Genomic DNA, 106,520 nt, shown 5'->3' with positions numbered 1-106,520 from the left:
CGGAGGGCAGTCGAAGACCGCTTTGGGTGGTGCTGCGAGGGGGTTATTAGGGGGATTTCGCACTAAATCCCCCTAATTCGGACGCTGACAGCAATTAGATAGGATAGCGTGTGACTGAGAAGCTTTCGCTCGAGGATAAAAGAGCGAAAGCTATTTTACATGATGTTTAAAAATAGATTAATCGTAACGCGGAGAGGCGCTAATACGTTTACCGTTTGTAACTAAACGAACAGGTTGCCCGACGTAGAAATTTTTAACCGAGCCTTTTTGTATAATAACAATATTGGAATCACTATTTTTAGGTCTAATCTCTAATTCAACTGCATTTGCTTGATTTGCTTTATTTTCAATGGCATTACCCACTACCGCACCGCCGATAGCACCGGTTGCTGTTGCTAAAACACGACCTGTACCACCACCAACAGTATTACCTAAAACACCACCAAGCACAGCACCACCAAGCGCACCGATTACATTTTGATTGTTATCGTTTGAATTTGCTTGAATTTTAACCGCTCTTACCGAAACAACTGTACCATAACTGACATGTTGAACTTGTTTGGCTTGATCTGCTGTGTAAACATCGCCAGAATAGATATCACTATTGCTACATCCTGTAATTATTGTAGCTAAAATAGTTAGCGCGATGATCTTTTTCATATTGAATTCCTCATATAGATTGAGATTATTTTTTTATAACATCATAAGGATAATATTGTTTTATCAAAACAACAACATGATTTTCATTATTTTAGCATTCGACAATACAATTTATGGCTAACTTGAGTTATACTCGTTTAATAGTTTATCTACCATACAATAAGTATATGAAACGGTTATTTTTTCAAATAGTATTATCGGTTATGATAACCGCCTGTCACGAAGTTAATGAAAAGCAGACAAATAAAGAGGCAACAATTGCTGAGCCACCCAGCTCAGATTGTTTAAATGATAAACCAGCAAACCATTTAGATCTGAACAACCTTCCAGTAGAAAGTTGTCCGGTTAACTAATTTAATAGGCATATGTAACTAATGAAGACTATCGAAATCGACGAAGAACTATACCAATTTATTGCAGGTCAAACTAAACATATTGGCGAAGATGCATCGAGTATTTTACGGCGTTTATTGAATATCAATCAAACCTCACCGGCTAAACAAAATCAACTATCGAATTCAGATAATCACTATCCTATATTCAATAATTTATTGACTAGTGAAACGTTTACCAACGAAAAATCAATTATTAGTCGCTTTTTATTATTATTAGGTGCGCTTTATAACTACAACCCCGCACTCTTTGCAATTGCAGCAACCTCTTTACACGGCAGCAAAAGACAATATTTGGCTAAAGACAAAGAGTCGTTAGAAACATCGGGAAAAAATACCAAACCACGAGAAATCGTCGGTACTCCTTATTGGGTTATCAGTAATACCAATACGGCTAGAAAAATTTATATTATTGAATCAATCATGAGTGATATGGGCATATCAGAAAACATGATTAATCAAGTTATTAATGTTTTTTTACCCTAAAATGAAAGGCTAAAAGCACTCTATCGAGTCGTTCACTGTTTGACAGGTTTAGCAAAATATAAAAATACTATATATGAAAAAGGAGTATAAAATGGCAAAGCAAAGCCGCGCGGGATTACTAGCTGAAGCTTCTGACCTTATTAATGTTGAAACTTTAAAAAATAACTATTATCAGATCAAACCGGATACGGATGATGCTAGCCAATTAGTTATTTTTGGAACATCTGGTCATCGTGGTAGTTCTAATAAAGGGACGTTTAACGAAGCCCACATTTTAGCCGTTGCCCAAGCGATTGCCGAATATCGCAAAGCCAATAATATCACGGGGCCTTGCTTTATTGGTCAAGATAGCCATGCTTTGTCTGAACTTGCTTTAAAAAGTGTACTTGAAGTATTTGTTGCCAACGAACAAACGGTGGTTATGGCTCGTGATTGGGGTTATACCCCAACGCCGGTTATTTCACACGCAATTTTAACTTACAATCAAGGCCGAACAGCGCAACTTGCTGACGGTATTGTCATTACGCCTTCACACAATCCACCGGAAGACGGCGGAATAAAATATAATCCAACCAATGGTGGACCAGCCGATACCGACATCACCAAACAGATCGAAAATCGAGCGAATGAATTACTCAAAAGCCAATTAAACGGCGTCAAACGTGTCAGCTTAGAAAAGGCGCTGAATTCAGATTATATTCACACCAAAGAGTACGAGACCGATTATATTAATGATCTGGAAAATATCGTTGATATGTCATTAATTCAATCCTCTTCGCTACGTATTGGTGTTGACCCGCTAGGTGGCGCAAGCGTCACTTACTGGCCACGCATTGCTGAAAAATATGGCATCAATCTGGATATCGTTAATGATAAAGTCGATCCAACCTTTAGCTTTATGCATCTTGATCATGACGAAGTCATCAGAATGGATTGTTCAAGCCGTTGGGCAATGGCTGGCTTACTGAAGTTAAAAGATCAATTTGACCTCGCCTTTGGTAATGATACCGATTCCGATCGCCATGGCATTGTTACGCCAAAAGGCTTGATGAATCCAAATGCCTACCTTTCAGCGTGTGTGAATTATCTATTTCAAAACCGTCCGCAATGGCATAAAGATATCGCTATTGGTAAAACCTTAGTCACCAGCTCAATGATTGATCGGGTGGCAAATAGCTTACATAAAACCTATTTAGAGTATCCGGTTGGTTTTAAATGGTATGCTGACGGACTGTATAATGGTCAATTAGGCTTTGCCGGTGAAGAGAGTGCAGGCGCATCATTTTTACGCACTAACGGTAAAGTTTGGGCGACCGATAAAGACGGTATTATTTTATGCTTACTAGCAGCAGAAATGACAGCAAAAACTGGTAAAAATCCACAAGAGCAATACCAAACTCTGGAAGATAAATTTGGTGTCTCTTATTACGGTCGAATTCAAGCTCCGGCAACCTTTAGCGAAAAACAAAAGTTATCTAAACTTGATGCAAGCCAATTAACCACCGATACCTTAGCGGGTGAAAAAATCACGCAATGTTTAACAACTGCGCCAGCTAACAATGCACCGATTGGCGGACTGAAAGTAATGACAGAAAACGGCTGGTTTGCCGCTCGCCCGTCTGGCACCGAAGATGCTTATAAAATTTATGCTGAAAGCTTTATCAGTAATGAGCACTTAGCAACGTTGCAGGAAGAAGCACAGGACATTGTCGCTAAAGCGATTAAGTAGCACCGCCTAAAGCGGTCTTAGCGACCGCCCTCCGCCTTCGTTCAGTCTTAACGCACCGGCGCTGATTTGTTCATGACAAAGCAGCGCCTTGCCAAACATCCTTGTTTGGGTTGTGTTTTTTACTTAAACACCTATATTTTCTGAAACTTCTTGTCAATACTTTGTTTTTTTGCTTAAACACCTATATTATCTGAAAGTTTTTGACAAGGATTTTCGTTAATACTAACTTAACTATTATTCTTCTGTTTGGAGAGTTTTGAGTAAGTTAGGTGTTTTAGTATTTGGGAATGCTGTTGGGATCTATTTAACAAGATTAAAAACTGATTTTTTACTAAAACGCGGGTATTTTCTGAAATTTTTTAACAAAAAGCAAATCCATTTGGATTTGCTTTTGTGGTTTAAAGTGTGCTTATTAAGCACCGGCACGGTAATTAGGTGGCTCTTTGGTGATGAGAACATCATGTACATGGCTCTCTTTCATGCCAGCGCCTGTGATGCGATAGAATTTTGATTGAGTACGTAGGGCTTTTATCGTTGCACAACCGGTTAAGCCCATGCAAGAACGTAAGCCGCCCATTTGTTGATGTATGATCTCTTTTAACATGCCTTTATAAGCAATGCGCCCTTCTATCCCTTCTGGTACTAATTTATCGGCTGCATTGTCGGATTGGAAATAGCGGTCAGATGAGCCTTTTGCCATTGCGCCAAGTGATCCCATACCCCGATAAGATTTATAAGCACGACCTTGAAATAGTTCGATCTCGCCCGGTGCTTCTTCAGTGCCGGCAAACATTGAGCCAACCATAACGCACGATGCGCCGGCGGCAATGGCTTTTGCAATATCACCGGAAAAACGGATACCGCCATCGGCAATCACAGGAATATTATATTTTTGAGCCATTTCGACCGCATCCATAATGGCACTTATTTGAGGCACCCCAACACCTGTGACGATACGGGTAGTACAAATTGAACCGGGACCAATACCCACTTTAACCGCACTTACGCCAGCTTCAATTAATGCTTTAGCCCCTTCAGCAGTTGCCACATTGCCCCCGATAATTTGTAAATCAGGGTAAGCTTGTCGAGTTTGACGGATACGCTCTAAGACCCCTTCTGAATGCCCGTGTGAGGAATCAATCAACAACACATCAACCCCAGCCTCGACTAATGCCGCAATTCGCTCTTCATTACCGGCACCAGCACCAACCGCTGCGCCAACACGTAAACGACCTTTCTCGTCTTTACAAGCATTTGGTTTTTGTTCAGCTTTATTATAGTCTTTAACCGTGATCATACCTTTCAAATGGAATTTATCATCCACCACCAGTACTTTTTCAACCCGATGTTCATGCATTTTTTTAAGCACGATTTCACGTTTTTCACCCTCTTTAACCGTAACTAAACGCTCTTTTGGCGTCATAACTGCGGTTACTGGTAAAGAGAGATCGGTAGCAAATCGCACATCACGAGCAGTAATAATCCCGACTAACTCTTGCGACTGCGTAATTACAGGAAAACCGGCAAAACCATACTCTTTTGCCAGATCGATAACTTGCTTAATGGTTGCAGTTGGAAGAACTGAGACCGGATCTTGCACAATCCCGCTTTCATGTTTTTTAACTCGCCTAACATGATTAGCTTGCGCCTCGATCGGCATATTTTTATGAATAAAACCAATACCACCCTCTTGCGCTAAAGCAATGGCTAAATCAGATTCAGTAACCGTATCCATCGCTGCTGACAGCATCGGAATATTTAATCTAATGGTTTGGGTAAGCTCAGTACTGATATCAGCAGTATTGGGTAAAACAGTTGAATGAGCAGGAACTAATAAAACATCATCGAACGTGAGGGCTTCTTTTACTATACGAGACATGACAATATTCACCATAGAGTTGAATTGTTGATAAAATATTGCCGAAGCATTCTACCTATCTTTCCATTAAAAGACTAGCAAAATTTAGTAATAATGATTGACTCATCACCATTCAACTGAATAAAGCAACTATTTATCGAAAAACAGAACAAATAATCACTATTAAAAAGACGCATCACCACATCGATAAAAAACCAATAAGGCATTGAGTAAACAAGATGTTTAGGCATAAAATCAGAAAAATCTCGTCAAGAAATTTCAGAATATATAATTGGTAAAGAAAAAAACACAAATCATTGACAAGAAGTTTCAGAAAACACCTACGTTTAAGTATAAAAACAAAAGTTTTAGATATTTTCAAATATATATCCTAAACCTTTTATGCAGCTTAAAAGAGTTGCTCCAGCGTGGGAGAAAGCGTGGGCATTTCTAAACGGCTTATGCAGCCGTGAAGTGGGGCAGCTTGATTTTGCAAGACATGCCGCGTTTCTAAACAGCTTATGCAGCCGTGAAGTAGAATCTCACATACTATAAACATCGTTGATAAAAACACAAAGAGCAATTTTAGGTTTAAAAACCCTTTTTTCTAACGCTTTTACAATATATTGATTTTTAAGGGTTTTATTTTTAGCTAAAAAAAAGGGTTTATAAAGTTTGTATTTTGAACTCCACTACTTTTTTTGAACGGCTTACTATTACCTTTCACAAAAACAAACAAATGCCCCAGACCGCACCTTCACAAAGCGCCGACAACTGAGCGAGGTTAGCACGCCAAACAGGGATGTTTGGCGAGGCGCTGCTTTGTCTGGAACAAATCAGCGTCGGTGCGTTAAGACCGAACGAAGGCGGAGGGCAGTCGAAGACCGCTTTGGGTGGTGCTGCGAGGGGGTCATTAGGGGGATTTCGCACCAAATCCCCCTAATTCGGACGCTGACACCGTATTAAAATTATCGACTAATCAACAGCGTCCGAAACTTGCAGACTAGAAAACTGCATTGCTCAGGATGTTAATTCAAATTATTAAATAAACATCTCAATAATTAAACACCCAACTAATCCGCAAACCGAAATCACCGTTTCTAATAAAGACCATGACTTCATCGTTTCGGTAATGCTTAAATTAAAATACTCTTTAAACAGCCAAAAACCCGGATCATTAACATGTGAAAACACCACACTACCGGCGCCGGTGGCAATTACCATAAGTTCAGGGCTGACGCCACTAGTCGCAATTAACGGAAACACAATCCCGCCAGCAGTTAACGCTGCAACCGTTGCCGATCCCAACGCTAAACGCAGTAATGCCGCAATTAACCATGCCATAATTAGCGGTGAAACAGTCGATGAGTGCATCATCTGCTCGATATAAACTTTGACACCACTATCGACCAATACTTGTTTAAAAGCACCGCCACCGCCAATAATTAACAGCATCATGGCAATAATTTTAATCGAATCGACAATTGTTGTATTGATCTCAGCCATGGAGCGTCCACGCCAAAGACCAAATGTGAATACCGCAACTAACACCGATATCAGTGTGGCAATCACCGGATCACCAAAAAACTCAACATAAGGTAAAATAACGTTTCCTTTAGCAAGCGTCATTTCACAAACTGCCCGGATCGACATTAATATCACCGGAATTAATGCCGTAAACACGCTGACACTAAAACTCGGCATTTGCTCGTCGGTAAATTGACGAGAATTGTATAACCCTTCTTCAATAGGATGATTAATGGCTCGAATAAACGGCAATTTTGCCAACATCGGGCCAGCTAAAATAACCGTTGGAATACCAATAATTGTGCCGTAAAGTAAGGTGCGCCCCATGTCGGCTTTGAAGATTTCAGCGATCGCCGTTGGCCCCGGATGTGGCGGTAAAAATCCATGGGTAACCGATAACGCAGCCGCCATTGGAATACCAATATAAAGCGGTGAAATGCGCAGCGTAGCGGCAATGGTTAACACTAAAGGTAATAATAAGACAAATCCGACTTCGTAAAAAAGCGCAAAGCCCACGATAAAGCCAGTAAGGGTGACCGCCCATTGAATCTTTTTGTCGCCAAAGGTTGCAATAAGCGTGGTTGCGATTCGTTGTGCACCACCACAATCGGCCAAAAGTTTACCGAGCATGGCGCCAAATCCCATAATCAACGCCAGGCTACCTAACGTTCCCCCTACGCCATTTTTTATGGATTTGACCACTTCCATTACCGGCATCCCTTCGAGCACACCAACACTCAGTGCAACCAAAATTAATGCAATAAAACCATTAAGGCGAAGTGGGAGCATTAAAATAAGTAATAGTGCCACTCCAATGGCAATAATAATTAACGGCATATTTTATTCCTCTAAAAAAACAATGCTATGTTTCAGGTAACAGCGTTATGATTAAGATAGCGTTTAGTTAACCGATATTTAACCGTTTAATTAACCTTTTGCATATCATTAATGCGTTTTTAACTTGCGCTATTGTGATTGAACAGTTAAAAACGCATGTTATCGGTAACTTTGGCGATTATAGAGGAAATTAAGAAAAATTTTAGAAAAAAACATTAAAATGAGAATTAGATCACACTTTTAATATTATTCTGATTTTTGCGCCATTAAGATGTAATTTACATCAACATTCGATCCCAACTTAAATTGGTTGCTCAGTAAATGGTACTCCATACCAATGATATCTTTAACCGTTAATCCCGCCTGCTCTACCCAAAGCATTAATTCAGACGGACGAATAAATCGATTAAAATCATGGGTACCTTTCGGCACTAATCGGGCTAAATATTCAGCACCATAAATCATCAGCAATTTAGCTTTATTGTTACGATTAATGGTGGATAAAAAGAGTTTGCCATGCGGTTTAAGTAATTTGGCGCAGGCATCGATAATTGATGCAGGATTGGGCACATGTTCAAGCATCTCCATACAAGTGATAATGTCATAGCTTGCGCTGTAGTGCTCAGCATGCGCTTCAACCGTCTGTTTTAAATAATCAATAGTTAATCCATTTTGCTCAGCATGCACTTTGGCAACATTTAAAGACTCATCAGCCAGATCGATAGCGGTGACTTGTGCGCCCAACTTAGCTAGGCTTTCCGACAAGATGCCACCACCACACCCCACATCTAATACCTTTTTACCATTGAGCGACCGGCATTGTTGCAGTAAATAATCAACACGTAATGGATTAATGATATGCAACGGTTTACATTGCCCATTTGGATCCCACCATTGTGCGGCTAATTGTGAAAATTTATTGATTTCGTTTATATCGATATTTTGTGACATGTTTGGCGTTAATAAAGTTTGAAAACTGGATTTTACTATATGCTAACTACGATTGATTATCAATAAAATCGCAAACATTGACATCGTTTTATCGACAAAAAAATCTTCTTAATCTTATAGGTTAAATGGTGTACAATTTAGCATTAAAAAATAAACAATAATTGATAAAGCGGGTATCAATAAAAGGAATTGGAAAAATGTTTATCACGCTAAAATCCGATCGACGTATGTTAATGAAAATAGCGAAAATACCATTTTTAGGGGACGCTGTTTTGATGTCAATTGCGACATTTCCATTCTTTGTTTTAATGGTAGTCAATGCATTTTTAGCGCTCGGTTATGAAAATCTTGAAAAGAGTAAAATGTACGTGGTATTCGGTATTTATAACATCATTTTGACTTTCTTTTTTAAAATCAGAATCAGCATTTTCTTTTGCCCATGCTGGTTCTTTTTTACCTTTTACGGTTTATTAAATATTCTCAAAACGCTCCAATAGACCATCTGCTACATTTTAATATTGAGTTACATTTCAGCTAAATTTTTAAACAACTAAAATTCATCGCTATAATGATTTCTTGTGAATAGCCTAATTTCATGGCATGATTAAAAGTTTTAATTAATACATAATTTAACTAAACGCAAATTAAACTATTTAATAAGAATCAAAGGAAAATTCATGAGTACAGGTACTATGAAGAAAAGTCACTCACAGTGGAGCTCACGCATGGGATTCATGCTTGCAGCGGCAGGCTCTGCGGTGGGGTTAGGTAATATTTGGAAATTTCCCTATATGGCAGGTCAAATGGGTGGTTCAGCTTTTGTACTCACCTATTTACTTTTCATGTTTATTATTGGCATGCCTATTTTAGTTTTAGAATGGCTCATCGGTCGTCGAGGGCAAAAAAACCCAATCCATACTATGGAAGATGTTGCGGTTTCTGAAGGTCATTCAAAATCTTGGCGTTGGGTTGGTATAATTGGCGTTCTCGGTTCATTTTTAATTTTATCATTCTACAGTGTAATTGGTGGTTGGGCGACTGACTATATTGTGTTAGCAGCAAAAGGCACTTTTGAAGGCGTCAATGGCAAAACAACAGCGCTGATATTCGATAATTTCAAAGCTGATGTCGGTAGCCTTTTAACATGGCATACAGTATTTATGTTTGCGACCGCCTTTATCGTCGCCTTAGGCGTTGGTGCCGGCTTAGAACGTGGCTGTAAACTGATGATGCCAGGCTTAGGTATTTTATTGTTAGTACTCGTGGGTTATGCTATCTATGCTAGTGGTCCTGCATTTTATAAAGCGTGTGACTTCCTGTTTACCCCTAACTGGTCGGCCTTAAACGGCACCGCAATTTTAGCGGCCTTAGGCCATGCATTTTTCAGCTTATCACTAGGTATGGGCATTATGATGGCCTATGGTTCTTATCTTGGTAAAGATGTCGATTTATTATCAACAGCCCGAACAGTGGTGATACTCGATGTCGTTGTTGCGGTATTATCCGGAATAGCCATCTTCCCATTGGTTTTTGCCAACGGTTTAGAGCCTGCCGCTGGACCAGGTCTTATCTTCGTTACACTACCGATCGCCTTTGGTAATATGATTGGCGGCACCGTTTTAGGTATTTTATTCTTCATCTTTTTAACCTTTGCGGCGTTAACCTCTTCGATTTCACTACTTGAACCAACGGTCGAATTATTGGAAGAAAAAACCCATATGGGACGCAAAACGGCAACCATTGTCATCAGTATCCTGATTTGGGCGCTGGGTATTGCTTGTATCCTATCATTTAATAAATGGGCTGATGTGAAATTCTTTGATAAAAATATTTTTGATTCACTTGATTACCTCACCAGTAAAATCATGTTACCTATTACCGGTTTAGGTACGGTGATTTTTGGTGCTTATATGATGAAACAAAAACGCATCCAAGAAGAGTTAAACTTAAATAATTTCTGGTTTAAAATTTGGCGAGTGTTAACCTCAATTGTTATCCCTATCGCAATTGTTGCTATTCTTGTTTTTGGATTACAACATTAATCAAATCTAAATACAATATTAAAAGCCTTGTACTTTACAAGGCTTTTTTTATACCGGCGATTTAACAAAAAAACATCAACCAGTTAACAATATTGATTTACCGCTATTGAAAACATTCATTTTATTCCCATATAACAATACAACAATAAATCAAATCATTATATCAATGTTAATCATTTAACATAGCTTACGGCGAGTATGGTTGTCTTTTTGTTGTCACAATCAGTTTTCGCCTAATTGTTATTTGAGACTATTAATTTTAATTGAGGTACTAGTTAATGAGTAAGCAAGGAACAGAAACACGAGGCTTTCAATCCGAAGTTAAACAGATTCTCCATTTAATGATTCACTCTTTATATTCCAATAAAGAGATTTTTTTAAGAGAATTAATATCTAATGCATCGGATGCGGCTGACAAACTACGTTTTAAAGCGCTGGAAAACCCAAATCTTTATGCCGGTGATGCTGATCTCGGTGTTCGAATTTGGACAAATCAAGAGGCCGGCACCTTAACCATTTCTGACAATGGTATCGGGATGACCCGTGATGAAGTCATCGAAAATCTAGGTACCATTGCCAAATCAGGCACCAAAGCATTTTTAGAATCTATCGGCAGTGATCAAGCCAAAGACAGCCAATTAATCGGTCAATTTGGGGTTGGTTTTTATTCCGCCTTTATTGTGGCTGATAAAGTGACCGTAAAAACCCGCGCTGCAACCGCACAAGCTGATGAAGCAGTGATGTGGGAGTCTACCGGTGAAGGCGAATATACCCTATCGGACACCACTAAAGACACTCGTGGTACAGAGATCACCTTACATTTAAAAGCTGATGAAAAAGAGTTTTTAGAAGATTGGCGTTTACGCTCAATTATCAGTAAATATTCTGATCACATCTCATTATCTGTCGAAGTTCAAACGACCGATGAAGAGAGCAAAGAAGTAAAATGGGAAAAAGTCAATAAAGCGCAAGCGCTTTGGACACGTAGCAAATCAGAAATTACCGATGATGAATATAAAGAGTTTTATAAGCACTTGTCACACGATTTTGCCGATCCACTAAGTTGGAGCCACAACCGTGTAGAAGGTAAACAAGAATATACCAGCTTACTTTATATCCCGGCAAATGCACCATGGGACATGTGGAATCGAGATAATAAACACGGATTAAAACTTTATGTGCAACGTGTTTTCATTATGGATGATGCAGAACAATTTATGCCTAATTACTTACGTTTTGTGAAAGGCTTAATTGATTCAAATGATCTACCGTTAAACGTATCACGTGAAATATTGCAAGATAACAAAGTTACGCAAAGTTTACGTAATGCCTGTACCAAACGTGTATTACAAATGCTAGAAAAATTAGCTAAAGACGACCAGGAACAATATCAAAAATTCTGGGGTGAATTTGGCTTAGTGTTAAAAGAAGGTACCGGTGAAGACTTCACCAACCGTGAAGCAATTGCTAAATTATTACGTTTTGCCTCAACCCATAACGACAGCGATGCGCAAACAGTCAGTTTAGAGAACTACATCAGCCGCATGCAAGAAGGTCAAGACAAGATTTACTATATTACCGCTGACAGCTACGGCGCAGCAAAAAATAGTCCTCATCTTGAATTATTCAACAAAAAAGGCATTGAAGTATTACTGCTTTCTGATCGTGTTGATGAGTGGATGATGAGTAATTTAACTGAGTTTGACGGAAAACAATTCCAATCAATCAGTAAATCAGACGAATCTATCGAAAAACTTGCTGATCAAAATAGTGAAGATCAAAAAGAAGTTGAAAAAGAGTTAGCGCCATTTATTGAACGGGTTAAAAACGTTTTAGGTAATAAAGTTAAAGAGGTGAAATTAACCCACCGCTTAACCAATACCCCAGCCATTGTGACCACAAGTGCTGATGAAATGTCGACTCAAATGGCAAAATTACTTGCCTCAGCCGGCCAAAAAGCACCTGAGATCAACTACACGTTTGAAATTAATCCTGATCATAAATTGGTGAAACGAATTGCCGACACGCAAGATGAAACAGCGTTTAATGATTGGATCGAACTATTGTTAGATCAAGCACTACTGGCCGAAAAAGGCTCACTAAATGATCCAAGTAAATTTATTCAAACGATGAATAAACTCCTTGCGCAATAATCTTTGCAAATATCAGCCCGATACCGTTAACGGTATCGGGTTTTTTGTCAGCTTTTTTTTGAAATAAGCAACAAAATTTCACTAAAAATATGACACCTATCACATTTTTTCAATTTTTTACTTCCTATTTTTTGCTCACTATACATAATACCGATATAGAAAAAACAAGCAGCAGTGTATGAAAGTTCATAAAATTCTTAATAATAATGTCGTTGTTACGTTAGATGCGAAGGGTAATGAACTCATCGTTACCGGTCGTGGCGTGGGTTTTAAAAAGCGAGAAGGCGACTTAATTGATAGTGATTTGATTGAAAAACAGTTCTCATTAACCAATAACGAAACCCTCCCCCGATTTGCTGAATTACTTTCTGAAATTCCCATTGAAATATTAACAACAACTGAAGTGATTATTAATCATGCAAAGCAGTTATTAGAAGGCAAACTGCAAGATAGTATCTATATTTCACTCACCGATCATATCCATTTTGCCATAGAACGACATAAACAAGGGTTTGATATCCCAAATAGTTTTTTATGGGAAACCAAAAAACTCTACCCTAAAGAGTTTCAAATCGGTTTATACGCATTATCAGTGATAAAACAACGATTAAATGTCGATTTACCGGAAGACGAAGCCGGCTTTATCACCTTTCATATTATCAATGCGCAGCTCAATGACACCATGCCCAACATTGTTAAAATGACCAAAATCATGCGTGAAATTTTAAACATTGTAAAATATCACTTTCAGTTTGAGTATGATGAAGATTGTCTGTCCTATCAGCGGTTTATCACTCATTTGAAATTCTTTTCACATCGCATACTGAGCCAAACCGAACACCCCGAACAAGACGCCTCGCTATATGAATTAATTCGAAAAAAATATGAACAAGCTTACCAATGCACTAAACAAATTGATCTGCATTTAATCCAACACTATTCACATCCCCTTAGCGATGACGAAAGTTTATATCTAACCATTCATATCGAAAGACTGCGCAACGAATTAAAAAAAACATAATGTGATATAAATCACAATTTCCAAAACACAATATCGGAATTAATACCTAGGTCGCAAAATTTATGTTAGCCTAAATACATCAGTTTTTGGATTGTTATTGCAAAATAGAATGATTCTACTTTGCAAGCAAAACCTAGCTTCCTTGAATAAAAGGGAGCTAGGTTTTTTTTTGCATAAAAATAAGGATAAGGTATGAAAAACAGAGCACTTGCCGAATCAATCATTAACCAAATCGGTGGCAAAGACAATATTATCAGCCTGGTACACTGCGCTACCAGACTAAGATTTGTCTTAAAAGATGAAAGCCTGGCCGATGCCGATACATTAAAAAAACAAAACGGCATTATAACGGTTGTTCAAAGCGGCGGACAATTTCAAGTAGTGATTGGCAATAACGTTGCAGATGTATTTAATGACATTATGCAACTGACCAACTTAAACGACAAAAATAATGAGCAAGCTTCCTCAAAACAAAAAACAGGACTATTTTCTAAACTAATCGATTTAGTATCGGGGATCTTTATTCCGGTGCTGGTAGTACTAGTTGCCGGCGGGATATTAAAAGGTCTATTATCGGTTTTGCTTATCAGCAATATCGTGCAGGAAAATACCTCAACGTATCAATTTTTATTTGCAATAAGTGACGCCCCTTTATATTACCTACCGATTATTTTAGGATTTTCGGCGGTGAAAAAATTTGGTGGTAACCCTTACGTGGGTATGGCAATTGGTGGCGCACTTATCCACCCAACCATAGCCAGCATGATGCCGGCAGGTGCATTTTCATTAAATACTGAACTATTCGCCATTCCGATTAAGCTTATTCCTTACGCGTCATCTGTCTTTCCAATAATTTTAGCTGCATGGTTCTATTCACTCTTAGAACGCAATTTTAATAAAATTATGCATGACTCGTTTAAAAAGTTTATTGCGCCACTACTGGGCATTATCATCACTGTGCCACTCACCTTTGCGGTAATTGGACCTTTGGTGACTTACGTCAGTAATCTTATTGCCGACGGCATTATCTTTGTTTATGGACTGAACTCGATTATAGCCTCAATGATTTTAGCCGCCATTTGGCAAGTCATGGTTATTTTTGGCATTCATTGGGGACTGGTTCCGTTTGCCTTAAATAACCTTGCGGTTTATCAAGAAGATTTTATGTTACCGATCTTATTTCCAGCGGTATTTGCCCAAGTCGGCGCTGTGTTAGCGGTGATGTTACGTGCCAAAGACAAACAATTTAAAGCATTAGCCAGCTCTTCGGTCTTATCGGGCATCTTTGGTGTGACTGAGCCGGCTATTTACGGGGTTAACCTGCCGTTAAAAAGACCATTTATCATCGGTTGTTTATGCGCAGTTGTCGGTGGTGGCATTGTCGGTTACTACCACAGTGTGATTTACTCCTTTAGCTTTATTAATATCTTTTCATTCTTACAACTGATCCCTAAAACTGGCATTAATGAGCAATTTTATGCCGTGGTCATTGGTTGTGTGCTGTCATTTACTTTAGCCTTAATTGTGACCTATCTATTTGGTATTCCTAAAGATAAATCGATCTTACAAGATGCAAATAGTGAGAATGAAAACACAGATAATGCGCACGCTAATAACACCAATCAACACAGCCATGCGCAAGCGAGCACCAATGCAACCACCATTTTTAGCCCGTTAACCGGCAACATTTTGCCTTTAAGCGAAGTGAACGATCCAACCTTTGCCGGCGAATTAATGGGTAAAGGTATCGCAATAGAGCCAACGGTTGGACAAGCGCTCGCCCCGGATGACGGTGAAGTCGTTTCGCTATTTAGAACTAAACACGCTATTGGTTTACAAACCCAAAGTGGCGCTGAAATATTGATTCATATTGGTATTGATACCGTTAAATTAGACGGTCAACATTTTCAATCGCATGTCCAAGCAGGTGATAAAGTCAAAAAAGGGGATCTATTAGTCAGCTTCGATATTGAGGCCATAAAAAAAGCCGGATTTGCCATGACTACACCAATCATTATTACCAACACAGATAATTATCAAGATATCTTTTGCATAACAGAGCAAAGCAACATTGAAAGTGGTGACGCATTACTAGCATTAATCGCAAATAAGGAGTAAAACATGTCAACAACGTTTCCTAACGATTTTCTTTGGGGGGGCGCAATTGCCGCCAATCAAGTGGAAGGTGCTTATCGTCAAGACGGTAAAGGTCTATCAACGTCCGACTGTACACCAAACGGCTTATTTGGCGAAATAATCGATCGCAATCAGCATCAGATCAACAGCATAAAAGATACAGCGATTGATTTTTATCATCGCTATCCGGAAGATATAGCGCTATTTGCTGAAATGGGCTTTAGCTGCTTACGAGTATCTATTGCATGGACGCGGATATTTCCTAACGGGGATGAACAACAGCCAAATGAACAAGGTTTAGCTTTTTATGACAAATTATTTGACGAAATGGCTAAACACAATATCCAACCATTAGTCACACTATCGCATTATGAAATGCCTTATCACTTAGTCACGCAATATGGTGGTTGGGGTAATCGGCAAGTGATTGAATTTTTCACCCATTATGCCAAAGTTGTATTTGAACGCTATAAAGAGAAAGTCAAATACTGGTTAACCTTCAACGAAATCAACATGTCATTGCACGAACCGTTTACCGGCGTGGGCTTAGATCGTAACAGCAGTAAACAGCAAATCTATCAAGCCATTCATCATCAACTGGTGGCCAGTGGACGGGCGGTAAAATTGTGTCATCAAATCATACCGGATGCCAAAATCGGCAACATGTTATTAGGCGCTGTCGCCTACCCTCTTACCCCGAAACCTGAAGATGTATGGGCAGCTCATCAAGAAAACCACGGCTGGCTATTTTTTGGTGATGTTCAAGTCCGTGGTTACTATCCAACCTACATGCATCGTTACTTTAAACAAAACAGTATTGAGTTAACCATTACTGAGCAAGATGCTCAAGATCTCAAAAACACTGTCGATTTTGTCTCATTTAGCTATTACATGAGTTGCTGTGCAACGGCTGATCCGTCACTTAAAACCAAAGGTAATATTTTAGATATGGTACCGAATCCTTATCTAAAAGCATCTGAATGGGGTTGGCAGATCGATCCTGTCGGCATTCGCTATCTATTAAATATGCTCTATGAACGTTATCAAAAACCGCTTTTTATTGTGGAAAACGGATTAGGCGCAAAAGACAAATTAGAAACCGACGGCACTATAAACGATGATTATCGTATTAACTATATGAACGATCATTTAGTTCAAATCCGTGAAGCTATTGAAGACGGTGTCGAGGTCATGGGTTACACCAGTTGGGGACCAATTGATCTAATTAGTGCATCTAAAGCCGAAGTGACAAAACGTTACGGCTTTATTTATGTGGATCTTAACCAAGACGGCACCGGATCTTTAAAACGATATAAGAAAAGAAGTTTTTACTGGTACAAATCGGTCATTGCATCAAAAGGAGCGGTACTAAAATAAAACTAGCCCGATAGCCTAAGTTATGGGCTATCGGCTTACCAATCTTTTTCGCATCAAGCGCAAAGGATCGAAAAATTAAACCGGATGAATAAATTGTTATGGAACAACAAACCGAAAGCCGATCGATAGCTGCTTTAAATAACGCCAAAAGGCGAAATACCAGCGACTTGCAGATTATCAGAAGCTTGAAAGTACAGACAAAGATTAGGAAGTCGCATCATCCGGTTATTTACCAGCAATGGGCAAATGCAGCAAGTTTAGCGCCGATGATCTCACTCGATCATAGCGACTAAAAAACGTTGCATTAAACACTCGTTAACATAAGGCAAGAACAGACAAAAAACAGGTAAACACATCGCACGAATCAATTTTATCTTGAATGATGACTGCACTTAGCAGATAACACCTTAATCCTAACTTAAGGAGTTAGCCCCCTCACAAGTTGGCATTTAGGTTTATTTTAGGAAACAAGGACAAAGGATATGACGACAAAACTGAAATACCTACCACTGGCACTTCTAAGCCTACTGAGTTGTTCAGTACTGGCCAATGACGTAAGTTCATCAGCCGGTATGTTCGATAATCACTTTTTTAACGATAGCAAGCTCGATTTTTCCACCCGTAATCATTGGAAATACTTAAAAGAGAACGCATCCCAACCCAAAGAAGTTCACAGCGCTTGGGGGCAAGCATTTACCCTCAATTATAAATCGGGATACCTATTTGATACCCTAGGTTTTGATGTCACTTATGACAATGTGATAAAACTTGGCGCAAGTGACTACTTTGCCACCCGTAATTTACTGTATAACGACGGCAAAGGCTACAGCAAACATAACGCCCACGGATTTAATAAATTCACCCAGCGCTATATCAAAATCAAACTGGGAAATGACAACATCAAATTCAACGGTAAAGTTGGCTGGCAAAGTTTAAAAGATCTGGGCATTATCAGCTCATCCCAGCATTTAACTCGTAACAGCTACCTCGGTTACAGTGGGATTTTTAATGTTGACAAGCTCGCTTTCTCATTTGCTCGGATTAACAGTGCCTTTCCCCGTGAATCAGCCCAAAAACTGCATTTTATGAGTAATGATCGCAAAAGTGTCATCGACCATATCTCAACGGCTGAAATCGCTTATCAAGATAGCACCACAAAAATCGACTACTCATATGGTGTCGCTAAAGACTATTTAAGACGTCATGCTATTGAGCTAACTTACAAGCCAACCAACAAATTAACCTTAGGCTCGCAGTTATACGGTAGTTATGCTTTAAAAAATTATGATGCCATGTCAAAAAGCAAAAAAGAGTTTGAAGATCACGCATGGCACTATGCCGCCGATGCCCAATGGAAAGAAGATGATTGGAGCGTCAAACTCGGTCTGGCTTATACCGATGCCAACAAACATAATGCAATAGGCTTTTACGGTCGACATCTAGGCAAAAATACACGTGGACGCTTTAACGGACTTGCCGCCGCCGGGGCTGATTATATGCGAGATGGCGAACTGGTATTATCAGCGGTATTAGGTTACGACTTTGTGCAAGATAACACTACCGGTTTGTATATGAATTACGGCAGATTTAACTATAAACACCAAACCCTAAAAAACGGTGAAATTAACGTCTTTAATATCTTTAAACCGACCAGCGGCACTTTCAAAAACTTATCAATTTTAGCTAAAGCAGGTTATGGCTGGTCATACAAAACAATCAGCAGTTCTGATGTCACCCCAAAACTCAGAGACGGCAAAGCACAACGCTCACCAACGCTATCGGCTGAAACCGTGATTGATTATCGATTTAATTTATTTTAAGAAAAGGATGAAAGTATGAAAAAAATTATCAAACTTATCAGTATTGTCGTTGTGGCAGCCTCTTTAGCATCGCAAGCCTTTGCGCAAGAGGTCAACTTATATTTTACTCGTCATGGTAAAACAATGTTTAACAACGTACATCGTGCTCAAGGCTGGTCTGACACACCATTAACCAAACCGGGGATCGAAGTAGCACAGCAACTTGGACGCGGATTAGGCGATATGAAATTTATTGCAGTTTACTCAAGCGATCTAGGACGAGCAAGACAAACTGCCCGTATCATATTAGAAACCAAAGGCGATCCGATAAACATAAACGAAATGGAAGCACTACGAGAAACCTGTTTTGGTGACTTCGAAGGCGATCTCGATCCCAATATGTGGACGCCCGCTGCTCAGCATTTAGGCTACGAATCGGATAAAGCGTTAATGGAAGATTTTGGTAAAGGAAAAATCACCTTAAACAAAATGATGGATGCCATTGCAGCAGTTGAAAAATCCGGCGAAGCGGAAAATTACAATAAAGTCAAAACACGTATGCAAACCGCATTAAAAGCTATTGCAAAACAAGCACAAGCGCAAGGCGGTGGTAACGTATTAGTTGTGACTCATGGCATGGCGATCATGGCAATGGTCGAAGAGATGCAAGACCAACCGATTACCGCCGGATTAGGTAACGCCAGTGTGACCAAAATTCGCTACACCGACGACGGTAAATTTATCGTAGAAAGTTTAGGCGACATGAGCTACGTAGAAAAAGGCAAAACCTTAAGCAAGTAATAAATACAAAAACCAATGGCTCACTCCAGTGAGTCATTGACTTATCAGCCAAAACCGCCGAACTATCACCACCAATAAAATCGCAGACCGCATACTTTTCTTATTGCACTCATATTATGCTGGATAATAAAAGCGTTTATTGATTATTGTTCTGCTTGCAGTTATAGCGTTAATCAAATAATCAAAATAAAAAGATATCAAACACCAATAATCTTCTTTCATAAAAAATAAAAAACAAACCACCTTAATCTTAAGATCAGGCTATAATAGCTTGCCAACAGCTAATCTAGATAACAAGGAAAGATCATGTACTACTCGACCAACTACACCTCACCAATGGGCAACATCACCCTAGCTAGTCATCAAAATAAATTAGTTGGTGTATGGATTGAAGGACAAAAATATTTTGGCGATATGGCAGTAAAAAAGTGGCAAGAACAAGCAAATTTAGCGATCTTTAATCAAACCAAACATTGGTTAGATGACTATTTTGCCGGCAAAAACCCCGCTATTAACCAATTACCACTCGCGCCAAAAGGCACCCCGTTTCGCTATTTAGTTTGGGATATCTTGTGTAAAATCCCTTATGGACAACTTATCACCTATGGCGACATAGCCAAACAAATCGCATCAGCGCTAAATAAACAACAGATGTCCAGCCAAGCGGTTGGTGGTGCAGTCGGACACAACCCAATCTCAATCATCATCCCCTGCCACCGAGTGATAGGAACAAACGGCAACCTAACCGGCTATGCAGGCGGCATCGATAAAAAAATAAAATTACTGGAAATTGAAGGCGTAAACACCAGCAACCTAACCCTACCCCGACAACCAAACACCCCATAAAAATAAAACCACACAAACTAACCGGCACAACACCAAAACCAAAACTTTATCCCAAAGCCATAACTAGCGATAAAGTTAACCAACCCAAAACAACCACAATACCAAAAACCCACCTTGACAAAAACTTTCAGAAAACACCTATGTTTCAGTATAAAAACAAAAGTTTTAGATATTTCAAAAATATCCTAAACCCCTTATACAGCCGTGAAGGCTGTTTTATCACTTTGCGATCGGCTGGATTCTTTCTAAACGGCTTATGCAGCCGTGAAGAAGAATTGCCGTTTGGCTGGTATTTTAGAAACTTTCTAAACGGCTTATGCAGCCGTGAAGTCGGTCGGACGTGAGGGTATCCGACATTTACCTTTCTAAACGGCTTATGCAGCCGTGAAGGTGAATTAGTTGATAAGCACCCCCTGCTTGCGTTTCTAAACGGCTTATGCAGCCGTGAATCGTTTTCATTATTAATTCTCGGGTGATCCAACTTTCTAAACGGCTTATGCAGCCGTGAATGATGACCAGGGGCTAGCCGAGTTAGAACAAAATTTCTAAACGGCTTATGCAGCCGTGAATCTTAGAATATAAATTTTTTGTCAGTCTGATCGTTTCTAAACGGCTTATGCAGCCGTGAATTAGAAACCTACATACTATAAACATCGTTTATAAAAACACAAAGAGCAATTTTAAGTTTAAAAACCCTTTTTTCTAACACTTTTGCAATATATTGATTTTTAATGTTTTTATTTTTAGCTAAAAAAAAGGGTTTAAAAAGTTTGTATTTTGAACTCCATTACTTTTTTCAAACGGCTTACCATGACCTTCCAGAAAAACAAACAAGTGCACCAACCCGCACCTTCACAAAGCGCCGACAACTGAGCGAGGTTAGCACGCCAAACAAGGATGTTTGGCGAGCCGCTGCTTTGTCAGGAACAAATCAGCGCCGGTGCGTTAAGACCGAACGAAGGCGGAGGGCAGTCGAAGACCGCTTTGGGTGGTGCTGCGAGGGGGTTATTAGGGGGATTTCGCACAAAATCCCCCTAATTCGGACGCAGACACTGAAATGAAAATATCGACCAATCAACAGCGTCCGAAACCTGCGGATTAAAAACCTGCAACTCTCAATTTCTCAATTAAAGTATAAAACCTTGTAAAGAAGTTTCAGAAAACACCCACGTTTAAGTATAAAAACAAAAGTTTTAGATATTTTAAAAATATCCTAAACCCCTTATACAGCATAAAAGGCTCTGTCTTACGACAGACACACACGATTTTTTTAAGCGGCTTATGCAGCCGTGAAGATTCTTGTATTTTTGGATTTAAACCTGTTCCGTTTCTAAACGGCTTATGCAGCGGTGAAGTTCGGTTTCTTGAAAATTTTTAATCATGTTTTTTTCTAAACGGCTTATGCAGCCGTGAAGATAATATTGAAAAGTTTAAAATATCTACAAATTTCTAAACGGCTTATGCAGCCGTGAAGTAGAATCTTATATACTATAAACATCGTTTATAAAAACATAAAGGGCAATTTTAGGCTTAAAAACCCTTTTTTCTAACACTTTTGCAATATATTGATTTTTAATGTTTTTATTTTTAGCTACAAAAAAGGGGTTAAAAAGTTTGTATTTTGAACTCCATTATTTTTTTCAAACGGCTTACCATGACCTTTCCCAAAAGCAAACAAGTGCACCAACCCGCACCTTCACAAAGCGCCGACAACTGAGCGAGGTTAGCACGCCAAACAAGGATGTTTGGCGAGGCGCTGCTTTGTCCGGAACAAATCAGCGCCGGTGCGTTAAGACCGAACGAAGGCGGAGGGCAGTCGAAGACCGCTTTGGGTGGTGCTGCGAGGGGGTTATTAGGGGGATTTCGCACCAAATCCCCCTAATTCGGACGCAGGCACTGAACTGAAAATATCAACCAATCAACAGCGTCCGAAACCTGCGGACTAAAAAACTTTCAATAAAAGTAAAAACCATTGTCAAGAACTTTCAGAAAACACCCACGTTTCAGTATAAAACCACCGTTTTAAAAACCGTAATTCTAAAAACCTCAACTTTAAAACCCATAATTAAACAGAGTCATAAAAATCGGCATCAACAACGTCAGTAAAAAACCTTGTACAATCGCCGGAGGCACAATGGTTATCCCTGCCCCTTTTTGCAAAATGGGCAAAGTAAAATCCATTGACGTGGCGCCACACAACCCAAGTGCGGTCAATTTATAGCGCCCGATTAGGGTTGGAATAACAATAATGGCACAAAGTTCACGTAAAATATCGTTTAAGAAAGTGGCACTGCCGATAATTGGACCTTGTGCTTTAGTCATCAAAATAACAGACAAGGAATACCAACCAAATCCGGACGACATCCCCAATCCAACTGGCAGTGGTAGATGTAAAATTAATGCCGCAATAATTCCACCTAAAAAGGTACTAATAATAACAATTAAGGTTGTTGCAATACCCACCTTGTTAAGTAAAATTTGCTTGAGTGAAATATTGTTACTGCGCAATGAAATACCAATCAGCAACAACAGAAACACTAACACAACTTGAATAATATTTTCACTGTATTGCCATATAAATAATGGAAAAAGACCGACAATAAAACCCAATATTAAAGCAATACAGACCCGTAGCGACTCCAATATCATTTTAAAACGAGAATCATAGCTTTGCTTAGTGTGCGAAGTTCTCCAAGGCAGGAAGAGATCGAATAACATTAAGAAAATAAAATTACTACCGAATGTGCAGACAAAAATAATGGCAGTATAAAATAAGATATGTTGTAAATTGGTGGTTAGATCATCTAACTGAGCCAGCTCAGAACCCATAATAAAGAGAATAAAATAGACCATCCAACTAAGGATTTGGTTAATTTTGGCCAGCCATTTTTCTTGTTTGAATTTAATCAAATAACCAATACACAATGGCACCAATGCAATTAAAATACCAAAATACATATTTTATTCCCTACTCTTATTTTTTTATATTATTATCCTGTTAATTCAGCGCTTCAAGCAAATCCAATAATCTCGAATTTGCTTGCCGCTTTCATTGCGGTAGTTAACCGGCACTATGCAACAAAAAATGGCACGCTTAATGCCAAGATGAGTTGACTGTTAGTTTAAAGAGGCTAACTGCGCTTGTATCGCCACTTTTAATTGATCCAATAATGCATAACGATTGCGATACTCTGAACGTTTTTTACTGGCTATCTCTTCAATCGATTTACGATTGATTTCGTTCGGTAAGATAAATAATTCACGTTCATCTTGTTTACCGTCAATAGTTAACCAAAAATCATCATAATCCGATAAAATTCGCTCTTGTCGGCTATTGTAACGCCAGTTGTTATACACATGAGTTTTGTTACCAACAGCAACTATTTGCGGTAGCTGAAAATAGTTGGCAATAATTAAAGCCGCTTCAACCGCAACCCGTTTAGGAAACAGACCGTAACACTGTTTTGTCGCCTTTTGCACCCGTATGCGAGCCTCTTGATGACCGGTACCTTGTAAACCAGCAATAAATAACGTCGGCTTTTGTTGATACTGGATAATCGAAAAAGTTAAGGTGGCTAAATCGATGCCGTCTTGATCATAAAAATAAAGGCTGATCTCCCCTTCTCGAGCAAATTTATTACGAGCTTGTATGGCGATCTGAATATTTGCATCATTTTTGACTGTGACATCAGCCAACACAAATGGCGAATTAGGATCGTAAAATGCTTTGGTCATCTTATCGCTATGCTTAGCTAAAAAATCATAATGATAAACTAACGCATCAAATCGTTCTTGCTGGGATAAGCAAGATGATAAATAAGGTCTTTGCAATTTACACGGTAAATTAGTTTGGCAAGAAAAATAGTCGCCAAGCCGTGGATACTGTCTTAGCTTATCCAGCCATTTAAGGGTAATTGGGCTTAAGAACAAAGTTCTTAAGAAAAATTTATAACGATAAGTCCGATTACGCCATAATTCATTTAACGGTAGTTTACCGCTGCAAAGCCAGTTGAAAAGTTGCCATTTGCTTTTAGGCTGGGACATATTCGTAATATTATTCATAAGCAGAAAATTTAAATCGAGTTAGTTAATTGATTAAAAAATTTATATGTGGCTAAATTATAAAATATCAATAGATATCAATGATTAGTCATAAATACAAAGCATTAAGAGTACAACACAACCTAGCGCAACGCAACCTTTGTCATTTATGTATTTGGAAACAAAATAAAAAACGGTGAACTTGTCACCGTTTCTTATCAAGACAATAAATTAAGTTGTTAAAAACTTATTATTGACCTTTAACTTCTTTAAGTCCGTTGAATGGAGCTTTAGCGCCTAAAGCTTCTTCAATACGGATTAATTGGTTATATTTAGCAACACGGTCAGAACGGCTCATAGAACCAGTTTTGATTTGACCCGCAGCTAAACCAACAGCTAAATCAGCAATTGTTGAATCTTCAGTTTCACCACTGCGGTGTGAAATTACTGCTGTATAACCAGCATCTTTAGCCATTTTAACCGCTGCAATAGATTCAGTTAATGTACCGATTTGGTTAACTTTAACTAAGATAGAGTTAGCAATACCTTTTTCAATACCTTGTTTGAAGATTTTGGTATTAGTCACAAATAGATCATCGCCAACTAATTGGATTTTGTGACCTAATGCTTTAGTTTGGTATGCCCAACCTTCCCAATCGCTTTCATCTAAACCGTCTTCGATTGAAACAATCGGATATTGTTCAGTTAAACCTTCTAAATAGTGAGTAAATTCTTGAGCAGTGAACTCTTTATTTCCTTCACCTTTTAATACATATTTACCGGTTTCTTTGTTATAGAATTCAGATGCAGCACAGTCCATCGCTAAAGTAATGTCTTTACCTAGTACATAACCTGCTTTTTCAACCGCTTCTTTGATACAAGCTAATGCTTCAGCATTTGAACCTAAGTTAGGAGCAAAACCACCTTCGTCACCAACTGCGGTATTCATGCCTTTAGCGTGTAACACTTTAGCTAAGTTATGGAATACTTCAGAACCCATACGGATCGCTTCACGTACTGTTTTAGCACCGACTGGTTGAATCATAAATTCTTGTAGATCGATGTTGTTATCAGCATGCTCACCACCATTGATGATGTTCATCATTGGTAAAGGCATAGAGTATTGACCTGAAGTTCCGTTAAGATCAGCGATATGTTGATAAAGTGGCACACCTTTCGCCGCAGCAGCAGCTTTAGCCGTTGCTAAAGAAACAGCAAGAATTGAGTTTGCACCTAAGTTAGATTTGAAATCAGTACCGTCTAAATCAATCATGATTTGGTCGATAGCTGCTTGATCTAACGCATCTTTACCTACAACTGCTTTAGCAATTGGGCCATTTACGTTTTCAACCGCTTTTAATACACCTTTACCTAAAAAGCGAGATTTGTCACCATCACGAAGTTCTAACGCTTCACGTGAACCTGTTGACGCACCTGATGGAACGATTGCTAGACCAACAAAACCACCTTCTAAATGAACTTCGGCTTCAACAGTTGGGTTACCACGAGAGTCGATGACTTCACGACCATGTACTTTAACGATTTTTGCCATGTTATTTTCCTCTATATGACAGATATATTACTAAATTTAATCCAAAACTATTTTTGTTGCTGCTCTTGATAAATTTTGGCAGCTTTCACGAAACTACTAAACAGTGGATGACCGTCACGTGGTGTTGAGGTAAATTCCGGGTGGAACTGACATGCAACAAACCATGGGTGATCAGGAATTTCAATAATTTCGACTAATTTTTTATCGGTTGAAAGACCGGTGACTTTTAATCCTGCTTTTACAACTTCCGGTAATAAATTATTGTTCACTTCATAACGATGACGGTGACGTTCGGTGATAGATTCCTTCTGATACATCTCAGATACCAATGAATTAGGCTCAAGATGACAGATTTGTGAACCTAAACGCATGGTGCCGCCTAAATCACTGTTTTCATTACGTTGCACAACATTACCCGACTCATCGCTCCATTCGGTAATAAGCGCAATAACCGGACTTGCACAATCTTTGACAAATTCAGTTGAATTCGCATCTTTAATACCTGCAACATTACGTGCATACTCAATTAAAGCAACTTGTAATCCAAGGCAGATACCTAAATAAGGGATCTTATTTTCACGGGCATAACGTGCTGCCATGATTTTGCCTTCCACGCCACGATAACCAAATCCACCCGGTATCAATATAGCGTCTAAATCTTTTAATATATCAGTACCGCGTGATTCAAGATCTTCTGAATCAATATAGCGAATGTGAACAGTTAACCGATTTTTTAAACCGCCATGTTTTAATGCTTCGTTTACTGATTTATACGCATCAGGTAATTCAATGTATTTACCTACCATACCAATTGTAACTTCACCGACAGGATTAGCTTCTTCATAGATGACTTGTTCCCATTCAGATAGATCGGCTTCCTTACATTCAAGATGGAAACGATTGCACACGTAGGTATCTAAATTTTGTGATTTCAATAATGCTGGGATTTTATATATCGAATCAACATCTTTAAGAGAAATCACTGCACGTTCAGGAACATTACAAAATAGTGCAATTTTAGCTCTTTCGTTAGCAGGAATTGCGCGATCTGAACGACAAATTAGTACATCAGGTTGAATACCAATTGATAATAACTCTTTTACTGAGTGCTGTGTTGGTTTGGTTTTAACTTCACCTGACGATGCAAGATAAGGCACTAATGTTAAGTGCATAAATAAGGTATGTTCACGACCAACATCAACCGCCAATTGGCGAATTGCTTCTAAGAATGGTAGTGATTCAATATCACCAACGGTGCCACCGACTTCAACAATGGCAACATCAAAACCTTTTGCGCCTTCAATTACCCGTGATTTTATTTCATTAGTGATATGAGGAATAACTTGAACCGTAGCCCCTAAATAATCACCACGGCGCTCTTTACGTAATACATCAGAATAAATACGTCCAGTTGTAAAATTATTTTTACGCGTCATTTTTGTGCGTATAAAACGCTCATAATGCCCCAAATCAAGATCGGTTTCAGCACCGTCTTCTGTCACAAAAACTTCACCATGTTGAATCGGGCTCATTGTGCCAGGATCAACATTAATATAGGGATCAAGTTTTAGCATGGTGACTTTTAAATTGCGGGCTTCTAAAATTGCAGCTAACGATGCTGCGGCAATGCCTTTACCTAAGGAAGAAACGACACCGCCTGTAACAAAAATATAATTCGTGACCATTAATACCAGACCATTATTAATTTAATAGAATAATATTGCAGAAATTTAAACCATAAAAACTTATGCAATATATGATGAATCAGACGGGAAGTTAGTATAACAGAATATGCCTTCCCTCACAATTGAATAATTAGGTTTAATTGTTTAGTTAATCACTTTGTCTATTTATTCAAGATTAACGATAGTACCTAATCTATTTTCATAATATTTTTTAATTTCATCAATTCGACGTTGGTTAACTTTAGTGTTTTTAACTAGTTTAACGCCATTAATCACTGCGGTTAATATCATGACAATAAACACGATAACATTAATATTAATTAAAGAAAAAAATGATATTGTTTGATTATCATCCAAATTATAGCGATGATTTGCATTAACTTTTAAAGAAGAAATCGTTTCAGAATTTTGATCTTTACCATAACGAATATCACTTACTACACCAACAATATTAACATTAGGCGAGATAGTGCTATTTAAGATATCAAAATAATAATTCACCGTTTTATATTCGTACAATTTCATCGAATTGTATGGTGATTCTATGTCAATTTTGATTAATGGTCTCATGTCAATATAGCTTTGATTGGTTAAAGTAATTTCTATTCCAGACTGATATTGAGAAACAATTTTTTTTATCTCTTTTTGCAATGCGGGGTTAAATGAATCTAATGTACTTGAAAGTTCCAATATTTCCATAGATTCAGCGATGATATCTAGATCAGGATTTTTTTTAGATCGCTCAAGCAATTTATCCCATCCAACACGCCTAAAGATATCACCCGTATAAAATAAATCAGTAATTCGGAATTTAACTTGATCACATTGTTCAACAGGTAAAATATTACAGCTATTGTCGATATCAATTACCATTTGACCAAGACTTTTTATTTTAGAAAAAGGGTTTTTGGTAAAAGCCTCATAACCTAACTCATAGTTAGCTCTCGCAACAGCTACTTGTTGCAATTTTTCAAAATGTTTAAATTCTTCATCATGTTTATATTGAATAAAATCGGGCGAAAATATATGTTTTAATGAGGTTTCGATGCTCATAACATCCCTTTCTTTCACCACTATTGGTTGGCTATTGATAAAGAAGTTATGGCATTGAAAATCTTCAGTTAAATCATTAACATCGCACGATGTGTTTTTAATCGAGATATTCACAATATCACCATGCTTGATATCACTATTATGTAAAGTAGTGAGATCGTTAATTTGTAGATTTTTAGATTGTTGCGAGTAATATCGATAAGCAAAATATCCATTATTAATTGGATCAGTATAATATAAGAGTGTAAAAGATAAGATGATCCCAACCCCCAATAAAATTTTATTTTGCCCAACTGATTTAGGCTGTCCAAATTGCTCTACTTCGTCATGAATAGATAACGTGTGACCATAGCGAAGTAATTTTTTACCATCCTCACTAATCACCATTTCGGTAGCAGAATCTGAACTTTTAGGGATAAAATTTGACCAATACTTAGGGTATTTTAATACCGTGTTTTCGCCTACCTCCACGATATTGGAATATTTATCATGAATTGTAGCTTCAATGACTTTCACTTGCTGTGGGGTTGATTCAAATTTAGGTTTACGCCATGCCAAAAAGGCAACGCCACCAAGAAACATTAAAATTAAAAAAGATATATTATCATCACGACTATGCCATGATAATGTCAATAAAAAGGTGGCTAATAATAAACATATCGAAATGGATAAACAATTGCTCAAGTTACTTCGAATGGTGGCTTCGAATGCTGTTTCTTCTCGTTGGTAGAGGTTATTATTAATTGATACGCCTGAATTTACCTTATCGCCGTCGATGCTTTTCAAATCATCTTCTTGATCAATTTGCGTATAATCGCGCTCATCATCATCATAAAGAGTGAGTGACTCAATATCAAAAGCATCTCTATTATCGTTGCGTTTTTCATAAAACTTGTCAATGCAAGTGTTGTCTTTTAAATCCCCAAAATCTTCAAATTCATATTCCTCGTTTGGATCATAGTTTTCCTGTGCGGTCTTGAGGTCGTTGCCATTAATGTTAACGACAATCGCATACTGTTTGGTAAATACGACATCAATGGTATTGAATTGATCAATATGCTTATCCATATTATATGGAAAAAATATCTCTATATCGCCTATTTCATAATAATAGTTTATTTCTTCAGTATTGTAGTTAAGACTATGACGACTACAAATCCCTTGTAGTTGCGATACTTTGTTATCAACTAATGAGGATTGAAATTTATAGGGATAAACCGCCCATTTACTGGTTAAAAACGGTTGTAATAGTGCTAGCTCTTCATCGGTGAGATCTCGTATTGGTTCACGTAGACTTAAGTAGTCGTCTAAATTATCCTTTTTTATACTGCGCTCACCTTTAAAAAGAATCCAGCTAGTTAATCCAAAAATTAAAAGACCTATTTTAACAAGTGTAAACCATTCCATAGTAATTCCTTAATCCAATTATTCCTTTATTGAAAAAATGCGTTTTTAAAACAACTTTATTGTTAATCAATTCCTACTCTATTTAGCGAATTTTCCTTTAAATTCGATAAAATCTTTTAAATTATCGATATCCTTAATTGCCAATTTACCAGCAACTTTATGGATGATATCTAAATTAATCAATTCATTAACCGCTCGACGATAGACACGATCGGTAGTGCCAAAACGTTCTGCTTCCAAGTAGTTTTTTTGAAAATGATTAACGGGTTGAATATTTAGATGATGCTGATACATATCAAAAGCAATGTTATAACAGATTGAATATAAATTTCTTTTTAAGAAGATATCTAATGTTTCTTGATAATCAAAAGCAATAGCACTCGCAAAAAACAGTGCTAATTGAGGGTATTTGAGTAATGATTGATATAATTTATTAATGCTGACGATAGCGACAGTAAGGGCTTCTTCGGCAATGATATCAAATTGACATAAATAGTCGGTAAAAAACTCCATTTCACCGAAAATATGCTCATCACAATCTACTGTACCAAGATGAAATCGACGCCCATTATTGGCTTGATAACGTATCGAAATCGTACCATTATAAACAACAACTAAATTATCGACTTTACATTCTTGATGAAAAAGAGTGGTTTTTTCATCAACGATTTTCTTTTCTACAATGCATTGTTCTATAATTGATTCGAATAACTTATTGTTTTCCTGCCAATAACGGCTAAATCGACCTTTATTTAATGATTTTAATTGCATATCAACGAAGTTTTTTACCACAAACTATATACCACATCAGAATCGATAACGTATTGATACTTAATTATCTATCGCGTTACCTTATTCTGAAGAGGCGTCATTATAGTCAACCATTGTCATAAAAGCGATAACCTAAGTTAATTTCATTCATTATTTTTTTGGGCTTTTTTCTTTAAGAACATCGATATAGCCAGCATAACGATAATAACGGCATAATATATTGGTATGGTTTTCATAATAATATAAATACCTAAATAGTTATACAATATTGAGCTAATAGCCGGGCTAAACATCGCCCCGGCACTGCCACTGATTAAAATAAATGAAACATTTTTGCTTGATGCTTTTTTTACAAAGGTTACGTACATTACAAACCTCTTTGGCATCGGTTAGGTAATTTTCGGCAATAAATTTTGCTCTTAAAGGATCACCTGGCATGATAACGGTTTGTGCAAAGTCGTTGGGGTTAGCATTGATATGTGCGGTCATAATATTTCCTGAATAATGAGTGAGTTGCCTCAATTATAATAAGGATATTTTTCATTTGACTAGGACATAAGTCCGTAGCCAATGTTCGATGCCACATTTTTAGAAATTAATTTGAAAATGAATGACTATTGATAAAAAAAAGGCGCTTAATGCGCCTTTAGCTTTGATTGTCTTTAAATTTTATCGACTTTAAATTTGCTCGCCGTTAACGTTGAGCAGTTAAATTAAGCCTAAAAAATTCTATCTTTATAATATTGAGTAATTTGATTTAACCGTTTCCGATTAAATATCACTTTTCTAATTAGTAAGATGCCATTAAGTACAAACACAAATATCAAAATCGCAAACATAAAAATATTGACAATAACTGGCGAAGTTAACGAGTAGATTTTTTGCGGTTCTGCTCGATAATATTCTTTAGAGTTAATTTTGAGCGCTGAAATGGTGTTATCTTGTCGATAGCTAATATCGTCGATCATTCCAATCAAATTAATATTACCTTCATCATTATTAGTTAGAAGATTGTAATAATAATTTCGAGATTCGTTCAAATCGTTATCCGTTTGTAGATGATCAATATTATATGATTGAGGTATTTCAATATAGCTAACATTGGCTAAGGTAATCTCAACATCGGACTGATCAAGTTGATAACGTAAAACCGTTCTTTTGATTTTAAACATTAACTCTTCTTTCAATCTGTGAAGATCATTGATAAATGAATCGAACCTCTTTTCTTCTAAAATAAGCGAATAGGTTGGATCTGATTTAGCCTCTTTAACAATATCATCCCAATACTCTTCTTCATAATCTCTTGTATCATGTAGATTGAGTAAGCTCATTTTGATAAATTTACATTCGTAATCAAAAATATTACAAACATCATTAATATCAATTATCATCGGTCCAATATCTTTTAATTTGACAAAAGGATTAATTTCATAGCGATCAAAAGAGAACATATTGCTTTGTTTATTAAGTTCATCAACCAATTCCTTTTGGTATTTTTCAAAAAGCAACATCTCATCATCACGCACAGTTTTAACCGAATCTTTATCGAATACTCTTTTAATAATTTGCGCATTGATCATAATTTTATTATCTTTAGCATCGAATGGTTTGGTATTGATAAAAAAGTGATTACATTTATTCTCTTGATTTATATTCTCAACATCACATGATGTGCCTTTGATAGTCATATTGATCAAATCACCACGTTTGATATCACTTTGATTTAAGCTAGTTAAATCGTTAATCTGCCAATTTTTTAATTGGTTATTGTAATAGCGATATGCCGAAATAGTATTGTTAATAGGCTCTGAAAAGCAAATAAGCGCAAGCGATAAAATCCCCGCAATAATAACTAAAAGTATATTTCGTTCGACGATTTTAGGTGGTCCAAATTCTTCTACTTCGCGATTAATTGACAACGTATGGCCATAACGAAGCAATTTTTTACTCTCTTCTACCATTTCCATCTCGATCGGCGTTGGAGTAGAACTCGGTAAAAATTTTGACCAATATTTAGGATAACTTAAATTAGTTGTTTCACTTACAACCACAGTATTATTTATAGTATCTTTATCAAATATATTGGCTTTAATAATGTTGACCTGCTTCAAATTTGTTAAACGTTTAGGTTTAACGAACAAACAGACAACCGCTAGTATAAGGCTTATAGCAATAATTGCGCTTAAACCATAGCTAAGCTCCATTTGATTTGCCCATAAGACAATAAACAAAAGAGTGGCAACGACTAGAGAGATAGCAGTTAGAATACCATTGTTATGTTGATTACGGGTAAGCGCCTCTAAAGGTGTTTCATCTCTTGTGGACAAGGTTTCGTATTCAATTTTTTCTTCTTCATCTTCTTCAATATTGTAATTAATAGCATGATCATCTTTATCATCGATTAACGCATCGTCAGCATAAAAAGATTCAGGCATCTCGATCGTTTTTATGCCACTGGTAAAATTTGGATCATAATTATTGAACGCAAATTCAAGATCACAAGTATTAATATTGACTACTATGGCGTAATTCTTAGTCAAAACCACATCGACTTTATTGAACTTTTTAATAAACATAGACATTTGATAGGGAAAGAAAACCTCAATATTGTCGATTTCATAATAATAGTCGTTAACTTTTCCATTATATAACAATCCATGGTGGGTACAGCTACCTTCAATCTGTGATACTTTATAATCAATTAATGGTTTGAGTTTATAAGGCCGAACAGCTTTTTTTTTCGTTAAATAAGGTTCTAAGAGTGTTAACTCTTCTTGAGTTAGCTCTCGCGATGACTGTCGATTTTGAATAAATTCTCTTAATCTTTGCTTATTATTACTACGATCACTTCGATAAGATAGCCAAACACAAGTCCCAAATAACAATATCCCAATCTGTAAAATTATGTACAGTTCAAACATATTCCTTTATTTCCTTTATTTCCTTTTCATTTATTACTAAAAACAACTAAAAACAATTTGAAACTGATAAATAGATTATTTTATTTTCTCTCTTCAGTTTATGAAAACTTTTTTGAATCGCTTTCATATTGATACAAAAGGCGCTTAATGCGCCTTTAGCTTAGATTACCTTTAAATTTGCGGCTTTTAACGTTGAGTGTTTAAATTAAGCCTAAAAAGTTCTATCTTTATCATATTGAATAATTCGATTCAACCGACTAATTCAATCTTTAATCTGCCATTTTTTTTTATTAAATAATATCAATCATGGTAACAACCAACCTAATGTATACGATACGTATTGTAATTTTTAATTTTAACGTTACGAATTAAATTCAAAATTGGTTTCAACACGAACATCATACCATTAAGAATGGTCGCTGAAGCTAAAAGCAAAAATAACAGCAGGTTTACACAAATTGGCAATAGATTTTCGCTGATATCTTTTTGGTATAACTCTAGCGTATTTATGGTTAATGTTGAAATGGTATGATTAGGATCATGATCAACATTTGAAACGAATCCCGACATCGTGACCACGATATGATCTATATGAAAGTTTTTGTCAGATTGTGGATCAACACTTTCACCCGATTGAGAACTTGTCTTATCTTTTAAACCAGCTAGAAGAAAATATCTTGTGGAACTGGCTAAATGAAAAGAGCTATCGGTAGATGCACTGTGAATTAATGATTTAATACATTTATCGTCCTGATTTTTAACAGGTACTTCACATGTCAATGACACATCTAAAAAATTTAATTTCACTACATCACCCGGCTTAATGTCGCTGGTGACTAATTTTGAGGGGTCATCAAAAAACCAACGTTTAGAATCGTGATTGTATTGATGATAAACAAATGAGAAATTGTCACTCACATCTGCTTGATAATTAACACCATAAACATAAAACGCGCCAACTAAAAAAAGCCATAAATTTCGTCCCCAAAATTTTGGTGGCCCGAATTGTTCAACCTCTTTACTAACTGACAAGTCGTAGCCATAACGAACAATTTTTTTACTGTCAACATCAACATCTAAATCAACATCAAAAGTACTATTTTCAGGGATAAATGATTGCCAATTTTTGGGATACTTTAATTTCAAACCATGACCAATGATAATCTCATTGGATTTAACAATTTTTCTCGTTATTCTTCCTTTTACTTGATTAATAAATCGCACTTTAGCTTTATATTTTGGTTTTCGAAAATAAAAGTAAGTAGCAGCCAGAAAATTCACTCCAAACCAAAACAGATCGTTTAACTCTTTTGTATTCCAAAAACGATTAAAATAGCTTACGACAAAAAAACAAAAAAATGCCGTGAGTATCCCTCGATTTAATTTATTTCGGGAAGCTGATTCTTGCGATGTTTCTTTTCGAACTGATAAAATTTCGTAACCCAATTTTTCACTCAGTTTATCGTGTGGACTTACCTTATGAATAGCATCGTCATCGACGTTTTCACCTTGTGAGAATTTTGAAACGCCGCTTTGCCAATATGCCGAACTTTGTTTATCTTTTTTTTCATCGGCCAAATAGGTCGCATATAATGCTGAACCAATTTTGTGATCATTTAACTTAACCGCAATAGCAAAATTTTGCGTAAGCGCAATTTCAACTTCGTTATAATCACTGAGGTAACGATCCATGTTGAAAGGAAATACAATATCAATATTATGGATTTTATAGGAACAAGCGTTTTCGGAAGGCAAAAATTCAGTTTGTTTGACACAACTACCGGAGATTGACATCACTTCTCGGGAAACTAAAGATGACTTTTTTTTCCCTGAAGATTGGTCACAAGCCATCGATAAATAAGTTTCTACACCTTTTCTTTCCTCTTCAGTTAACATTCTAAAAGCTTTGAGGTCTGTAACCGAACTACCTGCTATTAGCTTATTTTTATATTTATTATTTCTAAACTTTTTTATTGGATAAAAAATAATAGAACGAATCAATGTAATAAATAAGTGAATTATGGTGAAAAAAGCAAAAAACGGCATGAAACTTATTCCTTATAAATCTTGTTTTATTATAATGTAAAAAGTTAACTGTTAATTTTTTACTACAAAATTAATGATTGACGGTTTTTTCACTCCGGGATAGACCGATAATTCCGGAACGCACAATTTCAACAATATTACACGTTTCACGAATTGAGGCTAAAAACGAGTCTAATTTTTCGCTCGTTCCCGATAACTGTACAATGTAATGGGTCGCAGTCACATCAACTATCGAGCCGCGAAAAATATCAGCACAGCGCTTAACTTCATCACGAGCATCGGAACCTTTCGCCGCCACTTTAACCAGCATGATTTCACGTTCAACGTGAGGACCTTCGGTTAAATCATTCACCCGATAAACATTGACCAGTTTATGCAGTTGTTTTTGGATCTGCTCAATGACATGCTCATCCCCGGTTGTTTGAATGGTCATGCGGTGCATGGTTGGATCTTCGGTTGGCGCTGTGGTAATCGTTTCAATATTAAATCCACGTTGAGAAAATAAACCAATAATTCGTGACAAAGCGCCCGGCTCATTTTCAGTTAGAATTGATAAAATATAACGCATTATGTTCTCTCCGTTTTACTAAGCCACATTTCGTTCATTGCACCGCCACGAATCTGCATTGGGTAAACATGCTCGGTGGCATCAGTCATCACATCGACAAATACCAGACGATCCTTAATTGACAACGCTTTTTTAAGTTTAGATTCAAGTTCTTCTCGTTTAGTGATACTGATACCGACATGGCCGTAAGCTTCGGCAATTTTGGCAAAATCCGGCAGTGATTCCATATAGGAACTTGAATGTCGACCGGCATAAATCATATCTTGCCACTGTTTCACCATTCCTAAAAAGCGGTTATTGAGATTTAATACCAGCACTGGTAAGCCATATTGTAAAGCCGTTGAAAGCTCTTGTATGTTCATTTGAATACTGCCATCGCCGGTGACACAAACCACATGTTTTTTCGGGAAAGCCAATTTAACTCCTAACGCTGCCGGCAAGCCAAAGCCCATGGTACCAAGTCCGCCAGAAGTGATAAAATGACGAGGTTTATCAAACGGATAATAAAGCGCAGTAAACATCTGATGCTGTCCCACATCGGTAGTAATATAAGCATCACCCTTAGTTAACTTATACAATACTTCAATAGCCTCTTGTGGTTTAATGCTTTCGCCTTCATGGCTATAGGCTAAACAGTGACGAGCACGCCAATGATCAATTTGTTTCCACCAATCGACTAATGCATCAAGATCTCGCTCAGCCTTGATTTCATCTATTTGTGATAACATCGTTTCAACAACGACTTTGGCATCGCCCACCACCGGAATAGCAGCCGGAACAGTTTTTGAAATCGAAGTTGGGTCGATATCAATATGAATAATCTTCGCTTTTGGACAATATTTTTCAACATTATTGGTGGTTCTATCATCAAAACGTGCACCAACAGCAAAAATGACATCCGCATTATGCATCGACATATTGGCTTCATAAACCCCATGCATGCCAATCATGCCTAAATACTTTTTATCCGTGCCGGGAAAAGCGCTAATTCCCATTAATGTTGAAGCTACCGGCAGATTTAATTTATCCGCTAAAGTTTTAATCGCCTCACTTGCGCCGGCGCTGATAACCCCACCACCAATAAAAAGGACTGGCTTTTTAGCCGCCATTAACGTGGTTAATGCTTTTTTGATCTGCCCTTTATGGCCTTGAATGGTCGGATTATAAGACCGCATTGAAACCGATTTAGGATAATGATAGTTGTACTTATTCGCCGGATTAACGACATCTTTTGGTAAGTCAATTACAACCGGGCCTGGTCGACCAGTCGAGGCGATATAAAATGCCTTTTTGATCGTTTCGGGAATATCCTGACTATCTTTAATTAAAAAACTATGTTTCACAATTGGGCGTGAAATCCCCACCATATCACACTCTTGAAAGGCATCATTACCGATTAAATTACTTGCCACTTGCCCCGACAAAATAACCAGTGGTACTGAATCCATATAAGCGGTTGCAATACCAGTAATGGTATTGGTCGCGCCGGGTCCGGATGTCACTAAAACCACCCCAACATCTCCTGTCGCCCTTGCATAACCATCAGCCATATGGACAGCCGCTTGCTCATGACGAACTAAAATATGTTCAATTCCACCTAACGTATGAATGGCATCATAGATATCAAGAACGCTACCACCGGGATAACCAAATATCTGTTTCACACCTTGATCAATCAAAGATTGAATGACCATTTCCGCACCTGACAGCTTTGCCATAAGTTATTGCCTCCAGTATTACATATTTGTCATTTTTTATTCATTGTGCATTAACTTTTACACAAAATCAATAAAGTCAATAAGCTAAGATGATTCTCTGACTTTAATCCGAATAAAAAATTCATTTTTGTGAGATATCTTCCATAAAAATCATTAATTCTTTAAAAAGTGCAATATTAGCCATTGATGTTATTGTTATCTTGTTATTTTTTATATACACTTTTCCAAAAGTTAATGATTCTAGCCAATATGGTTTTAGAATTATCCATTTCCCAAAGGTACTATCATGAGCAATATTTTTAGTAAACTAACCTCCCTTGCTGATTGGCAACTAGTCAAAATTTCCGGTGAAGATAATCACTCATATTTGCAAGGACAAGTCACCATCGATATCAATAAATTGACTGAACAACGTGCGCTTTTCGGTGCGCATTGTGATGCCAAAGGTAAAATGTGGGGTAATTTATTAATTTTCCAACGTGGGCAAGATATTTACTACATTGTCCGCAAAAGCGTTGTTGAGCGACAAATCGCTGAATTAAAAAAATATGCAGTCTTTGCCAATCTTACTATTGAAATCGTTAACGATCTCAATATCGTCGGTATACCGCCAGAAGCGATTTCCGGACAACCAGCTTTAGAATCGATAATTTCACCACTGGCAGTTAACAACTGCGTGACTGTCGATAACATCACTTATATCAAATTACCGTTACCGCAAATGCGCTTTATTATGGTTACACCAAATGCCCTTCCTGATGATTTGCAACCATGTGATGACTGGGTGAAACTTGATTTAGAAGCAGGCTATGCCATTATCGATGCGCCGAATATTGAAAGCTTATTACCGCAAGCATGTAATTTACAACATTTCGATGCCATTAGCTTTGATAAAGGTTGTTATTGTGGGCAAGAAATGGTCGCCAGAGCAGAGTATCGTGGTGCGAATAATCGAGGGCTCTATCTGTTATCTGGAAAAAGCGCAACATTACCAAAAATTGGCGATAAGCTTGAGTATGAGATTGACGGTAATTGGCGAGAAAGCGGTCAAGTGTTGGCGGCGGTAAAACTCAACCAAGACAACGCTATTTATGTACAAGTTGTTCTCGCTAATGGTATCGATATTAATACCCAATTTAGAGTCAAAGACCAACCAGATAGTCAACTTACTTTCAATTAAACTTAAAAAAACACAATTAACCGTTAGTTACTAGCGGTTAATTGCTATCACGTATTTAAATTAAAACGCAAGATTACCATACCATTTTTTTAAAATGCTGGAATGATCTTCCGATCTATTCCAACATGTGTATTTTATTGTCCCAATTCTTGATTCACAATCTCAACAAAATATTGGGCGCCGGTTGTTAACACTTCATCATTAAAATTGTATGCCGGATTATGTAAATTAGCCCCTTTGCCGGCACCGAGCCAAACATAAACACCCGGTATTTTTTGTAACATAAAGGCAAAATCTTCTGATCCCATAGACGGCTGAGGATCAACCACAATATTATCTTGCCCAACCACTTTTTTAGCCGCTTCAATAGCAATATCCGCTTGCGTTGGATAATTGATCGTGGCCGGATAACGGCGCTGATAATCCACCTCTGCCTTAGCGTCAAATGTTGCAGCAATACCACTCGCAATCTGCTTAATGCGATTTTCGGCAAGGTCTTGCACTTGCGCACTAAACGAACGTACGGTACCCCGTATTACCGCTTGTTGCGGTAAAACATTCCAAGTATCACCACTATGAATCTGCGTCACACTGATGACTAATGAGCTGATCGGATCAAGATTTCGACTAACAATGCTTTGTAAAGCGTTGACAATTTGGGTAGCAGTTAAAATGGTATCTTTGCCTAAATGAGGAGCGGCTGCATGGGCGCCTTGTCCGGTCACTTTAATTTCAAAGACATCGTAAGATGCCATCATTGGTCCATGGTTGATATAAAAATGGTTTAAATTCATATTCGGCTGGTTATGTATCCCATAAACAGCTTCAATAGGCAATTTGTCAAACAATCCGTTTTCAACCATTACTCGGGCGCCACCTTCGTTTTCTTCAGCGGGCTGAAAAATGACTACCACCGTGCCGGTAAAATCCCGATGCTCACTCAGGTATTTGGCAACACCCAATAAAGTCGCAGTGTGTCCGTCATGACCGCAGGCATGCATTTTGCCGCGGATCGTTGAGCAATATTCGATGTTATTTTCTTCAACAATATCCAACGCATCAATATCGGCACGCAATGCAATATAGCGTCCCGGCTTTTTACCATGAATAAGACCAACTACTCCGGTTGGGGCAAAATCAGTAAATAACTCGGTAATACCAAAAGATTGAAGTTTTTCAATAATAAATTGAGTTGTGTTTTTTTCTTCAAAGGCGGTTTCGGGATGCGCATGGATGTGATGACGCCAAGCGATCATATCTTGTTTCAACTCAGGGATAGTACTCATGGTTAATTCCTTCATTTATTATTATGTTAGTGTCAGTAAATAGGGATTTACTATACTGCTATTTTTACTATGATAAAAATAACTCTTTTTAATATCGTTATCGATTTTAGTTATATCACAAGATTAATTTAAGGTTTTATACTAAAACGTAGGGTATTTCTGAAAGTTCTTGACAAAAATAGCTTAAGCAATAACCTGAAAACGATAAGAAAGGTGCAAAAGGAATTAACCGCACTTGATGTTTTGCCAGCAGATATCGCAAACAAAGATAATAGATAATACCAAGTAGGCAAGCAATTACCACTAACCAAGGCAGAAGATAATACGGTAACCAAGCGCCAAATGCAGCCAGTAATTTAATATCCCCACCGCCCAAACCTGCTTTTTTAAAAATGCAGAAGAATAACGTTGCCGGAATTTTTAGTAAACCATAACCGACCAAAATCCCTAAAAAGGCATCGTTAAGGTTAACACTGGTCAGCTCAAAATAGCTTGCAATTAATCCCAACCACATCAACGGTTGAGTAAAAAAATCGGGAAGCAGATAATACTTAAAATCAATCAATGCAAGCAGAATAAAAAAACCGCTAAGCATCATCATTAGCAAACTGTGGCTGTTTAATCCTCGATCGATATAAATTAAGGTAAACAAAGTAGCAAGCAATAACTCTAATACCGGATAATGCAGCGAAATTTTACAGTGGCAATAGTAGCAACGACCTTTTAATATCAACCAAGAAATCACCGGAATTAACTGCCACAGTGCCAGTGTACTACCGCAATTTAAGCACTTTGACCGTTTTACACTTATTGTCTGCAAATATTCTATATGGCTCAATGAAGGTGAAAACCGGCGATAAGCAACATTAATAAAGCTACCTACGGATAATCCTAAACAGATAATGAACACTAACATCAATGTATCACATCGCCGAGTTGAAATATTGGCAAATAGATAGCCATAATTAAACTGCCGACTATCAGCGATAACAACAGCATTAATAACGGTTCTAAGGTCGAAGATAAATTATCGGTTAACCTTTGATGTTGTTGCTGAAAATAGTGGGCTAAATTATCTAACATCAGATCCAGCGTTCCCGACTCTTCGCCGGCATGAACTAATTGCCGACAAATATTGGGGTAACCGGCTTGCTGACGCAAAGCATAACTGAACGACTGCCCCTGCTTGATTTGCTCGATAATCAGATTAATACTGTCTTGATAAAAAGCGTTACTTGCCGTATTAACGGCTGAATTTAAACCGGTTAATAAAGGAATGCCGGCTTGTTGGGTAATAGCAAGCGTTTGGAATATTTGGGTTAAATGGCTACTGGTAATTAGCTGGCCAATTAACGGCAAACGCAATATCCACCTATCGATTTCAGCTTGAAAACGAGCTTTCACATAGTGTTGGTAAGTGAGATAACTTAATAGCAGAATAAAACTCAGTATGATCCAGTTTCTTTCCAGAGAAATTGAAAGTTCAATCATGCATTGGGTAAAATAAGGGAGCTGGGCATCAAAACTTCGGTATATCTCATTAAATTTAGGTAAAACAACAAGTAACATCATCAATGCCACAACAAGCGATACCACTAAAAGAAAGAGCGGATAACGCACCGCCTTTTTAATTCGTTTGTGGAGTTCAATCGATCTTTCAAGTTGTAGGGATAACTGTTCAAAACTAGTATCGAGCTGACCGGTTAGCTCGCCGGTGGCAATGATTTGACAGTAAAGCGAAGGGAAAACCAAATGATGATTGGCTAGCGCTTGCGATAATGATTCACCCTGTGTAATTTGGCTTTTCACATCGTTAAGCAAATATTGCCAATGCGCTTTGGTCTGATCTTCAATCATCAGTTCGAGCGCATCAATCAGTGATAAACCGGCTTTTAATAACGTGGCTATCTGTTTTGTTATCAGCAATAATTCGTTGCGACTAAAACTTTTGCTGCTGATAAATCGCCCTGCTTTAAATTTTATTGCTACCTTGCCTTGTGTTAACAACTGTTTTTGAGCTTCTTGCCTTGAACGGGCAATAATGTTGTTTTGCTCAAAGTTGAGATCATACCAATAATAGAGCCGTTTCACTCGCTATCCCCTAACACCCGATCTATTTCAGCAAGACTTGTGATGCCATTTTTTACCAGCTCTTCACCCGCTTTTTTCAAGCTAGTCATATTGGTTGGCGTGATTGTTTGCTTCGCTAAAATTTGCTGTTGAATTTCCGGCGTGATAACTAATAATTCGTACAAACCAATTCGCCCCGAATACCCGCCAACACAATGTTGGCAACCAATGGCTAAATAATGTGGTACGAACTCATTGCCTAATAATATGTATTCACTGGCTGCGGTTTTGCATTCAATACAAAGTTTACGCACTAACCGTTGGGCAATTACCAGTTTTAAACTTGATGCAAGCAGATAATTTTCAATGCCCATTTGATTAAGGCGAGTGATAGCTTCAATGCTTGAATTGGTGTGTAAGGTTGATAGAACTAAATGCCCTGTTTGTGATGCTTGAATGGCAATTTCAGCGGTTTGCTGGTCACGAATTTCACCAATCATCATCACGTCAGGGTCTTGTCTGAGCAAAGCACGTAAAATAACTGAAAAAGTTAACCCTGCTTTTGGATTGATTGCGGTTTGATTAATGCCGTCGAGTGGAATTTCGATCGGATCTTCGACACTGCAAATATTACAATCTTCTTTATTTAGTCGTTTTAGTGCACTGTATAAGGTGACGGTTTTACCGCTACCTGTGGGGCCGGTGACCAAAATCAAGCCTTGCGGATAACTTAGAATTTTTTCGAAAGTTACTAGATCCTGAGCCGACAATCCCAAATCATAAATGCTTAAGTCTAACTGCTCGTTATCCATAACCCGCAATACGATTTTTTCGCCATTGATTACCGGTAAAGTGGCAATGCGCATGGCAAAATGGTCAATCACCAATTGACCGTCCTGCGGCAATCGCTGTTCGGCTATGTTTAAATTGGACATGATTTTGAGTCTGGCCGTTATCTGCTTAGCTAAAGACAAAGGTGCACTTGCCTTGTTTTGTAAAACGCCGTCAATACGCATCCGGATGCGGTAATAGGTTTGATAAGGTTCAAAATGAATATCTGAAGCTCGCTTTTCAAGCGCCGATAATAATATGTCGTTAATACGTTCAACCAATTTATCTTCTTGCATAATCGCTCTCTAATGTTGGCTTTATCATAATCAAAATTTAAAAATATCTTCACAAGCGGAAGTTAAACCGGCATCCGGCGGTGTTGTTATGCAAGTTCGGCTCCAATCCAAATGACCATGGGTGGTATTGATTGTCGGCGTTAGCGTAGTGGTTAAGCCAGCTAAAGCGTTTGATCCCACTAAAGTGATAACCCCATTACTTACCGTAATAGAAGCAACATAGTTACTCGATTTGGTCACCGCAATACCATTACTGCCATTGTTACATCCTTTTAATGCCCCTTTTTCAATGGCACAAATTTCAACGGCTGACTTATAGGCGCTCATCGATTGAAGCATGTCAGTTAAAGCCGCTTTTTTGACATAACCTTGATAAGCTGGTAGACCGATTGCGGTTAAAATAGCGATCACCACAATAGCAATCATAAGTTCAAATAAGGTAAATCCCGATTGATTAGACATTTTGTTACACTCCTTGATAGAAATGATTTGAGTGATGACTTTATAGCGAAACAAAAAAATGAAATAATAAGCCAATTAGTATTTTGGGATTTGAAATACAATCGTCACGTTAATTATTTCGGTCATGTCAAAATCGTTGTGCAATAGTTCACAAACTTCATTCGCATTACCTAAACAATTGTTGGAGTTAATATGCCCTTAAACATCATTAATAGTTGGTTACAAGGTGTTAAGCAAGTTTTATCGCCTTTTTATAATGATCGCCCGGCGAATAAACCTATTTCATTATTGGTCATTCACAATATTAGTTTGCCGCCAAATCAGTATGGTGGCCCTTATGTGGAACAATTATTTACCGGCAAACTTGATCCGAATGCTGATCCCTATTTTGCTAAAATTTACCAATTGCAAGTTTCTGCACATCTTTTTATTCGTCGTAATGGTGAAATTATCCAGTTTGTCCCGTTTGATAAACGAGCCTGGCATGCCGGACAATCACAGTTCGAAGGGCAAGAAAATTGTAATGATTTCTCAATTGGCATTGAATTAGAAGGCTGCGACAGTGAAAATTTCACTCCAGTGCAATATGAGCAGTTAGCCGCAGTAACCTTGATCCTCCAAAAAACTTATGCCATTAAAAATATTACCGGGCATAGTGACATCGCCCCGACGCGTAAAACCGATCCGGGTCCTTGTTTTGACTGGCAATATTACCGGGATTTATTAAGCCAGCAATCGCAGACACAGTCGTTAATTAAGCAACTGGAATTGATAAAACAGGCACTGCAAGACACTCAATTATGGCAATCAGCGCCACCGCATCCCGATGCTTTTTTAAGTCAAGAACCGTTTGCGCTCGACACCATGCAAGCGCATGAGTGGCTACAATGGATTTTTATTCCTCGAATTTATGCTCTTATTGATGCTAATGCCACTATCCCACAATTTGCCCTTCATCCCTATTTTGAAGAGGCATTTAAACAGCAGGAACAAGACCTAACACAGCTATTAGAGCTGATTAAGCAGCTTGATCAATTATCTGCAATAAAAGATTCTGAGTAAAAGATTTTGTGTAAAAGATTCTGTGAAAATGTTCTAAGAAAAAGTTCTGCGAAAAGATTTGATATAAAAAAACCCCCAAGTAATTGGTTGTCCAACTATTGGGGGTCACTTCATCTGCACGGTTTTTTCAATCTGTGATGTTACCGATTTAACTGTCGATACTGATTAACGGCTTGTTGATGACTGTTGTAGTTGCTTGAAAAGGTATGACCGCCTGTTCCATTAGCAACAAAAAACAGATAGTTAGTTTTAGCCGGATGCGCAGCCGCTTCCAACGAGGCAAGGCTAGGCATTGCAATTGGTGTTGGTGGTAATCCCTCAATCACATAAGTATTATAAGGATTTTCAGTATCATTTAAATCTACTCGACGAATGGTGCCGGTATATTTGTCACCTAAACCATAAATAATGGTCGGATCGGTTTGTAATTTCATTTTGGCTTTCAAGCGATTAACAAAAACTGATGCCACATTAGCTCGCTCCGAACTTAGTCCGGTCTCTTTTTCAATAATTGAAGCAATAATTAACAGCTCATAAGACGACTTGTAAGGAAGATCGCTATCTCGATTTTCCCAGACTTTTTGTAAATTATTTTTCATGGTCATATGGGCACGTTTTAATAAATTAATATCGACCGTGTTAGCTGTATAAAGATAAGTATCTGGCGATAACCAACCTTCGATCGATCCTTCAATCCCTAACAATTTGGCGATCTCTTCATCGGTTTTGCCGTCAAGTGTCTGTTCAATATAAGGTGAATTTTTAATCACGTTAAGCCAATCTTTCGCTCGTTTTCCTTCGACAAATTGGATCGAAAAATTACTCTCTTTGCCCGAAACCAATAACGCTAAAAAATCCTCAACCGTCATATGCGGATGCAGTTGATAGGTGCCGGCTTTAATCGATCTTAACGAAGGATTGAGTTTAGATAGATAAGGCAATAAATGTGATTGCTCAAGTAAATTACTCTCTTTAACTTGCTGAGCTAACTGATGTGATGTTGTGCCTTTTTTTAGCACAAAGACTTGATTATCATCAGTGACATTTAGATATTGTTTGGAAAACTGATGCAAAAAGTAGTAGCCAATACCAATTGAACCACCCACAATTAATATCAAAGTAAGTAAAGTACATAAAACGATTTTCTTAATCATAACTCTCAATCTACATAGTGAATTTTAGCCCGTGACGTCAGGCGCGTTAATAATTCATAAGCACTAATACCTGTGTGCTTAGCAATGTGTTCAACCGGTAGCTGATGCCCCCAGAAGATAACTTCATCGCCAGGTTTTTCATGGCAATGAAGTCCTAAATCAACCACAATCATATCCATTGAGACCCGCCCAACAATCGGCACTTGACGACCATTGATCATCACCGGCGTATTTGGACTAATACCCCGAGGATAACCGTCGCCATATCCCATTGCCACCACACCTAAGGTGGTATCGTTTGGACTGACCCAAGTTTGACCATATCCCACAGCTTCGCCTTTTTTATGCTTTCTAACAGCTATCAACTCTGATTTAAGTGTCATCACCGGTTTAAGCGCTGAAATCGCCTCATCAAACGGTGATACACCATATAAAGCAATGCCAACCCGAATAACATCACGATGTGAATTAGGCCAAGCAAGAATGCCACCGGATGCCGCAATAGATTGTTTATTGATAGCTGGGTGATGATTCATGGCTAAAATAAACTGATCTAACAACGCAGTTTGTTTAGCCGTTTGCTGTGAGGTTAAATCATCGGCCGAACTAAAATGGCTGATAATATTGATAGAAGGTCGCACTACCCGGCAATTTGCTAGCTTAATAAATTGTTGCTCAGCCTCATCGGGGTGAAAACCTAAGCGATGCATACCGGTATCTAATTTAAACCATGCGGTAATTTGATTTTCAACATCAATCGCATTTAATGCATCAATTTGCCAGCTTGCGTGAATAACCGGTTGTAAATTAAAATCGATTAAATCATTAACATCATCATGCGGGAAAAAACCTTCTAATAAAACAATTGGGGTATTAATGCCCTCTTGCCGTAATAATAACGCTTCACCCACCCGTGCTACGCCAAAGTAATCGACTTTATCTTGTAATAACTTCGCCACCCCTAACATACCATGCCCATAAGCATTGGCTTTGACAATTGCCATTAAGGCGCTATTAGGTGATTTATTTCTAAAATAGTCAATATTATGTAAAAGTGATTTGCGATTAACTTCAACTACTGCCACAGACATTGTATTTAACCTAACTTATATATCAAATGGCTATTGTAAGTTTTGTTATGGATAATCACAAATATTTATTTTAATAAATTAGTCAATTCACGCTGTTTTATTAATCGATAACAACGGCCATTTTCCTTTTTAGAGCAGTATTTGTGAGCAAAATTGAGGCAAAGAGTGTGATCAATATCGATTAATTTGCATAATACTATTTACAGCTTAAATGATAATGGTTATCATTCAATCTTTATTCAAAACCTATAAAAAAAGAGAAGAATAGGATTAAGTTAATAATGGATTTAAACATTACCAAAACTCATATCGCAACAGCGATTTGCATTTCATTAACCAATTTGCTTTTCATTGATCAAACTTTTGCCGATACCAAAAAATCCACCCCGCAAGATACCATTGTTGTGACCGCTGATCGAAACGAAAAAACCGTCTGGGATAGTTCGGTTTCGGTGACGGCAGTTAATCGAGATGAAATTGAAAATCAAAATGGCGATTCAGTTGTTGAAGCATTACGCGATATTCCCGGCGTTGAAATTATGGATAATGCTTTAGCCGGCCGAAAACAAATTATGATACGAGGTGAAGCGCCGTCACGTATTTTGATGTTAATTGACGGGCAAGAAGTCACCTATCATCGTTCCGGGCATGGCTCAAGCGCCGGTGTATTAATTGATATGGAATCGGTGGAACGCATCGAAGTGATTAAAGGTCCTCACTCTGTGCTTTATGGCTCGCAAGCGATTGGTGGCGTAGTTAATTTTATTACGCGTAAAGGTAGCCAAGACGGGGCGCCGTTAAGCGGTGACGCTAAAGTGATCTACAATGGCGCAACCGACGGCTTTACCGAAATGGGCACTATTAATGGTTCAATCGACAATATTTTTGATTATCGCATCAGTGGTAGCAATGCGAAAAACAATGACCGTAAAGCGTATCAAGGCAAACTTCACAACACCGACTTTGGTAATAATAGTTTAAGTTCATGGTTTGGTTTTAATCTTGATCAACATAAATTGGGGCTATCTATAGATCGTTATCAATTAGATACCAAAACCTACTATGATAAGTCAAAAAATAATCCTGCTATCAAAGAGTTCTCGGTTGAAATTCCTCAATTACAACGGGAAAAAATCGGCCTGTTTTATGACTATCAAGCTGACGGCACTTTTCTTAAAAAACTGCATTATGATGCCTATGCGCAAAAACTAAATCGACAATTTCGTAACCATATTAACGTAGCGCCGAATGCCAGAATAAACGTTGATACCCGCACGGCAACCGATGATGAACAAAAAACTTATGGTATGACGTTTCAAGCTGACTTTGTGCCGGCTAAAAACATGAATTTGATTGCCGGGCTTCAATATCAGCAAGATAATGTCGATCAAAATTCGCATAATGTCGTTGTGTCAAAAATGCCGGTACCAATTAAAAGCTATACTCAAAATAAATTCTCCTCGAACAAATGGCAACAATCGAGCATTGCTTTATTTGGGCAAAATGATTGGGATATCACCGAGGATATTTCATGGAATTTAGGTGTGCGCCAATATTGGGTGACTTCGAAACTAAAAAAAGGATCGTCAATTATTGATAAAACGCCAGTAGTTGGATCGGCAACGTCAACGGTTAAAACCGACGGCAAAAAAAGCGATCATGATAACAATTTTGTTGTATCAACCGGGCTGACTTATTCCGGTATCCGTGATACTCAGTTAAGAGCATCGTTTGCCCAAGGATATGTCTATCCTACCCTTTCGCACCTGTATGCAGTCACCACGGCATCTGATCAAACGCTTTATGGCAATTCGAAATTAAAAGCGGAAAAATCGAATAATTACGAAATTGGCTTGCGTTATAACAATAACAAAATTTTAGCCGATGCGGCTATCTACTATTCTGCAGCGAAAAACTATATCACCGAGATGAGCTGTGATGGTTCAGCGATTTGTGATGGCGCTATTGGTAGCAATTTTAGCTATTATGATAATGCCAATAAAGCCAAAACTTATGGTTTAGAATTTATGGTTGAATATGTTGATTTACCTGTTACCCCATATATAAAAGGTAACTATTTACGTCGGCAAATAAAAACCGATAAATACACCACTTATGATACCGGCAATCCACGCTTTGCTGGCAATATTGGATTAAAACACACTGCCTATTTTGATCACGTTGATATCGATGCCGATCTGTTTATGCGCATGGCAACAAATGCAACTAAACGCAGTGAGTCATCGGTTTATCGCTATAGCGGTTGGTCAACAGTAAACTTATCAACGACCACCTCATTTGGTGCCAACAGACAATATAAAATTGGCGTTGATCTGAATAATATTTTAAACAAAAACTATACCACTGCTTATGAAAGTATTCCGGCAGCAAAATTTAATGCGGTTATCAGTGCAAGTATGAAGTTTTAATCAGTAGTCTAAATTAAGCAAAATGACTATGTGATGAATCACATAGTCATAATAAAATCTAACTAATAAGATTTTTATACAGATGCTTTAGCGCCTTAACCGGATGATAGATCATCATTCTGGGACCGGCAAAACGCATAACCTGTTTTATTCTTTCTTTATAATCTTTACGATAGCAGTGGCGAGGACATTTTTCACAGGTGGTTTTCGCTTCACCAAAACGACACATGGTTAAACGTTGCATCGCATATTGCCGTAAATCTTGACACTCATCGCACAATTGATTGGCTTTTGAGTGATGTTTTTTCTGGCAATATAAATGGATCATCACGCTCACTGTCGATTTTTCTTGTTCTATTTTAGGACCAGTATTATTTGCAACCATATTTCAATACATACATAAAAAAAATGCTAAAATACTAAAGTAATATCACTTTGAACACAAGGATTAGTCATCATGGTAAGAATGATTAACAAAGATACAAAAGTATGCATGTCTCTTTCAGCTCGCCCGGGCAATTTCGGTACCCGTTTTCATAATTACTTATATGAAAAGCTCGATCTTAACTATCTTTATAAAGCCTTTACCACCAATAATTTAAAAGATGCAATATATGGCATAAAAGCGCTGGCAATCCGAGGATGTGCCATATCAATGCCTTATAAACAAGCTTGTATTGAGTTTATTGATGAATTGGATAATTCTGCTAAATCCATTGAATCGGTTAATACCATAGTAAATACCAATCACTATTTAAAAGCCTACAATACTGATTATATTGCTGTTGCAAAACTCATCGAAAGCAATCAAATTGCTAAAACCACGCCATTTGTATTAAAAGGCAGTGGCGGAATGGCTAATGCGGTCATTGGCGCTTTTTACGACAAAGGGTTTAAACATGGCATAATTGCAGCTCGTAATGAGTCAAAAGGACAAGCGCTGGCAAACCGTTATGGTTATCAGTGGGTTGCAGATGAAGCGAGTATTTCACCCGAGCAAGCAAAATTAATCATTAATGTTACCCCTATCGGTATGCAAGGTGGAATTGAAGCAGATCAATTGGCGTTTAGTGAAACCCTGATTGAACAATCTGATATTGTGTTTGATGTCGTTGCATTACCGGTTGAAACACCGTTGATAAAATATGCCAAACGAGTCAATAAAAAGATTATATCCGGCGCCGATGTTGCGGTGTTGCAAGCGCTTGAGCAATTTATCTTATATACCGGCATCACGCCTAACCAACAGTTAGTCTTACAAGCCGCTGAATTTGCCCGACAAGGTTAAACTTATTGCGGCGTCATAAAAAACGGTTGCTGACGCCGCAATAAAGCGGGATTATGACATGGTTTGATGTAATTTATGATAAACCGCCAGCAAGGATTGATGCATAGCGAACTGTTCAAGATTGTCATTTTCGGCCGGATTATTGGTTGTTAAATCCGCTAAACCGAAGAATCGTTTTTTACCGGTTGTATACTGCCACATTTCATCAACACAAGCTTTGCCATACATCTTATTAAAAGCATTTTGATATTGATTAAACTGCTCGATATCTCGTTCAAGTATAAAGTTTACTAACGTTTGCAAACAGCGATAAGCATGGTTACGCTGAGCGGTAAAGATTGACTCATTCATTTCAACCGTCCAATCGATCCACAATTTAGCTTGCTCAAGGTCTTGAGCGGCTAAGGCGAGCATGGCTTTTAACTCACCCACTCTTAAGGTTAACCATGCATTATCTTTACCTGTTGCTATACCTAATAATTCTCTTATACGGGCAAAATCATCCAAACCGGCATCATCTAGCTGCTCAATAAGAGAAAGGTAGTGTTTGCTGGTGTGTTTGCCATTTGGTAAAGATAAGATTAACTTACGAAGTTCAATGGCCATATTATTATTGGCAATAAGCAGATCTTCCGGCGGGTAGATCTCTGACATGCCTACCGCCAATATTCGGCAAGCATATACACCTAAATGCTCATAGTCCATAATCAAAACTTCGACATGATGAGCGGTGAAAATCGCCATTAAATTTTCAAACTCTTGTTCGGTTGTTCCGGAAAAATCCCAATCGACAAAGTCAAAATCGGCTTGCTCATTGAAAAGATCCCACGAGATCAAACCACTGGAGTCAATAAAATGCGTTTCTAAATTGCTTAAATCAGCTATTTCATCATTATCAAAACTAGGCGGCGAAAACACATCGAGATCTTTTAAACTTCGCCCTTGTAATAATTCAGTCACTGTTCTTTCTAATGCTACGCCAAAGTTAGGATGCGCACCAAAAGAGGCATAACAAGTGCCGTTTTGCGGATTAAACAACACCACACAAATAACCGGAAATTGTCCGCCTAACGATGCATCAAAACAATAAATAGGAAAGCCTTCACTTTCCAGCGCTTGAATGGCGGATAAGACTGAAGGATATCGATTAATCACATCAGCAGGAATCGTCGGTAAACTTATTGCCTGGGCAATAATCTTATTTTTTACGTAACGTTCAAAAATTTCCGACAACGCTTGCACCCGAGCTTCATTACGGGTATTACCGGCCGACATGCCATTAGAAGCGTATAAATTAGCAATTAAATTAACCGGAACATAAATAATTTGTTGATCCGATTGTTGCACAAAAGGTAACGCACATATCCCACGAGCGTGGTTACTTGATTGCAAATCGATTAAATCGCTGGCGGTCAATTCGTTATCCGGATCATAAAATTTCAGCAGTTTTTCAGAAAGTAAGCCTTTCGGTAAGCGATTATCTTGAGGAATTGAAAACCATTTTTCTGACGGGTAATGAACAAATTCAGCATTGGCAGCCTGTTTACCTAAATAAAAATCCGAAAAGAAATAATTGGTCGATAAACGTTCAAAATATTCCCCTAACGCTGAAGCTAGTGCCGCTTTTTTACTTGCTCCTTTACCATTTGCAAAGCAGAGTGGGCAGTTGATGTTTTGAATATGTACTGACCAAACATTAGGAACCGGATTAAGCCAAGATGCTTCTTTAACATCTAAACCATATTTAGCCAATTGTTGATGAAAGTAACTAATTGAATCTTCAAGCGCGGCATCTTTGCCAGGGATAAAAGTTTTCATATTTAATCTCAAGAAATTTTATGTTAAAATTGTAACCGTTGTACCGATTGTTTTTTTAAATCGTTTTAGTTGTATTATAGTCAATGTAGTAAAAAACCGAAACATAACTGAGGAAATAAAAGGAAACACAATGAAAAACATAGCAAACTTGAATAATGTTAAAGTCACCGATCTTCTAAAGCTAAAAAAACCTCTCACACCCATGTTCTTAACACTTTATTATTGGATTTTATTAATCTTCTTTGCATTTATGGGAATAGCGACAATTCTGGGAGGATTTAAATCTTTTTCTTATAATTTTTCTGGTGCTTTATATGACATTATAATGGGGTTATTCATTATAGTTGTAGGAATTATGTCTTCACGAGTTATCTGCGAAACAATTATTATTTTGTTCAAGATTGACCCTAAAGATATTGATATCATTGCTGACAAAGTTCAAGATACAGAGAAATCCGAATCTAACAATCAATAAGCTACTAGCACTATTTTAATGCTTAATTTTATAAGCAAGTGAGGTTTATCCTCACTTTGCTGACAAATAATATAACAAATAATTCTCTTATTTAGCCACCATTAAGCTCATTTAAAGGCCATCTGGGTTTAACATTTATCGCTAAATCATCGCGTTGTGAATGAGCCAAATGAATCATGCCAGCATAGGCAATCATCGCACCATTATCCGTACAAAATGCAATGCGAGGATAAAAAACTTCGCCTTTACGTTGTTGCATAAGCTTTGCTAGTTTATCCCTTAATGTTTTATTAGCACTTACGCCACCGGCAACAACCAATCTTTTGAAATTAGTCTGTTCAAGAGCACGACGAGATTTAATGACTAAAGTATCGACTAATGCATCTTCAAAAGCGCTGGCAATGTCAGCTTTAGTCTGATGATCAATCTCACCATTTTCATCACGATATTGATTGATTGTATTGGCTGCGGCTGTTTTTAAACCTGAAAAACTAAAATCGAGCCCCGGGCGATCAGTCATCGGTCTTGGAAATTGGAATCGTAATCGATCGCCTTGCTTAGCCAATTCCGATAGTTTAGCCCCACCGGGATAATCAAGTCCAAGGAGTTTTGCCGTTTTATCAAACGCTTCACCTGCGGCATCATCGATCGATTCACCCATTAACTGATACTGCCCAATGCCAGTTACTTTAATTAACTGAGTATGTCCGCCTGAAACCAGCAAAGCGACAAAGGGAAATTGTGGGGGATTATCTTCCAACATAGGAGCAAGCAAGTGCCCTTCCATATGATGCACAGCAATAGCCGGCACATTCCATGCATAAGCTAACGAACGCCCAATTGATGCACCGACCATTAATGCACCAATTAGCCCCGGTCCGGCAGTATAAGCCACAGCATCAATATCGCTGGCTAACAAATTCGCCTCGTTAAGTGCAGCTTGAATTAAAGGTACCGTTTTACGGATATGATCACGTGACGCGAGTTCAGGCACCACGCCGCCATAATCAGCATGTAACTCAATTTGCGAATAAAGTTGATTGGCGATTAATCCATGTTTATCATCATAAATCGCCACGCCAGTTTCATCACACGAGGTTTCAATACCCAGTACTTTCATTAATACTTATCCCTCAAATCATCAATATTGTCTTCGCTCCAAAGATCTTCTTCAATTTGTGCTTTATCGGCAATACGATGCTCTTCGCTTGCCCAATCACCAAGATCGATAAGCTGACATCGCTTGCTACAAAATGGACGAAACGGACTTTGTGTAGACCATTCAACTTGTATTTGACAAGTTGGACATTTAACAAATGTGACAGGATTTTTATTCATTTAAACTCTTTTTTAATTAAACGGTATTAGCAACAAGCTAATTCAAATTCAATACTATCAGTGTTCATATTATCATATGCGTCAAGAGGTAAAAAACGGATGCTATAACGTGACATATGCCCGGATACTTGCGGGAAGACATTTTTATCTAAATCAACCCGAATCCGAATCAAATTAACTTCGCCGTTAGTTTCTTGAAAGAAGTTATTGGTGCAGGTATAAAATTGAAATTCGCCCAACTGCCGAATCAATTGCATACAAGAAGCCAGGGCTTGATCAAGTAGGATTAAATGTTGTAACCAATTTTGAACTTGTTCATCGCGTTTTTGCTGTGGCTGTTTAAGCCATAAATGGAAAGAAGGAAGATCAAAACTACAACAGCCGCCCGGTATGGTTAACCGTTGACGAAGGGCGGTAAGAAAACGATCATCTTTTAACGGTTGCCCTAAACGCATAATCGCATTAAATTGAGTGAGGTAATCATGAAATTTACTGATCAGATGATTTAATAATTCTTGATCGACACCCTCAATATCCAGCCATGACGAAAGCTTTTGCTTTTGCGCTTCAATCTCTTTAATTAAATCGCCTTTCACATCATTACGTTCAATAATTTCTAATAGTTCGGATAATGCATGGAAAAACATTAACGCATTTGTTTCATCTAACTGGCTATGCGTCTTTAATTGATTCAATAGAAATTCGATACGAAGCCACGTGCGCATTTTTTCATTTAATGGATGTTCAAAAATGATACTATTCATACTTGTTATTCTTTATTTTAAAGTTGTTCAAATATTGTTGATGCAACTTATTAACTTGCTCACTTAACGAGGCTAAGTTACCATTATTGACAATAATATCATCAGCATACGATAAGCGCTCGGCTAAAGGTACTTGCGTACGTATCATTCGTTTTGCTAATGACTCGCTTATTTTATCTCGATAAATTAAACGTTCCATTTGTAACGTTTCAGGTACATCAACCATTAGTACCCTATCAGCTAATTGATGTAAATTATTTTCAATTAATAATGGCACAACCCAAATAACATAAGGGGCGGTCTGCTTCGCAATTTGCTTTTGAGTTATTTGATGAATTATTGGATGTAACAAATTGTTGAGCCAAAGCCTTTCATGATCATTATTAAAAATAATTTCCCTTAACTGACTGCGATCAAGTTCGCCATTTGGTAACAAAATTTCAGTGCTAAAATGTTTTACGATTTGAGCCAAAGCATCTGTTCCAACCTCGACCACTTGACGCGCAATGATATCAGCATCAATAATTGGTACGCCTAATTGAGCAAATAAGTTAGCAATGGTACTTTTACCACTAGCAACACCACCACTAAGTGCAACAACATAAGGCATAAAACACATTCCAATTAATAACTATTTTGGCTTTAGTATATCATACAAGTTTCTTTCATAATACATAGCAAATAACCTTTAAATTAAGAAATATTTAAATTTTAAAAAGATGTGCAATAGTTAATGAAAGTTATGATAAATCAATTGAATAAATAAAACCTATTGAGACCCAAAAACCGCAGCCGCTATCGCTTTAATCTTGTGTCTATTTTTATCAAAACATTAACGATGATGCGGTTATCACTCAAACTATCGGATAAATTTTATGGCCTTTTTGTAAAAAAATCAGATAAAACAGTTGGTTTTATATTCCTAGCTGTATATAATCACATATATCTGTATATAAACACAGGAAATGATAATGAGACCATTAACCGCACGCCAACAACAGATTTACGACTTGATCAAAGAAAACATCCAAACAACCGGTATGCCACCTACACGTGCCGAAATCGCCCAAATGCTGGGTTTCCGCTCAGCCAATGCAGCAGAAGAACACCTTAAAGCTTTAGCCAAAAAAGGCGCGATTGAGATGATTGCCGGATCGTCACGTGGCATTCGCCTATTGCTGGAAAATGCTGCCGAGCAACATGAGTTTGAAGGCTTGCCGTTAATTGGTAGAGTCGCTGCCGGTTCCCCTATTCTTGCTCAAGAACATATCGAAAGCCATTATCAAGTTGACCCTTCACTTTTCAAACCTAACGCCGACTTCTTATTACGTGTTCAAGGCATGTCGATGAAAGACATTGGTATATTAGACGGTGATTTACTTGCAGTGCACAAAACTCAAGAGGTTAAAAATGGTCAAGTTGTTGTGGCGCGTATTGATGATGAAGTTACCGTTAAACGACTATCACGAAAAGGCAAGCATGTTCAGTTATTAGCTGAAAACGAAGAGTTCGCCCCAATTGAAGTCAATCTTGAACAACAAAATTTTGCCATTGAAGGCTTAGCTGTTGGGATTATTCGCAACGGTACATGGATGTAAAGGCAAAGTTAGGATAAAATACCAACTAACTATTGCTTTGGAGATAACAATATGTGGATATTTTGGTTATATGAATTTCTAGGATTTGTAGCAGTTTTGCTGGCAATTTTTGGATTTTGTCGTTTTCGTGGTCGAGGGTTTTGGTCTTTTATTTGGCATAATCTAAAGTGGGTCGCACTATCAATTGGTATCGTTTGGCTGGTTATAATCGTACTTTGTCGACATGACTTATATAATGCAACACACTGCTATTTTCGTGGTATAAGTATGCACACCAATACAAAATACTCGATCTATTTAGGTGAGTGTCAAGTCGAAACGCCGAGTGGTAGCTATGTTCCAATCGATCGTACCCGTGCTTTACCGGGAGCCCACGAGCATGGTGTCGACGGCGGAACTGATTTTGATCATGATGACGGTTTAGCTGAATAATTAAGTGACTTGTCCCACCCACTCGTTATAACAATCAGGCAATGATTTATACGCTGTCTGATTGTTTATTATTATTTAGATGTAGATTTTTCCTTAAATTCAGTTTCATCTTTGCGCATATACGCTAAACAATGCCGCTCTAACTTTTTGAAAGCAAAAATTAGTGTAAAGCTGACACATAAATAGATGACCGCCGCAATGGAAAAAGCATGGAAAGGTTGATAAGTTTCGGCATAAATATCCCTTGCTATCTTCATCACATCCTGCACGGTTACCGTAAAAGCAAGTGCGGTAGAATGTAACATAAAGATCACTTCATTACTGTAAGCTGGCAACGCAATGCCAAATGCTCTAGGCAAAATAATATAGCGGTAAAGATCAAACCGATTAAAGCCCAGTGCAATAGCAGCTTGAATTTCACCTTGTGGCACATTTCGGATAGCGCCAGCAAAAACTTCTGTCGTATAAGCGCAGGTATTAAGGGTAAAAGCTAAAATAGTACAATTTAAACCACTTTGAAAAAAATCACCCAGCCAAGCATTATCCTTAACGATACTTAGGGTATAAAGACCGGTATAGATAATCAACAGTTGCACATACAGTGGCGTTCCCCGAAAAATATAGGTAAATAACCAAATTGGCAACTTAATCACACGATATTGCGAATTACGCCCGACCGCTAAAATTAGCGCTAACATACCACCCAAGCTTACTGATACAATCAAGATCCAAAGTGTCATCGCAAGCCCGGTAATATGATAACCGTCAGTCCATAATAAGGCTTTCCAATAGTCTTGCAAAATATCTATCATAATAAAACTCTTTATAATTTAGCTTTATTCATACCGATAGAATAGTGCTTTTCCAGCCACCATAATACGATATTTGAGATTGAGGTAAAAAACAGATAGAAGCCGCCAGCAATGAGGGCAAAATAGAGAGGTTGATAGGTAGCTTCACCAGCAGTTTTGGTTGCTTTAACTAAATCAAATAGCCCGAGTAACGAAACTAAAGCAGTCGCTTTTAATACCACTAACCAGTTATTAGCAATCCCCGGCAAGGCAAAGCGCATCATCAATGGAAACATGACATTAACAAATACTTGTCTTTGAGTTAATCCCAACGCCGTTGCGGCATCTAAGGTATTTTTTGAAACCGACAGATAAGCGCCACGAAATGTTTCAGTAAAATAAGCCCCGTAAATAAAACCTAAAGTGATGATGCCGGCAATAAAGGGATCGATTTCAATGATATCGATCTGTAAAAAATCGGTCAGATTATTTAACGCAAACTGCAAGCCAAAAAAGATCAGCATCATTAACACTAGATCCGGCACGCCACGAATTAACGACGTATAAGCCTGACAAATTAACCTAATCACTCTGCGTTTTGATAACTTACCCAGCGCACAGATAATCCCTATCATCATTGCCAAAACTAATGAGGCTAAAGCTAAACTAATGGTCAACCAAGCCCCATGAAAAATTAATGAACTATAACCTTGCATCGACTATTTAAGTTGACTATTGACGTTAAAATCAAAATATTTATCGTTAATTTTTTTATAGGTGCCATCAGCAATGATCGCCTTTAAAGCTTGATTAAATGCTTCACGCAATTGGTCATCATTCTTACGAAAACCTAAACCAACACCCACATCAAAATAGTCCTTATCACTTAAAACCTCGCCAGCAAAGGCAAAACCCTTACCTTGTGGCTGTTTTAAAAATGCATAACTACCGGTCACTTCATCTTGCAAAGCTGCATCTAACCGCCCTGCTGCCAGATCAGAAAACACTTGTAATTGATTTTGATATGGCACAATAGTCACACCATGCGATCGCCATTTGTCATTGGCAAAATGCTCCTGCGCAGTACCTTGCTCAACCCCGACACGTTTACCGGCTAAAGATTCAACCGTCGGCAATAAATCCGATCCTTCCTTCGTAATTAAACGTGATTGAGTGCGAAAAATTTCATCAGAAAAAGCAATCTGCTTTTTGCGCTTCTCAGTCATCATTAATGAAGAAGAAATCATATCAATCTTCCTGGCTAAAAGAGACGGAATCAACGCATCAAAATCAGTCGACTGAAAAATACACTTAACTTGAGCCTTCTCACATAAAGCTTGCGTAATCTCAATATTAAAACCAGTGATCTCCCCCTCGGCATTGATAAAATCAAAAGGCGCATAAGACGTATCAGCCCCAACTTTAATCGTATCAGGCAAAGCCGCATGACTAACCAAAGGAAAAATAAAACCACCCATTATAAACAATGCTTTTACTAATGTTTTCATAATAAATTCTCGTGACTAAATTTTGGCTAAATAATATAACGTGATATTTAACAATTTAATAATAAAAAAAAATTATCAACCCTACCCAGCAACGAAAATTACTAATACAAAGCAATGTGATATAAAAGCAAAGCCTAAAAAACATTGACAAGAAGTTTCAGAAAATACCTAAGTTTTAGTATAAAAACAAAAGTTTTAGATATTACAAAAATATCCATAATCCTTATGCAGTTGTAAAGTTTTTGTCTGGTAAAAAAACAGGAAATTGTTGTTTCTAAACGGCTTATGCAGCTATAAACAACGATATGTATCAAGACTTTTATATGAGGAGTTTCTAAACAGCTTATCCAGCTTTAAACTAGAATCTCACATACTATAAACATCGTTTATAAAAACACAAAGGGCAATTTTAGGTTTAAAAACCCTTTTTTTTAACGCTTTTGCAATATATTGATTTTTAATGTTTTTATTTTTAGCTAAAAAAAAGGGGTCATAAAGTTTGTATTTTAAGCTCCACTACTTTTTCTAAACGACTTACCATTACCTTTCCCAAAAGCAAACAAATGCACCAACCCGCACCTTCACAAAGCGCCGACAACTGAGAGAGGTTAGCACGCCAAACAAGGATGTTTGGCGAGGCGCTGCTTTGTCCGGAACAAATCAGCGCCGGTGCGTTAAGACCGAACGAAGGCGGAGGGCAGTCGAAGACCGCTTTGGGTGGTGCTGCGAGGGGGTTATTAGGGGGATTTCGCATAAAATCCCCCTAATTCGGACGCAAACATCTTAATGAAAATATCAACCAATTAACAGCGTCCGAAACCTGCAAACCAAAAACCCGCAACTTTCAATTAAAATATAAACCTTGTCAAAAACTTTCAGAAAATATAGGTGTTTAAGTAAAAACACAAACCATTGTCAAAAAGTTTCAGAAAACATCCACGTTTCAGTATAAAAACACACTTTTAAGCTATTAAAAAAACACCTCTCCCCTTCCCTTAATCACCTTTGATATTTCCCTACGATATCGGTATGATTATCAATCATAATCTTTCACCGATACAAATATTCACAAAAGGACTTTAAATGATTGACTTTAATGCCTTTCCGGAACAACGACAAGCTTACATTCAGCAGCTCTTAGCTGAAAAAGGCCGGGTGGTGAGTGCTGATTTAATCTCGCAACTAGGCGTGTCAGAGCACACTATCCGTCGAGATTTGCAAAAACTTGCTCGCAACGGAATCTGTAAGCGTGTGTATGGTGGTGCGGTCAGTCAGTTAAAACAGTCAGCAAGCTTCGAAACTAGAATGACGCAAAGTGTCGATGAAAAATCCAAAGTCGCTAAGCGATGCGCTATGTTGATTAAAAATCATTCCTGTATTTTTATCGATGCCGGCTCGACTTATCTTGCTATGGCAAGTTACATCCCTCAAGATATGGATTTAACCATTATCACCAATTCCCCGCAAATCGCCACCGTCTTAAGTAGCCGTAACAAAGGTGAACTGATTTTAGTTGGTGGCAAAGTCAATCCACAAACCGGCAGCACCATGGGCGCCGATACCGTCAATCAAATTCGTAATATGATTTTTGATCAAACTTTTATTGGCGTTTGTGGACTCGATCCGCAAGCCGGGTTAAGTGCGGTTTATTATGAAGATGCTTGCTTTAAAAAAGAGCTGATTGCGCAAAGTAACGAGGTAATCGCTGCGGTAATTGCCGATAAAATGTTGCAAGTTGCACGCTATAAAGTGGCAACTTGTGAAGATATTGATATTGTTATTGCCAGCCGTGAATCAAAAATTGAAGGCTTTGAACAAGTCAATTTACAAATTGAGCTGGTTTAAGTTCATGCGCTTTTTATCCTAAGATTCGGCTTTTGGCTGAGCCTGCAAATCCAACATAAGTTGAATGGTTTTTAATACTGCACTTTCATCATTATAACCGGTAATAAATCTAGCAACCGCTTTGGTTTCATCAAAAGCATTACGCATAGCAAAACTATATTGAGCCTGCTGGAGCAATTCAATGTCGTTATAACCGTCACCAAATGCCATGGTTTGTCCATAATCAACATTTAATAGTTGTTGTAATTTTTTAATAGTATTACCTTTATGCACGTTATGTTCTGTAATATCTATCCATGCGGCTTCAGATACCACAATATAGGCTTGGTTTTCATAAGGGGTTAAATGGGTGCGAGTTTGCGGGCATTGTTGGTTTTCATCGTAAACGGTAATTTTAATAAAATCATCAGTAATAGTTTTAAAATCATCAACTTCAATCATTGCCGCATAAGATTGTCGTACTTTTTGTTTTAACCGATCCGGCAAATTGGCTTTAATGGCCGCACCATTTGCAGTACAGGCAATAATAACATGATTTTTATTAACTTGTTCGAGAGTGGCAATAATTTGTTGGCCCAATTGATTGGCTAAAAATGAGCGGTAGATAAACTCACCATTCAATTTAATTGCCGTCGCACTATCACCAACAATCCAAATTTTATCACGATAATCACCAAACAGCTCTTCTACCCGTTCACACTGCTTACCGGTACAAGCGACAAAATGGACACCCTGTTTTGCCATTTGCTCATACACTTTAGCAAATAACTGGCGATCATAATCGCCCCTGTCGTTTAAAAAAGTACCATCTAAATCACTGATAATTAACTTAATCATACATTTTTCCTTTCACTTATTTTACGAGATAGATCATTACCGTGATTGATTATGCAACTTTATGCAATATTTAGCAAGATTAATGCTTGTTCTATTTTTGATGAATTATTGTAATCCTTATTAATAGAGCAATCTCAACGCTATTTTTTAATGGTGTTGATACTGATGATATCTTAAGCATTAATATCACATTTCGGTCAGATGACAAGTCAATAAAACAGCTAAGTTTAACTGCTAATATCAACAATGCATCAACATCGAGCATGGTAAAACGAACAAAATGCTTAGCCATGATTAATAAAACAGTGTTGTAGAAAAAATGAGATTCATCTAAACTGTGATCGCTTTTTTTATAGTCAATGGAAATAAAAAGGAATGTTTTATGACTGACGCAACCAAAAAGAAGATGTCTTTAAGCAAAAAAATTATTATTGCCGGCGTAGGCTTCTTAGTCTTAGCCATTTTTGCCGGTAATAGCAGTGAGAGCAAAAAGGAGTCTGAGCCGGAAATTCAGTATCCCGCTAATCAAACTGTTTTAATCGATGCATCATTACTCGCTATTGATAAAGCCAAAAAAGCTGATAATGATATGCAAAAAGGTAATGCGCTAAGAGAAAGAAACAAAACGATTTGTGCCAATATGGGACCATTAACGGTCGAAGATTGGATTGGAACAGTAAGCAAAATTGATTCCAATTCAGACGGTCTGGGCATTTTAAAGATTGAAATAGCTAAAAATGTTTATGTCGAAACTTGGAATAACGCAATTTCGGATAGTTTCCATAACACATTAATTCAACCTTCTACACCACTGTTTGATGCTGTTGCTAACCTAAAGAAAGGTCAAAAAGTGAAATTTTCCGGTCAATTCTTTGATGATAGCGATACTTGTATTTATGAATCAAGTTTGACTTTAGACGGTAAAGTCAAAGAGCCTGAATTTATCTTTAAATTCTCTAAAGTCAGTCCTTTATAATTAGGCTACTTAAGATTATTTGTTCAGTAATCATTACCAATAAAAAAACCGGAAAACATCATGTTTTCCGGTTTTTATTTTCATTATTCAATCACACAAATTACTGTTTAGCTTCAATATTATCACCGACTAAGTCCAAATGAATGGTTTTACCCGGCACTAATTTCCCTGCTAAAATTTGTTGAGCTAACGGATTTTCAATCTCTTGTTGAATTGCACGTTTTAACGGTCTTGCACCATAAATTGGATCGAAGCCAACTTTCGCAAGCTGTTCTAATGCGGCATCAGAGATTTCTAATTCATAGCCTCGTTCTTCTAAGCGTTTTTCAACATGTGCCAATTGAATTTTAGCAATCGCTTTAATGTTTTCTTGACCTAGTGGGTGGAAGACCACTGTTTCGTCAATACGATTGATAAATTCCGGTCTAAAGTGTTTAGTGACAACAGTCATCACTAACGCTTTCATTTCGTCGTAACTTAACTCGACTTGACCTTGAATAAGATCTGAGCCTAAATTAGAGGTCATAATAATTACCGTATTGCGGAAATCAACCGTACGACCTTGCCCGTCGGTTAAGCGACCGTCATCTAATACTTGTAATAAAATATTAAAGACATCCGGATGCGCTTTTTCAACCTCATCAAGTAAAATGACTGAATATGGTCGACGTCTTACCGCTTCGGTTAAATAGCCACCTTCTTCGTAACCAACGTATCCCGGAGGCGCACCAATTAATCGAGCAACTGAGTGTTTTTCCATAAATTCTGACATATCAATCCGCACCATGGCATCTTCACTATCAAACATAAAGTTTGCCAGTGCTTTACAAAGCTCAGTTTTACCTACACCAGTTGGACCTAAGAATAAGAACGATCCGATCGGTTTATTTGGATCAGAAAGCCCGGCACGACTACGACGAATCGCATTAGCCACCGCAACCACCGCTTCATCTTGACCAATAACACGTTTATGTAACGCATCTTCCATGTGTAGTAATTTATCTTTTTCGCTTTCGAGCATTCTGGAAACAGGAATACCGGTTGCTTTCGATAATACTTCGGCAATTTCGTTATCGGTGACTTTGTTACGCAATAACTTCATGGTTTTGCCTTCTAACTGTGTCGCTGAGGCAAGTTTCTTTTCCAATTCCGGGATTTTGCCATATTGTAATTCTGACATTTTGTTTAAATCACCGGCACGGCGTGCTTGCTCTATTTCAGTGCGAGCTTTCTCCAACTCTGTTTTGATAGTTTGAGTGCCCGAAACTGCTGCCTTCTCTGACTTCCATTCTTCTTCAAGTGACGCATATTGTTTTTCTTTCTCAGCGAGTTCATCATTTAGCATCTCAAGTCGTTTTTTACTTGCATCATCAGACTCTTTCTTAAGTGCTTGTTGCTCAAGTTTTAGCTGAATAATGCGTCTTTCAAGGCGATCTAATGATTCCGGTTTAGAATCCATTTGCATACGAATGCTCGAAGCCGCTTCATCAATTAAATCGATTGCTTTATCCGGTAACATACGGTCTGAAATATAACGATGCGATAACGTTGCCGCCGCCACAATAGCCGGATCGGTAATTTGTACGTGGTGGTGAATTTCATAACGCTCTTTCAAACCACGTAAAATGGCAATCGTATCTTCAACACTTGGTTCTGCCACATAGACTTTTTGGAAACGGCGTTCTAACGCAGGATCTTTCTCAATATATTGACGATATTCATCAAGAGTGGTTGCGCCCACGCAGTGCAATTCACCACGAGCCAATGCGGGTTTTAACATATTACCGGCATCCATCGCACCATCACTTTTCCCTGCCCCAACCATGGTATGAATCTCATCAATAAACAGAATGATACGACCTTCTTCTTTAGCGATATCTTTAAGTACTGCTTTAAGACGCTCTTCAAATTCACCACGATATTTAGCGCCGGCAATCAAAGCACCCATATCTAATGATAAAACACGTTTGTTACGTAACCCTTCCGGTACTTCACGATTAACAATACGCTGTGCTAAACCTTCAACGATAGCGGTTTTACCGACCCCCGGCTCACCAATAAGTACCGGGTTATTTTTGGTACGACGTTGCAATACTTGTATAGTACGGCGAATCTCTTCATCACGACCAATAACCGGATCGAGTTTGCCTTGTTCAGCACGTTCGGTTAAATCGATAGTGTATTTTTTCAACGCACCACGTTGATCTTCTGCATTAGGATCGTTCACGTTATCATTACCTCTTACTTGATTTACCGCCTGATTAAATTTATCTTTCGTCACGCCACTACGTTTAAGTATGTCACTTAAACTGCCTTTATCTTCTAAAGCGGCTAATATAAATAGTTCAGATGAGATATAACTATCGCCATTTTTTTGCGATAATTTGTCACAAAGATTTAGTACTCGAATAAAATCTTGTGAAGGTATCACATCACCGCCTGCACCTTGTACTTGCGGCAAACGATCAATCGCTTGAATTAATTCTTGTTGTAATAGAGCGATATTAGCGCCAGCCGAAGCTAATAATGGTTTAACACTACTGCCTTCTTGATTGAGCATGGCGGAAAGTACATGAACAGGCTCGATATATTGATTATCTTTACCTAATGCTAAAGACTGCGCATCAGCTAAAGCTTGTTGAAATTTATTTGTGAGTTTGTCTAACCTCATATTATTTATCTCCTGTGCAATAGATTTGGATCAAATGGCGAAGCATTCAATCCATTTGCATGATCACTAAATGAGTGTGGAAGATGAAATTTCAAGAGCTGATTGAGAATATTTTTTTACAGAATTTATACAACAAAACAACGCAAATAAGACACAGTTAACCTTGTATTAGAAAACGTGATGAAAATCACCGCATCAGTTTACTTAAACTATCATTAAATGACAATTGAAAGATGACAAATCAATGTTTATCGATTATATTAGCCGCTCGTTTTGTTAGGTCATCTAACCGTGGTTCGTAACCCATCCCACGTAAAAAAACTAGGATAATATCATGTTCAAAATAGCTAAAGAGTTTCAATTTGATGCTTGTCATATGTTAGACGGGCATAATAAAAAATGTCATAACCTGCACGGTCATACCTATCGCTTATTAGTGGAGATCAGTGGTGAACTTATTACCAGCGGCTCAAGTGCTGATATGGTCATGGATTACGCTGATTTAAAAGCAATTGTTAAACAACATATTGTTGATCCGCTCGATCATGCTTATTTATACAACCAAAATAACGCTAACGAGTGCCGGATTGCCGATTTATTAAAGCAGATGGATCGTAAAATTTTTGCCTTTCCATGCCGTACAACTGCTGAAGGAATGAGTCAATACATCTTCGATTGCTTAGCGCAATATCTACCCGTTTCGATGATCAAACTTTGGGAAACCCCGACATCTTACTGCGAGTACCGCCGGAGCTAAAAATGACTGAATTTCGCATTGTTGAAATCTTCGAATCTTTACAGGGCGAAGGTTACAATACTGGTATGCCGGCAATTTTTATTCGCTTTGCCGGTTGTAATTTGAATTGTGCATGGTGTGATACCGATTTTCGCCAATTTAGCCGATTTACCTTAACGCAACTATTAGCAACGCTTAAGCAGTATCAAAGCAAAAATATTATTATCACCGGCGGTGAGCCGACTATGGTTAAAGCGTTGCCGGAGCTGCTCTTATCACTCAAACAAGCCGGTTATTTTATTGCCATTGAGAGTAATGGTCTTGGCAAAGTCGATCTGTTGATTGACTATATCGCACTAAGCCCTAAATTTTGCTATCAATCTCGCTATCAAAAAATCGCCCAACCGCTCGCCGACGAAGTGCGAATTGTTGTCGAAAATCACCCCGATTTTCTACCATTTTGCCAATATATTGAAAAGCAAATTGATGCAAAACGCTATTATCTTTCCCCTTGTGAAAATAATGGCGTGATGAATATGCATGACACTATTACTTTGTTAGGCAAAATTAATGAGGGTCGCGAAAACAATAAATGGCTGTTAAGTTTGCAGACTCATAAATTTGCTGGCATCGAATAATTGCATTAAAACCGATTCAGTCGCACGCTTTACCTGACAACTAAAAAACATGTTCGGCAATGGCTAAGAGGCATATCTTGTTTTTATTATTTGAAGCGGATTTAAATTAATCTTTCAAGCGCCTAAGTGGAACAATAAGGCGGATTGGATTTGTTATTTTAGCCTTATAGATTGAATTAAAAAATACCGTTTATCAAGATGAAGTATAAACGATAGGAAAATGAGCTACTGCCGCTTTTATCAGCGATAAAAACGCAATAATAGGAAGACTCTATGCAAGAGCATAATTAGGCTTTCGATGTAAAAAATAATGAAGTTGAATCCAATCGTAATGTTATTCAAACCAAATCATCGTTGCCATTCGGCCGGTGGTCTGATCACGACGATACGAAAAGAATTTGTCTTGCTCGATATAGGTACAATAATCACCACCAAAAATTTTTAAAATGCCCATTGCTTGCAAACGTTGTTTGGCAATTAAATAAAGGTTGGCCAAATATTTTTGCTGATTTGCATTAATTAATTTAAAAGCCGCACTGGCTTTAGCGTCAACTTGTTCAAAGGCTTGCTTGACTTCTTCCCCGACTTCAAACTTTTGTTGACTAATAGCCGGCCCAAGCCACGCTAAAATTTCATTGACCGGACAAGAAAACTTTTTCACGGTTTCTTCTAAAATACCATTACAAAGCCCTCGCCAACCGGCGTGAGCAGCGGCAACCTCATCGCCTTTGATTGAACAAAAGAGTACCGGCATACAGTCAGCGGTTAACACAACACTCACTTGTTTAGCTTGACTGGTATAAGAAGCATCTGCTTGAGCTTCGTTTTGATTTATAATGCCGCTCGGGGCTTGAAGGGGAATCGATGAGATATCAAGGACTTTATTACTATGCGTTTGATTTAACCAATATGGCTCGCTGGGAATATGCTCGGCTTCAATTATACGCTGACGATTTTGACAAACATCGGTTAAATTATCAGCCGTTCGACTACCTAAATTTAAGCTATCATAAGGCGCCTTACTGACGCCTCCGATTCGTGTTGAAGTAAATGCCCGAATATTTTTTGGCGCTGACCAGTAGGGGTAAATCGATTTAATCATATTTGTTACCAATCTATTTCATCTTTATGAAGTTCTGTATCTTCTTGTAATGCTTGTATTAATTTTTGCATATCATCCGGAATAGGTGCATGCCATTGCATTTGTTCACCAGTGACCGGATGAAACAGTTTTAACATAGTAGCATGTAAAGCTTGTCTGTCAAAATTACGTAAAGTTTGAATAAACGATTCACTCGCTCCTTTTGGTGGTCTTGGACGACCGCCATAGAGAGGATCGCCCACTAAAGGATGCGCTATATGCGCCATATGGACACGGATTTGGTGAGTTCGACCGGTCTCTAACCGCAGTCTTAAACGAGTATGTAAGCGGTACTTTTCCATAACACGATAATGGGTAGTCGCAGGCTTGCCGGTTGGAAAAACAGCCATATGAGTGCGTTTAGTCGGATGACGAGTAATCGGCTGATCGATTGTCCCACCGGCGGTAATAATCCCCATAGCAACCGCTTCATACTCACGTGTAATTTCACGTAATTGGAGTGATTCAACCAGATGCGTTTGAGCAACAATGGTTTTAGCCACAACCATAAGTCCGGTGGTATCTTTATCAAGCCGATGCACTATACCCGCTCGTGGTACCCGTGCTATCTCCGGATAGTGATAAAGCAACGCATTTAAAACCGTACCATTTGGATTGCCGGCACCGGGGTGCACAACAAGGTCACGAGGTTTATTGATAACTAAAATATCATCATCTTCATAAACGATATCAAGTGGAATATTTTCCGGTTGATGATAGGTCTCTTCTTCAATTTCAGCATTGATCGTTATTTTTTCACCGCCCAGTACTTTTTCTTTAGGTTTGTTAACAATATCGTTATTAACCATCACTTTATTGTTAACGATCCAATCTTTAATTCTTGAGCGTGAATAATCGGGAAAAAGCTCTGATAATGCTTGATCTAAACGCATTCCCAGTTGGCTTGCTTCAATTTCAGTTGATAATTTTAACTCTTGCATGTGTAATTTATCTATTTTAAGCTCATCTGTTTTAGAGTATTATATACTAATCCTAGCCTTTAATGTTTAATTATATTTTGGATTGAAAACTGAATGAAATTACATTTACACTCTTTGTTAGCTATCGCTCTATGTGGTGCGCTAATAGGCTGTACCTCAACCAAACCCGAAGTTGAATATGTACCAGAGATTGAACTGCACAGTAAAGCTAAATCAGAGCTTGAAAATGGCAATATCAAATCCAGTATCACGATTTTAGAGGCAATGGATAAAAGCTATCCATTCGGTCCGTACTCCCAGCAAGTGCAACTCGATTTAATTTATGCCTATTACAAATCTGCTGACTTACCCCTTGCTATAGCCTCGATCGACCGCTTTTTAAAATTGAATCCAACGCATCCAAACATCGATTGGGTTATTTATATGCGTGGTATTACCAATATGGCTCAAGACGATAATATGATTCAGGGGTGGTTTAACGTTGACCGTTCTGATCGTGATCCAGAATTCGCTGCCGCCGCATTTAAAGATTTTACTTATTTAGTTTCCAGTTTTCCAACTAGCCAATATGCAGCAGATGCCAAAAAACGATTAGTCTTTTTGAAAAATCGCATGGCTCGATATGAATTAAAAGTAGCGCAATTTTATACTAAACGTGGCGCTTATGTTGCAGTTATCAATCGTGTCACCCAAATGCTGGCAATGTTCCCTGATACTGACTCAACTAAATCAGCATTATTATTGATGCGTAATGCCTATAACGAACTGGGTTTAGTTGATGAAGCCAAAAAAGTTGATGAACTTATTCAAGCCAATATCGAAAATATACCAGTTGAAGAGAAAAAATCATTCTTCTCACGTTTCTTAAGTGTGTTTAATGGTGGCTAATATACTCACCAATTAAGGGCAGTTAAAGTTTATCAAAACAGTTGATGGCTATTTAAACATTTAAATAGCCATTGTTTTATCACAATGTATAAAAAATAAATGCGCATGACCTACTTTCTGACATAAAGGTAACGATTTTCTAAATCATGTGAAGCATTCACTAGAAATTCAGCTGTTTTAGATGATAAAGTTTCATCCTCAGAGATTAATGTAAAATCTGGTTTGAGAACTTGTTCATGAAGATATTGTGCGAATTCAAAAAATTGATCGATATCTTTTTTGAATAATAGTGGAATTCTTCCCATTACTGTCAGCATTTTAATACGCTTATTGTCAAACTCAAGGATAAGTGTTTGATTAACCCAACCAGTGTTTTCGACTTTCAATATTATTACTTTTTGTAATGCTGACCATTGAAACACTTGATTCAATTTTTTATGGTCATCAATATTAATCGAATATGAATTGGCATTAATCGTCATTTTTTTACGGAATAAACTCACAATACTTATAGCAAACAAAACGCCAGTAAGTAAGCTCAACACAATGATACCACCAAAAAAAATCACCTTAAAATATTGTTTGGGGATCAAAGGCATGACAGCATCAGAGATAAATAAAAAGATAAATAAATAAAAGTGACAACGTGCGACTGACATAGTAAAACTAGCCATTGATATTGTGAAAAAAATATATGAGCGCCGAGTAAAACAACGAAATTCAAATGTACGATTTTCCATAAACTATTCCCTATTTTCTTTTAAGAGAAGTGCATGAAGTTTTTTTAATTATGTTGTGGTCAACGAATTTATTACTTTTTATTTATATTGTTAACCTTAGTCATTTTAACGCTTAATAAAAATTAATATCAAATCATTGTACTTGTTTCACATATCATTGGTAAACCTGCCAATAGCCAATACAATTAGTAAATTATTTTTGATTAGCAATAATAGATAGGACAGATATTTATCACGCAAGAACAATATCGCCGCAACGAGATTGAAGCCAAAAAAGTCGATGAACTTATTCAAGCCAATATCGAAAATATACCCGGTTGAAGAAAAAAATCTTTCTTCTCACGTTTCTTAAGTGTGTTTAATGGTGGCTAATATATTCACCAGTTAAGAGACAATTAAAGTTTATCAAAACAGTTGATGGCTATTTAAACATTTAAATAGCCATTGTTTTATCACAATGTATAAAAAATAAATGCGCATGACCTACTTTCTGACATAAAGGTAACGATTTTCTAAATCATGTGAAGCATTCACTAGAAATTCAGCTGTTTTAGATGATAAAGTTTGATCCACCGAGATTAATGTAAAATCTGGTTTAAGAACTTGTTCATGAAGATATTGTGTGAATTCAAAAAACTGATCGATATCTTTTTTGGATAATAGAGGAATTTTCCCCTTTACTGTCAGCATCTTAATACGCTTATTGTCAAACTCAAGGATAAGTGTTTGATTAACCCAAACAGTGTTTTCGACTTTCAATCTTATTACTTTTTGTAATGCTGACCATTGAAACATTTGATTCAATTTTTTATGGTCATCAATATTAATCGAATATGAATTGACATTAATCGTCATTTTTTTACGGAATAAACTCACAATACTTATAGCAAACAAAACGCCAGAAAGTAAGCTCAACACAATGATTCCACCAAAAAAAATCACCTTAAAATATTGTTTGGGGATCAAAGGCATGACAGCATCAGAGATAAATAAAAAAATGAGACAACATGTGATTAACAGAGTAAAACTAACTATTGATATTGTGAAAAAAATAAATGAGCGCCGAGTAAAACAACGAAATTCAAATGTACGATTTTCCATTAACTATTCCTTATATTTGTTTTAGAACTATAGTCTAAAGACTTTTTTAATTATATCGATATTGAATAATTTATCTCTTTTTTATTTATATTATTCACTTTATCTATCTTAACTCATAATAAATATGGATGCTCAAATCATTGTGCTTGATTCACATATCGTTTGTAAAACGTGCCAATAACCAATACAATTAGCAAATTATTTTTTATTAGCAATAATAGATAGGACATATATTCATCATGCAAGAACAATATCGCCCCGACGAGATTGAAGCCAAAGTGCAACAGCATTGGCTAGAAAACAAAACATTTCATGTTACTGAAGATCCTTCAAAAGAAAAATACTACTGTTTATCAATGTTACCTTACCCTTCGGGACGTTTGCATCTTGGTCATGTCCGGAATTACACCATTGGCGATACTATTTCACGTTACCAACGTCTAAATGGCAAAAATGTATTACAACCTATTGGTTGGGACGCCTTCGGTTTACCGGCGGAAGGTGCGGCAGTTAAAAATAATACCGCACCAGCCAAATGGACGTATGAAAATATTGCTTATATGAAAAAGCAATTACAATTATTAGGTTTTGGTTACGATTGGGATCGTGAAGTCACCACTTGCCGACCGGAATACTACAAATGGGAACAGTGGTTCTTTACTAAACTGTATGAAAAAGGCTTAGTTTACAAGAAAACCTCAGCTGTTAACTGGTGCCCTAACGATCAAACTGTATTGGCTAATGAACAGGTTGTTGAGGGCTGTTGTTGGCGCTGTAATACGCCGGTTGAGCGTAAAGAGATCCCACAATGGTTTATTAAAATCACTGACTATGCCGAAGAGCTTCTTAATGATTTAGATACCCTTGAAAGCTGGCCAGAACAAGTAAAAACCATGCAACGTAACTGGATTGGCCGTTCGGAAGGTGTCGAGTTTGATTTTGCAGTTGAAAACTACAATGATAAATTGCGTGTTTACACAACTCGTCCTGATACGTTAATGGGCGTGAGTTTTGTATCAGTTGCTGCTGAGCATCCACTGGCACAATTAGCAGCGAAAGATAATCCGAAAATTGCGGAATTTATTGCAGAATGCAAAAATACCAAAACAGCAGAAGCCGATATGGCAACCATGGAGAAAAAAGGCATTGCCACCGGATTTTATGCTATTCATCCATTAACGGGTAATAAAGTACCGGTATGGATTGCCAACTTTGTCTTGATTGAATATGGCACAGGTGCGGTTATGGCTGTACCGGGTCATGACGAGCGGGACTATGAATTTGCGTCAAAATATGACTTACCAATAAAACCAGTGATTTTAGATGAGCAAGGCAACGCGCCGGATCTTTCTCAAACAGCTTACACCGAGCACGGTATATTATTTAATTCGGGTGAATTTGACGGGCTTAATTTTGATCAAGCATTCAATGCTATCGCCGACAAACTTACGGCATTAGGTATTGGTGAACGTAAAGTCAATTATCGCTTGCGTGATTGGGGGGTTTCCCGTCAACGTTATTGGGGTGCACCAATTCCAATGGTGACACTCGAAGACGGCACCACCATTCCAACGCCGGAAGATCAACTACCGGTTATTTTACCGGAAAATGTCGAAATGAATGGCATCACCAGCCCAATTAAAGCCGATCCTAACTGGGCAAAAACAACCGTTAACGGGCAACCGGCGCTGCGTGAAACCGATACTTTTGATACATTTATGGAATCAAGTTGGTATTATGCACGATATACTTGTCCGCATTACGACAAAGGGATGTTAGATGAAAAAGCGGCAAACTACTGGTTGCCAGTCGATCAATATGTTGGCGGTATCGAACATGCTATTATGCATTTACTCTATTTCAGATTCTTCCATAAATTGATGCGTGATTTTGGCTTAGTCAATTCCGATGAACCGGCTAAACGTTTACTTTGTCAAGGTATGGTGCTTGCTGATGCATTTTACTACACCAGCCCAACTAACGAACGTATTTGGGTATCACCGACCGAAGTTACCATTGAACGTGATGAAAAAGGCCGCATTTGCAAAGCAACCGACAGCAAAGGTAATGAGCTGGTGCATGCGGGTATGACCAAAATGTCGAAATCGAAAAATAACGGTATCGACCCACAAGAAATGGTTGAAAAATATGGCGCAGATACTGTTCGACTATTTATGATGTTTGCCTCGCCAGCAGATATGACCCTTGAATGGCAAGAATCTGGTGTTGAAGGTGCAAACCGCTTTATTAAACGTGTATGGCGTTTAGTTTATGAACATGCCCAACAAGGTGCCTGTGCCAAACTTGACGTTGCGCAATTAAATGCTGAGCAAAAAACACTACGCCGTGAATTGCATAAAACAATTGCTAAAGTGAGTGATGATATCGGGCGTCGCCAAACATTCAATACCGCCATTGCTGCTGTAATGGAATTTATGAATCGGCTGCAAAAAGCACCACAAGCAACCGAACAAGATCGTGCGTTAATGAACGAAGCATTAAATGCGATTGTACGATTACTCTATCCAATGATTCCGCATGTGTGTTTTATCATGTGGCAAGCGTTAGGACACAGTGAATCAATCGACGATACCACTTGGCCGGTAGCTGATGAATCTGCAATGGTTGAAGATGAAAAACTGATTGTTGTGCAAATTAACGGTAAAGTACGTGGTAAATTCACTGTTCCGGCAGATGCCGATCAAGACTTTGTGCTTGAACAAGCCAAACAAGAAGCCAATATTCAAAAATATTTAGCTGATGTGACAATTCGTAAAGTCATTTATGTGCCGGGTAAATTATTGAATTTGGTGGTGGGTTGATATTGTTAGATAACTAAACTACAGGTGGTAATACGATGAAAAAATATTTTGCATTACTCATGTTATTGGCAGTATCACTTACTGGCTGTGGATTTCATTTGCAATATGATACAGAAGTGCCCGAGCGTTTTAAAACTTTAACTTATGTCAGTTACGACCCTTATGGTCGACTGTCACGAGATATTAAAGAGCTATTGAGAGACAATAACGTCACGTTAGTCAATCAAGATAACGGCGGGCAGATACCTTCATTAAAAATTATCAGTGACTCGCTTAATCGTAGCACTATCTCGATTTATCAAGACGGTAAAGCGGCTGAATATCAACTTGTGCTGACCATTCAAGCACAAGTGATTATTGCCGGACAAGATATCTACCCGATTAATGTTCGAGTTTTTAGAACATTTTTTGATAATCCTGCTGCGGCATTGGCAAAAACAGCAGAACAAAATTTAATTGAAGATGAGATGTATCGACAAGCAGCTAAACAAATTATCCGTAAATTAAAATCGGTTGATGCTGTAAATTAAAATATTGTTATGATAAGAATCAATGCAGATCAAATCAGCCACCAATTAGGATCGCCCTACTATCTGTTATTAGGTAGCGATCCTTACTTACAACACTACGCTCAAACCACGCTTCGCAAAGCGATGCAACAAGCGGGCTATGAAGAGCAAAACCTCTTTACGATCGATAACCAAACCGATTGGAACAAAATTTATGACTGCTGTCAGTCATTAAATCTGTTTTCCAGCAAAACCCTGATCTTATTAGATTTTGGCGAAAGTGGCTTAAATGCTGCCATTGCAAGCAAACTTAACACACTTAGCCAAGAGCTAACCGCTGATGTCGCGCTTATCATCAGTTTGAGTAAGATCACCAAAGCGCAAGAAAACGCACCATGGTATAAAGCACTATCCGATAAACTTGTGGTGGTCAACTGCTCAACGCCTGATTTTTCTCAATTACCACAGTGGCTAAATAACCATTTACAACAAAATGAGGTAACAATTGAAAAATCAGCCATTGAACTTTTGTGTTACTATTACGAAGGCAATTTATTAGCCTTAACCCAAATTATTGAGCAGCTTAAGTTATTGTTTCCCAACCAAACTATCAGTTATGAACAGATAGAAAACAATATCAATGATTCGGCTATTTTTACCCCCTATCATTGGATTGATGCCATGCTTGCGCAAAAAACTAAACGAGCGATTCATATATTACAACAACTTAAAGTTAACGATGTTGAGCCGTTGATATTGTTACGCACTATTCAACGAGAGCTTATTTTAGTCATCAATTTAAAAAAAGGCTTACAGCACAAAAACTTCAAGCAGATATTTGATGAATATAAAGTCTGGCAAAACAAAAGAACAATCTATACCGCTTTTTTAAATCGTTTTACGATTAACGATCTCTATGCAGTATTGGCCAAACTGACTGAAATTGAAATCAGTTTAAAGCATGATAATCAGTTAGCAATTTGGGATGCGCTGTCGAGTTTATCGATGCAGTTTATGGGTTTTAAGCAATGTTAACAGCACTACTGGGCGGCACCTTCGATCCGATTCACTATGGACATATCCGGCCGGCAAAAGCATTGGCAAAAGAGGTCGGTTTAACGCAAATTTGCCTGCTCCCGAATCATATTCCACCACATAAACCCCAGCCCGATGCCACAACGGCGGAGCGATTGGCAATGTTAGAGCTTGCGATCGTTGATTTACCGCTGTTTTCAATCGATACAAGGGAGTTAAACGTCGAGGCGGCTCGCCCGTCTTATACTATCGATACGCTGGCACAGTGGCGTAAACAAAACGGCAGCCAAAAAGGGCTTGCCTTTATTATGGGTCAAGATTCCTTGCTTAGTTTACCAAGCTGGAAACAGTGGCAAAACTTACTTGATTATTGCCACCTACTTATCTGCCAACGCCCGCATTATAGTGAAAAAATTACCGATCTGACTTTGGCCAAATGGATTGCCAAGCACCAAACCACAAATGTGGCTGATCTGCATGCTTCGCCAGCGGGCTATATCTATTTTGCCCATACGCCACTTGAGGATATATCAGCAACCCAAATCAGACAAAATATTAACGACCCTAAAAACGTTGAAAACTTGCTACCCCCACCAGTTTGGCGCTATATTCATCAGCATGGGCTTTATAATGCAAAGAAAATTTAGAAAGGACTTTACATCTGGCACTTTTTTCGGCATTATTTTGCCGCTGCATTTATATATTCTAAATTCAGTTTTCTGTGTTTATACTCAAAATCACTAAATTGGCATTAGCAAAAATCCAATAGGCTTTACTTGCAATGTCTAATTTTACCGCTTTTCGTACTCACATTGATTAACATGTGTATTGTCGTGAGTGCAATGAGTATAATTAATTTGTTGTATTTATTAATAAGAGGCCCCAATGGCAAAAGAAGATAACATTGAAATGCAAGGTACTATACTTGATACTCTTCCAAACACGATGTTTCGTGTTGAACTTGAAAATGGTCATGTCGTTACTGCACATATATCCGGTAAGATGAGAAAAAACTATATTCGTATTCTAACTGGCGACAAAGTTACGGTTGAAATGACGCCTTATGATCTTTCAAAAGCTCGTATCATCTTCCGTAGTCGCTAATCGTTATCAGACTTATTGTTTTTTAAATAATTAACCACCTAATCGGTTATTTCTCTTTTTTTAATACAATTGCGTCGACTGATGTCGACGCAAGCGCTTTTCTATTATCTAAAATGAGCCTGTCTATTTGATTCTTGAACATTCAAACCGCAATCGGTAGTAATTAAGTATATTAACTTACGCAAAATCGATTTTATCATCGTGGCTTAATTGATATTTAATTGACTAACGACTACTTTGCTTAGCGCTTTATACTAAAAAAATGGCGCCGATAGTAAGCGGCGCCATTGTATTTTATTCTCATTAAGTCAATCTATCGGCTTATCAACAATTCAAATTGCAACATCCGATAATTGAGTTAATCGACTTGTGAAAAGTCCATATCTTCGTATTTAATCCATTTGGTTTTTTTGACGATTTTATAACCGAAGTAGATCACAAAAAACAGTGGAATACCGATATAAGTTGCTATCACCCCATTCCAGTCAATGGTATCTTGCAAGAATGCTTCATAGTTTTGACCTAAGGTAATGATTAAACAAAGTACAAAGGCAAAAATCGGTCCGAATGGGAAGAAATTCGAAAAGTAAGGCAATTTGTTTAAGTCTAATCGTTGCGCCATGTAGCCTTTTCTAAAACGGTAATGGCTAATGGCAATACCTAACCAAGCAATAAAGCCGGTCATACCTGACATATTGAGTAACCATAAGTAAACTTGTTGGTCTTTAAACATCGAAGTTAAGAAACATAACATAGCAATAATGGTTGTTGCTATTAAAGCAAAGCGTGGTACGCCCGATGAAGATAATCGAGAGAACATTTTTGGCGCTTTACCCTCTTTAGCTAAGGCGTACAGCATACGAGTAGAGGCGTATAAACCTGAGTTACCGGCTGATAATACCGAGGTCAAAATCACCGCATTCATCACCGCCGCTGCCGATAATAAACCAGCATGCTGGAACACTAAGGTAAACGGGCTGACGCTGATGTCGGTTTCATCATTGCGCAATAAATTAGGATCGTCATAAGGTATCAATACGCTGATGATAAAAATTGCGAAAATATAGAACAGTAAAATACGCCAAAACACTTGTCTCATTGCTTTAGGAATATTTCTTTTCGGATCTTCTGACTCACCAGCGGCAATGCCGATAAGTTCAGTTCCCTGAAAAGAAAACCCAACGACCATAGCCACACCAATCATGGATGAAAAACCACCGACAAAAGGCGCATCACCATACCGCCAATTGCCAAAAGCGCTTTTAACCCCATCATGATGTAAGATACTGTAAAACATCGCAATCCCAATAATAATAAAGATAATTACAGTGACTACTTTGATTAATGAGAACCAGAATTCAGCTTCACCAAAACCTTTTACCGATATATAGTTTAAACAAAAAATAATGCTTAAAAATAACAAGCTCCACAGCCAACTATATTCACCAACATCAAACCAATACGAGATAACCAGTTGCGCCGCCACTAAATCAACCGCAACGGTGATCGCCCAGTTATACCAATAGTTCCAGCCAATAGCAAAACCAAACGCTTCATCGACATAACGTGCGCCATAAGTGGCAAAAGTGCCGGAAACCGGAAGGTAAGCGGCTAACTCGCCAAGGCTGGTCATTAAAAAGTAGACCATAATGCCAATAATCGCATAGGAGAGCAGTGCGCCTCCGGGCCCAGCAGTTGCAACGGTCGCCCCCGAAGCAACAAACAATCCAGTACCAATTGAGCCACCGATTGCTATCATGGTTAAATGACGAGCTTTTAAATCCCGTTTTAATTTATAATTCATAACAATATTCTTCTTTTTAAAGAGATTAAATTACATAAAAAAATTCAGTCATAGTCGGCTTTGCTTTTGAATATCAACCAATAACTGAGAAAATCTAACTTAACAGTTTGTGTTTATTTATCTATAACAAATAAAGTGCGGTGAAGTGTAGCAAAAAAACAGCAGTGCGAGATAAATAATTCTAATAATAAGACCAGTTTATTAAATATAAGCAATACTTATACCCTAGTTAGCTGTTCTAATTGGGATAAATAATCGAGTGCCTGCTGGCGACAGTTACCGCACATCTCAAAGCAAGGCTTTAAACGGCCACAGACAGAAGGTCGGGATGATTGCCCAAATAAGCGACAGTGAAAATCTTCATCCAAATGAATACAGGCAACGCCAGCCGGTTTACCGTTAGGCATGCCAGGAATAGCCGATGAGATCGACGGCGCAATACAACAAGCGCCACAATTTTCACGGCATTTAAATAAATCAGTCATCGCATTACCTTTTATTTAACGATCATCGATAAATTTTGTTGGAGACAATAGCAAGATAGCGGTAAAATAGCGAGCTAATTTTTTAACCCCCTTATTAATTGCGAAGAAAATATTATGGCAAAAGCAAATGAGATAAAACGAGGCGATGCGGTCACTTATAACGGTAAATTATTACTGGTCAAAGAAATTGACGTTCAAAGCCCAAGCGCACGTGGAGCAAGCACCCTTTATAAAATGCGTTTTACCGATGTCAGAAATGGCGGTAAAGTTGAAGAACGCTTTAAAGGTGATGATATTATCGACACTATCGAACTATTTCGCCGTCCGGTCAGCTTTTCTTATATTGACGGTGATGAATACGTGTTTATGGATAATGAAGATTACACTCCTTTTATTTTCAAAAAAGAACAAATTGAAGAAGAATTACTGTTTATTCCTGAAGGTGGCATGAATGGCATCCAAGTTTTAATGGCAGACGGTGAAGTTGTTGCATTAGAGTTGCCGCAAACGGTAGATTTAGAAATTATTGAAACTTCACCGAGTATCAAAGGCGCTTCGGCCAGTGCGCGCACCAAACCGGCGACCTTATCAACAGGTTTAGTTATTCAAGTGCCTGAATATATCGATAACAACGAAAAAGTGAAAATTCATATCGCTGAACGTCGTTATATGGGACGAGCGGAATAATTAATAGTATGGTGACAAGTACATATAATCAAAATAAATTGCATAAACGATTGCGTCGTCTAACAGGCGAAGCGATTGCCGACTTTAATATGATTGAAGAGGGTGATCGTATTATGGTCTGTTTATCCGGCGGTAAAGATAGTTATACTTTGCTTGATATTCTGATTAATCTAAAAATAAGCGCACCGGTCAATTTTGAATTGATTGCCGTCAATTTAGATCAAAAACAGCCCGGCTTTCCTGAGCATGTTTTACCGGAATATCTGCAATCGTTAGGTATCGAGTACAAAATTGTGCAGGAAAACACCTACGGCATCGTTAAAGAAAAAATTCCGGAAGGCAAAACGACCTGCTCGCTCTGTTCTCGTTTGCGTCGAGGAATTTTATATCGCACCGCAACCGAACTGGGGGCGACCAAAATTGCGCTCGGTCATCATCGTGATGATATATTAGAAACACTGTTTCTTAACATGTTTTATGGCGGAAAGCTTAAAGCGATGCCACCTAAGTTGGTTAACGACACGGGCGAACATATCATTATTCGTCCGCTGGCTTATTGCAAAGAAAAGGATATCGCCAAATATGCCGACATTAAGCAGTTTCCAATTATTCCTTGTAATTTATGTGGCTCACAACCTAATTTACAGCGACAAGTGATTAAAGAGATGCTTAACGAGTGGGATAAGAAATTCCCCGGACGGATTGAAACCATGTTCCGTGCAACACAAAATATCACCCTATCACACCTTTGTGATACTCACCTTTTCGATTTTAAAGGAATTAAAAAAGGTGATATCGATGAAAATGGTGGCGATTTAGCTTTTGATCGGGAAGAGTTACCACCAATAGTTGGTTTTAATGCTGCTGAGCTTGATGATCAAGAGATGATCCTTTGGAAAGAGGCAAATTAAGCTTAAACTGATCAACGCTATTACGCTATATCGGCGCTAGTTATTACTAACGCCGATAGTTTCTTAAATGTTTTCTTTGATTTCTTATATTTTCAAATTAACTTAATTGTTAATATCATTTATCGCAGCCAAAACTGTTCTTACCAATGATTTCCAAAATAGTTTCTTTTATTTTCAATATTTCCAAATCAACTTATTTTTCACTATCATTTTACACTTATCTAAAAGGTTTACTTTGCTAATCAATGAATAAACATATATTGTCATTTATTATGAGATATAGCCTGATAATTACTGAAGTTAACACCGTTTACCGCTATCAATAATTATCATGATAGATGATTTACTATAGCATTTCTTTAATTTCCAATATCGCCAAAATACTTAATTATTAATCTCATTGATATGATTACCCTGCCAATTAATTAATACTCACATCATCAAATTTCATTATCGATTATAACCCGCTAGCAACTTAAATTAATCCCGTGTATCGCTATCAATAACTAACTCGACAGATTGTTTCTTAAATTGTTTATTTTATTTCCTATATTGCTAAATTAGACTTTGTGATCATAATATTCAAAGTTTATCTAAACTATTATTCCGGCTGATTAATGTAGATAGCTATTAAAGCAATCCATTATAATATATAAACCGTTAGTACCCAATTCAAAACTTATCTTTGTCTCGATCAGTCGACAGCTATTGTTTCTTAATACATTTCTTAAATTTCTTATACCCCTAAATTAACTTGTTTAATCGTACTGTTAAATAATTAATAAAAGGTTGATGTGTAACAGATAAATAACAAATATCATCACGCTTGATTGCATAATATAATCTATTGGTTAGCGAAGCTACAGCTTGCCTTGATACAAGCTTGCACTATCACCAGAATTGTTTAACAGTTTTCTAAATTGGCGTATAAATTTGTTTCCTAAAATGTCAATTAAGTGTTTTTAGTTTCCATATATAAGATTTTATCTAATTAATTATTGATTTAAAGTCTATCTAAGATACTATTTGTAATGATAAATTTATCAAAAGATCGCCCTATTCTATCGTTGAAAAATAGAGATTTATTATTGATTTGTCAGTGTTAGATCAGCGGTGGCATGCGCAATGATCACTGATCGATTAATTAGTATCTAAATTAACTTATTAACACATCAATTAAAGAAAACCTGTTTCTTAATCAATTTATTTGATCCGATCATTTAACGTTAATTTAAAACTTTGATCCTGCTCACGAATTAACAATAAAGTAAGCTAATTTTATTGTGGAATAACCGACCTTCACATAAAATTGAAACGTTCCAATTTTACAACACAGCTTGTAATTTGATCCGTTTAAATAACCTAAATAATAGGAGAACAATGTGAAACTACAGTTTTTAGGTACCGCTGCTTCTGAAGGTATTCCCAATCCTTTTTGTAAATGCGATATTTGTCAAAAAGCACGAATACAAAAAGGTAAAAATATCCGCACCCGAAGTTCGGTAATTATCGATGATATCTTGCAAATCGATTTTGCCCCAGAGTTTAGTTATCAAGTTATGCGTGATAATATTGATGTGACCAAAATCAAAGATCTTCTTTTTACCCATACCCACCCCGACCATTTTAATGTCGGTGATCTATTTAGTCGTATGGTCGATTATGGTTTTAATATCGATCATCCGTTGTCTGTTTATGGCAATGATATTGCGATAAATGGCTGTTTAAACGTTCTACCCGGTTATAGCCCGGAGCGGTTTGTGTTTAATTTGCTGGTGCCATATCAAACGGTAACCAGTTCGGCCGGCTATCGTATTACCCCATTGCTGGCGAATCATGCCAAATGGGAATTTTGTTATATTTACCTGATCGAAAAAGACGGCAAAACGGTACTGCACGGACACGATTCCGGCTATTTTCCGGAGCTCACCTGGCAATGGTTAAAAGCAAGTGGTAAAAAAATCGATTTAGCGGTTTTTGAATGTACTTATGGCTATAAGCAAAATGATCGCACTAATAATCATATGAGTATTGAAACGGTCATTGCTGCGCAAAAACGTATGTTAGATGATGCGATCTTCGACTCTTCAACCCAACTTATCACCTCGCATCACTCACATAGTAGTGGATTTATGCACGACCAATTAGTTGAAATATTTGAACCTTATCATATTCAAGTCGCTTACGACGGCTTAATTAAGACAATTTAATATTGGAGTTTTATATGTCAAAAATACCCAGTTTGCTACTTATGATGTTTTTACAATATTTTGTGCAAGGTGCATGGAATATGGTTATCGGCGCAGTACTTGCTGCTCATGATTTAAAAGAGATTGTCGGTTCAACTTATTCGGTTTTGGGCATAGCTACCATTATTTCGCCACTGTTTGTGGGTATGGTTGCCGATAGATTTATCGCCTCGCAAAAAGTCATGGGCGTGTTACACATTATTAATGCTTGTGTTTTATTTACTATTCCCAATTTTATTCTCAGCGGTAATGTGACCGGCTTTTTAATTATGATCTTTATTGTTGGCTTGCTGTTTTACCCAACTACTGCCTTAGCCAATAGCGTAAGCTTCAGACATATTGACGGTGTTCGTTGGTTCCCAATTGTTCGGGTCTTTGGTACCATTGGTTTTATGGTTGCCGGGTTAATTCTCGGGTTTACCGGTTTTTCAACTTCGATTAATTCGTTTTTACTTGCCGCTGGTGCCTCTGTGGTATATGGCTTATATTGCTTTATGCTACCTAATACACCGCCAAGTGGCAAAAACAAAAAATTCTCGCTACGTGATGTTTTGTGTTTAGATGCGTTATCGCTGTTTAAAGATAAATACTTTACTATCTTTATGCTATCAACCTTTATTTTGATGATAACCAAAACTGCTTATAGTGCTTATCTACCTGTCTATTTACCGGTATTGGGTATTGAGCCAGCGTCCATGATGCAAATTGCCATTGCTACCGAAGTCATATTTATGTTTATGTTATCTTTCTTATTAAGTCGTTATGGATTTAAAAAGATCATCTTATTTGGTGCCATTTGTTGGGTAATTCGCTCTTTAATGCTGTCCTTAGCCGCCACGGCAGGAGGTGTTGAGATGTATTTCTATATTATTGGTACACTACTATTACAAGGTATCTGTTGGGACTTCTTCTTTACAGCCGGGGATATTTATGTAGATAAAAAAGCCGGAACTGAAATTAAAGCTCAAGCGCAAGGATTACGTTTTATTGTTTCCAATGGTTTTGGTCTGTTTATGGCAGCGTCAGTCTGTGGATTTATCAATAATCGGGTTGTAACTGAAAAGTCTTTAGAGCAAGCCGGACCTCAATGGCAGCAGTTTTGGATCTATCCGGCTGTGGTTGCGGCCATTGTGGCGGTCGGATTCTGGTTCTTCTTTAACGATAAAGATGTGATTATGACATCTAAAGCAAAATCCTAAGCAAGTAGCCTTTAACCTATTAATTACAATATTGCTAATAATGCCTTTATTAGCAATATTGCTCGCTGATTAACTCATTAATAAGCGCAATCACTTGCTTAGCACTAAATTGCCCGCTTATCCAACCCGATAAATATTGACCGATAATATGTTCAACTAAGTGCAGATTAATCGCTTTGCCATTGATACTGTTTTCCCGTATACCATTAGCATATTGCAATTGGGCAACCGGTAGCCAGGGTGATTGATTAACAATCGGCTGATTTTGCATAATATTTTTTTGCGCCGTTGCACCGCCCAGTAAAGCAATTTGTTCATTGATTTCAGCCGAATAGAGCCAATCAAAAAAAGTTTTTACCGCTTTGTCTTTTTGACTATATTTAGACATACCCAGCGATCCACCACCAAATAAAGCACGATTACCCGGCACATTGCTATAGCCAATCAATGGTAAAATATCCCGATGATTGATATAGCTAAACAAATTAGTATAGACAATTAGCATTGCCAGTTTACCCTGTTCGAATAAATTAACCGACTGTTGCCACCAACTGGCATCAATGTTGTTTGCTGACTGAATAAAGGTCTGTAATTGGGTTAAGGTACTTAGCGCAATCGAGTGATTTAAACACAGTTTATCTTCATTAAATAATTTTCCACCTTGCGCATAGTAACGAAGTAAAAACTCTGATGCGATAATCTCGTCATTACCCAGCGTAATGCAACTACCATACTCGATTGGGGATTCACTATTATGCTGTTGATTAAAAAATGTGGCGATCTGATTGAAATCTTTAAAATTTGTCGGGATCTGCAAGTGCTGTCGATACTTTTCAAAGTAAGCGCGTTTGATCAACGGATCGTCAAATAAATCTTTACGATAAAACAGCATCTGCACACTCGGATCAAATGGTATGGCATAGGCTTTGTTATCCACATAACTAAATCGCTCAACGATCTCCGGTTGATAGCGTTCAAACAGCGATGCCACATTGAGATCAAGCTCGATTAACGGCTTAAATATGGAAGGCGCAAACCAAGGTAAACCTGCCATATCGAGTCGAACAATATCGATTTGTGGGTGCTGGTCAAAATTCTCAACAATGTCGTAAATCTCATCAAAGGGTTTTACAATTAAGTTGACATCAATACCGCTGACTTTTTTAAAGTGGGGTAGCAATTTTTTAACGGCTTCAGTCGACGGGCTGGGTAAAATCAGAAAATTAATCACTTGCGCCGTTTGCGATAAGCCCCTTACTGCGCTATCGGGTAATTTAGTCGGTAATATAGCGGGTAATAATGAAAAGCCTTTATTAGCTAACGGCGTGATTGGTTTATCTTCAATTAATTTAATGATCTGCTCGCTCAACATCCCATAATTCATATGGTATTGGTAAAAGTCACTTTCATAATAAAAACGGTTATTGGCTAATGTGTAAATGGGTGGGCACTTATCTAAACTGCCAAAAAAGTTAGCGTTTCTGATAAAATGCGCCTGCTCCATATCCATGGTGATAATGGCATGATATTGAGGGTGTTGCTCAGTAAAAAATTGAAAAGATAAATTATAACTGCTTTCTGACGGCGCTGAAGCAATGGAATCTAATCGCACTGAATAATTTTGCTGGGCAAAAGCATTTTCCAGCCCTTGCTTGAACAAATTCGCATGATGATGTTGATAGCTATAGCAAAATAAGCCAATATGCCGATAGTGATGCTTTATCATTTGTGCGGCGATATCCTCGCCTGCTTGTTCAAAATCTAAGGTGATAAATTGCTTAGCTTGAGCCGGTTTGCGATAGACAAAAATGATTTTTTCATCGGCTATTTTAATCGATTGATAATAAGGTTGCGCATCAGCTAAAGCGCTAATGGTGATAACAGCGTGATCACGTTTGACGGCCACTTTTGAGATATGTTGTAATTCAAGCTCTTTTGAGTCATAGGTCAAATAGAGTGCTAGTTCGTAACCTTGATCGTTGGCATAATTAAACAGACCTTCATAAAGGTAAGCGTACTGTTCTTTAGTGATATTGGGCAAAATTACCGATATGGTTTTAGCACTGCCCTCTTTTAAGATTTTGGCTTGTAAGTTAAGTTGATAGCCTAACTGTTGTACGGCTTGTTCAACTAATTTGATTTTTTTGACACTGACATTACCCCGACCATTAAGCACATTTGATACCGTGCCGTGCGATACCCCCGCCAATTTCGCAATATCTTTGATCGTTGCCATTAAATTTAAAACTCCAATAAAATCTAAATCGGTATAAAAAGCTTTTAAGCCGATGTTATCTCACGGCTAACACCGTTAGATTGTCAAGAACTTTCAGAAAATACCTATGTTTAAGTATAAAACTGAGCTATTTTACTTTGTCATTTAGCCAGGCAATCATTTTGGTTCCTAACGTCAGTGATATTATACAGGTAGATTTCTTGTCAAAAACTTTCAGAAAACACCTATGTTTCAGTATAAAACTGAGCTATTTTACTTTGTCATTTAGCCTGCTTTAGCAAGGCAGTCATTTTGCTTCCTAACGTCAGCGATATTATACAGGTAGATTTCTTGTCAAGAACTTTCAGAAAACACCTATGTTTTAGTATAAAACTGAACTATTTTACTTTGACATTTAGCCTGCTTTAGCAAGGCAATCATTTTGCTTGCCTAACGTCAGCGATATTATACAGGTAGATTTCTTGTCAAAAACTTTCAGAAAATACCTACGTTTCAGTATAAAGCTGAACTATTTTACTTTGCCATTTAGCCCGGCTTAGTTTGGCAATCATTTTGCTTGCCTAACGTCAGCGATATTATACTGGCATATTTCTTGTCAAGAACTTTCAGAAAATACCTATGTTTAAGTATAAAAGAGCTAATTGTTGCTTAACCATTTAGCCCAGCTATGTTGGACTATCTCTCTTTCTTGCTTAAAGCTGTCGCTTTCAACCAAACTTGGGCGAAGTTGTAATGCTAATTGATGTATTTCATTACGCATATCAATATAAGCGTTGGTGAGCGCTTGCGCTTCGGTTTCATCCATAATTTGATAATTGGCTGCTAATTCTAAAATACGTACGTTATCACTCCAATGGGTTATTTTAGGATATTGATTGGCATAATTTAGCACAAGATATTGTGATAAAAATTCAATATCGCCAATGCCACCTTCGTCAATTTTTAAATTAAACCGATCCGCTTGGGTAGTGCCTAAATGTAGGCGCATTTTTTCACGCATCTCTCTGACGTCGGTTTTTAATTGGCTTTCATCCCGTGCTTTGCAAAGTACTTGGCGGCGAATTTGGTTAAATTGTTCAATTAGCTCAGCCTCACCATAAACCGCACGGGCTCGCACTAAGGCTTGATGTTCCCATGTCCATGCTTCATGCATTTGGTAATCTTCAAACGCCGTTAAACTACAGGCTAATAAGCCGGCATCGCCCTGTGGGCGCAAGCGTACATCAACTTCATATAAAATCCCAAAGCTGGTACGGACATTAAATAAATGGACAATACGTTGTACCAGTCTTAAATAGAATTGCCGACTATCTATCTGTTTTTCACCATTGGTGACACTACTGGCCGGGCAGTTATGTAAAAAGACCAAATCCAGATCGGAACCATAACCCAGCTCCCAGCCACCTAATTTACCGTAAGCTATCACCACTAAACCTTTTTGGTTGTCAGTGAGATAATCCGGCTTGCCATAACGGCTTACCATTTGATTCCATGCCATTTGTACAACAAAATCCAGTAACGCTTCTGCCACGTAAGTTAGGTGATCACTCACTTTCATGGTGGTTAATACATGCTGCACATCAGCAGCAGCAATATGCAGTAGCTGCATCTGTTTAAACTGACGTAAGGCTTCGAGTTGTTGCTCTTCATCATCAACCGCTATACGCAGTAAATATTGATACAGTTCACTTTTATAAGCATCAGGGGCGACCGTTTGATAGAGCGAGTTGATATCAATCAGTTCATCTAACAAAATGGGATAATGGGCTAATTGGTCGCTGATCATTGGCGATGCGCTACATAAGCGGATCAATTGTTTCAGTGCGGTTGGATACTCAAGCAGTAGCTCCAGATAGGTGGTACGACTAACGATGTTTACCAGTAATGGAAAAATTCTTGGCAGTAAAATAAGTGGTTGTTGTTCATGACAAGTCAAAGCGAGTAATCGTGGCATTAGCTGATCTAAAATCTCACGCCCTCGCACGCCGATTGTTCGTTTGCCGATATCATCTCGAAATTGCAGCAACAATTGACATAGCTGCTGCGCATCTTGCTCGTTTAAGCCGGGTAATACGGCTTTGACATCAGTCAATTGTAAATCCGGCACCCATAGATCATCAAACGGATCATTATCGTGTTTAGATTGGCTCGATTCTGGTATATCTTCGCCAATTAATTCATTAAATATTTGTCGATTAAGTTGCATTCGTTTAGATAAATCATCGCTAAACGTTGACCAGTTATCAAAGCCCATGCTGGTCGCCAGACGTAATTGATCGAGTTCGTTTTCAGGCAGGGTTTGTGTTTGTTCATCATTAATGGCTTGCAAAATGTTTTCAGAGCGGCGTAAAAATAGGTAGTTTTCCCGCAATAAAATCACTTCCTCAACATCCAGTAATCCTTCTTGTTCTATCACCTGTAAAGCGTGTAATAAGGAACGAGTCTGTAACCCCACTACTCGACCGCCTCGAATAAGTTGAAACACTTGTACGATAAACTCAATTTCTCGAATCCCGCCAGCGCCGAGTTTTATATTGTTTTTCAAACCTCGACGACGCACTTCTCGTTCAATCATGCTTTTCATATTACGCAATGATTGTAATACGCTAAAATCAATATAACGACGATAAACAAAAGGTTTTAGCATTTGATAGAGTTCTAAGGTATAAGGATCTTGCTGATCACCTAAGACCTTAGCTTTCACCATGGCGTAACGTTCCCAGTCTCGCCCTTGTTCTTGATAATAATCTTCCATAGCGGAAAAACTGAGCACTAACGGGCCACCGTCACCAAGTGGGCGCAAACGCATATCAACCCGATAAACAAAGCCGTCTTCGGTGACGTGATCGAGCGCTTTAATTAGGCGTTGCCCTAAACGAGTAAAAAAAACCGCATTATCCAGCTCTCGTCGTCCACCTTGAGTATGGCCGTGTTCAGGATAAGTAAATATAAGATCAATATCGGAGGAAAAATTCAGTTCACCCCCCCCTAATTTACCCATACCTAAAATCAGTAAAGGCTGCGCAACTCCCTGCCCATTACAAGGCGTACCCCATTCCTGACAGCTTAACTGGTAGAGCCAATTACGAGCCGTGATAATGATCACTTGAGCAAGTTCACTCAGTTGCAATAGTATTTGTTCATCGGTGCTAATCTTAGTCAATTGAGACCATTCAAGACGAGTCAGGATAAAACGACGAAAACATCTTAATGTTTTCATCAATTGCTCCTCATTGGTGACCGATGCTAATTGTTCATTCAGCCAAGTTTGATAAAATCGTCTTTCATCAGCTTGTGGGGGAGCGCTAATCAATTGCGATAACCAGCTAGGATATCGATTAAATGTATCAATCAGAAAATCACTCTGAATTAAAATATCAAGGCTTGCTTGTAAACAATCACGATCAATGTTTGACAAATTTGCCAGGACTTTCTGTTTTTGTTGATTAAATACTTTTTTCAATTCTGTCATGCTGGTCATTCCATTCGAATTAAGATTGTTTTTGAGGTTTTTGCCTGCCAAAAAATAACATTACGCCAACTCTTACCATAACGCAACTTAACAGCATTAATATCAAAAGATTAGCCGTAAACAGGGAGTTATGATGATGATCATAAAATTCAACCTCCTGATAAGAGCCTTGCTGAAGATGAAAGATCTTACTGACGAAAAATCCGGTTAAAACAGTTAATCCAAACATGAGCAGACCGTTTAATACGAATAGTAAAAATGAACTAGTAACGACTTTTAGCCACTGTAATTTTTCATTTACTTTTTGAAATAAACCACGTAAGCACAGATAGCCCAGTACATTACAAATCGTTAAAATCACTAAAAAAAGAAGTAATGAATATAGATGTAAATGCCCATAAACACATAATGCTATAAAATAATAATTATACATTAAGATAAACAATACTAAATGCAGCTTTGGGCTGTTTTGACAGGCTATCGCAGTGTCAATAGATGTTATATCGGGGTTAAAGTATTTAACCATAAGATAGAATATCAGTGGAATGCAAACCAAAATAATCCCAGCGTTAGATAGTAATAGTGATAAAGATTGTAATAGCGGTAGCGGTGTCATTGAATTGCTAAAATAGACGTAGGAAATTAATTTAATAAAAACAGTGGTGATAAACATAATCAATCCACCTTGAAAGCTATTTTTTCTGGTAATTTGATGGATAGAATATTTATTTAATAAGATCAACGAGACAATAAAAATCATTATTGAAGCAGGAAGATAATCTATAAAAATAAATAATAGGAATCTAACTTTATAGATAAGGTCTTGAGACCAAAAAATTTCAAAGATTGCACGTTGTATCTCAGACACAAAAACCGCATCGATAATCCAAAAGCTTAAGCTAAATAGCCAGAAAAATAACACATACATCAAGGGCAATTTACAATAAGATACCTTCATTCCTACCTATCCTTATCAATTATTTTTTTATTTAAAGTTATGTTGTTATCGCTCAAGTCTAAAAAAGTAGGTGGAGCGAAAATTATTTAGCAAATTTTTTATTATTTGCCAATTAACCTCGTCCACCAGAGATAATTTGTTGTTTTAAATAGTTGTTAAATTAAAATGAATATCGATAACCTAGATTGATCTGTTTTTGATCAAACTTATTACCCACTGAGTAAACAGCATCACCATAAAGATGATGATTTTGATTTAACTGCATATTTACACCGATGCCGTTATCCCACCAGTTACCCCCAAAATCATATTTTTCTTTGGCGACATGATTAAAGGTATAAGCCGTTTCGCCGTCAAACTCTTTTAGGAATCCTGTTTTGATATAAATATCGATTGGGTTGTCATCAATCTGTGTTGAGTATCCTAAAATTGCACTGGTTCGACCGATCAGTGAGTTATAACGGCTTAATTTGGTCTTTAAGCCGTTGCTGGCTTTGATTGTTGCGCTATTTTGTTGTGAATAGGTAAGCTGCATTTGTGGTTCGATATACCATTGGTTGATATAGAAGCGTTTACCGATTTCGGCACCAATTGAAAAGCCTTTAGTATCACCGTCGCCTTTAACCGCATAACCACCACCTGTTTTCGTGTTAAATTTATGTGACATGTGCATATATTTGACTAATGCATCAAAATATAAACCATTGTGTGCTTGTAATGAGGTATATAACGCAACTGAATAGCTTTTGGTATGACCATCTCCGACATGATTATCAGTATTACCACGGGTAAATCCGCCCATAATACCGTAATAGATATCAAGATTATCATTATCCACTTTTCGATCGACGCCGAGTTGCAATCCATAATAGCGCATATCAAAATTAGATAAGCGATTATCATTAAATGAGCTTAATTTACCGGTGTAAATTCGACCCCAGACATCGCCACCGTCACCGTTATTTGTACGTAGCTGCCCCATTCTTTGTAGTAATGTTTGCGTTTCGACATAATTCATTAAATAGTTTGAATTCAGGATATTGGCGGCATTTTTTGCGGTATTAGTCAAAGTTGGTTTTGTTTTATCTTTGCCGGTATCGTTATTATTGCCGTTGTTACCGTCGGTGTTGCCGTTATTACCGTCGGTGTTGCCGTTGTTACCGTCGGTGTTGCCGTTGTTACCGTCGGTGTTGCCGTTGTTACCGTCGGTGTTACCGTTGTTGCCGTCGGTGTTGCCGTTGTTGCCGTCGGTGTTACCGTTGTTGCCGTCGGTGTTGCCGTTATTGTCGTCGGTGTTGCCGTTATTGTCGTCGGTGTTGCCGTTATTGTCGTCGGTGTTGCCGTTATTGTCGTCGGTGTTGCCGTTGTTGTTGTTGTCGTCATCACTGTTATCGTCATTTACAACATTTGGATTGCTAATTGCCGACAATACCCAATCTTCAGAGGTTGTATCACGCTCACCGCTGACTTTGGTTAGCGTGTTAAATAAATAAGGCCCGATATCAAAAGAAGATGCCATAGCAAAATTGGCATTGCCGCCTTGGGTTTCAACTAAAGTTATTTTTTCGGTACCGTTTACCCGGTTGGCGCCAGTTTTATTGTCAATGAGGGCAATTTTATGATCGCCCCAAGCTTGCCTTACGCCAGTAATTTTAAGCAGATCGCCCGCAAGCGTTTGACCTATGCCAGTTCGCATTTCAAACAAACCTTCACCATCTAATGATTGAGCGATAAGCTCCATTTTATTGTGACTATCGAGCGTTAATGGCATGTTCGGGGTTGTGTAAGAATAACCAAAAGAGACTTTAGCTCCTTGATCTAAGGTTAAATGATCAAGATACGAATTATTGGTCATCTTCCACTGACTTTGATTACCCTCCAGGATAAGATTTATCTCGCCTTTATTATTGGCATATTGATTATTGTTATCCATTGAGGTTAATAAATACGATCCATCATAAAGAACGAAGTTTATAAGAGCATCACCCATGCGATCTTTCTTCGCATAAATATCGCCTTCAATAAGCGTTTGACCAGCGATATCAATTTCGCCCCCTAACGATTGAATTGCATTAAATTCTTGATTCGATTTACTCACAATTCGGTTTTTAACATCATCCGAAGTATAAATATTTAAAGACCCATTAAGCTGTTGCATGTTAATAGGGATACCATTGGCAATCATTAAATCAACACCGTTGCCAAATTCCATAACATTATTTTCAAATGGATCAAGATTTACTGAGTTGATTGATTGTTGGTTAAACGCTATACCATGACTTTGTTGACCAGTCATATTGATTGACACATGATCTCTAAACCTTAAATAAGTACGGACAGCGTTAGGATTATTGGATTTAAGCGAATAAATAGCATAGCTATTTTGTCCGGCTGAATTAATGTTAACTTTGTTATGAAAATCGCCTTCGGAGTGAGATTGATCGCTAGAGTTGTACATTCGGATACCAATAAAAGCGTTGCTATTTGAGCTGGTACTATCAATGTTAATTTTATTGTAGGATAAAACTCTACCCTCACTTGCAATATAAATACCGGTACCTGCATCTTGCGCGATATTTAGATCGGTATGAAAATAAAATCTTCCACCGTTTCGAACATTCACCCCGTTAAAGCTGTTGTAATTGCCATTAGAATGGCTTTGAATATCAAATGAATTATCACCATAAATAAAAATTGATTGGTCGTTGTTGGCTTCTAAGGCTTTACCACTATCTTTAATGATATGGGGCCCTGCTGCTGAAGAAGTATCAATATCAATGGAATCTTGTTCACGATCGGTTGAAATACCACTATTGAGATAATTTGTGATATTAGTGTGGTCGATTGAGAGTGCGTTAGCTGACAATGGAAATAGCGATAAAGCGGTGGACGACACACTAACGAGTAGTGTGATTTTATTTAATTTTAATTTCTTCATGTTTTTTCCTTACTATTCCATGGAGTTATTTAAATTTATTTACTAAGAAATGTAATTTAATGGCAAATCAATGGTAAAATAGCAAATGTTATTTTTACTGTCTATCAAATAATCAAACTTTATCTTGCTTTTATTTTTCATTAAGTTGCTTTGCCTAACTGCCAACCATTTCCCCTACTTAAAACAGGGAAATGTAGTCATAGCTTGATAAAAATGGAGGAGAAAGAGAATTGAGTAAGATGATAAATTTTTAAACAATCAATTTGCCTGGAATTTCAAAGCTTGTTTAACAAAATTATCGTTGAACAATCTGTAATAAATAACCACAACAGCAATACTATTTAACAACCCAAAAACGATAACAAACCACAATGGTGATTTCAAAAAAGTTATGTTTAAACTTATTCCTTATCTGTTTTAAATCACTCATTTTTAACTTCATTATCGATTTGTGCAATCAGCATAAGTTTGAGTGTTGTATTAATTTCACTAAATGCAAATGTTTTGATCGTATTTATCGCCGATAATGCCATTTGCCACTGTGTAAGTTCGGGATTGAATTTATCTGCTTTATTCATTAACTGATGATTAACTTGATCAAGTACCCGCTTATAAAAATCAAGATTATCAATTGATAACGCATACTCTTCGTTTTTTTGCCAATATTTGATGATATCAAACAAGCTTGATTGTTGCGTTAATTCAAACTCCGTAGGTGATATTTTTTGATTATTTAACAAACGATATCCCCGGGCAGCTTTACTTTGTGAAAATAAGTGTAAATGGAATCGGCTCAGTTCGTTGGCAAAGTTTAAAAGATCGTGTTTATTACCGTGTTTGATCTCTAACTCGACTTCTTGAATTGGTATAGTTTGACCATTAGAGGTGATTTCACCTTGATCTAAGGCAACTTCAATTTCGCTATTGGCAAACGAGATCAACCAGACTTGACGGGTAAAGTTGGTGGTAAAAAGTGGTTTTAAATTTTGTTGTAGCGTTGTAATGTCACACGCTTTAGGAAACACTTGCGCCGGAAAAAGAGACAAATCGAGTTGTGGTTGACTTAAATCAACATTGTATTCAGCACGCTCATGTAAACCGGCGATAGCGTGGCTATCACGCTTTAACGTCATTTCGTACTGTTTAGTCTGGTTGTTTTCCGTCGATCTTAGTCTTAATCCACAATGATGATTGCGCAAATAGTTATCGGCTGTATCATAATAGCTATTAGCCAAAGATAAGGTTGAAAATGTACGCTGCTTTTTCGATAAGCTCGAAAACTCAAGCTCATCACTACTCGCCCATTGATTTAAAAAGGCTTGAAGATTAGCAATATCTTCTTGATTAATTTGAAACTTTAATTCAATTTCATGGCTCATACAGATTTAATTTGTTAGTTAGTTTGCTATATCATATATCGATAAGGCAAGAAAATACAAATGACAATACTTGCTAAAGGTTGCCTGCTTGATTAAGGTTTCAAATGATTTTGCCAGCATAAGCAATAATAGCTTTTTTAAAAAGCTATTATTTTACAAATGGATAACATTTATTTAATGCTTATGTAATAACTACTTAATCACACGAAACGGGTTGGCAGGCTTTTTATCGGTTTGTGTTGTCGGGTTAGATGACTTTTCACGTTGCATTTCATATTGCGGTTCTTCATGAAAACCCATACCCATGCCATTTTCACGAGTATAGATACTAACTAACGCTTCCATTGGAACAATGATATGTTCGGACACGCCTGAAAAACGGGCATTAAATTCAATCCGATCATTGTTTGCTAAATATTGCCCAACTGAATGGGGCGCAATATTCAACACGATCTGATTATTTTGAATAAATTGCCGTGGCACCTGTACCCCCGGAACGGTTGTGTTAACGAGAATATACGGGGTTAATTGATTATCTAAAATCCAATCATAAATAGCCCGAAAAAGATACGGGCGACGTGGCAACATTTGTTCATATTCCATAAAGGTTACCTTGTTGATTTCAATTGCAATTAAAAGGGTTGATTATGCCCTAATTTTCTTTTCGTCATCGGTTAACGAACTGACAAAAGCAGGACGTTCAAAAATACGTGCCATATAGCTTAAATAATTCTTTTCAGCCACTTTAGGCAATTCAATGCCCATAACAGGTAAACGCCATAGTAGTGGTGCAAAATAGCAATCACATAAGGTAAAATCATCACTCATAAAATAGTCTTTTTCTTTAAACATGACCGAGATAGAAACAAGATCATCAAGTAAGTTTTTGCGAGCGACTTTTGCTGCATCACTATCCGGATCAGCAATAATGGTTTCATAGGCGCTGTACCACTCTCGTTTGATACGGTACATTGTCAAGCGAGAATTTGCACGCACAATTGGGTAAACAGGCATTAACGGTGGATGCGGGAATCGCTCATCAAGATACTCGAGGGCAATGTGAGGCTCAAACAACGTGAGATCACGATCGATTAAGGTTGGGATAGAGCTATATGGGTTAAGATCCAAAAGTTCTTGGGGTAAGTTGTCAGCTTTGACAAACTCAATCTCTGCAGTTACGCCTTTTTCCGCCAGCACAAAACGAATCTGATGGCCGTAAATATCAGTTGTATCACAAAATAATGTCATTACAGAACGTTTATTAACAGCAACAACCATGTTCACTCCAAATATTAAAATTAAATTTTAGTTTAGATAAGTTCTATTCTAGCAAATTGGATAACAAATTTGTTAAAAAAAATGAATTTTCTTATTAAGAATCGCCGAAATATGACGATTTTGACAAGAAGTTTCAGATTTTATAGGTGTTTAAGCAAAAAAGTGATCAAGATTTAAGATTTTAGCGTTGTGATAAGATTTTTTGACGGGAAATATCAGTAAAGTTATTTCACTATTTTTCAACAAGTACGTTAAACATAAAAAAACCCGACCAATGCCGGGTTTTTGGTACAACTTGATAACGTTTTTGTAAAATACAATTAACGTTTGCTGAATTGTGGACGACGACGTGCTTTGCGTAGACCCACTTTTTTACGTTCTACTTGACGTGCATCACGAGTAACAAAGCCCGCTTGACGTAATGATGAACGTAAAGTTTCATCATATTCCATTAATGCACGAGTAATACCGTGACGAATCGCACCAGCTTGACCTGAAATACCGCCACCTTTAACAGTGATGTAAAGATCAAGTTTGTCAGTCATTTCAACTAACTCAAGTGGTTGCATCACAACCATACGAGCAGTATCACGACCAAAGTATTGCTCTAAAGAACGTTTGTTAATAACGATATTTCCACTACCTGGTTTAATAAACACACGAGCAGCAGAACTTTTGCGGCGACCTGTACCGTAATATTGATTATCAGCCATCTTTTATCCCCTTAAATATCTAATACTTGCGGTTGTTGTGCCGCATGATTGTGCTCACTACCAGCATAAACTTTTAGTTTACGGTACATTGCACGACCTAGAGGACCTTTCGGTAACATGCCTTTTACAGCGATTTCGATGACTTGTTCAGGATGACGTTCAATCATTTCTTTGAAAGTCGCTTCTTTAAGCCCACCGATGTAGCCAGTATGACGATAATAGATCTTATCAGTGCGTTTTTTGCCTGTTACAGCAACTTTCTCGGCATTGATAACGATAATATAATCACCTGTGTCAACATGTGGTGTATATTCTGCTTTGTGTTTACCACGCAAACGGCTTGCGATTTCAGTTGCTAAACGACCTAACGTTTTGCCTTCTGCATCCACAACATACCAGTCGCGTTTAACTGTTTCTGGTTTAGCTGAAAAAGTACTCATTCGTAATTATCCAATAATTTAATTAATCTCACGTTAATAAATCATATGATTTATTTACACTTTTTTGATTGCTGCTATTAATTAACTAACCCCTTCGAGTTGTTATACTAATTTTGACAACCGAAAACAGCGTTGGGAAGAACGCTGTCGTAACGTGGGTGGCGATATTATACAGAAATATATAAAAAGCGCTAGCGTTTATCATAAAAAATCGTAGCGAGAAAAAACAGTTACTGTTAAACTCTTTAAAAAACTCAATTAGCCAATATCAATATCTATGAAAAATCTAATCCAACTTACCGATAAAGAGTATATTAGCAAAGGCTTACACCGCAAATGTTATCATCATCCTGATGATGCCAATAAATGTATCAAAGTTAATTATAACGAAGGTGCGCAAGAAGAAACCAGCCGTGAGATAGCGTATTATAAACACCTTATCAAACGTCATATCGCGTGGGACGCATTGGCGCAGTATTATGGTGCGGTCAATACTAATCTTGGCGAAGGTCAAGTTTTTGAGTTGATTCGGGATCAAGACGGTAACACATCAACTACCCTTGAAAAATATCTTGCTGATGAGCAACTGACTTCGCAGTACTATTCGGCGCTGGTAACCGCTTTGAAAAAATTAAAAGCCGATTTATTGCGTGATCGCATTATTACCATGACCATTAAAAGCAAAAATATTTTGTTTCAACATCAATCTGCCGATCAAAACCGATTAGTCATAATTGATAATATCGGCAATTCTACCTTTATTCCCATTGCCAACTACATCGGTTTTTTTGCTAAAAGCAAAATTGAACGAACTTGGCAACGATTTTTAAAATCACTAATCAGAGAAAATACCCATAATCCTTTGATCACAAATCTGGTCAATGATGTGAATCACTCAGCTTAAGTTCTGCAATGGTACCTTGCTGGTTTGGCCTGTTTTTTAACGTAAATTGCCCATGATGTAATTTGGTTATACGGTTGACAATACTCAGACCAAGCCCGATACCATTATGTTTCCTGTCCATGCGGAAAAACGCTTGTGTCAGTTTTTCCGTTTTTGACTCATCAATACCACTCCCCTCATCTTCTACTGTTATCACAATCATATCGGCTTGTTTAAAGCAACTTACCGTTATTTTGCTGTTTGCCGGGCTATAGCGATAACTATTTTCCACTAAGTTGCGTATCAGTAATCGAATCAAGGTAGCATCACCATTAAAAAATAGCTGATTGTCTTGATAATACCATACTAGCTGTTGCTGTTTTTGCTCAGTTAATTCGGTCAGTTCATCAGAAAGTGGGATGATGATGTCGTCATAAAAATTTATCTTCTGATATTGCCCAATAGTGAATTTTTGACTTGCCCGTGCCAGCATTAACAATTGTTCAACCGTATTGACCAGTCGATCTATCCGTTCAATTAATTCACGGCAATCAATCTTATTTTTGTTTTCTAAAAGTTCTAAATGTAAGCGAATGCCGGCTAATGGCGTGCGCATTTCATGAGCAACGTCCGCTGTGAACAAGCGTTCTTGTACCAATGTATTACTTAATCGGACAAAGAGTTTATTTAACACATTAGTGATTGATTTGATTTCCCGCATGTGGCTAATTTGGCTAATGGGTTTAAGATTATCTTCTGTGCGTTGATTTAAATCTTGTTCAAGTATTTCAAGCGGCTTTGTGATCCATTTGATTGCTTTATAGGCCAAAAATAACGTGACTAACATCATCGAAAACGCTGAGCAAAATAAGGCAAAAATGGCTTCTAGCTCTTCGTGCTCGACAACTTCATCGATCTTATTTTGACTTAACGTTAAATTGACAAGGACATCGATTTGCTCTTTGCTTTCATGCCATAACCATAATACCGTGATAATTTGACATATCAGCATAATTGCACCCAGCGTGAAAAAGAGATTCCAACGGATACTATGGCGAATGTTACTGAGGGATTGACGAATCATATCTGATTTTATCCGTAAAGCGAGAAAACTGATTATTGACTATCATCGAGTTGATAACCATAACCACGAACAGTCCGAATGGTTTTTCGTCCTAGCTTAGTCCGTAAACCGTGAATATACACTTCTAGCACATTGGAGCTAGGGTCACTTTGCCAATCATATAAATCATTTTGTAACAAATCACGATGAACCTTTTCGCCCGCTTTAAGCATCAAACGGGATAAAACAATAAACTCTTTGGGCGTAAGGGTCACTTCTTTATCATCTAATGTCACTTTTTGTTGTTTGATATCAATAGTAATTGCACCATAAGTTATTACATTATCAGCCGTTCCTTGATTTCGGCGGATTAATGCTCGCACTCTGGCAAGGAGTTCGGTCAATGCAAAGGGTTTAATTAAATAATCATCCGCTCCTTGATCTAAACCTTCGACGCGATCTTCAATCGTATCACGAGCGGTTAATATGAGCACAGGGATATCAATATGATTTTTACGCCAGCGCATCAACAGCTCTAAACCGTCGCAATCGGGTAACCCCAAATCTAAAATGATCAAGCTAAATTGAGAAAATTGGATAAGATCTTCCGCCTGCTTGCCATTTGATGCCACTTCACATACATAACCATTAGAGGTAATACCGTCATAAAGCCCTTTTTGTAATAGACTATCATCTTCTACAATCAGTATTTTCATTAGGAATCACCCCAGTTATCGATATTAGAATCATGAGCATATTTTGACATTTATTATATGCTTTGCAGCACATATACCAAATCATTATTGTTAGTTGCCATAAACGTTTTATTATTATCTATTGAGTCAGCTATCGGGATTTATTCGCACGCAACAACCAAATCTTATTGATGATGTATGCCGATATCAAACTCAATAAAAATCCGGTTACGATATCGATTGGCCAATGAATTCCAAGATAAATACGGCTCCAACAAACCAGCAAGGCAACGATTGTACAAAAATAAAGCAAGGTTTTTAATTGAGATTGATAGTTGAAATATATAGTGCAACAAATTCCCCAAACAAATACTGCATGCTGACTAGGAAATGAGCTGGTTTTATCATGATATAGATAATTCGTACCAATATCCAGTGCAAACGGGCGGGGTGAATAGATCAGATGTCGAATTAAAAATGTGATGCTAAGTGCTACGATTAAAGTGACAACAATCTTAATAATCAACAAGCGATAACTTTTATTAATTGCGCCACCGATAATGAGCACAATAATCGGTAGAAAGGCCAGATAGTTGGCACAAAAGATTGCAAAAGAGATAAACAGCTTCGATGCATGATCAGAAGCATTGATTAACAAAAAAAGTTGAGTATTTAAATCGCGCCACATACCGCATCCACTCGAATTATTGATTACTTTTGAATAATTTAATCGTTAAATCTTAAAAAAACCTTAATAAATCATCAAGCCAATAACCATATTAAGCAATCTGTATGGCGTAATGATGCGATAAAATCGTTTAAGCAAAGGAGCAAACAGCAAGTGTCGATGTATCGTTATCAATGCGTAATTGTCGATGTCGCATTTGTTATTAACGTAGTTGTTGATAGATAGTTTAAGCTTAGTCACCCTATTTTTTAATTTTTCTGATTAAATCGTTTTTGCGTCAATCGTGAAACAGAAATATCGAGTGATGCGCAAATCACAAAATAGACCAAAATAACAAATAAAAAGATTTCGGTCGGATAAACCATACTGCGGTTGTTAATCTGCGTAGCAATAAAGGTAAATTCCGCAACGCCAACAATATAAGCTAACGAGGTGTCTTTGATTAATGATACCCATTGATTGACAAACGACGGCAACATCATTTTCAACGCTTGAGGTAAAATAATATAGACAATCACTTGTCGTTTTGTCAGCCCAAGCGAGTAAGCTGCTTGCCACTGCTCGTTAGCTATCGCCACCATGCCAGCATGCACAGAGTGCCCAATATAAGCAGCGCCGATGAAAGTTAAGGCCGAGATCACTGTTGCAATTGCCGGTACATCAATATTTAACAAAACCGGCAAAAGAAAATAAGTCCAAAAAATCAGCATAATGACCGGAATAGCTCGTAAAAAACCAAGTAAAATGATGAGTAATTGACGAGCGATGCCGTTAAGAACGGTCAAACCAATACCGGCGAGTATGCCTAATAGCGTTGAGAAGATTATCGCAATAACGCTCATCATTAGCGTTAAAAATATACCGCCGGGAAAGTTACCCCACATAAGATAAGGCAAATTATCCCAAATAACCGTTAATCCTTTAAGTTCCATTATTTTCTAAACCTTACTGGTTGATAATCTTGTTGTTTGATAAATATTGCCAAGGGTACCAACTATCACAATGGCTAAAATATATAACAATGTTGCTATAGCAAAATCTTGAAATGTTTTTAGTGACTCTGTTTCAATTTGCCGTGATACATAAGAAAGCTCAAGCACCCCGATAGCCATGGTTAATGATGAATTTTTGATGATATTCATATATTGACCAATTAAAGGCGAAAAGGCGATACGAAAGCTTTGCGGTAATATGATAAATCGCATACTTTGCCACCAACTTAACCCCAATGCTAAAGAGGCTTGCTGTTGACCCTTTGCCACGCCTGAAATCCCAGCCTGAAACTCTTTGGCAATAAAAGCGCTTGAATAAAAAGTTAACGCTATTAAACCGATGATAAATTCAAAAGAAGGCATTTTTAACGTGAAAAAATAGCAAGAGATTTGTGGTTCATCTAATAACACCATTTTCAATTCAGCCGGCAACAAGTTGCCTACGCCAAAATACCAAAAAAACAGTTGAGGCAATAATGGCGAATAACGAAAAATAGCGTTATATCCCCCTATTACCCCTTTAATCAATTTAAAGTGGCTTTGCTCTGCAATAGCTAATAAAAAACCTAAAAGCGTTGATAAAATAATGGTGAGAAATGAAATCGCTAAGGTGACTAAAAAAGCATCCCATAACCACCATAAATATCGAGGCTCAAGTAGTTGCTCAAACATGGTTACTGACCGTTACCTATTTTAAAATCACCACGTGGCATGGCCGATTTAGTTTCTGGTCCAAACCAACGATTATAAATAGTGACAGCCTCGCCGTCTTTTTCAAGATTTAATAAAATTTGATTCACTTTATCTTTTAAACGTGTTTCACCTTTTGGAATGCCGACGGCTTGATACTCTTGAGTGATACTAAATGGTGAAATTTCAAATTCTGCACGTTGATCTTCTGGCACATTAGCCAATAAACCAATCAGCTTAGCATCATCTTGAGTAATAGCGTTAACTAGCCCATTACGTAAGGCAGCAAAGGCAAAAGGCGTATCGTCATACGAAATCACTTTAGCGGTAGGATATTTTTCACGTAGGGTAATTTCCATTACCGTCCCTTTATCTGCGCCAATACGAAGATTGTTAAGATCATCTGCCGTTTTTAACACGCCTTTTTTAGCAACAAATTTTTGTCCGGTTGCAAAGTAAGGCACACTAAAATCGACCGCTTTGGCACGCTCCTCAGTTACTGTAAAATTAGCCACAATTAAATCGGCTTTTTGTGAAGTTAATAAAGGTATACGATTGGCTGGATTAGTGGGAACTAACTCAACTTTTACATTTAAAGCTTTACCGATTTCATTAGCATAATCAACATCAAGCCCGACAATTTGATTAGTCTTTTCATCGATATAGCCAAACGGCGGATTACTATCAAATACCGCTATTTTGATCTGTCCGCGTTTTTCAATATCATCTAAGCGATCGGCATAGACCGAACTTGCAACAAATAATGAGCTGATTAAGGTTACCGCCGTCAGTGATTTAGTTAAAAATTTCATTGTTATTATCCCCCATTGGACTTTGTATAGGGTTTCAGTCTATCAATAAAGTATTTGGGTTAATAAATAACAATTATTTAGGTGCTTATAACTTAAAGTTATATTTAAAATGACCCATAACTTATAAATAACTTATAAATAGTACACGATTGTACTATTAGCAATAAAATAACTCGGGTTTAAGCATTTAAAACCTGTACACATCATAGTATCAAGCTGAGTGTCTTTGCACTTTTGTGCCGGCTGGATTGTGAAAAGGTTCCAATCGAAAAATAATAAAAGGCAAATACGTTGTAAAATAGATAGTATGCTAAAAATCATCTGAATTGATAAAAGTTCTTTTTGTACACTCACCACCGACCGATTTGATATTCAAAAATAAATATGGTTATTAAGATCAAAATTCCCTGCCAACTACAAAATTTAAAAGAAACTATTGAGTTAATTTAAATTAATAAACAAATATGATATTGATTGAAAATTAGACTGGATTCAACAATAATGATGAAAAACCAATAACATTAAATAAAAGGAATAAGAAACATGAATAGTACAAATGACGAGTTTGAATATTATATTATTGATCGAGCAGGTGATAAAGCCTATCCTTTAATTGGTCCACAAGATGATTCCAGACATACCATGATGTATTCTAGAACAAGAGAAAGAATAGAAAATCCCGAATTGACTCATTTTAAATTTTGTGACCCCATTCCAAAAGAACCGGTAATTGGCGATTATTTTCCTTCACCTGAAAGTATTGTTTCAAGTAAAATAGCCGATGTTTTAAACGCTATGCACATTACAGGAATAGAGCTCATTCCTGCCGAAATCGAGACCAATACTGGAGACATTTTAAAAGATTATTTTTATATACATATCTATAATTATCTAAAAGCCGTCGATAGAGAAAAATCTGAATGTACAGAAGATGATTACGATCCCGATCTATTACTTTGGATCGACAGTTTAGAACTTGATAAAAATGCGTTGAAAGATATTCCATTAATCAAACGATTAGTATTTAAACTTTATGAAGATTCATCTATACATCTTTACCATAAGACCGTTGTTGATGCTATTATGAAAGTTAATCCTAAAGGTGTGTTATTTACAAAAGTGGAAGATTGGTCTTTCTAATTTTCGAGAAGATTTGAAGATATTAATCCAACTGAAACAACGAGGATGAAAATATCCGAGAGTTAATTTTATATGAATGATGAAATTTAGTTAAAAATAAACTTCATTCCCACTACAAAAAGAGCAGGATAAATTCTTGCTCTTTGCTCAAGAAAATACTTCAAATTATCCTAAGCCTAACTTACAACCAATAATGACCCCCTATAAATACATTTATACCGAACAGATTACCTATTTCTTTTTTATATAAAAACACTTATCGTTTTTAAATAGACTATTTATTAGTCATATGTTAATATTTCAAAAAAGGATTTTTATTAGATTTTGATTTTATATGGATTTTTTATTTAAACATAGCTGTATTGCGGCTGTAACAATCGTATTAACATCACCCATAACATTAGCTCAATTGCCTGCTACGCAGCAGTTGGGTGATATGCAACTGATTCATCAACAAGAGCGTCAAAAGGCTTTAGAAGAATCATTAAATACCACTGCTCCCGATATTCATTTGCTTCCGCCGACAACCAGTGTCAACGAGTTAAATTTTCCGCAAGAGTCTTTATGTTTCAAT

92 protein-coding genes, 4 pseudogenes, 1 CRISPR repeat array and 1 riboswitch are annotated in these 106,520 nt (G+C 37.5%); of the genes and pseudogenes, 42 read left to right on the top strand and 54 right to left on the bottom strand.

Annotated features, from left to right (window positions below; translation table 11 throughout):
- Positions 1-177: 177 nt before the first annotated feature.
- Positions 178-660 carry a glycine zipper 2TM domain-containing protein gene (locus J3U74_RS09160; RefSeq protein ID WP_267329006.1) on the bottom strand — a complete coding sequence of 161 codons (483 nt, stop codon included), beginning with the start codon at positions 658-660 and terminating at the stop codon, positions 178-180.
- 167 nt (positions 661-827) lie between these two features.
- On the opposite strand from J3U74_RS09160, the gene J3U74_RS09155 reads away from it, so the two are divergent.
- The 3 genes from J3U74_RS09155 (at position 828) to pgm (ending at position 3,267) form a co-directional block, all read left to right on the top strand.
- Complete coding sequence (locus tag J3U74_RS09155) at positions 828-1,013, top strand: hypothetical protein (protein ID WP_220217563.1); 186 nt, start codon at positions 828-830, stop codon at positions 1,011-1,013.
- 21 nt (positions 1,014-1,034) lie between these two features.
- Entirely contained in the window at positions 1,035-1,538 is a 504-nt protein-coding gene (locus J3U74_RS09150; RefSeq protein WP_220217564.1) for a hypothetical protein, read from the top strand.
- A 91-nt stretch (positions 1,539-1,629) separates the two neighbouring features.
- Positions 1,630-3,267, top strand: a complete 1,638-nt coding sequence (gene pgm, locus J3U74_RS09145; RefSeq protein ID WP_267329005.1) for a phosphoglucomutase (alpha-D-glucose-1,6-bisphosphate-dependent) — start codon at positions 1,630-1,632, stop codon at positions 3,265-3,267.
- A gap of 412 nt (positions 3,268-3,679) precedes the next feature.
- Here pgm and guaB read toward each other — a convergent pair whose 3' ends face one another.
- Positions 3,680-5,146 (bottom strand): IMP dehydrogenase, encoded by a 1,467-nt coding sequence (gene guaB / locus J3U74_RS09140; RefSeq protein WP_267329004.1) that lies wholly within the window; start codon positions 5,144-5,146, stop codon positions 3,680-3,682.
- Positions 5,147-5,927: 781 nt separating this feature from the next.
- Between guaB and J3U74_RS09135 the strand changes: the two genes are divergently transcribed.
- Positions 5,928-6,068 carry a hypothetical protein gene (locus tag J3U74_RS09135; protein ID WP_267346927.1) on the top strand — a complete coding sequence of 47 codons (141 nt, stop codon included), beginning with the start codon at positions 5,928-5,930 and terminating at the stop codon, positions 6,066-6,068.
- A gap of 98 nt (positions 6,069-6,166) precedes the next feature.
- Here J3U74_RS09135 and gntT read toward each other — a convergent pair whose 3' ends face one another.
- Both gntT and ubiG read right to left on the bottom strand, forming a co-directional pair.
- Entirely contained in the window at positions 6,167-7,489 is a 1,323-nt protein-coding gene (gntT, locus tag J3U74_RS09130; RefSeq protein ID WP_267329003.1) for a gluconate transporter, read from the bottom strand.
- A 246-nt stretch (positions 7,490-7,735) separates the two neighbouring features.
- Positions 7,736-8,440 (bottom strand): bifunctional 2-polyprenyl-6-hydroxyphenol methylase/3-demethylubiquinol 3-O-methyltransferase UbiG, encoded by a 705-nt coding sequence (gene ubiG, locus J3U74_RS09125; protein WP_267329002.1) that lies wholly within the window; start codon positions 8,438-8,440, stop codon positions 7,736-7,738.
- Between the two features lie 197 nt (positions 8,441-8,637).
- On the opposite strand from ubiG, the gene J3U74_RS09120 reads away from it, so the two are divergent.
- The 12 genes from J3U74_RS09120 (at position 8,638) to J3U74_RS09065 (ending at position 22,497) form a co-directional block, all read left to right on the top strand.
- Positions 8,638-8,937, top strand: a complete 300-nt coding sequence (locus J3U74_RS09120; RefSeq protein ID WP_267336313.1) for a hypothetical protein — start codon at positions 8,638-8,640, stop codon at positions 8,935-8,937.
- Positions 8,938-9,117: 180 nt separating this feature from the next.
- Positions 9,118-10,482: a sodium-dependent transporter gene (locus J3U74_RS09115; RefSeq protein WP_267329001.1), complete on the top strand. Its 1,365-nt coding sequence runs from the start codon at positions 9,118-9,120 to the stop codon at positions 10,480-10,482.
- Positions 10,483-10,760: 278 nt separating this feature from the next.
- A complete protein-coding gene (gene htpG, locus J3U74_RS09110) occupies positions 10,761-12,635 on the top strand; it encodes a molecular chaperone HtpG (protein ID WP_267329000.1) in 1,875 nt (624 codons plus the stop codon).
- Between the two features lie 178 nt (positions 12,636-12,813).
- A complete protein-coding gene (gene licT, locus J3U74_RS09105) occupies positions 12,814-13,656 on the top strand; it encodes a BglG family transcription antiterminator LicT (RefSeq protein ID WP_220217571.1) in 843 nt (280 codons plus the stop codon).
- Positions 13,657-13,848: 192 nt separating this feature from the next.
- Positions 13,849-15,774, top strand: a complete 1,926-nt coding sequence (locus tag J3U74_RS09100; RefSeq protein WP_267328999.1) for a beta-glucoside-specific PTS transporter subunit IIABC — start codon at positions 13,849-13,851, stop codon at positions 15,772-15,774.
- Positions 15,775-15,777: 3 nt separating this feature from the next.
- Entirely contained in the window at positions 15,778-17,169 is a 1,392-nt protein-coding gene (locus tag J3U74_RS09095; protein ID WP_267328998.1) for a glycoside hydrolase family 1 protein, read from the top strand.
- Positions 17,170-17,267: 98 nt separating this feature from the next.
- Positions 17,268-17,462 (top strand): hypothetical protein, encoded by a 195-nt coding sequence (locus tag J3U74_RS09090; protein ID WP_267328997.1) that lies wholly within the window; start codon positions 17,268-17,270, stop codon positions 17,460-17,462.
- Between the two features lie 189 nt (positions 17,463-17,651).
- Positions 17,652-18,989 (top strand): OprD family outer membrane porin, encoded by a 1,338-nt coding sequence (locus J3U74_RS09085; protein WP_220217575.1) that lies wholly within the window; start codon positions 17,652-17,654, stop codon positions 18,987-18,989.
- Between the two features lie 15 nt (positions 18,990-19,004).
- The gene (locus tag J3U74_RS09080) at positions 19,005-19,769 is read left to right on the top strand and encodes a histidine phosphatase family protein (protein ID WP_220217576.1); all 765 of its coding nucleotides are present in this window, start codon (positions 19,005-19,007) and stop codon (positions 19,767-19,769) included.
- A gap of 306 nt (positions 19,770-20,075) precedes the next feature.
- A complete protein-coding gene (locus J3U74_RS09075; protein ID WP_267328996.1) occupies positions 20,076-20,615 on the top strand; it encodes a methylated-DNA--[protein]-cysteine S-methyltransferase in 540 nt (179 codons plus the stop codon).
- Between the two features lie 242 nt (positions 20,616-20,857).
- Positions 20,858-21,245: a CRISPR direct-repeat array (repeat unit 28 nt; unit sequence TTTCTAAACGGCTTATGCAGCCGTGAAT).
- 267 nt (positions 21,246-21,512) lie between these two features.
- Positions 21,513-21,653 (top strand): hypothetical protein, encoded by a 141-nt coding sequence (locus J3U74_RS09070; protein WP_267346928.1) that lies wholly within the window; start codon positions 21,513-21,515, stop codon positions 21,651-21,653.
- A 703-nt stretch (positions 21,654-22,356) separates the two neighbouring features.
- Positions 22,357-22,497: a hypothetical protein gene (locus tag J3U74_RS09065; protein ID WP_267346929.1), complete on the top strand. Its 141-nt coding sequence runs from the start codon at positions 22,357-22,359 to the stop codon at positions 22,495-22,497.
- 170 nt (positions 22,498-22,667) lie between these two features.
- Here the strand turns inward: J3U74_RS09065 and J3U74_RS09060 are convergent, their stop codons facing one another.
- From J3U74_RS09060 to ilvI, 11 genes and pseudogenes are all read right to left on the bottom strand, one after another.
- Positions 22,668-23,573, bottom strand: coding sequence for a lysine exporter LysO family protein (locus J3U74_RS09060; protein ID WP_267329107.1), 906 nt, complete (start codon positions 23,571-23,573; stop codon positions 22,668-22,670).
- A 159-nt stretch (positions 23,574-23,732) separates the two neighbouring features.
- Complete coding sequence (locus J3U74_RS09055) at positions 23,733-24,659, bottom strand: VirK/YbjX family protein (protein ID WP_267329108.1); 927 nt, start codon at positions 24,657-24,659, stop codon at positions 23,733-23,735.
- A 247-nt stretch (positions 24,660-24,906) separates the two neighbouring features.
- The gene (eno, locus tag J3U74_RS09050; protein WP_220217580.1) at positions 24,907-26,208 is read right to left on the bottom strand and encodes a phosphopyruvate hydratase; all 1,302 of its coding nucleotides are present in this window, start codon (positions 26,206-26,208) and stop codon (positions 24,907-24,909) included.
- Between the two features lie 47 nt (positions 26,209-26,255).
- Positions 26,256-27,893 carry a glutamine hydrolyzing CTP synthase gene (gene pyrG / locus J3U74_RS09045; RefSeq protein WP_220217581.1) on the bottom strand — a complete coding sequence of 546 codons (1,638 nt, stop codon included), beginning with the start codon at positions 27,891-27,893 and terminating at the stop codon, positions 26,256-26,258.
- A 165-nt stretch (positions 27,894-28,058) separates the two neighbouring features.
- On the bottom strand, positions 28,059-30,353 hold the full coding sequence (locus tag J3U74_RS09040) for an IgaA/UmoB family intracellular growth attenuator (RefSeq protein WP_267329109.1): 2,295 nt from the start codon (positions 30,351-30,353) through the stop codon (positions 28,059-28,061).
- 78 nt (positions 30,354-30,431) lie between these two features.
- Positions 30,432-31,124: a Crp/Fnr family transcriptional regulator gene (locus J3U74_RS09035; RefSeq protein ID WP_416379768.1), complete on the bottom strand. Its 693-nt coding sequence runs from the start codon at positions 31,122-31,124 to the stop codon at positions 30,432-30,434.
- Between the two features lie 354 nt (positions 31,125-31,478).
- Positions 31,479-31,613, bottom strand: a pseudogene (deoD, locus tag J3U74_RS09030) (purine-nucleoside phosphorylase); the annotation flags it as partial.
- Positions 31,614-31,843: 230 nt separating this feature from the next.
- A complete protein-coding gene (locus J3U74_RS09025) occupies positions 31,844-34,045 on the bottom strand; it encodes an IgaA/UmoB family intracellular growth attenuator (protein ID WP_267329112.1) in 2,202 nt (733 codons plus the stop codon).
- A 321-nt stretch (positions 34,046-34,366) separates the two neighbouring features.
- On the bottom strand, positions 34,367-36,091 hold the full coding sequence (locus J3U74_RS09020; RefSeq protein WP_267329113.1) for an IgaA/UmoB family intracellular growth attenuator: 1,725 nt from the start codon (positions 36,089-36,091) through the stop codon (positions 34,367-34,369).
- Positions 36,092-36,161: 70 nt separating this feature from the next.
- Complete coding sequence (gene ilvN, locus J3U74_RS09015) at positions 36,162-36,659, bottom strand: acetolactate synthase small subunit (RefSeq protein WP_220217587.1); 498 nt, start codon at positions 36,657-36,659, stop codon at positions 36,162-36,164.
- Positions 36,659-38,377: an acetolactate synthase 3 large subunit gene (gene ilvI, locus J3U74_RS09010; protein ID WP_220217588.1), complete on the bottom strand. Its 1,719-nt coding sequence runs from the start codon at positions 38,375-38,377 to the stop codon at positions 36,659-36,661. The genes ilvN and ilvI overlap by 1 nt, the downstream gene beginning before the upstream one ends.
- A 286-nt stretch (positions 38,378-38,663) precedes the next feature.
- On the opposite strand from ilvI, the gene ygfZ reads away from it, so the two are divergent.
- Positions 38,664-39,557 (top strand): tRNA-modifying protein YgfZ, encoded by an 894-nt coding sequence (ygfZ, locus tag J3U74_RS09005; protein ID WP_267329114.1) that lies wholly within the window; start codon positions 38,664-38,666, stop codon positions 39,555-39,557.
- 134 nt (positions 39,558-39,691) lie between these two features.
- Here ygfZ and J3U74_RS09000 read toward each other — a convergent pair whose 3' ends face one another.
- The 5 genes from J3U74_RS09000 to ppdD form a co-directional block, all read right to left on the bottom strand.
- Positions 39,692-40,843, bottom strand: coding sequence for a M20 aminoacylase family protein (locus tag J3U74_RS09000; protein WP_267329115.1), 1,152 nt, complete (start codon positions 40,841-40,843; stop codon positions 39,692-39,694).
- Positions 40,844-40,979: 136 nt separating this feature from the next.
- Complete coding sequence (locus J3U74_RS08995) at positions 40,980-41,759, bottom strand: prepilin peptidase (protein ID WP_267329116.1); 780 nt, start codon at positions 41,757-41,759, stop codon at positions 40,980-40,982.
- On the bottom strand, positions 41,759-42,934 hold the full coding sequence (hofC, locus tag J3U74_RS08990) for a protein transport protein HofC (protein WP_267329117.1): 1,176 nt from the start codon (positions 42,932-42,934) through the stop codon (positions 41,759-41,761). The genes J3U74_RS08995 and hofC overlap by 1 nt, the downstream gene beginning before the upstream one ends.
- Complete coding sequence (locus J3U74_RS08985; RefSeq protein ID WP_267329118.1) at positions 42,931-44,040, bottom strand: ATPase, T2SS/T4P/T4SS family; 1,110 nt, start codon at positions 44,038-44,040, stop codon at positions 42,931-42,933. Before J3U74_RS08985 ends, hofC begins: the two co-directional genes overlap by 4 nt.
- Positions 44,041-44,070: 30 nt before the next feature.
- Entirely contained in the window at positions 44,071-44,502 is a 432-nt protein-coding gene (gene ppdD, locus J3U74_RS08980; protein ID WP_267329119.1) for a prepilin peptidase-dependent pilin, read from the bottom strand.
- A 192-nt stretch (positions 44,503-44,694) separates the two neighbouring features.
- Between ppdD and ampD the strand changes: the two are divergent.
- Both ampD and J3U74_RS12560 read left to right on the top strand, forming a co-directional pair.
- A pseudogene (ampD, locus tag J3U74_RS12565) lies at positions 44,695-45,243 on the top strand (1,6-anhydro-N-acetylmuramyl-L-alanine amidase AmpD); the annotation flags it as partial.
- Between the two features lie 12 nt (positions 45,244-45,255).
- On the top strand, positions 45,256-45,564 hold the full coding sequence (locus J3U74_RS12560; RefSeq protein WP_416379797.1) for a YqcC family protein: 309 nt from the start codon (positions 45,256-45,258) through the stop codon (positions 45,562-45,564).
- Positions 45,565-45,704: 140 nt separating this feature from the next.
- Here the strand turns inward: J3U74_RS12560 and mltG are convergent, their stop codons facing one another.
- Together mltG and alr are read right to left on the bottom strand one after the other, a co-directional pair.
- Positions 45,705-46,715, bottom strand: a complete 1,011-nt coding sequence (gene mltG, locus J3U74_RS08970; protein WP_416379770.1) for an endolytic transglycosylase MltG — start codon at positions 46,713-46,715, stop codon at positions 45,705-45,707.
- A gap of 8 nt (positions 46,716-46,723) precedes the next feature.
- Entirely contained in the window at positions 46,724-47,809 is a 1,086-nt protein-coding gene (gene alr, locus J3U74_RS08965) for an alanine racemase (RefSeq protein ID WP_267329122.1), read from the bottom strand.
- Between the two features lie 281 nt (positions 47,810-48,090).
- Between alr and J3U74_RS08960 the strand changes: the two genes are divergently transcribed.
- The gene (locus J3U74_RS08960; RefSeq protein ID WP_267329123.1) at positions 48,091-50,238 is read left to right on the top strand and encodes a TonB-dependent receptor; all 2,148 of its coding nucleotides are present in this window, start codon (positions 48,091-48,093) and stop codon (positions 50,236-50,238) included.
- A 58-nt stretch (positions 50,239-50,296) separates the two neighbouring features.
- Here J3U74_RS08960 and J3U74_RS08955 read toward each other — a convergent pair whose 3' ends face one another.
- Positions 50,297-50,623 carry a nitrous oxide-stimulated promoter family protein gene (locus J3U74_RS08955; protein WP_220217599.1) on the bottom strand — a complete coding sequence of 109 codons (327 nt, stop codon included), beginning with the start codon at positions 50,621-50,623 and terminating at the stop codon, positions 50,297-50,299.
- 72 nt (positions 50,624-50,695) lie between these two features.
- Between J3U74_RS08955 and J3U74_RS08950 the strand changes: the two genes are divergently transcribed.
- Entirely contained in the window at positions 50,696-51,526 is an 831-nt protein-coding gene (locus tag J3U74_RS08950; RefSeq protein ID WP_267329124.1) for a shikimate 5-dehydrogenase, read from the top strand.
- Positions 51,527-51,577: 51 nt separating this feature from the next.
- Here the strand turns inward: J3U74_RS08950 and ycaO are convergent, their stop codons facing one another.
- On the bottom strand, positions 51,578-53,344 hold the full coding sequence (gene ycaO, locus J3U74_RS08945) for a 30S ribosomal protein S12 methylthiotransferase accessory factor YcaO (protein WP_267329125.1): 1,767 nt from the start codon (positions 53,342-53,344) through the stop codon (positions 51,578-51,580).
- A 130-nt stretch (positions 53,345-53,474) separates the two neighbouring features.
- On the opposite strand from ycaO, the gene J3U74_RS08940 reads away from it, so the two are divergent.
- Positions 53,475-53,819, top strand: a complete 345-nt coding sequence (locus J3U74_RS08940; RefSeq protein ID WP_220217602.1) for a DUF4282 domain-containing protein — start codon at positions 53,475-53,477, stop codon at positions 53,817-53,819.
- Positions 53,820-53,910: 91 nt separating this feature from the next.
- On the opposite strand, the gene tsaD is transcribed toward J3U74_RS08940, so the two are convergent.
- From tsaD to coaE, 4 genes are read right to left on the bottom strand one after another with little or no spacing between them, the layout of a single operon-like run.
- The gene (gene tsaD, locus J3U74_RS08935; RefSeq protein ID WP_267329126.1) at positions 53,911-54,939 is read right to left on the bottom strand and encodes a tRNA (adenosine(37)-N6)-threonylcarbamoyltransferase complex transferase subunit TsaD; all 1,029 of its coding nucleotides are present in this window, start codon (positions 54,937-54,939) and stop codon (positions 53,911-53,913) included.
- Positions 54,939-55,157, bottom strand: a complete 219-nt coding sequence (gene yacG, locus J3U74_RS08930; RefSeq protein ID WP_220217604.1) for a DNA gyrase inhibitor YacG — start codon at positions 55,155-55,157, stop codon at positions 54,939-54,941. Before yacG ends, tsaD begins: the two co-directional genes overlap by 1 nt.
- Positions 55,158-55,183: 26 nt before the next feature.
- Complete coding sequence (gene zapD, locus J3U74_RS08925; RefSeq protein WP_267329127.1) at positions 55,184-55,921, bottom strand: cell division protein ZapD; 738 nt, start codon at positions 55,919-55,921, stop codon at positions 55,184-55,186.
- Positions 55,914-56,531: a dephospho-CoA kinase gene (coaE, locus tag J3U74_RS08920; RefSeq protein ID WP_267329128.1), complete on the bottom strand. Its 618-nt coding sequence runs from the start codon at positions 56,529-56,531 to the stop codon at positions 55,914-55,916. Before coaE ends, zapD begins: the two co-directional genes overlap by 8 nt.
- 361 nt (positions 56,532-56,892) lie before the next feature.
- Here coaE and lexA point away from each other — a divergent pair, with 361 nt between their 5' ends.
- On the top strand, positions 56,893-57,519 hold the full coding sequence (lexA, locus tag J3U74_RS08915) for a transcriptional repressor LexA (RefSeq protein WP_267329129.1): 627 nt from the start codon (positions 56,893-56,895) through the stop codon (positions 57,517-57,519).
- A 51-nt stretch (positions 57,520-57,570) separates the two neighbouring features.
- A complete protein-coding gene (locus J3U74_RS08910) occupies positions 57,571-57,951 on the top strand; it encodes a hypothetical protein (protein ID WP_267329130.1) in 381 nt (126 codons plus the stop codon).
- A gap of 71 nt (positions 57,952-58,022) precedes the next feature.
- Here J3U74_RS08910 and hisM read toward each other — a convergent pair whose 3' ends face one another.
- Genes hisM through J3U74_RS08895 form a run of 3 tightly spaced genes read right to left on the bottom strand, consistent with a single transcriptional unit; the run spans position 58,023 to position 60,250 of the window.
- Complete coding sequence (gene hisM / locus J3U74_RS08905) at positions 58,023-58,763, bottom strand: histidine ABC transporter permease HisM (protein ID WP_267329131.1); 741 nt, start codon at positions 58,761-58,763, stop codon at positions 58,023-58,025.
- Between the two features lie 11 nt (positions 58,764-58,774).
- Positions 58,775-59,458 (bottom strand): ABC transporter permease, encoded by a 684-nt coding sequence (locus J3U74_RS08900; protein ID WP_220217610.1) that lies wholly within the window; start codon positions 59,456-59,458, stop codon positions 58,775-58,777.
- 3 nt (positions 59,459-59,461) lie between these two features.
- On the bottom strand, positions 59,462-60,250 hold the full coding sequence (locus J3U74_RS08895; RefSeq protein WP_267329132.1) for a lysine/arginine/ornithine ABC transporter substrate-binding protein: 789 nt from the start codon (positions 60,248-60,250) through the stop codon (positions 59,462-59,464).
- A gap of 626 nt (positions 60,251-60,876) precedes the next feature.
- Between J3U74_RS08895 and J3U74_RS08890 the strand changes: the two genes are divergently transcribed.
- Together J3U74_RS08890 and J3U74_RS08885 are read left to right on the top strand one after the other, a co-directional pair.
- A complete protein-coding gene (locus J3U74_RS08890; RefSeq protein ID WP_267346930.1) occupies positions 60,877-61,017 on the top strand; it encodes a hypothetical protein in 141 nt (46 codons plus the stop codon).
- A gap of 316 nt (positions 61,018-61,333) precedes the next feature.
- Complete coding sequence (locus J3U74_RS08885) at positions 61,334-62,095, top strand: DeoR/GlpR family DNA-binding transcription regulator (RefSeq protein WP_220217612.1); 762 nt, start codon at positions 61,334-61,336, stop codon at positions 62,093-62,095.
- An 18-nt stretch (positions 62,096-62,113) separates the two neighbouring features.
- On the opposite strand, the gene J3U74_RS08880 is transcribed toward J3U74_RS08885, so the two are convergent.
- A complete protein-coding gene (locus J3U74_RS08880) occupies positions 62,114-62,932 on the bottom strand; it encodes a Cof-type HAD-IIB family hydrolase (RefSeq protein WP_267329252.1) in 819 nt (272 codons plus the stop codon).
- A 382-nt stretch (positions 62,933-63,314) separates the two neighbouring features.
- Between J3U74_RS08880 and J3U74_RS08875 the strand changes: the two genes are divergently transcribed.
- Positions 63,315-63,908, top strand: a complete 594-nt coding sequence (locus J3U74_RS08875) for a hypothetical protein (protein WP_267329251.1) — start codon at positions 63,315-63,317, stop codon at positions 63,906-63,908.
- Between the two features lie 100 nt (positions 63,909-64,008).
- Here J3U74_RS08875 and clpB read toward each other — a convergent pair whose 3' ends face one another.
- A complete protein-coding gene (gene clpB / locus J3U74_RS08870; protein ID WP_267329250.1) occupies positions 64,009-66,579 on the bottom strand; it encodes an ATP-dependent chaperone ClpB in 2,571 nt (856 codons plus the stop codon).
- A gap of 285 nt (positions 66,580-66,864) precedes the next feature.
- A riboswitch (PreQ1 riboswitch) is annotated at positions 66,865-66,910 on the top strand.
- Between the two features lie 3 nt (positions 66,911-66,913).
- Here clpB and queD point away from each other — a divergent pair.
- Both queD and J3U74_RS08860 read left to right on the top strand, forming a co-directional pair.
- Positions 66,914-67,336 carry a 6-carboxytetrahydropterin synthase QueD gene (gene queD / locus J3U74_RS08865; protein ID WP_267329249.1) on the top strand — a complete coding sequence of 141 codons (423 nt, stop codon included), beginning with the start codon at positions 66,914-66,916 and terminating at the stop codon, positions 67,334-67,336.
- A gap of 2 nt (positions 67,337-67,338) precedes the next feature.
- On the top strand, positions 67,339-67,953 hold the full coding sequence (locus tag J3U74_RS08860) for a 7-carboxy-7-deazaguanine synthase QueE (protein ID WP_267329248.1): 615 nt from the start codon (positions 67,339-67,341) through the stop codon (positions 67,951-67,953).
- Positions 67,954-68,287: 334 nt separating this feature from the next.
- Here J3U74_RS08860 and pgeF read toward each other — a convergent pair whose 3' ends face one another.
- Entirely contained in the window at positions 68,288-69,052 is a 765-nt protein-coding gene (pgeF, locus tag J3U74_RS08855; protein ID WP_416379774.1) for a peptidoglycan editing factor PgeF, read from the bottom strand.
- Positions 69,053-69,060: 8 nt separating this feature from the next.
- Positions 69,061-70,035, bottom strand: coding sequence for a 23S rRNA pseudouridine(1911/1915/1917) synthase RluD (rluD, locus tag J3U74_RS08850; protein ID WP_220217619.1), 975 nt, complete (start codon positions 70,033-70,035; stop codon positions 69,061-69,063).
- A 93-nt stretch (positions 70,036-70,128) separates the two neighbouring features.
- Between rluD and bamD the strand changes: the two are divergent.
- Positions 70,129-70,851: pseudogene (gene bamD / locus J3U74_RS08845) on the top strand (outer membrane protein assembly factor BamD); the annotation flags it as partial.
- A gap of 182 nt (positions 70,852-71,033) precedes the next feature.
- Here bamD and J3U74_RS08840 read toward each other — a convergent pair.
- Together J3U74_RS08840 and J3U74_RS08835 are read right to left on the bottom strand one after the other, a co-directional pair.
- Entirely contained in the window at positions 71,034-71,663 is a 630-nt protein-coding gene (locus J3U74_RS08840) for a hypothetical protein (protein WP_267328873.1), read from the bottom strand.
- 483 nt (positions 71,664-72,146) lie between these two features.
- Complete coding sequence (locus J3U74_RS08835; RefSeq protein ID WP_267329245.1) at positions 72,147-72,764, bottom strand: hypothetical protein; 618 nt, start codon at positions 72,762-72,764, stop codon at positions 72,147-72,149.
- 239 nt (positions 72,765-73,003) lie between these two features.
- Between J3U74_RS08835 and leuS the strand changes: the two genes are divergently transcribed.
- The 5 genes from leuS (at position 73,004) to infA (ending at position 78,234) form a co-directional block, all read left to right on the top strand.
- On the top strand, positions 73,004-75,586 hold the full coding sequence (gene leuS, locus J3U74_RS08830; RefSeq protein ID WP_220217622.1) for a leucine--tRNA ligase: 2,583 nt from the start codon (positions 73,004-73,006) through the stop codon (positions 75,584-75,586).
- A 35-nt stretch (positions 75,587-75,621) separates the two neighbouring features.
- Positions 75,622-76,116: an LPS assembly lipoprotein LptE gene (gene lptE, locus J3U74_RS08825; protein WP_267329244.1), complete on the top strand. Its 495-nt coding sequence runs from the start codon at positions 75,622-75,624 to the stop codon at positions 76,114-76,116.
- Positions 76,117-76,125: 9 nt separating this feature from the next.
- Complete coding sequence (gene holA, locus J3U74_RS08820; protein ID WP_267329243.1) at positions 76,126-77,130, top strand: DNA polymerase III subunit delta; 1,005 nt, start codon at positions 76,126-76,128, stop codon at positions 77,128-77,130.
- Positions 77,124-77,777: a nicotinate-nucleotide adenylyltransferase gene (gene nadD, locus J3U74_RS08815; protein ID WP_267329242.1), complete on the top strand. Its 654-nt coding sequence runs from the start codon at positions 77,124-77,126 to the stop codon at positions 77,775-77,777. Before holA ends, nadD begins: the two co-directional genes overlap by 7 nt.
- Positions 77,778-78,015: 238 nt before the next feature.
- Positions 78,016-78,234: a translation initiation factor IF-1 gene (gene infA, locus J3U74_RS08810; RefSeq protein WP_025315083.1), complete on the top strand. Its 219-nt coding sequence runs from the start codon at positions 78,016-78,018 to the stop codon at positions 78,232-78,234.
- 358 nt (positions 78,235-78,592) lie between these two features.
- Here infA and J3U74_RS08805 read toward each other — a convergent pair whose 3' ends face one another.
- Together J3U74_RS08805 and J3U74_RS08800 are read right to left on the bottom strand one after the other, a co-directional pair.
- Complete coding sequence (locus tag J3U74_RS08805) at positions 78,593-80,038, bottom strand: amino acid permease (protein ID WP_220217626.1); 1,446 nt, start codon at positions 80,036-80,038, stop codon at positions 78,593-78,595.
- 218 nt (positions 80,039-80,256) lie between these two features.
- Positions 80,257-80,523, bottom strand: coding sequence for a YkgJ family cysteine cluster protein (locus J3U74_RS08800; RefSeq protein ID WP_267329241.1), 267 nt, complete (start codon positions 80,521-80,523; stop codon positions 80,257-80,259).
- 114 nt (positions 80,524-80,637) lie between these two features.
- Between J3U74_RS08800 and yeiP the strand changes: the two genes are divergently transcribed.
- From yeiP to J3U74_RS08780, 4 genes are all read left to right on the top strand, one after another.
- Positions 80,638-81,210, top strand: coding sequence for an elongation factor P-like protein YeiP (gene yeiP, locus J3U74_RS08795; protein WP_220217628.1), 573 nt, complete (start codon positions 80,638-80,640; stop codon positions 81,208-81,210).
- 8 nt (positions 81,211-81,218) lie between these two features.
- Positions 81,219-82,121 carry a tRNA 2-thiocytidine(32) synthetase TtcA gene (gene ttcA, locus J3U74_RS08790; RefSeq protein ID WP_267329240.1) on the top strand — a complete coding sequence of 301 codons (903 nt, stop codon included), beginning with the start codon at positions 81,219-81,221 and terminating at the stop codon, positions 82,119-82,121.
- 1,382 nt (positions 82,122-83,503) lie between these two features.
- Entirely contained in the window at positions 83,504-84,331 is an 828-nt protein-coding gene (locus J3U74_RS08785) for an MBL fold metallo-hydrolase (protein ID WP_267329239.1), read from the top strand.
- 14 nt (positions 84,332-84,345) lie between these two features.
- On the top strand, positions 84,346-85,569 hold the full coding sequence (locus J3U74_RS08780; protein WP_267329238.1) for an MFS transporter: 1,224 nt from the start codon (positions 84,346-84,348) through the stop codon (positions 85,567-85,569).
- 49 nt (positions 85,570-85,618) lie between these two features.
- Here the strand turns inward: J3U74_RS08780 and J3U74_RS08775 are convergent, their stop codons facing one another.
- From J3U74_RS08775 to rplM, 9 genes are all read right to left on the bottom strand, one after another.
- Entirely contained in the window at positions 85,619-87,805 is a 2,187-nt protein-coding gene (locus J3U74_RS08775; RefSeq protein ID WP_267329237.1) for an extracellular solute-binding protein, read from the bottom strand.
- Between the two features lie 637 nt (positions 87,806-88,442).
- Entirely contained in the window at positions 88,443-91,277 is a 2,835-nt protein-coding gene (glnE, locus tag J3U74_RS08770; protein ID WP_267329236.1) for a bifunctional [glutamate--ammonia ligase]-adenylyl-L-tyrosine phosphorylase/[glutamate--ammonia-ligase] adenylyltransferase, read from the bottom strand.
- Between the two features lie 19 nt (positions 91,278-91,296).
- The gene (locus tag J3U74_RS08765) at positions 91,297-92,235 is read right to left on the bottom strand and encodes a hypothetical protein (protein ID WP_267329235.1); all 939 of its coding nucleotides are present in this window, start codon (positions 92,233-92,235) and stop codon (positions 91,297-91,299) included.
- 160 nt (positions 92,236-92,395) lie between these two features.
- Positions 92,396-95,173 carry an autotransporter outer membrane beta-barrel domain-containing protein gene (locus J3U74_RS08760; protein ID WP_267329234.1) on the bottom strand — a complete coding sequence of 926 codons (2,778 nt, stop codon included), beginning with the start codon at positions 95,171-95,173 and terminating at the stop codon, positions 92,396-92,398.
- A gap of 422 nt (positions 95,174-95,595) precedes the next feature.
- Positions 95,596-96,552: an inorganic triphosphatase gene (locus tag J3U74_RS08755; protein ID WP_267329233.1), complete on the bottom strand. Its 957-nt coding sequence runs from the start codon at positions 96,550-96,552 to the stop codon at positions 95,596-95,598.
- A 192-nt stretch (positions 96,553-96,744) separates the two neighbouring features.
- Entirely contained in the window at positions 96,745-97,155 is a 411-nt protein-coding gene (locus J3U74_RS08750; RefSeq protein ID WP_267329232.1) for a ClpXP protease specificity-enhancing factor, read from the bottom strand.
- Between the two features lie 42 nt (positions 97,156-97,197).
- Entirely contained in the window at positions 97,198-97,830 is a 633-nt protein-coding gene (locus J3U74_RS08745; RefSeq protein ID WP_220217638.1) for a glutathione S-transferase N-terminal domain-containing protein, read from the bottom strand.
- Positions 97,831-98,150: 320 nt separating this feature from the next.
- Positions 98,151-98,543, bottom strand: a complete 393-nt coding sequence (rpsI, locus tag J3U74_RS08740) for a 30S ribosomal protein S9 (RefSeq protein ID WP_034901366.1) — start codon at positions 98,541-98,543, stop codon at positions 98,151-98,153.
- Between the two features lie 11 nt (positions 98,544-98,554).
- The gene (rplM, locus tag J3U74_RS08735) at positions 98,555-98,983 is read right to left on the bottom strand and encodes a 50S ribosomal protein L13 (protein ID WP_220217639.1); all 429 of its coding nucleotides are present in this window, start codon (positions 98,981-98,983) and stop codon (positions 98,555-98,557) included.
- 277 nt (positions 98,984-99,260) lie between these two features.
- On the opposite strand from rplM, the gene J3U74_RS08730 reads away from it, so the two are divergent.
- Positions 99,261-99,887: a YrbL family protein gene (locus J3U74_RS08730; protein WP_267329231.1), complete on the top strand. Its 627-nt coding sequence runs from the start codon at positions 99,261-99,263 to the stop codon at positions 99,885-99,887.
- Here the strand turns inward: J3U74_RS08730 and pmrB are convergent.
- From pmrB to J3U74_RS08700, 6 genes are all read right to left on the bottom strand, one after another.
- Positions 99,862-100,950: a two-component system sensor histidine kinase PmrB gene (gene pmrB, locus J3U74_RS08725; RefSeq protein ID WP_267329230.1), complete on the bottom strand. Its 1,089-nt coding sequence runs from the start codon at positions 100,948-100,950 to the stop codon at positions 99,862-99,864. The genes J3U74_RS08730 and pmrB overlap by 26 nt on opposite strands.
- Before the next feature lie 32 nt (positions 100,951-100,982).
- Complete coding sequence (gene pmrA / locus J3U74_RS08720; protein ID WP_267329229.1) at positions 100,983-101,645, bottom strand: two-component system response regulator PmrA; 663 nt, start codon at positions 101,643-101,645, stop codon at positions 100,983-100,985.
- Positions 101,646-101,775: 130 nt separating this feature from the next.
- Positions 101,776-102,312, bottom strand: coding sequence for a phosphatase PAP2 family protein (locus J3U74_RS08715; protein ID WP_267329228.1), 537 nt, complete (start codon positions 102,310-102,312; stop codon positions 101,776-101,778).
- A gap of 248 nt (positions 102,313-102,560) precedes the next feature.
- Positions 102,561-103,244, bottom strand: coding sequence for an amino acid ABC transporter permease (locus J3U74_RS08710; protein WP_267329227.1), 684 nt, complete (start codon positions 103,242-103,244; stop codon positions 102,561-102,563).
- A gap of 6 nt (positions 103,245-103,250) precedes the next feature.
- Complete coding sequence (locus J3U74_RS08705; protein ID WP_267329226.1) at positions 103,251-103,976, bottom strand: amino acid ABC transporter permease; 726 nt, start codon at positions 103,974-103,976, stop codon at positions 103,251-103,253.
- A gap of 2 nt (positions 103,977-103,978) precedes the next feature.
- Positions 103,979-104,806: an ABC transporter substrate-binding protein gene (locus J3U74_RS08700; RefSeq protein ID WP_267329225.1), complete on the bottom strand. Its 828-nt coding sequence runs from the start codon at positions 104,804-104,806 to the stop codon at positions 103,979-103,981.
- A gap of 543 nt (positions 104,807-105,349) precedes the next feature.
- Here J3U74_RS08700 and J3U74_RS08695 point away from each other — a divergent pair.
- Positions 105,350-105,946, top strand: a complete 597-nt coding sequence (locus J3U74_RS08695; protein ID WP_267329224.1) for an imm11 family protein — start codon at positions 105,350-105,352, stop codon at positions 105,944-105,946.
- 334 nt (positions 105,947-106,280) lie between these two features.
- A pseudogene (locus J3U74_RS08690) lies at positions 106,281-106,520 on the top strand (ShlB/FhaC/HecB family hemolysin secretion/activation protein); the annotation flags it as partial.

The sequence above is a fragment of the Gilliamella sp. B3892 genome, assembly GCF_026536305.1.
Classification (GTDB): domain Bacteria; phylum Pseudomonadota; class Gammaproteobacteria; order Enterobacterales; family Orbaceae; genus Gilliamella.
Note: the sequence above shows the minus strand (reverse complement) of the source record. Positions and strands in the feature narration are given on the sequence as shown.

Excerpts from the sequence above, each read along its gene's own strand:
- nadD (WP_267329242.1), top strand. The coding sequence starts at position 77,124 with ATGTTAACAGCACTACTGGGCGGCACCTTCGATCCGATTCACTATGGA.
- J3U74_RS08750 (WP_267329232.1), bottom strand. The coding sequence starts at position 97,155 with ATGGAATATGAACAAATGTTGCCACGTCGCCCGTATCTTTTTCGGGCT.
- J3U74_RS09120 (WP_267336313.1), top strand. The coding sequence starts at position 8,638 with ATGTTTATCACGCTAAAATCCGATCGACGTATGTTAATGAAAATAGCG.
- ycaO (WP_267329125.1), bottom strand. The coding sequence starts at position 53,344 with ATGAAAACTTTTATCCCTGGCAAAGATGCCGCGCTTGAAGATTCAATT.
- J3U74_RS08895 (WP_267329132.1), bottom strand. The coding sequence starts at position 60,250 with ATGAAAACATTAGTAAAAGCATTGTTTATAATGGGTGGTTTTATTTTT.
- J3U74_RS08745 (WP_220217638.1), bottom strand. The coding sequence starts at position 97,830 with ATGGTTGTTGCTGTTAATAAACGTTCTGTAATGACATTATTTTGTGAT.
- rluD (WP_220217619.1), bottom strand. The coding sequence starts at position 70,035 with ATGCAAGAGTTAAAATTATCAACTGAAATTGAAGCAAGCCAACTGGGA.
- J3U74_RS08960 (WP_267329123.1), top strand. The coding sequence starts at position 48,091 with ATGGATTTAAACATTACCAAAACTCATATCGCAACAGCGATTTGCATT.
- pmrB (WP_267329230.1), bottom strand. The coding sequence starts at position 100,950 with ATGATTCGTCAATCCCTCAGTAACATTCGCCATAGTATCCGTTGGAAT.
- J3U74_RS09150 (WP_220217564.1), top strand. The coding sequence starts at position 1,035 with ATGAAGACTATCGAAATCGACGAAGAACTATACCAATTTATTGCAGGT.
- J3U74_RS08950 (WP_267329124.1), top strand. The coding sequence starts at position 50,696 with ATGGTAAGAATGATTAACAAAGATACAAAAGTATGCATGTCTCTTTCA.
- pgm (WP_267329005.1), top strand. The coding sequence starts at position 1,630 with ATGGCAAAGCAAAGCCGCGCGGGATTACTAGCTGAAGCTTCTGACCTT.
- J3U74_RS09000 (WP_267329115.1), bottom strand. The coding sequence starts at position 40,843 with ATGAGTACTATCCCTGAGTTGAAACAAGATATGATCGCTTGGCGTCAT.
- J3U74_RS09160 (WP_267329006.1), bottom strand. The coding sequence starts at position 660 with ATGAAAAAGATCATCGCGCTAACTATTTTAGCTACAATAATTACAGGA.
- J3U74_RS08880 (WP_267329252.1), bottom strand. The coding sequence starts at position 62,932 with ATGATTAAGTTAATTATCAGTGATTTAGATGGTACTTTTTTAAACGAC.
- leuS (WP_220217622.1), top strand. The coding sequence starts at position 73,004 with ATGCAAGAACAATATCGCCCCGACGAGATTGAAGCCAAAGTGCAACAG.
- J3U74_RS09035 (WP_416379768.1), bottom strand. The coding sequence starts at position 31,124 with ATGCAATTAAAATCATTAAATAAAGGTCGATTTAGCCGTTATTGGCAG.
- J3U74_RS08730 (WP_267329231.1), top strand. The coding sequence starts at position 99,261 with ATGAAAAATCTAATCCAACTTACCGATAAAGAGTATATTAGCAAAGGC.
- J3U74_RS08940 (WP_220217602.1), top strand. The coding sequence starts at position 53,475 with ATGAAAAACATAGCAAACTTGAATAATGTTAAAGTCACCGATCTTCTA.
- clpB (WP_267329250.1), bottom strand. The coding sequence starts at position 66,579 with ATGAGGTTAGACAAACTCACAAATAAATTTCAACAAGCTTTAGCTGAT.
- licT (WP_220217571.1), top strand. The coding sequence starts at position 12,814 with ATGAAAGTTCATAAAATTCTTAATAATAATGTCGTTGTTACGTTAGAT.
- ygfZ (WP_267329114.1), top strand. The coding sequence starts at position 38,664 with ATGAGCAATATTTTTAGTAAACTAACCTCCCTTGCTGATTGGCAACTA.
- htpG (WP_267329000.1), top strand. The coding sequence starts at position 10,761 with ATGAGTAAGCAAGGAACAGAAACACGAGGCTTTCAATCCGAAGTTAAA.
- J3U74_RS09020 (WP_267329113.1), bottom strand. The coding sequence starts at position 36,091 with ATGCCGTTTTTTGCTTTTTTCACCATAATTCACTTATTTATTACATTG.
- lptE (WP_267329244.1), top strand. The coding sequence starts at position 75,622 with ATGAAAAAATATTTTGCATTACTCATGTTATTGGCAGTATCACTTACT.
- J3U74_RS09080 (WP_220217576.1), top strand. The coding sequence starts at position 19,005 with ATGAAAAAAATTATCAAACTTATCAGTATTGTCGTTGTGGCAGCCTCT.
- J3U74_RS09055 (WP_267329108.1), bottom strand. The coding sequence starts at position 24,659 with ATGTCCCAGCCTAAAAGCAAATGGCAACTTTTCAACTGGCTTTGCAGC.
- ilvI (WP_220217588.1), bottom strand. The coding sequence starts at position 38,377 with ATGGCAAAGCTGTCAGGTGCGGAAATGGTCATTCAATCTTTGATTGAT.
- J3U74_RS09155 (WP_220217563.1), top strand. The coding sequence starts at position 828 with ATGAAACGGTTATTTTTTCAAATAGTATTATCGGTTATGATAACCGCC.
- J3U74_RS09065 (WP_267346929.1), top strand. The coding sequence starts at position 22,357 with ATGTTTGGCGAGGCGCTGCTTTGTCCGGAACAAATCAGCGCCGGTGCG.
- J3U74_RS09100 (WP_267328999.1), top strand. The coding sequence starts at position 13,849 with ATGAAAAACAGAGCACTTGCCGAATCAATCATTAACCAAATCGGTGGC.
- pyrG (WP_220217581.1), bottom strand. The coding sequence starts at position 27,893 with ATGGTCACGAATTATATTTTTGTTACAGGCGGTGTCGTTTCTTCCTTA.
- ppdD (WP_267329119.1), bottom strand. The coding sequence starts at position 44,502 with ATGTCTAATCAATCGGGATTTACCTTATTTGAACTTATGATTGCTATT.
- J3U74_RS08890 (WP_267346930.1), top strand. The coding sequence starts at position 60,877 with ATGTTTGGCGAGGCGCTGCTTTGTCCGGAACAAATCAGCGCCGGTGCG.
- tsaD (WP_267329126.1), bottom strand. The coding sequence starts at position 54,939 with ATGAAAGTACTGGGTATTGAAACCTCGTGTGATGAAACTGGCGTGGCG.
- rpsI (WP_034901366.1), bottom strand. The coding sequence starts at position 98,543 with ATGGCTGATAATCAATATTACGGTACAGGTCGCCGCAAAAGTTCTGCT.
- holA (WP_267329243.1), top strand. The coding sequence starts at position 76,126 with ATGATAAGAATCAATGCAGATCAAATCAGCCACCAATTAGGATCGCCC.
- ilvN (WP_220217587.1), bottom strand. The coding sequence starts at position 36,659 with ATGCGTTATATTTTATCAATTCTAACTGAAAATGAGCCGGGCGCTTTG.
- coaE (WP_267329128.1), bottom strand. The coding sequence starts at position 56,531 with ATGCCTTATGTTGTTGCACTTAGTGGTGGTGTTGCTAGTGGTAAAAGT.
- yacG (WP_220217604.1), bottom strand. The coding sequence starts at position 55,157 with ATGAATAAAAATCCTGTCACATTTGTTAAATGTCCAACTTGTCAAATA.
- J3U74_RS08900 (WP_220217610.1), bottom strand. The coding sequence starts at position 59,458 with ATGCAAGGTTATAGTTCATTAATTTTTCATGGGGCTTGGTTGACCATT.
- J3U74_RS08760 (WP_267329234.1), bottom strand. The coding sequence starts at position 95,173 with ATGAAGAAATTAAAATTAAATAAAATCACACTACTCGTTAGTGTGTCG.
- ttcA (WP_267329240.1), top strand. The coding sequence starts at position 81,219 with ATGGTGACAAGTACATATAATCAAAATAAATTGCATAAACGATTGCGT.
- J3U74_RS09040 (WP_267329109.1), bottom strand. The coding sequence starts at position 30,353 with ATGGAATGGTTTACACTTGTTAAAATAGGTCTTTTAATTTTTGGATTA.
- J3U74_RS08780 (WP_267329238.1), top strand. The coding sequence starts at position 84,346 with ATGTCAAAAATACCCAGTTTGCTACTTATGATGTTTTTACAATATTTT.
- J3U74_RS09135 (WP_267346927.1), top strand. The coding sequence starts at position 5,928 with ATGTTTGGCGAGGCGCTGCTTTGTCTGGAACAAATCAGCGTCGGTGCG.
- eno (WP_220217580.1), bottom strand. The coding sequence starts at position 26,208 with ATGGCAAAAATCGTTAAAGTACATGGTCGTGAAGTCATCGACTCTCGT.
- J3U74_RS08910 (WP_267329130.1), top strand. The coding sequence starts at position 57,571 with ATGTGGATATTTTGGTTATATGAATTTCTAGGATTTGTAGCAGTTTTG.
- lexA (WP_267329129.1), top strand. The coding sequence starts at position 56,893 with ATGAGACCATTAACCGCACGCCAACAACAGATTTACGACTTGATCAAA.
- J3U74_RS08695 (WP_267329224.1), top strand. The coding sequence starts at position 105,350 with ATGAATAGTACAAATGACGAGTTTGAATATTATATTATTGATCGAGCA.
- glnE (WP_267329236.1), bottom strand. The coding sequence starts at position 91,277 with ATGACAGAATTGAAAAAAGTATTTAATCAACAAAAACAGAAAGTCCTG.
- J3U74_RS09025 (WP_267329112.1), bottom strand. The coding sequence starts at position 34,045 with ATGTTTGAACTGTACATAATTTTACAGATTGGGATATTGTTATTTGGG.
- yeiP (WP_220217628.1), top strand. The coding sequence starts at position 80,638 with ATGGCAAAAGCAAATGAGATAAAACGAGGCGATGCGGTCACTTATAAC.
- J3U74_RS09060 (WP_267329107.1), bottom strand. The coding sequence starts at position 23,573 with ATGTATTTTGGTATTTTAATTGCATTGGTGCCATTGTGTATTGGTTAT.
- J3U74_RS08800 (WP_267329241.1), bottom strand. The coding sequence starts at position 80,523 with ATGACTGATTTATTTAAATGCCGTGAAAATTGTGGCGCTTGTTGTATT.
- J3U74_RS09090 (WP_267328997.1), top strand. The coding sequence starts at position 17,268 with ATGGAACAACAAACCGAAAGCCGATCGATAGCTGCTTTAAATAACGCC.
- ubiG (WP_267329002.1), bottom strand. The coding sequence starts at position 8,440 with ATGTCACAAAATATCGATATAAACGAAATCAATAAATTTTCACAATTA.
- J3U74_RS08775 (WP_267329237.1), bottom strand. The coding sequence starts at position 87,805 with ATGGCAACGATCAAAGATATTGCGAAATTGGCGGGGGTATCGCACGGC.
- J3U74_RS08765 (WP_267329235.1), bottom strand. The coding sequence starts at position 92,235 with ATGAAGGTATCTTATTGTAAATTGCCCTTGATGTATGTGTTATTTTTC.
- pmrA (WP_267329229.1), bottom strand. The coding sequence starts at position 101,645 with ATGAAAATACTGATTGTAGAAGATGATAGTCTATTACAAAAAGGGCTT.
- J3U74_RS09095 (WP_267328998.1), top strand. The coding sequence starts at position 15,778 with ATGTCAACAACGTTTCCTAACGATTTTCTTTGGGGGGGCGCAATTGCC.
- alr (WP_267329122.1), bottom strand. The coding sequence starts at position 47,809 with ATGTCTGTGGCAGTAGTTGAAGTTAATCGCAAATCACTTTTACATAAT.
- J3U74_RS08755 (WP_267329233.1), bottom strand. The coding sequence starts at position 96,552 with ATGAGCCATGAAATTGAATTAAAGTTTCAAATTAATCAAGAAGATATT.
- J3U74_RS08835 (WP_267329245.1), bottom strand. The coding sequence starts at position 72,764 with ATGGAAAATCGTACATTTGAATTTCGTTGTTTTACTCGGCGCTCATTT.
- queD (WP_267329249.1), top strand. The coding sequence starts at position 66,914 with ATGTTCAAAATAGCTAAAGAGTTTCAATTTGATGCTTGTCATATGTTA.
- hisM (WP_267329131.1), bottom strand. The coding sequence starts at position 58,763 with ATGATAGATATTTTGCAAGACTATTGGAAAGCCTTATTATGGACTGAC.
- gntT (WP_267329003.1), bottom strand. The coding sequence starts at position 7,489 with ATGCCGTTAATTATTATTGCCATTGGAGTGGCACTATTACTTATTTTA.
- J3U74_RS08955 (WP_220217599.1), bottom strand. The coding sequence starts at position 50,623 with ATGGTTGCAAATAATACTGGTCCTAAAATAGAACAAGAAAAATCGACA.
- infA (WP_025315083.1), top strand. The coding sequence starts at position 78,016 with ATGGCAAAAGAAGATAACATTGAAATGCAAGGTACTATACTTGATACT.
- J3U74_RS08985 (WP_267329118.1), bottom strand. The coding sequence starts at position 44,040 with ATGCAAGAAGATAAATTGGTTGAACGTATTAACGACATATTATTATCG.
- J3U74_RS08715 (WP_267329228.1), bottom strand. The coding sequence starts at position 102,312 with ATGTGGCGCGATTTAAATACTCAACTTTTTTTGTTAATCAATGCTTCT.
- J3U74_RS09075 (WP_267328996.1), top strand. The coding sequence starts at position 20,076 with ATGTACTACTCGACCAACTACACCTCACCAATGGGCAACATCACCCTA.
- J3U74_RS09115 (WP_267329001.1), top strand. The coding sequence starts at position 9,118 with ATGAGTACAGGTACTATGAAGAAAAGTCACTCACAGTGGAGCTCACGC.
- J3U74_RS08805 (WP_220217626.1), bottom strand. The coding sequence starts at position 80,038 with ATGAATTATAAATTAAAACGGGATTTAAAAGCTCGTCATTTAACCATG.
- J3U74_RS09085 (WP_220217575.1), top strand. The coding sequence starts at position 17,652 with ATGACGACAAAACTGAAATACCTACCACTGGCACTTCTAAGCCTACTG.
- J3U74_RS08875 (WP_267329251.1), top strand. The coding sequence starts at position 63,315 with ATGACTGACGCAACCAAAAAGAAGATGTCTTTAAGCAAAAAAATTATT.
- rplM (WP_220217639.1), bottom strand. The coding sequence starts at position 98,983 with ATGAGTACTTTTTCAGCTAAACCAGAAACAGTTAAACGCGACTGGTAT.
- guaB (WP_267329004.1), bottom strand. The coding sequence starts at position 5,146 with ATGTCTCGTATAGTAAAAGAAGCCCTCACGTTCGATGATGTTTTATTA.
- J3U74_RS08705 (WP_267329226.1), bottom strand. The coding sequence starts at position 103,976 with ATGTTTGAGCAACTACTTGAGCCTCGATATTTATGGTGGTTATGGGAT.
- J3U74_RS09070 (WP_267346928.1), top strand. The coding sequence starts at position 21,513 with ATGTTTGGCGAGCCGCTGCTTTGTCAGGAACAAATCAGCGCCGGTGCG.
- J3U74_RS08860 (WP_267329248.1), top strand. The coding sequence starts at position 67,339 with ATGACTGAATTTCGCATTGTTGAAATCTTCGAATCTTTACAGGGCGAA.
- J3U74_RS08700 (WP_267329225.1), bottom strand. The coding sequence starts at position 104,806 with ATGAAATTTTTAACTAAATCACTGACGGCGGTAACCTTAATCAGCTCA.
- J3U74_RS08995 (WP_267329116.1), bottom strand. The coding sequence starts at position 41,759 with ATGTTAGTGTTCATTATCTGTTTAGGATTATCCGTAGGTAGCTTTATT.
- J3U74_RS08710 (WP_267329227.1), bottom strand. The coding sequence starts at position 103,244 with ATGGAACTTAAAGGATTAACGGTTATTTGGGATAATTTGCCTTATCTT.
- zapD (WP_267329127.1), bottom strand. The coding sequence starts at position 55,921 with ATGAATAGTATCATTTTTGAACATCCATTAAATGAAAAAATGCGCACG.
- J3U74_RS08885 (WP_220217612.1), top strand. The coding sequence starts at position 61,334 with ATGATTGACTTTAATGCCTTTCCGGAACAACGACAAGCTTACATTCAG.
- J3U74_RS08840 (WP_267328873.1), bottom strand. The coding sequence starts at position 71,663 with ATGGAAAATCGTACATTTGAATTTCGTTGTTTTACTCGGCGCTCATAT.